The organism is Rhizobium sp. KDH_Rht_773_N (assembly GCF_052946295.1).
In genome coordinates, this window is record NZ_CM129525.1 from 4223413 (window position 1) to 4334119 (window position 110707).

Below are 110707 nucleotides of genomic sequence, written 5' to 3' on the forward strand. Positions count from 1 at the left end.
GTCTGCCTCAACAATACCAATGTGAAGAACGAGATTTTCTGGCGCAGCGGCATATTCGCGCTGAACTCGCTCGGCGCCCACCATCAGGACGTTGCCGACGCCTTTTCGGGCCGCACGCATCTGGAAAACGAGGAGCGTTTCCAAAGCGCCCGTTTCGAAACGCTGGCAACCGGCGCGCCCGTGCTTGCCGATGCGCTTGCGGTTTTCGACTGCCGGGTGACGGACATCAAGGAAATGCCGACCCACAATGTCATCTTCGGCGAGGTCGCCGCCGTGCGCTTCACCGAAGTCCATCCGGCGCTTCTCTACCTGCACCGCGGCTACCATTCGATATAGGCGACAGACCATGGACAATGCCGGCATCGAGGAAATGTTTCAGTCGCTTGGACCCGTCACCATCAAGCGCATGTTCGGCGGCAAGGGCATCTACCATCTCGGCCGCATTCTGGCGCTCGAAGTGCGCGACGAAATCCTGCTGAAGGCCGACGAGGAGAGCGCGCCGGAATTTGCCGCGGCAGGTGCCAGCCAGTGGTTCTACGAGGGAAAGAAGGGCGCGCCGGTGAAGATGCCCTACTGGAGCATTCCCGACGAGGCCTATGACGACCCGGACGTCATGGCGCGCTGGGTGCGGCTTGCCTATGAAGCCGCATTGCGGGCCGAGTGATCAGCGCAACGCGCCGGGCGGAAGCGCCGACAGCGCAGCCCTGGTGAAAGCCGATAGCGGCTCGGGCAGGTCGGCAAGGCCGAACCAGCCGAAATCCGAAAGCTTGTCCGGTTCCGTCAGCTGCGGTTCGCCCGTGACGTCGCGGGCGATATAGAGAAGGGAAATCCAGTGCTGGCGGTCGGCCTCGATGATCTGCTCGGTCGAGCCGATCGGCTCGACACGGCCGATGGTGAGGCCGGTTTCTTCTTCCGCCTCGCGGCGCGCGGCTTCCTCGGCCGGCTCCATATGATCGACCTTGCCGCCGACGATATTCCAGTAGCCGGCTTCGGGCGGACGCATACGCTTGTAGAGAAGGATCTTGCCGTCGCGCAAAATCACCAGGCCTACGCCGAGGCCGGGGAAATCGATGCCGGGCTTGCCCATCGAGGGTCTCAGACCTTGGCGTTTGCCGCGATCAGCATGAAGGCAGGGATATCGTCACCGAATCCGACCGGCGTCGGGCCGTCGTCGTGATCGCGGTGGCGGCGGCGCTCGCGATTGTCGTCGTTGGCGGGATAGGGCCGATTGCCGCGCGCATTGTTCTGCGGCTTCTGTTCTGCTTTGCGCTCGTTCTTCACGCTGTCGGCCTTTGCTGCTGCTTCCACGACTACGCCACCATTATCTTCGGCGTTGATATCAGATTTATGACTCGAAGACCGGCGGTCGCGGCCGCGATCCTTGTCCCGCTCGCGACCCTTGCCGCGACGGGGAGAACGCTCGCTGTCGCGGCTTTCTTCGGCCGGCGGCAGGGCGGAGAGATCGCCGTTCAGCCATTCGACCTTTTCGCCGATCAGCTTTTCGATCGCGTCGGCATATTTCTGGTCATGGCGGGTGACGATGGTGAAGGAAGCGCCGGAGCGGCCGGCACGGCCGGTGCGGCCGATGCGGTGAACATAGTCTTCCGAATGGATCGGCACGTCGAAATTGAAGACGTGGCTGACATCGGGAATATCGAGGCCGCGGGCGGCGACGTCGGAGGCAACGAGCAGCTTGATGTTGCCGTCCTTGAAGTTGGCAAGCATGGTCATGCGCGAGCGCTGGTCCATGTCGCCGTGCAGCGCGCCGACGGAGAAGCCGTGGCGGTCGAGCGACCGGAAGAGTTCGGCGACGTCCTTCTTGCGGTTGCAGAAGATGATCGCGTTCTTGAGGTCTTCCTGGGCGCGGATGAGATCGCGCAGCACGGCGCGCTTCTCGTAATCCTTGCCATGCGAGGCGACGAAACGCTGGGTGATGGTCTTGGACGCCGAAGCGGGCTTGGCGACCTCGATGCGTTCCGGATTCTGCAGGAAGCGGTCCGCGAGCTTCTGGATTTCCGGCGGCATGGTGGCCGAGAAGAACAGCGTCTGGCGGGTGAAGGGGATGAGTTTGGCGATGCGCTCGATATCGGGGATGAAGCCCATGTCGAGCATGCGGTCGGCTTCGTCGATGACGAGGATTTCGACGCCGCTCATCAAGAGCTTGCCGCGCTCGAAATGGTCGAGAAGGCGGCCGGGCGTGCAGATCAGAACGTCCGCGCCGCGCTCCAGCTTGCGGTCCTGTTCCTCAAAGGATACGCCGCCGATGAGGAGGGCGACGTTGAGGCGGTGGTTCTTGCCGTATTTCTCGAAGTTTTCGGCAACCTGGGCGGCCAGTTCGCGGGTCGGCTCCAGGATCAGCGTGCGCGGCATACGGGCACGGGCGCGGCCCTTTTCCAGAAGCGACAGCATGGGAAGAACGAAAGATGCCGTCTTGCCGGTGCCGGTCTGCGCGATGCCGCAGATATCGCGGCGCTCGAGCGCGAAGGGAATTGCCCCGGCCTGAATGGGAGTGGGGGTCGTATAGCCCGCATCGGTAACAGCGGAGAGCACTTTGGGGCTCAAACCAAGTTCAGCAAATGTCGTCAAAGGGAAAACTGTTTCCGTTCCGTTCGGCCGGTCTCTGGCGAGTCGGCGGGATTGCATGCCGCAATGTTGGGCGACATAGTCCGAAACGGCCGGCAAGTCAAGGAATAGCGCCTCCACCCCTGGGAGCGAGGTGAAGCGTTCGTTACTGCGATCCGGCTATTTTATATAAGTGGCAAGTTTAAGGCCGGCATTCATGAAATAGATCGGATCGACGGCATGTCCATCCTGGCGCACCTCATAGTGCAGGTGCGTGCCGGTGGAGCGGCCGGTGCTGCCGGCCAGCCCGATCACATCGTTGCGGTCCACCGTGTCGCCGACCTTGACCAGAATTTCCGACATGTGGCCGTAGCGCGTCGAAATGCCGTTGCCGTGATCGACCTCGACCATGTTGCCGTAGCCGCCCGTCCAGCCGGCGGCGATCACCTTGCCGGGTGCGGTCGGCCGGATTCGTTCGCCGGGCGAAAAGCGGAAATCGATGCCGGAATGCAGCGCCAGCCGGCCGAGGAACGGATCGCGCCGGTTGCCGAAGGGGCTGGTGATTTCCTTGCCGATGGCCGGATTGCGGAAGGGCAGGGATTCGGCGATGCTGCGCACGGCCTCCAGGCGCGTCAGCGCGCTGTCGAGCTGGGCCAGCGAATTGTTGAAATCGTCGTTGCTTTCAGGCTCCACATAGGGGCCGCCGACGGCGCTGTCCTCGCCCTGTTTTGCGGCGACCGCCTCGGCCGGAACGGAAATATGGAAGCGGTCGAGCACGCCTTCGATCGTATCGGCGGCATTGCCGGCATCGCTCGTCAGCTGGTCGATGCGGTTCTTCTGGTCCTGCTCGACAGCCTTCAGCGAGAGCGTGACCTTGGAAAAGATGCGGTCGGCGCGATCGCCGACGGTCTCCTCCGACGGGACGTAGGCGAGGGTGGAATTGTCGGGCGCACCGGCATCGGCCGGCTGACTGTCGCCGGCCAGAAGCTTTCCGATGGCCTCGGCACCGCCGCTCAGCGACGCATGCTTGTCCTTCAACTCGGGCGCATAGGATTGCGCCGGGGACTGCACCTGCGCATCCGCCGCGGCGGCGTCCTTGCCCGTCAGGCCGGAGCTTTCGGCACGGTCGAGAAGGTTGTCGAGCTTCCCGTGGCGCGACGTCAGCGCCATCTGCTGTTCCATCAGCTTGTCGACCTTGTCCTCGACCACCTGCTGATCGAGAAGCTGGCGGGAGGTGATGCGGTCGACCTGGGCGCGCAGGGCGGCGATGCGGTCCTCGTAATCGTGCTGCATGCGGGCCTGCCGGGCCATGGTGGCGCCGATCAGATCGTCGCGCAGCACGAGGTAGGAGGTGGCAAGCAGGTAGCCGATCGAGAAGACGCCCACGAAGCAGAAGGCCAGCGCCGCCATCCACGGCTTCACCGTCATGTGGCGCACCTTGTCGCCGCTCGCGAGAATGAGGATGTGTTCCTGTGCCCTCTTGCCGAATACCCGACTGTGATGCCCGCTCGTCACGGAGGGTCCCCCAAAGATTCGCTTTTCAGCGCCCGCCTCATTGGGAAACGATTACATACATTTATGGTTAACGGTCAGTTTACGCGCCCTTGTCGAAGCTTGCAGTTCAGCTCTGGCTGGTCGATGTCAGCGAACGATAGAAAGAGGGCGTCAGGCCGGCTTCGGCGCGCGCCACATCGTTGAAGGGCGCCTTCAGCGGACCGCGGAAATTGGCGCGCACCAGCTCCTGGAACGTGCGCGCCGGATCGCGCTTCTCGCGCGCGCAGAGGAAGCGGAACCATTTGGCACCGACGGCGACGTGGCCCTTTTCGTCATTGTAGATCACGTCGAGAACGGCGGCGCTTTCGAGATCGCCGGTCTCGCGCATTTTCGCCTGCAGGGCCGGCGTCACATCGAGGCCGCGCGCTTCGAGAATCAGCGGCACGACGGCAAGGCGCGCCGTCAGGTCGTTGCGGGTCGAGTGCGCGGCTTGCCAGAGGCCGTCATGGGCGGGCAGATCGCCGTAATCAGCGCCGAGATCGTTAAGCCGCTTGCGCACCATGCGGAAATGCTTGGCCTCTTCGAAGGCCACCTGCATCCAGCCGTCGAAGAAGGAATTCGGCACATGGGCGGAGGCGAACCGCGCAACGATATCAAGCGCCAGGTCGACGGCGTTGAGCTCGATATGGGCAATTGCGTGCAGAAGCGCGATGCGGCCGGGCACCGTGTGCAGCGAGCGCTTCTCGACCTGGGTCGGCGGCACCAGCAGCGGCTTTTCCGGCCGGCCGGGACGCTCGGGCAGGGGCGCATCCAGCGGCGAGCGCAGCGAGATGCGCCGCGCGAACCACCTGTTTGCGCTCTCCTGGGCGAGTTCTGTCTTGCGATCGAGATCGGCCGAGCGGATCGCATCGATCGCGCCGCCGCGCAGCGATGTGATGGACGTCACGCGGCGAGGTTCCTGACGGCTTCGAGCACCGTTGCGGCGTGGCCTGCCACCCTGACCTTCTGCCAGATGGTGGCAATCGTGCCGTCCCTGCGGATCAGGAAGGTGGTACGTTCGACGCCCATGAAGGTGCGGCCGTACATCTTCTTCTCCTTCCACACGCCATAGGCCTGCAGCGTGGTCTTTTCCTCGTCGGAGGCGAGCGCCACCGTCAGCTTGTGCTTCCTGATGAAACGGTCGTGGCAGGCGGCAGAATCGGGCGACATGCCGACGACGGCGGCACCTGCGGCGGCGAACTCATCGGCAAGGGCTGTGAAGTCAAGCGATTCGGTCGTGCAGCCCGTCGTGTCGTCCTTGGGATAGAAGAACAGGACCACCGGCTTTCCATGGAAATCCGAGAGCGAAATGCGCCCGCCGCCATCGCGGGGCAGGCTGAAATCGGGAGCGGCAGAGCCAATACCGGGAGCGGACATTCTCAAAACTTTCTTTTGCCGGGTTTAGGAGAGATACTATATCAGACAGGGTATATAGTGGACGAAACGGCGTCCCGCCCAGAGTCATTCAGATCAGATTCAGGAGTTTCCCAAGGCGCATGTCAGCCATCCGCGGCGAAAAAGTCACGTTTCGCAAGAAGGACATCGTCGCATTGCACAACCTGCCCTCCGCCCAGGTGGAGGACCCGCTCATCGTGCATTGCCCGCCGCCGCGCTCGCGCATGCGCGGCACCGCAAGGGCCACCGGCGGCTTCTGCGCGGTGATCCTGTTCATCCTGGCGGCGATCGTCTTTACCATCGAAAGCGGGATTATCGACGCGCCGCTGTCGCAGCAGGCGCAATCGGCGCTGAACGGCGCCCTCGGGCCGCGCTACCGCGCCGAAGTCGGCTCCACCGTCATCCGCTTCACCTCCGGTTTCAGGCTGGCGCTCGAAGCGCGCGACGTCAACATGATCGACCAGCAGAGCGGCCAGCATCTTTCCACCACAGCCTCCATGCGCATGGCGCTCGATCCGCTGCAGCTCTTCCGCGGCCGCATCGCCATATCGTCCGTCGAAGCCGACGATATCGCGCTCGACACGTCGCTGCTTCCGTCGGGCGCTCCCGTCAAGCTCGACGACCTGCGCGTCGATGCGATCCCGGCGGCGATGGAGTCGATCTTCTCGCATCTCGACCTGTTCGAAGCCTTCGTCGAGCGCGGCGCGACCGATTCGGTGCGCATCTCCGGCATCGACATCAAGCTCGCCGATACCGCGAACGGGCCGCTTTCGCTCGTCGTCGACAATCTCGCCTTCGAACATGCCGGGCCGAACGCGCTGCAGCTCAGCGGCCAGATTTCCATCAACGGCGAGGCGGCCGGTCTCAACGTGATCACCGAGCAGGCGGACGGGCGCGCATCCCGGCTCGTCGCCACATTGTCGCATGCCGACCTGACGCCCTTCGCGCTGAAGCGCAACGAACAGGGCGATATCCGCCAGGGCCTCAACGCCTTCGGCGACCTCACCATTTCCGCCGTCAGGGCCGCCGATGGCGTCAAGCCGTCGCTCAACGCCGCTCTCAAGCTCGATCCGGGGCTGATTTACGTCGATGGCGATTCCCAGGAGCTGACGGACGGGCAAATCAACCTCGGCTATGACTTCGACAAGCAGACGCTGGAGATCGCCAGATCGCAGCTGCAGCTCGGCACCACCATTCTGCCGTTGACCGGCGCCGTCATCGATCTCGACAAGCTCGATCCCGATGCGGGCAAGGGGTTCGGCATCGATGCGCTGATCAGCGGCGGCACCGCCGCCCCCAATTCCGGCGAGCAGCCGCTGTCCTTCGATCTGCAGGCGACCGGGCGCTATCTCGTTGCCGGCCGCGAATTCCAGTTCGCCAACATGGTCGCGTCCTCGCCGCTCGGCTCCCTCTACGGGGCGCTGCATATCAAGCTGAACGACAAATCGCCGGAGATCAGTTTTGCCGGCAAGTCGCAGCGGATGCAGACGACGGCGGTCAAGCAGCTCTGGCCCTTCTGGATGGCCTCCAAGGCGCGGGTCTGGGTGCTTGCGAACCTGTTCGGCGGCACGGTCAGCGACGCGTCCATTTCGGTCTTCATTCCGGCGGGGCGCCTGGACGAGGCCGCGGGCGGGCGCGGGCTGCGGCTCGACGAAAACCAGCTGCGCATCGCCTTCGACATAGACGGAACGCGCATGAACGTCGCCGGCGAAATACCGCCGGTGCGCGACACCGCGGCGCATTTCGACCTGACGGGCGGAAAAGCGACGATTTCGCTGAAGAGCGGCACCTCCTATTTCTCGTCGGGTCGTTCGGTCGCGCTGCAGCCGGGCACTTTCGTGATGCCGTCCGTCTACGACAAGCCGCTGATGGCCGATATCGACATTTCCGTTTCGGGTTCGGCCGATGCGGTGGGCGAGCTGTTGACCTACAAGCCGATCAAGGTGCTGCAGCGCGCGGGTTTCACGCCGGATGACCTCAAGGGCAATATCGACGCGCATGTGCAGGCGCATTTCGGACTTCTGTCCTCGCAGAACCCGCCGCCGCCCGAGTGGCACGCGCAGATGAAGCTTACCGATGTCGCGCTTGCCAAGCCGTTTTCGGGGCGCGCGATCACCAATCTCGACGGCACGCTCGATGCCGATCCGCAGCAGGTAAAGGTCAAGGGCAAGGCCGATATCGACGGCGTTACCGCCGATATCGACATGCTGGAACCCGTCGAAAAATCCTCCGGCATCGAGCCGCAGCGCGTGATCACGGCAACGCTGAACGGCGACCAGCGCGACAGGCTGCTGCCTGGCCTGTCCGGCATCCTCGGGGGCAGCGTCAAGCTGGTGCTGACGCGGCTCGACGAGGACCGGCAGGACGTGCAGCTCGATCTCGGCAAGGCCTCGCTCGATCTGCCCTGGATCGGCTGGTCCAAGGGCGTCGGCATTCCCGCCGATGCCGAATTCGAGGTTTCCGGCCCGGCCGACAATACGCAGGTGAAGAATTTCCGCCTCAAGGGGGACGGCTTCGGCGCGACGGGCGCGCTCGTGATCGGCAAGAACGGCCTGATATCGGCCGATTTCGACAGCGTGAAACTGTCCTCCGTCGATGATTTCGGTCTCTCGCTGAGGCGCAACAAGGGCGGTTTCGATATTTCCGTCTCCGGCGCCAGCGCCGACGCGCGCCCGATCATCGCCCGGCTGAAATCGGATTCGGACAGCGATAGCGACGGCAGCGACAACAGCAGCGTGACCGTCAAGGCCAAGCTGCAGAACATTATCGGCTTCAACGACGAGAAGATCGGCAATTTCCAGGCGCAGATCGCCTTGAGCGGCAGCCGGCTGCAGGCGCTGAATTTCTCCGGCGTCACCGATAGCGGCGAGGCGGTCGTCAGCCAGATGCAGGGCGGCGGCGTCATCAACATCACCAGCGGCGATGCCGGCTCCGTTTCGCGTTTCGCGGATCTCTACCAGCATATGCAGGGCGGCCTGCTCAATCTTTCGATCCGCCTCGGCGCCGGCAGCGGCTGGGACGGCTCGCTCGACGTGCGCCGCTTCTCGATCGTCAACGAGCAGCGCCTGCGTTCCATCGTCTCGACGCCGGTCGGATCGGACCAGCGCAGCCTCAGCGAAGCCGTCAAGCGCGATATCGACACGTCCTCGCAGCGCTTCCAGCGCGGCTTTGCGCGCATCGTCTCGCGCGGCGGGGCGGTCTCCATCGAAAACGGCGTGCTGCGCGGCGACCAGATCGGCGCCACGTTCCAGGGCGTGGTCCGCGACGCGAAGGGCAGAATGGACCTGACCGGCACCTTCATGCCGGCCTACGGGCTGAACCGGCTGTTTGCCGAACTGCCGCTGATCGGCGTCATCCTCGGCAACGGTTCTGACCGCGGGCTGATCGGCATCACCTTCAAGCTGACCGGCAAGTTCGACCAGCCGAACCTGCAGATCAATCCGCTCTCGGTGATCGCGCCGGGCGTTTTCCGCCAGATCTTCGAATTCCAATGAGCATGGGAAAGCCGAGACAGGCGCCTGCTTCAAACCGCCGGCAAAATCAGCCGAGCACATCCTCGGCACAAGGCCGAGGATGACGCCGAGTAAAAGACGAGGCTTGTCCGCAAAGAAAAAGCCGGCGCGACGGCCGGCTTTGCGATTTCATCTTGTCCGCGCAGATCAGGCCGCGCGGCGGATAAGGATGTGCTTCTTCTTGCCAAGCGACAGCTTGATGACGCCGTCGGCGGTAATCTCGCCGCTGCCGATCATCTTGCGTTCGTCGCTGACGGCCTGATCGTTGATGCGCACGGCGCCGCCCTGGACGTGGCGGCGGGCTTCGCCGTTCGAGGCGGCAAGACCGGCGCGCACGATCAGCGAGAGCAGGCCGATGCCGGCGTCGAGTTCGGAGGCGGGGACCTCGACCGACGGCAGGTTTTCCGACAGGCCGCCTTCCTCGAAGGTCTTGCGCGCCGTTTCGGCCGCCTGTTCGGCGGCTTCGCGGCCGTGCAGGATCGCGGTGACTTCGGTCGCCAGGATCTTCTTGACCTCGTTGATCTCGGAACCGCCGAGCGCGGAAAGGCGGGCGATCTCGTCCATCGGCAGCGTCGTGTAGAGCTTCAGGAAGCGCGAGACGTCGGCATCCTCGGTGTTGCGCCAGTACTGCCAGAAATCATAGGCCGAGAGCATGTCGGCGTTCAGCCAGACCGCACCCGTGGCCGACTTGCCCATCTTGGCGCCGGACGAGGTGGTCAGGAGCGGCGAGGTCAGCGCGTAGAGCTGCTTTGTCCCCATGCGGTGACCGAGGTCGATGCCGTTGACGATATTGCCCCACTGGTCCGAGCCGCCCATCTGCAGGCGGCAGTCGTAACGCTTGGCGAGCTCGACGAAATCGTAGGCCTGGAGGATCATGTAGTTGAATTCCAGGAAGGAGAGCGACTGCTCGCGGTCGAGGCGGGTCTTGACGCTGTCGAAGGACAGCATGCGGTTGACCGAGAAATGCTTGCCGACATCGCGCAGGAACTCGAGATAGTTCAGCGAGCGCAGCCATTCCGCATTGTTGATCATCAGCGCGTCCTTCGGACCGTCGCCGTAATTCAGGTAGTTCGAGAAGACGCGCTTGATGGAGGCGATGTTGGCTTCGATCGTATCGACGGTCATCAGCTGGCGCGCCTCCTCCTTGAAGGAGGGGTCGCCGACCATGCCGGTGCCGCCGCCCATCAGCGAGATGGCGCGATGGCCGGTCTTCTGCATCCAGTGCAGCATCATGATCTGGATGAGCGATCCGGCATGCAGGCTGGGCGCGGTCGGATCGAAGCCGATATAGGCCGTCACGGTTTCCTTGGCGAAGAGATCGTCGAGGCCGCTTTCATCGGAAATCTGATGAATGAAGCCGCGCTCTTGCAGCGTGCGGAGGAAATCGGACTTGAACTGCGACATGGGTTTCGTCTCTTGAACGTCGAACGGGAATTGGGATTGACGCTTGTTGAACCGTCGCGGCGCGTTTAGCACTGTTTTTGCAAAAGTGCATCCGGGAATCGCATGAAAGGCGCGCGGCGCAATGGATATCGTCAGGACTGCGATCGGCTTGATGAGCGGCACCTCGATGGACGGCATCGATGTGGCGCTTCTGCGGACAGACGGGCGAGGCTTCATCGAGCGCGGGCCGTTTCTCGGCGTGGCCTATGACGGCGGCTTTCGCGAGCGGCTGAAACGGGCGCTGGAATTGGCGCGGCCGCTCACCGATCGCAGGGCACGGCCGGACGAACTGCGCGAGATCGAGGCCGAACTCACTGAACGTCATGCAGATGCCGTTAGGGCATTTCTCGAGAAATTCGGCCTCGGCAGCCGCGAGATCGACGTGCTCGGTTTCCACGGCCAGACCGTGCTGCACCGGCCCGACGATGCGCTGACGATCCAGATCGGCGACGGCGCGCTTCTGGCCGAACGCACAGGCATTCCCGTCGTCTACGATATGCGGGCCAACGACATGGCGCATGGCGGGCAGGGCGCACCGCTGGTGCCGGCCTATCATGCAGCCCTTGCCGGGCGCTTCCAGAAAGGTGGACAAAGCGTCTGCTTCGTCAATATCGGCGGTATTTCCAACCTTACCTATATCGGCGCGGAAGGCCGCATCGCCGCTTTCGACAGCGGCCCCGGCAATACGCTGATCGACCAATGGGTGGAGATGCAGACCGGCAAGACCTACGATCCCGGCGGCGAGATTGCCGGGCGCGGGCAGGTGGTGGCCGATATTGCCGCCCGCTATCTCGACAGCCCGTTCTTCGAGGGCAATATCCGCCGTTCGCTCGACCGGGGCGACTTCAAGCCGCTCGGCGACGGCGAGGCGAGCCTCGAGGACGGTGCGCGTACGCTGGCCCATGTGGCGGCTGCCTCGATCATCAAATCGGCCGCCTACCTGCCCGAGAGCCCGTCCGTCTACATCGTCTGCGGCGGCGGGCGGCTGAACGGCGCGATCATGGCGGAGTTTGCCGAACTGGCCGGAAGGAAGGGCTCCACCGTCATGAGCGCCGAACAGGCCGGCTTCGACGGCGACGCAATGGAGGCGGAGGCCTGGGCCTATCTGGCGGTGCGGTCTCTGGAAGGACTGCCGCTGACCTATCCCGGCACGACGGGGGTCAGCCAGCCGGTCAGTGGCGGCATTCTGGCGGAGCCTTGAAACGCAACGAAGCCGTTATTCAACGCCTTAGAAGCTCAAGAGCTTCGTTTTCACGGCCGCGACCACGCTCGGCCATCTCCTGGTAGAGTTTGATCGCTTCGAATTGCTGAACCAGGTCTTCGGCCATGTGTTCCAGCAATGTTTCGCTTCGCAGCCCCTTCTCGGTTGCGATAAATTCGATCTTTTCGCGAATGCTTTCGGAAAGCTCGATTGTAATTGCGCTCATTGCTGCAACCTTTCCATGAAAAGCTCAGGCGTCTGCACGACCAAATGCGGAAATTTGAGCTCCGATCTGGAAAAATCCCGTATGTTCGATGTGACGATAATATGCGCGTTCGCCGCGATTGCCAATTCGACAAGGTGATTGTCGCCTTCATCGGCAAGATTGGGCCGCCATTTGAAGTGCAGAATGCTAAACCTGCATTTGGAAACGAACACATCAAGCAGGAACGTCCGCTCACTTGCGTTCAATCGGGCCGCACGGAAAATCTCGTCACGGCCGATAACATCGTGATATTCCAGCAGCAGCGGCCCGGAAATACAGGGTATGACGCGGTCTTCGAGACAAGCCTCTATAACGCGTGACGCCGCCCCGCGGCCGATACAAGCGCTTATCAAAACGTTCGTATCCACCACGAGACGTACCAAGAAATCACCTGATGCGCTTGGCTGCCGGTTCCGGCACCAGTTCGCCGTTGAGGCGGCGGTCGAGGTAATCCTCGCATTCGGCCATCAGCGTTTCGACCTGACCGTTGAAGAAGTGGTTGGCGTTCGGCACGGTGCGATGGGTGATGAGAATGCCCTTCTGGGTCTTCAGCTTCTCGACGAGGCCGTTGACGTCCTTTTCGGGCGCGACCTTGTCGGCCTCGCCATTGATGATCAGGCCGGAGGACGGGCAGGGCGCCAGGAACGAGAAGTCGTAGGTGTTCGGCTGCGGCGCGATCGACATGAAGCCTTCGATTTCCGGACGGCGCATCAGGAGCTGCATGCCGATCCAGGCGCCGAAGGAATAACCGGCGACCCAGCAGGTCTTCGAATCAGGGTGCAGGCCCTGAACCCAGTCGAGCGCCGAGGCGGCGTCCGAAAGCTCGCCCGCGCCGTGGTCAAATTCACCCTGGCTGCGGCCGATGCCCCGGAAATTGAAGCGCAGCGTCGTAAAACCACGCTTCTGGAACATGTAGAAGAGCTGGTAGACGATCTGGTTGTTCATCGTGCCACCAAACTGCGGATGCGGGTGCAGAATGACGGCGATCGGTGCGCTTTTTTCCTTGGAGGGCTGGTAGCGGCCTTCAAGACGGCCGGCAGGGCCGTTGAAAATGACTTCGGGCATCGGTACTCCGGGTTTTATTTCGCGTCCACGCTACGTTTGGCGACAACATGACTTGACGACGGTTGTCAGCTTTTCTAAAACGCAGTTTAGAACAATTCGAAACTTGCATGGCGATCCACGCAGCGTGGAACGTGTCATAAGGCAAGCCCGGCGGAAATTTCAAGAAAAATGCACCGCCGCGCCCGAAGCAAGCTCGTCAAGCGCAGGACCGAAGACAATGGCGCCGCCACGCCTTTATCTCGATTGGAACGCAACATCGCCGATGCACCCTGCAGCGCGTGACGCGATCATGCGTGCCGTCGATGTTTTCGGCAATCCCAATTCCGTGCATGGCGAAGGCCGCGCGGCCCGCGCCGCCATTGAAGGCGCACGCCGCAAGGTGGCTTTGCTGGCCGGGGCCGACCCCGCCAACGTGATCTTCACCAGCGGCGCCACGGAAGCCGCCAATATGGTGCTGACGCCGGATTTCAGCATGGGGCGCACGCCGCTGAAGCTCGGCCGCCTCTATCATTCCGCCGTCGAGCACCTGGCGGTGCGCGAAGGCGGGCGCTTCCCGAAGGACAAGACAACGGAAATCCCGGTGACGGATGCCGGCATTGTCGATCTCGCCGCGCTTGCGGCCCTGCTCGACGCCCATGACAAGACGAGCGGCTTGCCGATGGTGGCGATCATGTTCGTCAACAACGAGACGGGCATCGTCCAGCCGGTGGAGGAAGCCGGCCGGATGGTGCGCGCCCATGGCGGGCTTTTCGTCGTCGATGCCGTGCAGGCGGCCGGTCGCCTGCCGATCGAGATCGAGCGCATCGGCGCGGATTTCATGATCGTTTCCTCCCACAAGATCGGCGGGCCGAAGGGCGCAGGCGCCTTGATCGCCCGCGGCGAAGCGCTGATGCCGAAGGCGCTGATCCGCGGCGGCGGCCAGGAGAAGGGTCACCGTTCGGGGACACAGAATTCGCTGGCGCTGATCGGCTTCGGCGCTGCGGCAGAAGCCGTGCTGCAGAACCTTGAAGAGCGCAATGCCGCCATTGCCGCCCTTCGCGACCGGCTGGAAGCCGGCATGCGGGCGGCCGCACCCGATGTCATCATCCACGGCGCCGGCGGTCCGCGTGTTGCCAATACCATCTTCTTCACGCTTCCCTGCCTGAAGGCGGAGACCGGGCAGATCGCCTTCGACCTCGAGGGCGTCGCCCTTTCGGCGGGCTCTGCCTGCTCCTCCGGCAAGGTCGGCGAAAGCCATGTGCTGACGGCGATGGGCCGCGATCCGAAGCTCGGAGCCCTGCGCATGTCGCTCGGCTTTTCGACCACGGAGGAAGACGTGGACAGGGCCATTGCCGCCTTTGCGAAAATAGCCTCCCGGCGAAAGCCGGCGGGCGAGGCGGCCTGAACGCCTCACAAACTTGCGGAAACGAAAATTTCCGCTTGCCAATTGGGCTGAAAAGTCTCTTTTGGCCGCTTATATCAGGGGCAAAAGAAAATTGCCCGCACGACAAGCTGCCGGACCTTTTCTCCGGCGAGATTGGAGAACGACATGCCTGCTGTCCAGGAAACAGTCGATCGCGTCCGTCAGATCGACGTGGACCAGTATAAATACGGCTTCGAAACCGTCATCGAAATGGACAAGGCGCCCAAGGGCCTTTCCGAAGACATCATCCGCCTGATCTCCGCCAAGAAGCAGGAGCCGGAATGGATGCTCGAATGGCGCCTGGAAGCCTACAAGCGCTGGCTGACGATGGAAGAGCCCACCTGGGCCCGCGTCGATTATCCGAAGATCGATTTCAACGCGATCCACTATTACGCGGCGCCGAAGAGCACGCCGGGTCCGAAGTCGCTCGACGAAGTCGATCCCGAGATCCTCAAGGTCTACGAAAAGCTCGGCATTCCGCTGAAGGAACAGGAAATCCTCGCCGGCGTCGAAAAGCCGAAGATCGCCGTCGATGCTGTCTTCGATTCCGTCTCGGTCGTCACGACCTTCAAGGAAGAGCTGAAGAAGGCCGGCGTGATCTTCATGTCGATCTCGGAAGCGATCCGCGAGCATCCCGACCTCGTGCAGAAATATCTCGGCTCCGTCGTTCCGACGACCGACAACTATTATGCGACGCTGAACTCGGCGGTCTTCACCGACGGCTCCTTCGTCTTCGTGCCGAAGGGCGTGCGGTGCCCGATGGAGCTTTCCACCTATTTCCGCATCAACGAGAAGAATACCGGCCAGTTCGAGCGCACGCTGATCATCGCCGAGGAAGGCGCTTACGTCTCCTACCTCGAAGGCTGCACCGCGCCGCAGCGCGATGAAAACCAGCTGCATGCCGCCGTGGTCGAGCTGATCGCACTCGACGATGCCGAGATCAAATATTCGACGGTCCAGAACTGGTATCCGGGCGACAAGGACGGCAAGGGCGGCATCTACAATTTCGTCACCAAGCGCGGCGATTGCCGCGGCGACCGTTCCAAGATCTCCTGGACGCAGGTCGAGACCGGCTCCGCCATCACCTGGAAGTACCCGTCCTGCATCCTGCGTGGCGATGACTCCAGGGGCGAGTTCTACTCGATCGCCGTTTCCAACGGCCATCAGCAGATCGACAGCGGCACCAAGATGATCCACCTCGGCAAGAACACGTCGAGCCGCATCATTTCCAAGGGCATTGCCGCCGGCGTGTCGCAGAACACCTATCGCGGCCAGGTTTCGGCCCACCGCAAGGCGTCGAATGCGCGCAATTTCACGCAGTGCGACTCGCTTCTGATCGGCGACAAGTGCGGCGCCCATACGGTGCCCTATATCGAGGCGAAGAATTCGACGGCGCAGTTCGAGCACGAGGCGACCACCTCGAAAATCTCCGAGGATCAGCTGTTCTACTGCCTGCAGCGCGGCATTCCCGAGGAAGCGGCGATCGCGCTGATCGTCAACGGCTTCGTCAAGGAAGTCCTGCAGGAACTGCCGATGGAATTCGCCGTCGAGGCGCAGAAGCTGATCAGCATCTCGCTGGAAGGCAGCGTCGGCTAAGCATGCCTCCGTCATCCTCGGGCTTGTCCCGAGGATTTGCCGTGGCCGCAGACAAAGCAAATTTGATCCTCGCCTCCGAGGATAACGATCGAGACCGGTGCGAACGGTCATTCAAGCGGCCCTTGAACCCGCTTATGGACAGGAAAAACGAAATGCTTGAAATCAAGAACCTTCATGCCCGCATCGCCGAAGACGGCACCGAGATCATCCGTGGCCTGAACCTGACCGTGAAGGCCGGCGAAGTTGCCGCCATCATGGGGCCGAACGGCTCCGGCAAGTCGACGCTCTCCTACATCCTTTCCGGTCGCGAAGACTATGAAGTGACCGAGGGCGACATTCTCTATAACGGCGAAAGCATTCTCGAACTCGACGCTGCCGAGCGCGCTTCCAAGGGCATTTTCCTGGCCTTCCAGTACCCGGTCGAAATTCCGGGCGTTGCCACGATGCAGTTCCTGAAGGTGGCGATGAACGAGCAGCGCAAGGCGCGCGGCGAAGACGAACTGACGACGCCTGATTTCATGCGCCGCGTCAAGGAGGCTGCCGGCAAGCTGCAGATCAATACGGACATGCTGAAGCGCCCGCTGAACGTCGGCTTCTCCGGCGGCGAGAAGAAGCGTGCCGAAATCCTGCAGATGGCGCTGCTGGAGCCGAAGCTCTGCGTACTCGACGAAACCGATTCCGGTCTCGACATCGACGCGCTGAAGATCGTTGCCGATGGCGTCAACGCGCTGCGCTCGCCCGACCGCGCCGTCATCGTCATCACCCACTACCAGCGCCTGCTCGACTATATCGTGCCGGATACGGTCCACGTTCTCTACAAGGGCCAGGTCATCAAATCAGGCGACAAGACGCTCGCCCATGAACTGGAAGCCAACGGTTACGCCGACATTATCGGCGCCGCAGCCTGAGCGTGGCGGAAAGGACGACGTCCATGAACATGCAAACGACGAGCCGCCTGACCGCGGCCGAATCGGCGCTGATCGAAGCCTTCAACCAGCAGATCGGCGAATTGCCGGGCAATGGCGCGGTGACTGCGCTGCGCGACCGGCTGCTCGACGACCTGAAGAAGCAGGGGCTGCCGACGCGCCGCATCGAGGCCTGGCACTATACGGACCTGAAAAACCTGCTGCGCAACGTTCCGGTCCAGGCAGGCGATGCCGGCTCGGAAGCGCTGGAGCCGCTGATCGACGGTTCGCCGGTTCTTGCGGTGATCCAGGGCAGGCCCGTTCACAAGGCAACCGCCGGCGATCTTATGGTCTCAGCCTATTCGGAAAAGCTGACCGACGGTTCGGCGATCGCGGGTCTCGACGCGCTCGGCCGCGACGATGCGGTCGGCCGCATCAACGGCAGCTTCGTCAAGGACGGCTATGCGGTCGAGGTGCCCGACGGCACCGAGCTTGAAGAGCCGCTGGAAATCCAGTTCGTCCATGCCGGCGGCGATATTCACAGCCGGCTGCCGGTTGCCTTCGGCGCCAATGTGAAGGGTGTCGTCATCGAGCGTCACCAGTCGGTGACGGACAATGCCGCGCTCGTGTCGCATGTCAGTGACATCACGGTCGGGCAGGGCACGGAACTGACCTGGATCATCCTGCAGCAGCAGGGCGGCGAGGATACGCATCTCGGCCAGATCCGTGTCGATCTCGGCGCCGATGCCAAGCTCAAGCTCTTCGTCATCAATGCCGGCGGCAAGCTGGTGCGCCAGGAACTGAACATCAAGGTGACGGGCGAGGGCGCCGATCTGACGCTGCGCGGCATCAACCTGCTCGGCGGCGAAACGCATACCGACGTGACGATGGTTCTCGGCCACAACGTGCCGCATACCGGCTCCACCGAGGTCATCCGCAATGTCGTCTTCGACCGCGCCAAGGGCGTGTTCCAGGGCATGATCCGGGTTGCGCCCGATGCCCAGAAGACCGATGCCAAGATGGCCTGCAACACGCTGCTGATGTCCGACGACGCCGAATTCTCGGTCAAGCCCGAGCTCGAAATCTTCGCCGACGACGTGCAGTGCGGCCATGGTGCGACGGTTGCCGATATCGACGACAACCATCTCTACTACCTGATGGCCCGCGGCATCCCGGAAAACAAGGCGCGCGCCATGCTGGTCAACGCCTTCGTGGCCGAGATCGTCGAGGAACTGGAAGACGAAGCCCTGGTCGAGGCGCTGGAAGGCGTCATTTCGGCCTGGCTGGAAAAGCACGCCTGATCGGACAGCGCCATGGACAAGATCGTGCCGGCAACCGCCTATGATGTCGAAGCCATCCGCAGGGATTTCCCGATCCTTGCGGAGAAGGTGCATGGCAAGCCGCTGGTCTATCTGGACAACGGCGCTTCGGCCCAGAAGCCGCAGGCGGTGATCGACGCGATCGCCCATGCCTACAGTCACGAATATGCCAATGTGCATCGCGGCCTGCACTACCTTTCCAATGCGGCGACGGAAGCCTATGAAGCGGCGCGCGAAAAGGTTCGCCGGTTCCTGAATGCGCCTTCGGTAAACGACATCGTCTTCACCAAGAACTCGACGGAGGCGATCAATACGGTCGCCTACGGCTGGGGCATGCCCAAGATCGGCGAGGGCGACGAGATCGTGCTGACGATCATGGAGCACCATTCCAATATCGTGCCCTGGCATTTCATCCGCGAGAGGCAGGGCGCCAAGCTCGTCTGGGTGCCTGTCGACGACGAGGGCGCCTTCCATATCGAGGAATTCGAGAAGAGCCTGACCGACAGGACCAAGCTCGTCGCCATCACCCATATGTCGAACGCGCTCGGCACGATCGTGCCGGTCAAGGAAGTCTGCCGCATTGCCCATGAGCGCGGCATTCCGGTGCTGATCGACGGCTCGCAGGGTGCGGTGCACCTGCCGGTCGACGTGCAGGATATCGATTGCGACTGGTATGTCATGACCGGCCACAAGCTCTACGGCCCGTCGGGCATCGGCGTGCTCTACGGCAAGAAGGACCGGCTGAAGGAGATGCGGCCGTTCCAGGGCGGCGGCGAGATGATCTTCGAGGTGAGCGAGGACATCGTCACCTACAACGATCCGCCGCACCGTTTCGAAGCCGGCACGCCGCCGATCGTGCAGGCGATCGGGCTCGGTTATGCGCTCGACTATATGGACAGGATCGGCCGCGAGAATATCGCAGCCCATGAAGCGGATCTGACGGCCTATGCGGAAGAGCGGCTGAAGTCCGTCAATTCGCTGCGCGTCTTCGGCAATGCGCCGGGCAAGGGCGCCATCTTCTCCTTCGAACTGGCGGGCATCCATGCCCATGACGTCTCGATGGTGATCGACCGCCGCGGTGTCGCCGTCCGCGCCGGCACGCATTGCGCCATGCCGCTCTTGAAACGCTTCGGCGTGACCTCCACATGCCGTGCATCCTTCGGCATGTACAATACCCGTGCGGAAGTGGATGCGCTGGCCGAGGCGCTCGACCATGCGCGCAAGTTCTTTGCTTGAGGAAGAAGCCATGAGCCTGGATGAAGAGAAGATCGACGTGCGCGAGGGCATCGTGCATTCCAGCATTCCCGAAGAGGAGCTGGCGCGGCTCAGCGATGACGTGATCGGCGCCCTCAAGACCGTCTACGACCCGGAGATTCCGGCCGACATTTTCGAGCTCGGCCTCGTCTACAAGATCGACATCGAAGACGACCGCATGGTCAAGATCGTCATGACGCTGACGGCACCGGGTTGCCCGGTCGCGGGCGAAATGCCGGGCTGGGTGGAAAATGCCGTCGGCGCCGTCGAAGGCGTTTCGGGCGTCGAGGTGGAAATGACCTTCGATCCGCCGTGGACGCCGGACCGGATGTCCGAAGAGGCGCAGGTCGCCGTCGGCTGGTATTGATCCGTTTACGGACGGAGACTACATTCTGTCATGAAGCGCCGGATCTTGACCCCGGTCGTGGAAGGAGTTCTGGCCCATGGGCTTTGCAGTGATGAGCATGACGGCAGCCGCCGCAGAGCGCGTGAAGGCGATCGTCGAAAATGGCGGGCCGGATGCCAAGGGCATTCGCGTCGGCATCAAGAAGGGCGGCTGTGCCGGGATGGAATATACCATCGACCTGGTGACGGAGCCCAATGCCAAGGACGATCTGATCGAGCGCGATGGCGCCAGGGTCTGGATCGAGCCTTCGGCCGTTCTCTATCTGCTCGGCACCGAACTCGGCTTTGAAACCACGACCCTGCGTTCCGGCTTCACCTTCACCAACCCGAACCAGACGTCGGCCTGCGGCTGCGGCGAATCGGTCGAGCTGAAGCCCGCCGATCTTGCAGCACTTGCCGCGCGCGGCGATGCCGTGGTTGCGGCCCAGCATTGACGATTTTCATTGAATTTGCCTGATGGCCGCCATAATTGGCGGCCTTTTGATTTTGACGAGCCTGTCCGACAGCAGACAAGCGACCAAGAAGAAGAAAAGCGGACAATGCTCTTCCTGTTCCTGAAAGGCGCCCTGTTGGGTGTCATCATCACCGCGCCGCTCGGGCCGATCGGAACGCTCTGCATCAACAGAAGCATCGAGAAGGGGTTCTGGTACGGTTTTTCCGGCGGGCTCGGAACCGCGCTGGGGGATGCGAGCTATGCGGTGGTCGCGGTGGCGGGGCTTGCCGTCTTCTCCGAAACGATGTCAATGGCCACAATTCCCCTGGCGCTCGGCGGCGGGCTGATGCTGCTGTGGCTCGGATGGCGGGGACTGAAGAACAGGGGGAGAATCAAGGCGGCGAAGATCGATGCGGCCGACTTCCTGCATACGACCCTTTCGACCTTTCTGCTGACGATCTCCAATCCGGCGACGATCCTTTCTTTCGGGGCGCTGTTTGCCGGGCTTGGCCTGACGGAGGAAACGCGCCGATTCAGCTCGACCGTCATCGTGTCGGGCGTTTTCCTGGGATCGCTCGCCTGGTGGTTTTGCCTGAGCGGTGCCGTCAGCCTTGCCAGAGACAGGCTCTCCAGCGATTTCACGGCCAAGGTCGGCCGCGCGACGAGCTACATGCTGATCGCCTTCGGCGCCATCGCGCTGGGATCGGTGGCTTATTCGGTCGTGTGACGCGTCAGCTGCATCAATCGCGCTTGATGCTCATCAGCACGTCCCAGAGATCGGCGCCGGTTTCGAAGACGACGGCATTGGCCTTGTAGCTCTGTTCGGTCTCGATGAGGTCGGTCAGCTCGGTGGCAAAATCCACGCCCTGGTCCGTCGCGGTCACGCTTGCCTGGACGCCCGCGGGTTCAACGGACTGGAAGCTGGTGTTCAGCCGGCCATAATCCGGCGTGCTCGCATTGGCGACATTGTTGGCGATCGCGCCGGCGCGCGTCGATTGCGCCAGCATTCCCGAAAGCGCCGTATGCGTGATAGCAGAAATGCCCATCGACCGTTTTCCTGTTTGCGGACACAAGTGTTTTACCGGCAAGGGCTTAGGGAATGCTGAACGGTTTCGGTTAGCGAAAGGCGAGGGGATTTGCGCCTGATGTGCCGGAACGGCACGGGGCCTCAGCGGTTTACGCCCATTCCCGCAATCAGGATGTCGATCAGCTGCCGTGCCGCAACCCGCCAGGCGGGGCCGCAGCTGATGCTCGCGCCGCCGGCCAGCGCCCGCAGAAGGTCGAGCGGATCCATCGTCAGGCGGATCTCGCCGGCTGCCGTGGCGCGGTCGATCAGCAGGTTGACGGCATCTGTGATCGGCACGACGGAATCGGCATAGAGTTCGGACGTGCCGCCGACCAGCGAATCCAGCAGTTCGGACATGCCGTGTTTCGTCACGACATAATCGACGAACTGCACCAGCCACAGGCGAAGCGCTTCGACGGGGGGGTGCAGTTCGGACAAGCTTTTGGCGGCAGCGGCAAGCTGCGCCGTCTCGTTGCGATAGACGGCGGCAACCAGCGCGTCGCGCGTCGGAAAGTGGCGGTAGAGCGTGCCGATGCCGACGCCTGCGGCGCGGGCAATTTCCTCAAGGCTGGCACCGGAACCCTTGTCGGCAAACACGGTCTTTGCCGCTTCCAGCAGCAGAAGACGATTGCGTTCGGCATCCGCACGCGGCTTTCGCGCGGTGGGTCCGTCATTTTTTCCGGCCATTTTCGAGAAGTCCCCTTGATAAGCGGAGGCACCCTCCGTATTTATCTGGAGGCATCCTCCTTTTATTCCATCAGAGGCCGGCGGGCAATGGCCCACCAGCCCGGAGCGGTGCGTCCATGATCATAGGAGATAATCATGAGTGGACCTTTTGGCGCGACATCGACCACCGACGAGGTACTCGCCGGCATCGACCTCAAAGGCAAGCGCGTTCTGGTGACGGGTGTCTCGGCCGGCCTCGGCGTCGAGACCGCGCGCGTGCTTGCAGCCCACGGAGCGCAGGTCGTGGGTGCGGCCCGCGACCTCGCGAAGGCGAGAGCGGCAACGGAGGTCGTGCGCGCCGACGCGGCCAATGGCGGCAGCCTGGAGCTTGTCGAGCTCGATCTTGCTTCTCTGGCGAGCGTGCGGGCCTGCGCCGATGCGCTTGTGGCCGACGGCCGCCCCTTCGATGTCGTCATTGCCAATGCCGGCGTGATGGCCGCCCCCTTCGGCCGCACCGCCGACGGTTTCGAAACGCAGTTCGGCACCAACCATCTCGGCCATTTCGTGCTGGTCAACCGCGTCGCGCCGCTCATCAGATCGGGCGGCCGCATTGTGATCGTCGCATCCTCGGGCCACCGCATGGCGCCCTTCAGCCTCGACGACCTGAATTTCGAGAACAGGACCTACGAACCCTGGGCGGCCTATGCCCAGTCGAAGACCGCAAACATTCTTTTCGCAGTGGAACTCGACCGGCGCCTTGGCGCGCGCGGCATTCGTGCAACGGCGCTGCATCCCGGCGGCATCCACACCGAACTCGGCCGTCATCTCGACCCCGGCATGATCGAAGGCATGCTGGCGCAGATCAACGCGGCCCTTGCCGCCGAGGGCAAACCGCCCTTCGCATGGAAGACGATCCCGCAGGGGGCGGCTACCTCCGTCTGGGCAGGTTTCGTTGCCAAGCCGGACGTGGTCGGCGGCAAATATTGCGAGAATTGCCACGTCTCCGAAGTGACGGATGCGGAGATCAGCCCCGTTTCCGAAGGCGTCCGCTCCTACGCGCTCGATCCCGAGACGGCGAGGGCCTTGTGGGCCAGGAGCGAGGAGATGGTCGGCGAGCGATTCTGAGCCGCAGACGGGTGCGCTTCGATGCCAGAGAGCAGGGGACCGGGAAACTGGTGCCCCTGCCGAGGAATCGAACCTGGATCGGCTGCAAACTGGACAGCTGCTCTTGCGTTGAGCTACGAGGGGCGTGGCCCCTCCATGCCAGAAATGACGCCTGCAGGCGAGCGGAGGCTGGAGAGACGGTTAGCGGGTAAGGTTAACCCGCCGCAGGGGGCATATGCAGGAGAAGGGCGCCCGGTACAGGGGCAGGCAACCCTTCTCCCGGCTGGTCTTGCAGCGTCCAGCACGAACCTCTACGCAGAGAACCGAAAACGGTTCACTCGCGCCGATCAAAGTCCAGAAAAAGTCCGCCGGCTTGCTCTCGTCTTCAGGCATGGACGGCCGCGCATCGTCCGTTTCCGCCGCGTGCCGCCGCTCAGGCCTTGATATCCAGTCCTGCTTCGATTGCAGCGGCGATGAATGCCTTGCGCGCGTCCTCGCCGGTGCGCTTGCCCTTGATGACATCGGCGCAGACCAGCAGCGCCTGGTCGAGTGCCGCACCGTCCTCCGTCGGCCAGTCCTCGATCATCGCCCAGGAGGCGGCCTGGGTCGTATCGATGCTCATATATTTGCCGGGCTCTTCGAGGGCGATGAGCACAGGCTTCGACCAGGGCGCCTGCATTCTGGCTTCGCTTTGATCCTGGGGCATGGGTGTCACCTTCCTTCGTGCATTCTATCGAAACTAGGAAAGCCCCTCCCGTGATGGAAGGGGCCTTTGTTTGCCAAGCCCTTTGCGTTGGTTCAGGGCGTTCGTCGCTGCAATCGGCTTACCGGGGCGATTGCCCGGGCTCCGCCCGATCGCTCCTCGCTATTCGGCAGCCTCGGCGTAAGCCTCGACCGGCGGGCAGGTGCAGATCAGGTTGCGGTCGCCATAGACGTTGTCGACGCGGTTGACCGGCGACCAGTACTTGTCCACGCGGAAGGCGCCGGGCGGGAAGCAGGCCTGTTCGCGCGAATAGGGGCGATCCCATTCGCCGACGAGGTCTTCCACCGTATGCGGGGCATTCTTCAGCGGGTTGTTCAGCTTGTCCGAACGGCCTTCCTCGATGTCGCGGGCTTCCTGACGGATCGCCAGCATCGCTTCGCAGAAACGGTCGAGTTCGGCCTTGGTCTCGGACTCGGTCGGCTCGATCATCAGCGTGCCGGCAACCGGCCAGCTCATGGTCGGCGCGTGGAAGCCGCAGTCGATCAGGCGCTTGGCGACATCATCGACGGTGACGCCGGCGCTATCGACCAGCGGGCGCGTGTCGATGATGCATTCATGCGCCACACGGCCGGCGGCCGACTTGTAGAGCACGTCGTAGGCGCCCTTCAGGCGAGCGGCGATATAGTTGGCGTTGAGGATCGCAACCTTGGTTGCCTGCGTCAGGCCTTCGCCGCCCATCATCAGGCAGTAGCTCCAGGAGATCGGCAGGATGGATGCCGAACCGAAGGCCGCTGCCGAAACCGCGCCCGAACGGCCGTCGGTTTCCGGATGGCCGGGCAGGTAGGGGGCCAGATGCGACTTGACGCCGATCGGACCCATGCCGGGGCCGCCGCCGCCATGCGGGATGCAGAAGGTCTTGTGCAGGTTGAGGTGCGACACGTCCGAACCGATATCGCCGGGGCGGGCGAGGCCGACCATGGCGTTCATGTTGGCGCCGTCGAGATAGACCTGGCCGCCGTGCTTGTGCACGAGATCGCAGATTTCCTTGACGGTTTCCTCGAAGACGCCGTGCGTGGACGGATAGGTGATCATGCAGCAGGACAGGTTTGCCGCATGCTCTTCCGCCTTGGCGCGGAAATCGTCCATGTCGATGTCGCCGTTTTCCTTCGCCTTGACCGGAACCACCTTCATGCCGACCATCTGGGCCGAGGCCGGGTTGGTGCCGTGCGCGGAAGTCGGAATGAGGCAGACGTCGCGATGACCCTGGCCGTTGGCAATATGATAATTGCGGATGGTCAGAAGGCCGGCATATTCGCCCTGCGCGCCGGAATTCGGCTGCATGGAGAAGGCGTCGTAGCCGGTGACGGCGCAGAGCTTTTCCGTCAGGTCATCGATCATTTCGCGATAGCCGAGCGCCTGGTCGGCCGGCACGAAAGGATGAATGTCGGAAAATTCCGGCCAGGTGATCGGCAGCATTTCGGCCGTGGCGTTCAGCTTCATCGTGCAGGAGCCGAGCGGGATCATGGCGCGGTCGAGCGCCAGATCGCGGTCGGAGAGCCGGCGGATGTAGCGGGTCATCTCGCTTTCGGCGCGGTTCATGTGGAAGATCGGATGCGTCAGGTATTCGCTGGTGCGCAGGAGATCCTTGGGCAGGCGATAGGAGGGCTCGAAATCGGCGATCTGGAAATTGCCGCCGAAGGCGCGCCAGACGGCTTCCAGCGTTGCCGGGCGGGTGCGCTCGTCGAGCGACATGCCGATCTTCGTCTGGCCGACCTTGCGCAGGTTGACGCCTTCGGCGACGGCTGCGCGCAGGATGAGGCCCTGCATGTGGCCGACATCGACGGTGATCGTGTCGAAGAAGGTTTCCGGCTCGACCGTGTAGCCGAGCTTTTCCAGGCCCTTGGCCATCAGCACGGCCTTCTGGTGGACCTGCTGGGCGATCGCCTTGATGCCCTTGGGGCCGTGGAAGACGGCGTACATGGAGGCCATGACGGCGAGCAGGACCTGCGCGGTGCAGATGTTCGACGTCGCCTTTTCGCGGCGGATATGCTGCTCGCGCGTCTGCAGCGACAGGCGATAGGCGCGGTTGCCGCGCGCATCGACGGACACGCCGACGAGACGGCCGGGCATGGAGCGCTTGATGGCATCCTTGACCGCCATATAGGCGGCATGCGGGCCGCCGTAGCCGACGGGGACGCCAAAACGCTGCGAGGAACCGATGGCGATATCCGCACCCATTTCACCCGGCGACTTCAGAAGCGTCAGCGACAGGATATCGGCGGCGACGACGGCGATCGCGCCCGTCTGGTGCAGGCGGGAGATCAGGCCGGTGAAATCGCGCACATGGCCGTGCGTGCCCGGATACTGGAAGATCGCGCCGAAGACATCGACCGGATCGAGATCGGTGAAGGGGTTGCCGACGACAACAGACCAGCCGAGCGGTTCGGCGCGGGTCTTGATCAGCTCGATCGTCTGCGGATGGCAATCGGCATCGACGAAGAAGGCCTTGGCCTTCGACTTGGAAACGCGCTCGGCCATGGCCATGCCTTCGGCAGCGGCCGTTGCTTCGTCGAGCAGCGAGGCATTGGCGACGTCGAGGCCGGTCAGGTCGCAGATCATCGTCTGGTAGTTCAGCAGCGCTTCGAGGCGCCCTTGAGAGATTTCCGGCTGGTAGGGCGTGTAGGCCGTGTACCAGGCCGGGTTTTCCAGGATGTTGCGCTGGATGACCGGCGGCGTGATCGTGCCGTAATAGCCCTGGCCGATCAGCGAGGTCAGAACCTTGTTCTTGTTGGCGGTTTCGCGCAGCTTGTCGAGCGCCTCGCGCTCCGTCATCGGCGCGCCCCAGGCGAGCGGCGCCTTCTGGCGGATGGCCGGCGGCACGGTCGCGTCGATCAGCGCATCGAGGCTCTTGTAGCCGATGACACCAAGCATATCCGACATTTCAGACGGCGAGGGGCCGATATGACGACGGTTTGCGAAGTCATAGGGCTGATAGTCGGTAAACTGGAATTCGGTAGGCGTCGTCATTACGCGGTCAGCTCCTTGTAGGCCGCCTCGTCGAGCAGGCCGTCGACATCGCCGAGGTTCTTGAGCTTGAGCTTGAAGAACCAGCCGGCCCCTTGCGGGTCGGAATTGACGAGCGAGGGATCGGCGACGATGGCCGGATTGACTTCGACGATCTCGCCATCGAGCGGGCAGTAGACTTCCGAGGCGGCCTTGACGGATTCGACGGTCGCCGCATCGTCATTCTTGGAGAAGGTGGCGCCGACTTCCGGCAGTTCCACAAAAACGAGGTCGCCGAGCTGCTCGACAGCATAGGTGGTGATGCCGACGGTCGCGACATCGCCTTCGAGCTTCAGCCATTCATGTTCCTGGGTAAATTTCAGCATGGAAAAATCCTCTCGCAATAGGGGTCAGCGTTTGTAGGTCGGCGTGATGAAGGGAAGGGTGGCCACGGTGACGGGCAGGAACTTGCCGCGGACTTCGGCATAGATCTGCGTGCCCGGGGCGGCATAGGCAACCGGCACATAGCCCATGGCGACGGGACCTTCGACCGAAGGGCCGAAACCGCCCGAAGTGACTTCGCCGATCTCGGTCTTGCCCTCGGCATCGGCATAGAGCCTGGAATGGCCGCGCACCGGCGCCTTGCCTTCCGGCTTCAGGCCGACGCGCTTGCGGGAAACGCCCTTGTCCAGTTCGCCGAGGATGCGCTCGGCACCCGGGAAGCCGCCGGCGCGGGCGCCGCCGGTGCGGCGGGCCTTCTGCATGCCCCATTCGATGGCGGCTTCGACAGGCGAAGTCGTCGTGTCGATATCGTTGCCATAGAGGCAGAGGCCGGCTTCGAGGCGCAGCGAATCGCGGGCGCCGAGGCCGATCGGCTCGACATCGGGGTGCTCAAGCAACCGGTTGGTGACATCGACGGCCTTGTCGGCGGGAATGGAGATTTCGAAACCGTCCTCGCCGGAATAGCCCGAGCGCGAGACGAGACAGGAAACGTCGTGCAGGCGGCAGTGGCGCACGTCCATGAATTTCATGGCGGCGACATCGGCCCAGAGTTCGGCGAGCGCTTCGACGGCGCGCGGGCCTTGCAGGGCGATCAGGGCGCGGTCGAGAACGGTGATCTCGCATGTATCGGAAATATGCTTCTGCAGGTGCGCGACATCCTCATCCTTGCAGGCGGCGTTGACGACGACGAAAAGATGGTTGTCGAGATGGGTAATCATTAGGTCGTCGAGGATGCCGCCATTTTCATCGGTGAAGAAACCGTAGCGCTGGCGTCCTTCGGCGAGGCCGAGAATATCGACGGGTACGAGGCTTTCGAGGGCGAGTGCCGCATCCTCATACTTGCCGGACTTCGCCTTGATGATGAGCTGGCCCATATGGGAGACATCGAAGAGGCCGGCGGCAGCGCGGGTCTGCAGGTGTTCCTTCAGGACGCCGGCCGGATATTGCACCGGCATGTCATAGCCTGCGAAGGGCACCATGCGGGCGCCGAGCGACAGATGCAGCGCGTGTAGCGGGGTTTTCTTGAGGGCAGCAGTATCGTCCAAAAGACGCCTCCGGGGTTTGCGCCGGAAATTCCGGGCGCGGGCTCAAAACTGAAGGCGCGGCTGCGCCTTGTCTCCTTGAGCCCCCTCTGTCCCTGTGCCTGAGATTGTTATCCCTTCGGCGGACGTTTCGAGAACGCCTCTCTCCAGAGTTCCGTCTGCCCCTTGTGGTCCTTTTGCCTGAGAGTTTCCGGGGCGGTTGCTCCTTCGGCACCGGCATCGCAGCCGGCTTCTCCCAACAAGGTTGCGGCAATTATCCGGGGGTGGCAGGCCTTGGCAAGCAAAATGTCGGTGTCGCACAAATTTTTGTCGCGGCCCCGGAAGAGCGGCTGGCGGACGCGGCAATTGGGCCTTTGCCTTCGCGGGCGAAATTGGCTATCGCGGGTCAGGGACGCGCCATTCGGCATGTCCTTCGCCAACCGCCTTTGCTCCAACGCAAACCTGCCGCGGCAGAATGTTGTAATCTCATCGGGAAAGGCTTCACGAGCAAGGAGATATTGAATGAAGATCAGGACGTTCGGTTTTGCCGCCCTTCTGTGTTCCGCCGCGTTTGCCGGATCGGCGATCGCCCAGGACCATCAGACCATGCAGGGCATGAAGATGGGCTCCATGACCATACCGGCCGGCGGCGAGGTGGTCGGGGTCGGCGATCTCGAAATCTCCGGCGGCTTTGCCAAGGCGATGCTGCCCGGCCAACCCGTCGGCGGCGGCTTCCTGACGGTGAAGAACAAGGGCTCGAGCGACGACCGCCTGGTGTCGGTCACGTCGCCCAATGCCGACGAGGTGCAGCTTCACGAGATGGCCATGACGGACAATGTCATGAAGATGCGCGAACTGAAGGACGGTATTGCGGTTCCCGCCGGCCAGACCGTAACACTTGCGCCCGGCGGCCTGCACCTGATGTTCCAGAAGGTGAAGACGCCCTTCAAGCAGGGCGACAAGGTGCCGGTCACGCTGAGCTTCGAAAAGGCCGGCAAGGTCGATCTGGTGCTGAACGTGCTGTCGGCGCAGGGAAAATAGGTCCTGACGAACAAAAGCCCGCGATCGCGTCGCGGGCTCCGCTCCTCCCGGCGATCCCTAGATCTCAGACATCCTCGTAGGACTGCAGCGCCTGCTGCAACCCGGCCTGTGGCTGACGGAAACCCTTGGTCATCAGATCGAGCGCGACTTCGGTGTTCTGGATGACGTTGGTGGTTTCTTCCGGGTTGCCGCTGCTCTGGTTGAGCTGGCGTTCGGCAATCTTGCGCGCCTCGCGTGCGGCCGTGCCCGTTGCCACGCGCTGCGGGATGCGCAGGGTTTCGAAGGCAAGGGCGGCTGTGCTCGCCGATATGGTAACAAGCTGTGTCATGCGCCTGTCATACCCGCGGGATCTTCGCGTTCGGCTTAACAAAATCACTCGCATTTTACCGGTTGGTAAGAATTCCACAGATTGGATTGGAAAAAGGGCAGAATCGCAATAGACCGGAGCCATGTTCCAAGCTCTGCTCGTCGCGGTCGGCGGCGCAATCGGTTCGCTTCTGAGATATTATGTCGGCCTGGGCTCCGTGCGGCTCATGGGGCCGAGTTTCCCGTGGGGAACGCTCACCGTCAACGTCGTCGGCTGTTTCGTCATCGGCGTATTTGCCGAGATGATTGCGCGCCGCTTCGACGCGTCGACGGAACTGCGGCTCCTGCTGATCACCGGCTTTCTCGGCGGCTTCACCACGTTTTCCGCCTTCTCGCTGGATGCGATCACGCTGTTCGAGCGCGGCGAGATCCTTGCCGGCGGCATCTATATCGCAGCGAGCGTCGGGCTCTCGATGCTGGCCGTCATCGCAGGCCTCGGGCTGATGCGCGCTCTGATCTAATTTCGATTCCGATTTCCGTTTTCTGAAAAATGCTCTAAAGGCAGCGGCAAGAGAGGCGCCGCCTTTGATCGCGCCGCATATTTTCCGAAAGAACTCCATGGCAGGCATAGAACACATCAAGGTGGAGCCCGACGAAGCGGGCATGCGGCTCGACCGCTGGTTCAAGATCCACTATCCGGGCCTCGGCTTCGGCCAGCTGCAGAAGCTTCTCCGCTCCGGCCAGGTCCGTGTGGACGGCGGGCGGGTGAAGACCGACGCGCGCGTGCAGCCCGGCCAGATGGTGCGCGTGCCGCCCCTCGAGGTCGACGCCAAGGTCAAGTCCGGCCCGATCGCCGGCAAGGACCTGAAACATTCCGGCGATGCCGAGCTTCTGGCGCGCATGGTGCTGCACGAGGACGACAAGGTGATCGTGCTCAACAAGCCGGCCGGCCTTGCCGTGCAGGGCGGCTCGGGTGTCGCGCGCCATATCGACAAGATGCTGGAAGCATGGACGAACCAGAAGGGCGAAAAGCCCCGCCTCGTCCACCGCCTCGACCGCGACACCTCCGGCGTGCTCGTCATTGCGCGCACGCGCGGTGCGGCGCAGAAGCTGACCGCCGCCTTCCGCGAGCGCGATACCAAGAAGACCTACTGGTCGCTGGTCAAGGGCGTGCCGCGCAAGCGCGAGGACAAGATCTCGACCTGGCTCGTCAAGGAGCCGACGATCGACGGCGACCGGATGCGCATTGCCAAACACGGCGAGGAGGGGGCCGATCATGCCGTATCCTATTACCGCATCATCGAGACGGCGGCCCAGCGCCTCGCCTGGCTGGAGATGGAACCCTATACGGGGCGCACGCACCAGCTTCGTGTCCATGCGCTGCATATCGGCCATCCGATCATCGGCGATCCCAAATATTTCGACGAGGACCCGAACTGGGATTTTCCCGGCGGAATCCAGAAGCGGCTGCATCTGCACGCCCGCCATATCGATATTCCGCACCCTTCGGGAGGGCGCCTGCGGGTGACCGCGCCTCTGCCGCCGCATATGGTGCAGAGCTGGAACCTGCTCGGTTTCGACGAGAACTCAGCCCCGATCCTGGATGACGAAGAATGAAGCTCGCGCTTTTTGATTGTGACGGCACGCTGGTCGACAGTGCCGGGCTGATCCACGAAACCATGCGCCGCACGTTCGAAAAATTCGGCAAGCCGGAGCCACGTTTCGAGGACACCAAGGCGATCATCGGCCTGTCGCTCGATATCGCCATCGCCCGCATGCAGGGCCGGCCGCATGTCGAGCAGCAGGACATCGACATGACGGCGCATTACAAATCGCTGTTTTCGGTCGTGCGCCAGGATCTCGACTACCGGGAGCCGCTCTTTCCCGGCATCCGCGAGATGATCGATGCCGCCAGCCGGCGCGAGGACCTGCTGATCGGCGCGGTGACCGGCAAATCCCGGCGCGGGCTCAAGCTGGTCATGGATACGCACGGCTTCGACTTCATCGTGGCGCGCACCGCCGACGACTGCCCTTCCAAGCCGCATCCGGCCATGGTGAGCGAATGCTGTGACGAAACCGGCATGAATGCCGCCGACACCATTGTCATCGGCGATGCCATTTACGATATGCAGATGGCAAAGGCTGCCGGCGCCAAGGCGATCGGCGTTGCCTGGGGCTATGCCAGCGTGGATGAACTGATCGCCAACGGCGCCGATGCGATCGCCTATCATCCTGACGAGATCCTGCGCCATTTTTCCTGAGGTGAGCCCATGCGCGACCTGCTGAACGACCTTTCCGAAGGCCTGAGCCATCCCGATCCGATCCGCCGCGCGCAGATCCAGATGAAGAAGCCGCTGCCGAAGCGCTTCTATCAGACCGTGTCGGTCGAGCCGGTCGAGGAGGGCTTTGCCATTATGCTTGACGGCAAGGCCGTGCGCACGCCGGCCCGGCAGGTTCTGGCGCTGCCGAACGAGGCGCTGGCGAAGCTTGTGGCCGCCGAATGGGAGGCGCAGGTCGAAGTGATCGACCCGTCGCTGATGCCGGTGACGCGCCTCGTCAACACGGCGATCGACGGCGTCGCCACCGACACGCAGGCCGTGTTCGAAGATATCCTGCGCTTTTCGTCGAGCGATCTGCTCTGCTACCGCGCCGACGGCCCGGAAAAGCTGGTCGAACGGCAGACGGAGCGCTGGGACCCGGTGCTCGACTGGGCTGCCGCCGATCTCGGCGCGCGCTTCATTCTCGTCGAAGGCGTGATGCATCACGAACAGCCGCGCGAGGCGATCGCGGCCTTCGGCTCGGCGCTGCGCCGGCATGACGGCGCGCTCGCGCTTGCCGCTCTCCACACGGTGACGACACTCACCGGTTCGGCACTGCTGGCGCTCGCCATTGCCGAGGGCCGGATTACGCCGGAAGAGGGCTGGGCGCTTGCCCATCTCGACGAGGACTGGACCATCGAACATTGGGGAAGCGACGAGGAAGCCGAACAGCGCCGCGCCAAGCGCCATGAGGACTTTAAGGCCGCGACCGATGTTTTTTTCACGCTAAGGGCCTGAATCATATTGCCTTGACCGGCTTCATGACGAAATCTGCGACTCCGGACGGGGATTTGCAGGAATTTGGAATGACGCGGTTGAGGTCGAGGTTCTGCCTGATGGCGCTTGTGTGCGTGGCGCTGACGGCCTGTGTAAGCCTCATGCCGAAGAAGCAGGAAAAACCTATCTATGACGTGCGCAGCGCGGTCGTGCTGTCCAGCACCACCATGTCGGCGGAGCTGCTCTCCGGCATCAGCGACCGCGTCAACGCCGCCATACGCGCGACGGTCCGCACCACCGAATTGCCGCGCGTCGTCCTGACGATCCGCATCGTTTCAGTCCAGAAGGGGCTCGGCTTCCAGAAGGACCGCAACGTCGCCAAGGTCAGCATCGATGCCGCTTCCGTGGAGGATGGATCGGTCATTGCCGTGACCTCCTTTGAAGTCACCAGCCTCACCGCCGATCCTTATCTGGCTGACGATATCCTTGCAGAAGATATAGCAGCGCGCGTACGCTCCGCCTTCGCACTCAGCGGGCGTTAGTTCCTGAGCAATACCGGACGCAAGACCGCTGCACGCATTTGCCGGGATTGCTCCAGCCATGAAGCCGCCGACAGCGGCGAGGGGAGATCATGAAGGATATTCTGGAAGAGCTCGAACGCCGCCGTGGTATTGCCCGTCTCGGCGGCGGGCAGGCGCGCATCGACGCGCAGCATCAGCGCGGCAAGCTGACGGCGCGCGAACGCATCGATCTTTTCCTCGACGAAGGTTCCTTCGAGGAGTTCGACATGTTCGTCGAGCACCGCTCCACCGATTTCGGCATGGACAAGAGCCGCATTGCCGGCGACGGCGTGGTGACGGGCTGGGGCACGGTCAACGGCCGCACGGTCTTCGTCTTCGCCAAGGATTTCACCGTTTTCGGCGGCTCGCTTTCGGAGGCCCATGCCGAGAAGATCATCAAGGTGCAGGATATGGCGCTGAAGAACCGCGCGCCGATCATCGGCATCTACGATGCGGGCGGCGCGCGCATCCAGGAAGGGGTGGCCGCACTCGGCGGTTATGCCGAGGTCTTCCAGCGCAATGTGCTGGCATCCGGCGTCATTCCGCAAATTTCCGTCATCATGGGACCCTGCGCCGGCGGCGACGTCTATTCGCCTGCCATGACCGACTTCATCTTCATGGTGCGCGACACGTCCTACATGTTCGTCACCGGCCCCGATGTGGTCAAGACCGTCACCAACGAGACCGTGACCTCGGAGGAACTCGGCGGCGCAACGGTGCATACGACGCGCTCCTCGATTGCCGACGGCGCCTATGACAACGATGTCGATACGCTCAGCCAAGTGCGCCGGCTCATCGATTTCCTGCCGCAGTCGAACACTTCGCCGGTGCCGGAGATCGAATGTTACCAGTCGGTGACAGATGCCGACAGTTCGCTGGACACGCTGATCCCGGCCAATGCCAACAAGCCCTACGACATCAAGGAACTGATCCAGAAGGTGGCGGACGAGGGGGATTTCTTTGAGATCCAGGCAAGCTTTGCCAAGAACATCGTCTGCGGTTTCGGGCGCATCGAGGGATCGACGGTGGGCTTCGTCGCCAACCAGCCGATGGTGCTGGCCGGCGTGCTCGACAGCGACGCGTCGCGGAAAGCGGCGCGTTTCGTGCGCTTCTGCGACTGCTTCAACATTCCGATCGTCACGTTCGTCGATGTGCCGGGCTTCCTGCCGGGCACGGCGCAGGAATATGGCGGGCTCATCAAGCATGGCGCCAAGCTGCTGTTTGCCTATGCCGAGGCGACGGTGCCGAAGCTGACGGTGATTACCCGCAAGGCCTTCGGCGGCGCATATGACGTGATGGCCTCGAAACACCTGCGCGGCGACCTCAACTATGCCTGGCCGACGGCGCAGATCGCGGTCATGGGCGCCAAGGGCGCCGTCGAGATCATCTTCCGCAAGGACATCGCCGATCCCGAAAAGATCGCCGCCCATACGAAAATGTACGAGGATCGTTTCCTGTCGCCCTTCGTGGCGGCCGAACGCGGTTATGTCGACGAGGTGATCATGCCGCATTCGACGCGGCGGCGGCTGGCGCGGGGTCTCAAGATGCTGAGGAACAAGGATCTCAGCAATCCCTGGAAGAAGCATGACAATATTCCGCTATGATCGAATAAGGGAGCCTCTTCAGGTGTTTACCCACTGTCGAAGTTGTGAACGCCTGTCAGCAAACCGTGTCTTCAATCCCTGTTAGAGACGCGGTAACGCTCGGCAGCACACCATTAAGGAGAGTCTTTATGTCAACTTTCGAGCGTCTGTCTGCCTACCGCCCCTATGGTCTGGCCGCTCTCAGAATCATGACCGCGCTTCTGTTCATCGAGCACGGCATGATGAAGCTTTTCGGCTTTCCGGCTGCCCAGGGCGACGGTCCGCTGTCCACGCTGTTCCTCATTGCCGGATTGCTGGAGCTTGTCGGCGGCATCCTGATATTGATCGGTTTCGCCACGCGGCCGGTCGCCTTCCTGCTGTCGGGCGAAATGGCGATCGCCTATTTCATGGCGCATATGCCGCACAGCTTCTTCCCAGCCCTCAACCAGGGCGATGCGGCAATCCTGTTCTGCTTCGTCTTCCTCTACCTGTTCTTTGCCGGCGCCGGTGCGTGGTCGGTCGATAACAGAAACGCGGCAGCCTGACAGATGAGGCTGCGGGCGGTTGAGCGCCCGCAGCCTGCTTTCCATTTCCAATATTTCCTTATCAGGCCGTCAATTTGAGGCCGGCAATGCCGGCGCCGATCAGCGCGATGCAGATCAGGCGGGAAGCCTGCGCCGCATCGCCCAGAAGCCAGATGCCGAGCAGGACGGTGCCGACGGTGCCGATACCGGTCCAGATCGCGTAGGCCGTGCCGATCGGCAGGGTTTTGACGGCAAGTCCGAGCAATATGACGCTCACCACCATGGATATGACCGTGAGGATCGTCGGGACGGGACGGGTGAAGCCATCGGTATATTTCAGACCGATCGCCCAACCGCATTCAAAAAGGCCAGCGAGAAAAAGCAGAAACCAGGCCATCATACTCTCCTTGTCAAGAGCGAGGCCGTCCCCGCGACTTTTGCGACCGGGGCAGGCCCGGCGCCGCAGTCGTCTGCGTCGCATGTGATATGGACGAGGGAACGGCTCACTTCAAGCTAGGAATTGGCATAGCTGCCATGCCACCCGATTTCCGCCTGGTCGCATACGGGGCTCAGGTATTCTTCGCCCGGCGGCAAAGACGATCGAAGGTTTCGAGGAATCGGGAACGATCCTTGGGGCCGAAGGCCGCATTGTAGCCCTTGCTCTCGCCGGTTTCGCGCAGGTGCGCGCCGAGATCGCGCATGGCGCTTGCCATGCCGATATTGGTTTCGTCGAAGACGCGGCCTGTCGGGCCGGTGACGAAGGAACCCTTGGCAACGCAGCGGACCGCCAGCGGCACATCAGCGGTGACGACGACATCACCTCGGCCGGCATTGTCGGCGATCCAGTTGTCGGCGGCATCGAAAGCGTTGGAGACGATGACGTTGCGGACCATCGGGTCGCGGGACGGGCGCAGGCCGGAATTGGCGACGAAAGTCACTTCCAAACCGAGGCGTTCGGCCACTTTCAGGATTTCGGGTTTGACCGGGCAGGCATCGGCATCGACATAGATCATGGCGAGACCTCACGCCGGCCGAGTGGCCAGCTGACGGACCATATCGATATGGGGAATGCCGTCTTCCAGATATTCCTCGGAAGTCTTGACGAAACCGAAGGATTCGTAGAAGCGGCGCAGATGTGCCTGCGCGGACAAGGCAACGGGATTTTCCGGAAAGAGCTTTTCGCAGGCGGCGACCGATTCTTTCATCAATGCATCGCCGAGCCGCTTGCCGCGATGAGCCGGCGAGACGACGACACGGCCGATCTTTGCCGGATGCTGTTCGCCGTACGGCTTCAGAATCCGCGTCGAGCCCAGCAGTTCGCCGCCGTCCATGAGCCGCAGGTGCAGGGCGTCGATATCCTTGCCGTCCAGTTCCGGATAGGGGCAGTTCTGCTCAACGACGAAGACATCGACGCGCATTCTCAGGAGATCGTAGAGCTCCCGCGCGGAAAGCTCGTCAAGCCCCTTGAGATCGACCGTATAGCTAAGTGGAACCATCAATACAAAACCGCGCTACGGATATTTTTGCCGGAATACATAAGCTCGAAGCCTTGGTTGTTTCTTGGAACGGGTGGCTGGCAGTGCTCGACAAGACAAGTCAGTGGATGCCGCCGTTCGGTAAAGGAGAACCTTCCTCCATATGCTCGTCACCGCGCAGATATTGATGAAAATTTAGGCCGTAAGCAAATGGCTGGTCTCTTGGGGGCTCCTGCGGATCGGTCGAGTACAGATAGATGCGGCCAGTGGCGTTGAACCCGACGTGCCGTCCTATCTTGACGGCCATATCCGTAGCTTCGTCTCCATCCGCGGCCCAGGCGTGCATCGAAAAGAAGGCCGCCGCGCCTTCCGTGGTCTCAAAATCCGGATTGGCCTCGGCGATCTCCCCGTCGGCAATCACCGTGAAGTGACGGAAAGCCGTTTTCAGCTTTCCGTACCTCAGTTTCAACTTCCAGTTTTTCAGCAGATTCATGAGCGATCAGTAGAGCACGACGCTGCGGATGCTCTTGCCGGAATGCATGAGCTCGAAGCCTTCATTGATCTTTTCGAGCGGCATGGTGTGGGTGATCATCGGATCGATCTGGATCTTGCCCTCCATGTACCAGTCGACGATCTTCGGCACGTCGGTGCGGCCGCGCGCACCGCCGAAGGCCGTGCCCATCCAGGTGCGGCCGGTGACGAGCTGGAAGGGACGGGTGGAGATTTCCTGGCCGGCGCCGGCAACGCCGATGATGACCGACTTGCCCCAGCCGCGGTGGCTGGCTTCCAGCGCCTGGCGCATGACCTTGGTATTGCCGGTGCAGTCGAAGGTGTAATCGGCGCCGCCGATCTGGTCGGCACCGCGCTTGGTCATGTTGACGAGATAGGGAACGATATCGGCGCCCACTTCGGATGGGTTGACGAAATGCGTCATGCCGAAGCGTTCGCCCCAGGCCTTCTTGTCGTTGTTGAGATCGACGCCGATGATCATGTCGGCGCCGGCAAGCTTCAGGCCCTGGATGACGTTGAGGCCGATGCCGCCGAGGCCGAAGACGATGGCCGTGGCGCCCATCTCCACCTTGGCGGTGTTGATGACGGCGCCGATGCCGGTCGTCACCCCGCAGCCGATATAGCAGATCTTGTCGAAGGGCGCGTCCGGATTGACCTTGGCGACGGCGATCTCGGGAAGAACCGTGTAATTGGCGAAGGTCGAGCAGCCCATATAGTGGTGGATCTTGTCCTTGCCGATCGAGAAGCGCGAGGTCCCGTCCGGCATCAGGCCCTGGCCCTGGGTCGCGCGGATCGCGGTGCAGAGATTGGTCTTGCGCGACAGGCAGGAGGGGCATTCGCGGCATTCCGGCGTGTAGAGCGGAATGACGTGATCGCCCTTCTTCACCGAGGTGACGCCGGGGCCGACATCGACGACGATGCCCGCGCCCTCATGGCCGAGAATGGCCGGGAAGAGGCCTTCCGGATCGGCGCCGGAAAGGGTGAAATCGTCGGTGTGGCAGATGCCCGTCGCCTTGACCTCGACCAGCACTTCGCCGGCCTTCGGCCCTTCCAGCTGAACGGTCATGACCTCAAGCGGTTTTCCTGCCTGAACGGCAACGGCGGCGCGAACATCCATGGTCGATCTCCTCGTGATTTGCGTGGTGGATTCTTGCACGCCGCAAGAGGATGGCTCAAGCGGAAAAAGCCGTGCGCGTTTCCTCAAAAATCGGCTTCGCCTCGAGCATTTCCTGAAGATCGGCTTCGCCGCGGATATTTCCTGAAAATCGGCTTCGCCGCGGGTATTTCCTGAAAATCGGCTTCGCCTCAGGCGAATTCCATGATGACGGCATCGACCGCCAGGCTTTCGCCGGGCGCGGCCTTGATCTTGCCGACGACGAGATCGCGCTCGGCACGCAGCACGTTTTCCATCTTCATGGCTTCGACGACGGCCAGCGTTTCGCCTGCCTTGATCTCCTGGCCCTCGGAGACGGCAATGGAGACGACGAGGCCCGGCATGGGGCAGAGCAGCAGCTTGGACGTATCGGGCGGCAGCTTGACGGGCATCAGGCGGTCAAGCTCGGCATGGCGGGGCGTAAAGACCCGCGCCTTGACCGATAGGCCCTGCCAGTCGATGCGCAGGCCATTCAGGATCGGGCGGATCTGCGCCGTCACCGGTCGGCTGGCGATCCTGCCGTGCCAGACCGGATCGCCCGGTCTCCAATCGGTAACAACGGTTTCGGTACGGCCGCCGACTTCCATTTCCATCTCGAAAGGAATGGTCACGAGGCCATCGACCAGTTTCACCGGCACGTAATTGCCGCCGAGCTTGACGACCCATTCCTCCCGCAGCGGGCCGCTTGCCTGGCGCAGGCGATCGGCAAAACCCTCGCGGCGGGCAGAATCGATCAGGCTGACGGAGAGCGCGATGGCCGCAAGCGCCGCTTCTTCCGAAGCGTCGGGCGCCATCGGCGCGAATCCATCGGGATATTCCTCCGCTATGAAGCCGGTGGAGAGGCGCCCTTCGCGCCAGCGCGGATGTTTCATCAGCGCTGCGAGGAAGGGAACGTTGTGCTCGATGCCGTCGACCACGAAAGCGTCGAGCGCCTGGCCCATGGCTTCGACCGCCTGCAGGCGGCTCGGCGCCCAGGTGCAGAGCTTGGCGATCATCGGGTCGTAATACATGGAGATTTCGGCACCCTCGAAGACGCCGGTATCGTTGCGGATGACCACATCGCCGGTGCGGCCTTCGGCCGGCGGGCGGTAGCGTGTCAGCCGGCCGATCGAGGGCAGGAAGTTGCGGTAGGGATCTTCCGCATAGAGGCGGCTTTCGATCGCCCAGCCGTTCAGCCTTACATCCTTCTGCGCGAAAGCCAGCTTTTCGCCGGTGGCGACGCGGATCATCTGCTCGACGAGATCGATGCCGGTCACGAGTTCCGTCACCGGATGCTCGACCTGAAGGCGGGTGTTCATTTCGAGGAAATAGAAATTGCGGTCGCGGTCGACGATGAATTCCACCGTGCCGGCGCTCTGGTAGTCGACGGCCCTGGCGAGCGCCACCGACTGCGCGCCCATGGCGGCGCGGGTCTTCTCGTCGAGGAAGGGCGAGGGCGCTTCCTCGGCGACCTTCTGGTTGCGGCGCTGGATGGAGCATTCGCGCTCGCCGAGATAGACGACATTGCCGTGCGCATCGGCCAGAACCTGGATTTCGATATGGCGCGGATCGACCACGTATTTTTCGATGAAGACGCGGTCGTCGCCGAAGGAGCTTTTGGCCTCCGAGCGGGCACGGTCGAAACCGTCGCGCACTTCCGCTTGCGTCCAGGCAATGCGCATGCCCTTGCCGCCGCCGCCGGCCGACGCCTTGATCATCACGGGATAGCCGATCTCGGCAGCGATCCTTTCGGCATGGGCGGCGTCCTCGATCACGCCGAGATAGCCGGGAACGGTCGAAACCTTGGCGGCATTGGCGAATTTCTTCGATTCGATCTTGTCGCCCATCGCCATGATGGCTTTCGGCTTGGGACCGATGAAGACGATGCCTTCCTTTTCCAGCGCTTCGCAGAAGGAGGCGCGTTCGGACAGGAAACCGTATCCGGGGTGGACGGCTTCGGCACCGGTCGCCTTGCAGGCGGCGATGATCCTGTCGGCCAGGAGGTAACTTTCGGCGGCAGGCGCCGGACCGATATGAACGGCCTCGTCGGCCATCTCGACATGCAGGGCATCCCGATCCGCATCCGAATAGACCGCAACGGTGGCAATGCCCATGCGGCGCGCGGTCTTGATCACGCGGCAGGCGATCTCGCCGCGGTTGGCGATCAGGATTTTCTTGAACATCGAGACTCCACCCAGGAAATGCGTTCCGGAGTTTTACGCATAAAAAGCCGGAACGCACAATTGGGCTGAAGAACCAGAGGCAGTCTGAAGATTCGGCAGGTCAGGCAACTGCGGCGGCGACGACAGGCTCTTCATCGATGATCCGCAGCCAGCGGCTTCGCCTCGGCTGGGTATAATCCCTGAGTTCCACCGCGGCCATGATCTCGCCCCAGCGCTGATGGTTGGCGCCGGGCTGGGCCACCGCGTCGATGCGCTGCAGGACGCCGTATTCGACCGGCGAGACGCCGATGACGCCGCCTTCGCTGACACTGCGCAGAATCCGCATGACGTAATCCACGTCCTGGCGCGTGATGCTCTTGCGGTCGGCGGCGCGGGTCAGCCTGTAGCCGCCGATATCTTCGGCGAGCGCCAGGCGCAGCTGGTCGAGCGCAAGCGCGCGCAGCTCATCGGGCACATGGGCGGAAAGTTCCATGACGTGCAGGATGAGCTCGAGCTCGAGCGCGGAATTCACCACGCCATCGGTCGTGAACATGCGCATGATCCATGCGACGTTGATCTCGTCCAGCGAGCCCTGCGGATAGGTGTAGTCGACGATGAAGCCTGCCAGCTGCTCGATGAAGAACGTATTCCACTCGGAGCATTTTTCGGGGCAGGAATTATTGAGCGCCAGCATCACCACGACATGATCGGATGTCCGGATTCCCTCCGGAAAGGTGTGTTTGCGCAGAAGTATGATGTCTTCGGCCGTCAGCCGATGCTTCCCGGCGATGACACATGCCGGAAAAGCGAGACGAAACTCACTCATGTTTTATCTCCAGACTTCATCATGAAGCCGGAAATGGTTCTATCGGTCCGGAATTGAAGATCCCTCAAGAAGGAAAGTTAACCGCCGATTTGGCGTTTCATGCGGATTTTAATGATCGCGCCTGCAAACGCTCGCGCCAGATGATGAAAAGGCCCGATGCAACGATGATGGCGATGCCGATCCATTTGGAAACATTCGGAAAATCGCCGAAGAGGGCATAACCGAGCACGGTTGCCGAAATGATCTCGAAATACTGGAAGGGTGCCAGGAGCGAGAGCGGCGCAAGACGGAAAGCCTTAACGACCAGCATGTGCGCATAGCCCGATATCGTGCCGAGGATCAGCAGGAGCACGAGGCCGAGCCAGGAGGCGGGCAGGGAGGGCGTGAAGTCGGCATTGCCGAGGCCGTTTCCGACAAACATTGCGCCCGCCATGAAGATCGTGCCGCCAATGCCGGCCATGGTCTGCATCGTCAGCGGCGAATCGGCCTCGCCGATGGCGCGGTTGAGGAAGAGATAGAGCGAGAAGAGGAAGGCGCAGAAGACCGGCAGCAGAGCCTTCAGGCCGAAGATCTCGTAACTCGGCTGGATGACGATCATGGCGCCGCCAAAACCGACGACGATCGCCAGCCAGCGCCGCCAGCCGACCTTGTCGCCCAGGAAGAGCGCCGAGAGCGCCGTCAGCATGAAGGGCTCGACGAAATAGATGGCGAAGACATCGGCAAGCGGCATGTATTTGACGGCGACGAAGAAGAGCAGGCTGGCTGCGCCATGCAGCGCGCCGCGCAACAGGTTCATCCACGGGCGCCTGGCAGACAGCGCCTGCTTGCCGAACATTGCAAGGAGGATCGGCAGGGTGCAGACGAGCTGGAAGAAGAAGCGGTAGAACGTGACCTGTCCCGGCGACATGGCCTCGAAGGTCGCCATATATTTGGCGATCGCGTCCATCGTCGGCAGGATGGCCATGGCGCCGGCCATGATGGCCATGCCCTGGAGCGGATTCTGTGCGGAAGGAGATTCGGACATGGCGGCTGCTTCTTGCGGGTGGTGTCATCAACCACAGGAAGGCAGTCCGATCAAGGCCGGCAATCAGGGACAGTGCAGCATATCCTTGACGGTCTCGCCGAAGACCTCTTCGAAGGCGGCGCGCAGGCGGATATCGGCATCGGCCATCGTCACGAGCAGGCCGAGATCGACAAGGCTGGTGACGCCATAGGCCGAGATGCCGCAGGGCACGATGCCGTTGAAATGATCGAGATCGGGATCGACGTTCAGCGACAGGCCGTGAAACGTGACCCATTTGCGCAGGCGTATGCCGAGGGCGGCAATCTTGTCTTCCGCCATGGTGCCGTCCGGCAGAAGCGGCCGCTCGGGCCGGCGGACCCAGACGCCGACACGATCCTCGCGGCGTTCGCCGCGCACGTTCATCGAACCGAGCGCGCGGATGATGACCTCTTCGAGCGCGGCCACGAAGGCGCGCACATCCTGCCGGCGCCGCTTCAGATCGAGCATGACATAGGCCACACGCTGGCCGGGGCCGTGATAGGTATATTCGCCGCCGCGGCCGGTGGCGAAAACAGGAAAACGATCGGGCTGGACGAGATCCTTGGCGTCGGCGCTGGTGCCGGCCGTATAGAGCGGCGGATGTTCCAGCAGCCAGACAAGCTCGTCGCCGCCCTCGGAAATCGCCGCGACTTCGCGCTCCATCGTCTCCACCGCTTCCGCATAGGGAACGAGCCCATCGGAGATACGCCAGCGCACGGGGCGCGAACCGGCTTTCGGGAGCATGGAGAAATCGAGATCGGTGCGTAGCATGGCAGTCCCTGGCGCTATCCGCAAAAGGAGAGGGCGGTCGCGGGCCTCTATATGGACTTCGGCGGCGCGCGATTCAATCGCTCTTTGCGGCTCAGCCTGCGTCGTGGCCGGGACGCCGGCCGCACGCATCGCCCCAGGTGCTGGGGATAAGTCGGGCCGCTTCTGGAAAGAGCTGCAATCATGTGGATATTGTCGGCGCGCAAATCATCTTATTGGGGTAATTCATGAAACGCATATTTTCCTCCGCGCTGCTCGTCGCGCTCCTGTCCGGCTGTGCGATGACGCTTCCTCTCAAGGGACAGACCGAGAGCGGCGACGAGAAATTTACGGGCAAGGCAACAGGTTATGCCGATGGCGCCGGGACACTGGAACTGACGAGTACCAAAGGCCTCAAGTGCAACGGCAACTTCGTTTACGTGACGCACCGTAACGGCGAGGGCACTTTCACCTGCAGCAACGGCCAGAGCGGCTCGTTCACCTTCGTCTCGACGGGCGTGCGCGGCACGGGTTCGGGCTCGATCGGCAGCCGCAAATTCACCTTCACGTTCGGCTGATCGCGCGCCGCGACGGCCTGGCGCCGATCAGGCATCAGGCGCGGCGATCCGGTCTGCCGCGCCTTTTCGACATCCTTCGATGCCGTATCTCAGTCCATGATGAAATGCGGGACGAAGCGGGAGAGGTTCTGGGTGATCGGCGACTTGTCCTCGCGGATGCAGATGCCGCAGGCTTCGCCGGCGACGACCCAGGAACCGACCACGGCATAATCGTCGCCGAATTGCGGAAGCAGGCAGGCTTCCTGCACGATATAGCCCTCCGCGCCATAATCTCCGTCCACAGCGACCGTCACTCCTCCCGATGTCAGCGTAACGTTGGCGCCCTCGCGCGACAGGAGCGGCTTTCGGACCGCGTTTTCGAGGCGCAGCGCCTGCGGGTCGTCGGCGAAATAGGCGGGCAGAAGGTTCGGGTGGTTCGGCGCCATCTCCCAGAGAACGGGCAGCAGACCCTTGTTCGACAGCGTCATTTTCCACAGCGGTTCGTGGATCTTGGTGCCGGTGGAGAGCAGGTGCTGGCCGAAATCCTCGTGGACCATGAATTCCAGAGGGTAGAGCTTGAAGAGATCCTCCATGCGCCGATCCTCGAGATCGGTGAACCAGCTCTCGGCATCGACGCCGATCTCCTCCATGTCGAGCAGCACGACTTCGAAGCCCGCCTGGAACGCGACATCGGCAAGATATTTCGTCGTCAGGTAGTCTTCCTCATTGTCGGTGACACAGCCGAAATGGAAGACGCCGCTATCGCTCGAATTCTTGAAATACCGGAAAGCGTCGATCAGCTTCTCGTGGATCGAATTGAACTGATCGGCACCGGCATCGAGCCGGCCTGATCGCTTCATGTCCTGGAGCCATTCCCATTGGATGACCGCGCTTTCGAAAAGCGACGTCGGCGTGTCGGCGTTGAATTCGAACAGCTTTGCCGGGCTCCTGCCGTCGTAGCGCAGGTCGAAGCGGCCGTAGATATCGCGCTCGGACCATTTCCAGGAACGCCGGATCGCCTCATGGAACTCGGCCGGGATCGCCATGCGCGTCATCAGGGCGGGATCGGCGCAGATGCGGTCCACCGCCCCGTAGCAGAGCTGCAGGATCTCGTTGGTCGGGTCTTCGAGATCGTCCTCGATCTGAGCGAGCGTGAATTGATAGGCGTTGCGCTCGTCCCAATAGAGTTCGCCATACATGTGGTGGAACGTGAAATCCAGCGCTTCGAGCTTCGGGATCCAGTCCGGCCTTTCGCCTGTCGCGATACGCTTCATCTTGAGCCCTCAGGACGCGGAAGAGTGACGCGTGCCGAAACCGGAGCGGGCAAGCGTGGTCGTACGGACATCGGGACTGAAGCGGGCTCCATCGGAATAAGTCATCTTGAAGCCGCCGACCTTACTGGTGACCAACTGGCCGGCAGCGTTCACGAAGCCCGAGACATGACTGCTTTCATAAAGTGCCGATGCCGGTACCGCCGGATAATAAACGCCATTGGCGCTCGTTTCGGGCTGGCCGATGAGATAGCCTGATTGATAGGGGCTGTAGTGCCCTCCGCCGGCAACATGTACCGAACTTGTCACCTCACAATGGCCGTTGCCGAATTCCTCCTCGCAATCCTCACGATTCTGATAGGAAGGTGCATTTTTCAGATGCTCGGCACGGGCAGTCGCGAAGCTGTTCTTGCAGTCGTCAGGACCGAACTTGCCGTCCTTGAGGCACTCGTCGAGCGTCCTGTAGGCCGCCGTCTCGGTCTCGCCCATGGAACTCACTGCGAGATAGATCCCGAAAACAAACGTTCCAAGGATGGCGAGCTTCACGCCTCCTTTGGTATATCGGTAGCGATCTTCCGGTGTCATGCGATCCCCAAATCGTTCGATGCCATGCGCTTGCGCAGGCAGAGCGAGAAAGCGCCAAGCGGAAATATCCGGCTTGCGTTCAAATACGTGAAAAGGCTGGATTGGTTGCGAGCGGGTCTATCCCGCACGATAACCGGCTCTAGCGGCCGATCGTCCGTCTAGCGTCTCGTCAAAAATTGCCGGTCGAAATCGTCTTCATGAAATGAACACCCCTGAAATCTTAACCGTTCCAGTTATGTTCTCAATTCCAGATAGAAGTCAAGCGATAGATTGCGCACCAGAATTGCAGTCGATGCCGCCAAGATTTGCTCTGCTATCGAGGAGAAGGGATATCGTCGGAAAGAGCCTTGCTCTCCGGCAGCGAGATCCGAACGAGAGAACTAAACCCTTGTCCAAAAAAGAAAAACCCGCCGAAGCGGGTTTCTTTGGTGCGGTCGAGAAGACTCGAACTTCCACGGGTTGCCCCACAGCGACCTCAACGCTGCGCGTCTACCAATTCCGCCACGACCGCATCGTGGTAGGGCCGATTTGCGTCGGCGAGGCAGCATGTAGCAAAAGCATCTGACGGACACAAGCACGATGTGACAGTTTTTTTTAAAAGCTTGTCCGGGATGTGGATTACGCCGCACGAGACATTGAAATTACAAGAGAAAAGGGCCGGAAACCGGCCCTTTTCCAGATCCTGTCAGTGCATTTCGCGGCAGGCTTCGGTGCGGCTGGCACCGCTGTCGGCGCCTTTCTGGCGCCAGCCCTTCGGGCCGACCATGCTGTGGCAATCCGGAAGCGGCTTGATGCTGGCGGTCGCCGTATTGTCGACCTTCGCAGGCTTTGCCATCGCTACCGGCGCAAAGCCGTCGCTATCGTTCGTATAGTCGCCGGAATAGGCCGGAGGCGTCACGTGCGTCGGATAATGGACCGGCTTTGCCGGTGCGACCGGGGTCTGGTAGAGGCCGTCGCTGTCGTTGGAATAGTCGTCGTTGTACTTCGTCTGCTGTGCGAAGGCCGCACTGGCGAGGCCGACGGCAAACAGGGTGGCGGCAGCGGCGAATTTGATGCGCATGGGGCTATTCTCCTCAATCTGTTGTTGAATTCAACAACGTAAAACCAACCCTCGGCAAGACCAAGTCCGCTCCCCAATTTTGGCAATTTTGTGAGAAAAGTGACAGCAGCGTTGCGGCGTTTTGTCCAAATGAAATCACATATTTGTCAATGATTTTTGACGGGCGCGTTACCTTAGCCGGCACAGTTAATCGACTGAGATGTCAGGGCTTTCACCCACATTACAATGCTGCAATCTTTAATTGATTAACTATTTGTAACTTTAGAGACGTCGAAACCGGAAAGTCATCCGTTTCCGGGTTCCGAAATGTGGCGATTTCGTGTCTTTTCGCCTCAATCCTCTAAGCGATGCGGGCATCGACGCCGGTCGCCTGCAGGTGGTTGCGCATGTGATGCGCTATCGGTTCGGCCGCTCATGGCCTGGCCTTCAGCTTTTCGTCTTTTCCCACTTTCTGACCAGCCGCTCACGCTTCAGCCGCGACAGGCGCTGCAGCCAGAAAATGCCGTCGAGCTGATCGACCTCGTGCTGGATGCAGACGGCGAGGAAGCCCGACGCCTCTTCCTCGTGGCGATTGCCCTGAAGATCCTGATAGCGAAAACGGATCGCCTTCGGGCGCGTGATCTCGTCGGTAGCGCCCGGCATGGAGACGCTACCTTCCATATGGACCATCGTCTCGTCGGAAAACCACGATATTTCCGGATTGGCGTAGATGCGCACGTCACCCTTGTCGAGTTCCAGCACGGTCAGGCGCTGGAAGACGCCGATATGGGCCGCGGTGATGCCGACGCCGGGAGCTGCGCGCATGGTCTGCAGCAGGTCGTCCGCCAGTTCGGACAGGGCCGAATCGAACGAGTTCACGGGTGCGCAGACCGTTTTGAGACCGGGATGCGGATAGCGGAGAATCGGGCGGATCGGCACGGCTGGGCTTCCCTTCGACAAATGGCAGCGGAAACTATAACCGTCCACCGGCATTGTCATCAGAAAGCACGGGTTTGCGCTTTACGGCAGAAATGCTTTCGGCTAGCAGGGCGGTCAAGGATTCCGGCTTTGGCGAGGGCAGGGCGGAATTCGCTTATCCGCTTGTTGACAATGCGTTTTCAGCCAACATTTTCGAATGCGGCTCGATAGTCTTTGAAATCAGATAGAGATGCGAGGGCGGCAATGACGACGACCGATACCGAAGACCGCATTCGCAAACGTCCGACGGACGAAGACGTCGATATCTATAACGAAGACGGCAATGTGCGCAGCGATTTCCTGGCGCGGCTGGGTGCGGCCATTGCCGATCGCGACACGCTGTTTCTGCGCCAGAACGTCGCGCGCCTGCACGAATCGGAAATAGGCGACCTGCTGGAATCGATCCAGCCGGATCAGCGCCTTGCGCTGGTGCACCTGCTTGGCGACGATTTCGACATGACGGCGCTGACCGAGGTGGACGAGACGATCCGCCGCGAGATCGTCGACCAGCTGCCGAACGAGCAGATTGCCGCCGCCATCGGCGAGCTGGATTCGGACGACGCCGTCTACATTCTCGAGGATCTCGACCAGGAGGACCGGGAAGAGATCCTGGCGCAGCTGCCCTTTACGGAGCGGGTGCGACTTCGCCGCGCCCTCGATTATCCGGAAAGCTCGGCCGGGCGCCGCATGCAGACGGAATTCGTCGCCGTGCCGCCCTTCTGGACCGTGGGGCAGACGATCGACTACATGCGCGAGGAAGAGGATCTGCCTTACTCCTTCTCGCAGATTTTCGTCATCGACCCGACCTTCAAGCTGCTCGGCGCCGTCGATCTCGACCAGATCCTGCGCACCAAGCGGCAGACGAAGATCGAAGCCATCATGCGGGAAACGAACCACCCGATTCCGGCCGAGATGGACCAGGAAGAAGCGGCCCAGCTCTTCGAACAATACGACCTTCTCTCGGCAGCTGTCGTGGACGAGAACGAACGGCTCGTCGGCGTGCTCACCATCGACGACGTGGTGGACGTGATCCACGAAGAGGCGGACGAGGACATCAAGCGCCTCGGCGGCGTCGGCGACGAAGAACTGTCCGACAACGTGATCTCGACCGTGCGCTCGCGCTTCCTGTGGCTGCTCATCAATCTCGGTACGGCAATGCTGTCGGCCAGCGTCATCGGCCTGTTCGACGGCTCGATCGAGAAGATGATCGCGCTTGCCGTGCTGATGCCGATCGTCGCCTCCATGGGCGGCAATGCCGGCACGCAGACGATGACGGTGACGGTGCGCGCGCTGGCGACCCGCGATCTCGACATCTACAATGCCGGCCGCATCATCCGAAGGGAGGCGGGGGTCGGGATCCTGAACGGCATCCTCTTCGCCATTCTTCTCGGCGTGATCGCCGGCACCTGGTTCCACAACTACCAGCTTGGCGCCGTCATCGGCGCGGCGATGATCATCAACCTGATGGCGGCAGCGCTTGCCGGCATCCTTCTGCCGCTGCTGCTCGACAAGATGGGAGCGGACCCGGCCATCGCCTCGTCCGTCTTCGTCACGACGGTGACGGACTGCACCGGCTTCTTCGCCTTCCTCGGCATCGCGACATGGTGGTTCGGCATCTGAACCGCGGCCGAAATTGACTATTACGTAAAAGTCAATAATATGTCAGGTCGATGACGGGGATGAGATGCTAGTGAACAAATACTATACCATAACGGAGCTGACGCGCGAATTCGGAGTGTCGACGCGCACGCTTCGCTTCTATGAAGACGAGGGTTTGATCCATCCGGAACGGCGCGGACGCACGCGGCTTTTCCGCCCGGCCGACCGGCGGCTCATTCAGGAAATCCTGCGCGGCCGGCGCATCGGCTTCACCATTGCCGAAATCCGCGAGATCATTCAGGTCTACAAGGAGCCGCCGGGCGAGCTCGGCCAGCTCAAGCTCCTGATGAAGCGCGTCGATGAAAAACGCGAGGACCTGCGCCAGAAGCGCAAGGATATCGACGAAACGATCACCGAACTCGACAATATCGAGGAGGCCTGCCTCGGCCGCCTCGCCGAAATCGGCGTCACCACCTGATTATTGCTGGGGCTGGGGCTGCGGTTCGGACTGCGGCGCCGGCTCGGGCTCTATCTGAGCGCTGCAGAGGCTGGCAAGCGCCATGATCCGCTCGTCGTCGGCCTTGACCGCGCCTGTCTGGAACGGCGCAAAGAGCTGCTGCGCCTGCAGCTGGTCGAGCGTGCACTGGCAGAAGCTGCGGCAGAGCGCTTCGCCCTGTTCGACCGTGCAGGAGGCGTTGCACTGGCGCAGATAGGTCGCAGCCGGATCGGGCTTTGGCGGCGCGATGACGAAGGTCAGGCCATAGGCGATGGCGATCAGCACCGGCTGGTGGACGAGGTAGAAGGCGAGGCTGTGGCGGCCGAGCCGCGCAAGCCATGTGCCGCCCGTGCCCAGGGACGCCAGCCGCTGCGGCAGGTTCGTGCGCAAGGCGAGACGCGTGAGGCTCATGCCGAGGAAGAGGGCGGTCGCCCAGGGAAAGAGCGGCACATAATCGTTCGACCGGTCGGGCATGGCGGCAAAACCGAGCCAGGCGAAATATTTCGGATCGAGCAGATGTGAATCCAGCACGCCGGGCATGACGAACGTATCGGCGATCCAGGCGACGAACAGCGCAAGCGTGACAAGCAGCGTCACGGGCAAGGGCAGACGCAGGAAGATGACGCCGATGAGGCTCAGAACCGCGATGCAATGCAGGATGCCGAAATAGATCCACTGGCCGGGCACGAAATAGGCCGTTGCAGCCGATATCAGCAGGGCGGCGCCCGCAATCATGGCGAAGCGTTTCCAGAAGGAAGGCCAGCGGATTTCCGGCCGGCCTGACAGCACAAGGCTGACACCGACGATGAACAGGAAGGTGGTGGCGATTGCGCGGGCGTAGATCTTCAGCCAGCCGGTCTCGGCCGTTCCGGGCGCAAGGTAGCCCATGAATTCCAGATCCCAGCTGAAATGGTAGGTGGCCATGGCAATGAGGGCCGCGCCGCGGGCCGTATCCACAAGGCCTATCCGCGGCGGTCTTGCCACAGCCGCCGCTTCCGTTGCCGGCACCGTCATTCACAATCCCCCGGACAGTTCGTCACCGTCGGTCGCTGACGGCTTGCTGGGCACAACAGGAGAAAGATGGAGATTTGGTGGCGGGTTCGCATCCATGATGGCAAGGCGCGCTTCCGAAAAGAACTGCCGGCGGGCGAGGACGAAAACGACGATGGATGTCGTGCCCATGAAAACATAGGGATTGATGAACCAGCCGAGATAGCCGATCGACAGGAAAATCGCTCGCAGGCCCTCGTTGAAATGGCCGCCGGCGATGACGTTCATGCGGATGACACGCTCTGCCGCCCGCTCGGCGGCAATGATGTCCTTCTCCGAATCGTGCACCATCGGAATGCCGCCGAAGAGAATGGTGCAATAGTTGAAGAGCCGGTAGGACCAGCCGAACTTGAAGAAGGCATAGCCGAACAGGGCGGCAAGTCCGCCGACCTTCATTTCAAAGGCGGCGTGGCCGCTGTGGAAGACGAAGGGCAGGTCGGCGAAGACCGCATCCACCTTCTCGGTGGCGCCGAGCAGGGCAAAGCAGCTGCCGATCGCGAAAATGGAGGTCGAGGCGAAAAAGGCCGTGCCGTTCTGCAGGCCGGCCATGATCTGGGTGTCGATCATCTTCAAATCGCGGCGCAGGGAATTATATATCCATTCACGCCTTCGCTCCGCCATCGCATGGGTCAGGCTCGTGCGCCCGAAGAAGGTCTGGCCGTGCAGCAGCCAGGAATAGCCCATCCAGATAAGGATAAAGAAGGCAAGCGCGATATAATCCGCGGTCGTCATCATCAGCGAGTCAGTTCCCGTATAAACGCGGCCACTCTACAGATGCATTCGAATGCTGCAATGACCGGCAAGATGAGAATCGCTAGCAAGATGGGCTGCAACACACTACTGTCCCGGCCGATGTCGCACCGGTTCAAGGCGATGTCGGTCCGCCGCGCGGATGCCGAACCGGGCTCGCATAGTCTGCATCGTGAATTTTGGAAGGCGCCTTCATGTTTCTGTCGGTATTCGATGTGTTCAAGATCGGTGTCGGGCCGTCGAGCTCGCATACGATGGGGCCGATGACGGCAGCCAACCGGTTCCTTGATCTCATCCTGTCCAACGAATGGCCGCGTCCTTCCGTCGGCGCGCAGGTTGCCGCCATCAAGGTCAGTCTGCACGGTTCGCTCGCCCATACCGGGATCGGCCACGGAACGGGCAGGGCGGTCATCCTCGGCCTGATGGGCGAGGCGCCGGACGCGGTCGATCCGGATCGCATGGACGCGATCATCGACGGCGTGGAAAAGAGCGGCCGGATCACGCCGGAGGGACATCCGCCCTACCAGTTCCAGCCGAAGACCGACCTCGTCTTCGACAAGAAGCAGCCGCTGCCGGGCCATGCCAACGGCATGAGCTTTTCCGCCTACGACAAGGACGGACGGCTGCTCGTCAAGCGCATCTATTATTCGGTCGGCGGCGGTTTCGTCGTCACCGATACGGAGCTGGAGCGGATGCGGGCGCGCAAAAAGGCGGCGCAGGGCAATTACAAGGTGCCCTATCCCTTCGCCACCGCCAGGCAGATGCTGGAAATGGCCGAACGGTCCGGCCTGTCGATCGCGCAGATGAAGCGCGCCAACGAGGAAAGCCAGCGCAGCCGCGAAGAACTGGATGCCGGTCTCGACCGTATCTGGGAAGCCATGCGCGCCTGTATCGAGCGCGGGCTGAAGGTCGAGGGCGTCATGCCCGGCGGCCTCAACGTCAAGCGCCGCGCCAAGCATATTCACGACAAGCTGCAGGAAGAGTGGCGCAGCAACCGTTCCAACCCGCTGCTCGCCAACGACTGGCTGAGCGTCTATGCAATGGCGGTCAACGAGGAGAACGCGGCCGGCGGGCGTGTGGTAACGGCGCCGACCAACGGCGCGGCGGGCGTCATTCCGGCGACGATCCGCTATTACGAGCATTTCCACGAGGACTGGGACCGGAAGGGCATCCACGACTATCTGCTGACGGCAGCGGCGATCGGCGGCATCATCAAGCACAATGCCTCGATATCAGGCGCGGAAGTGGGCTGTCAGGGCGAGGTCGGTTCGGCCGCCGCCATGGCAGCCGCCGGCCTCGCAGCCGTCATGGGCGGCACGCCGGCCCAGATCGAGAATGCGGCGGAAATCGCGCTCGAACATCATCTCGGCATGACCTGCGATCCTGTCGCCGGCCTTGTGCAGGTTCCCTGCATCGAGCGCAATGCGCTGGGCGCCGTGAAGGCGGTCACGGCCGCATCGCTCGCGGTCAAGGGCGACGGCCAGCATTTCGTGCCGCTCGATGCCTGTATCGAGACGATGCGCCAGACCGGCTACGACATGAGCGAGAAATACAAGGAAACCTCGACCGGGGGGCTCGCCGTCAACGTCGTCGAATGCTGATCTCGTCGACGTTCGAATTTCCCGCCAGACGCATGTCGTTTCGCAAAACCGCTGCACACTTTTGCGCGGCATGCTTTAGCCGCTTGACGCTGCCGGCCAAAAGGATTTCAACGGCAGCATGGCACTGAATCTCATCAAGCTCTGCGTCGGCTGCGACTCGATCGAAGACCTGCGCGAATGGGTGGCCGAGCGCTCGCTGCGCGCCATCGCCGCCGGAATGGAACCGCACTCGGTCCACACGACCCGCATGGTGCCGAAGCGCGTGGAAGAACTGCTCGACGGCGGTTCGCTCTATTGGGTCATCAAGGGGCAGGTGCAGGCGCGACAGAAGATTCTCGACATCCAGACATTTACGGACGGAGAGGGGATCGGCCGCTGCCATCTGGTGCTTGGCCCGGAAGTCATCGAAACCGCGGTGCAACCGAAGCGGGCCTTCCAGGGCTGGCGCTACTATCCCGATGAGGACGTGCCGCGCGATATCGACAGTCTCGGCGCCGGCATTACGGAAATGCCCGCGGATCTTCGCCGCGAGCTGTCGGAACTCGGCCTGCTCTGAAAGCGTCGGTCTTGCGTCGCAGTTTCTTGAACCGCGCTTACCGCAGGCGCAGCACGACCGGCGAATGGCCGTCGGGCGATGTGATGTGCAGGTGAATATGCGCCTCCGGCTGCGAATAGCGCCAGGCGCGTGCGCCGTGGCACAGAAGCAGGTTGATGAGATCGCGGGTCTTGGCCGATTTCGCCTTCGGGCGCTGCAGGCCGATTTCAGCCAGACGCAATGCTGCCTCGTGCAACGGATGCAGGCCGGTGCGGCCCTTGTTGACCGCCCGGCGCCCTGAAGGCGCATTTGGTACATTCTCGTTGATCGACATCATCTTCCTCGTACGCAATACAAACCGAACTAGGATCGACTGCCGGCGGCGCGAGTACCGCAGCCGGCAGGCAGGGGCGCTGCCACATCAGTCATAAGCAGCGCCAGATCGCTCATTGGGCGGCCGCCCAGCACTTGACGCCGGCCTTCTTCAGGGCCTTGCAGGCGTTGACCGCATCTCGCTGGTCATCGAAGCCGCCGAAGCGGGCGCGATAGACCTGATCGCCGTCATTGGCATAGGCGACAGCGAAGGGCTTGGCGGAGCTCAGCGCCTTGCCACCCTTGGCCTTGGCGCTGGCCAGAAGGTCCATCGCCATTTCGCGGCTGGAGGAGACGCCGATCTGGACGACCCAGCCCGACGGCTGCGGCATGTCCTTGACGACGGCATCCTTGGCGGGCGCAACCTTGGTGGAGGCGGTCGTCAGCTCGTCGACGGACGTATCCCCCTGTTCCGGCGGCATATAGGCGGGTGCGGGCGTCGGCACGGCGACGGAAGCCTGTTCCTGCTGCTCCTTGATCGCGACGGTCTTGACCTTGGTCGGAGACGGCATCGGCTGCGCCAGCAGGGGATTATCCGTTCTGGGTGCGGCGGTCTCGGCATAGGCGACTTCCGTGCCTGCCGCCTGATAGCGGCTGTCCGGCAGCGGGCCCTTGTGCGGCAGGCCAAGATCGGCAGCGGCGGCCGCGACGGGCGGCTGGGTGGCGGCGATCGTCTTCTTTTCGGCCATCTTGGCGACCCTGGCAGGAGAGACCGGAGCAGGCGTCTCGATCATCTCGGGCATGGGCTTTGCCTGGGCGACGAGCGCGCCTCCGCTGGTGGAGGCCTTCGGCAGGTAGGTGGCAAGCAGCCTGCGCATCTGCGCGTCGCGGGCGGGCGTGGACGCGCCGCCGAGAACCACGCCGACGATCGACTTGCCGTCGATCTGCAGGGAGCTGACCAGATTGAAGCCGGCAGCGCGGGTATAACCGGTCTTGATGCCGTCGACGCCGCGCACGGAGCCGACCAGGCGGTTATGGCTGCGGATCACGCGGTTGCCGAACTTGAAGGCGCGCGTATTGAAGTAGCCGTAATATTGCGGGAAATGCTGGCGAAGGGCGATGCCGAGACGCGCCTGATCGCGGGCCGTCGTCATCTGCGCGGTGTTCGGCAGGCCGTTGGCGTTGCGATAGGTCGTGCGCGTCATGCCGAGCGCATGGGCCTTGGCCGTCATCATCTGGGCGAAACGATCCTCAGAACCGCCGAGCATTTCGCCGAGCGCGGTTGCGGCATCGTTGGCAGACAGCGTCACGAGGCCGAGGATGCCCTGTTCGACCGTTATCGTGCTGCCGGCGCGCACACCGAGCTTGGTCGGCGCCTGGGCCGCGGCATGAGCGGAGAAGGGGACGGGCGTATCGAGGCGAATACGGCCCTGCTCAAGCGCCTCGAAGGTCAGGTAAAGGGTCATCATCTTCGTCAGCGACGCCGGATATTGCAGGCGGTCGGCATTCTCGCTGTAGAGAACATTTCCCGTCCGCGCATCGACGACGATACCGGCATATTTCGGATTTGCAGCTTCCGCTTCGGCGTTGACCGAGTCGACCGCGACAACCGCGACGGCCATCGAAAAGATCATCAGCACCTTTGCGAGGAAACCGGCGGACCGCGGCGACGGTACGGAGGAAATTGACCTTGACACTATTCCACTCTTCGCTTGCATTTCGGATATTCGGCCCGCCACGCACCCCCTACTGCGCAACCGGCCGTCTTGGAAAACTACCGGTTCAGCGTTACCAATCCGTTTATGATGAATCGTTTCTTCAGACATTTGCGGGGATTTTAGCGGAGTGTTGCAGACCGGCTCAGGAGCCGGGTTTCCACAAAGGTCCTGATCGCGGCATCAATATGGTCCCAGTCGGCCAAATGACGGCTTGAGAACCGGTAAAGCACGCTGAGGTCCTTGCCGACCTTGATATCGCGCTGGCAGTCACCGCTGGTCGCCATGTCGGCAGAAGCGGGCAGGATGCAGCGCACCACATAGGCGGCACCGTTTTCGCGCGGCGCGGTCAGCAGCACTTCGCCGTTGTAGCCGGCATCGGCGCGCAGGCGATGCAGCGTCAGGCCATGCGCGAAGGGTTCGGCAGCACCCTCGATCAGATGCGAATAGATCGGCTCCAGCCGGCCCGACATGTCCCGCGACATCGTGCCCTGCGTGATCTGCAGGAAAATCAGGCCGGACGACTGGGCGATATCGTCGAAACGCTCGCGCGTTTCCTTGCTGTAGCCCTGCATTTGCGGCCAGGCGAGATAGAGATCCACGCGTTCGGCCGGCCCGTCATGGCGTTCGCTGGGGAAGCGAATCGTATTGGCGGGCAGGGCGATTGTGTCGCGACCGATGGTGAGCGTGATTGCGGCCTCGCTTTCCGTATTGCCGGCAAGCGAGATGTGCCGGCCGAACCAGCGGCCGGCAATGCTGATCGCCACCGTCGCCAGCGCCAGAACCGCAATCGTCGCTGTGACACGGATGAGGAACCGGGTCGAAAGAAGGGGCTGTTCGGCAGGATGGCTCACGGCGGAATGGCTCATCGTCGTCCTCGGATATCGGGCCGCCGTAAGAAAACACGAGTCGTCGGTGCCGGTGATGAATCTCGCGGAGATGATGGGATAGCGAGAGTTAATGGCTCGTTAACTTAACCGGAAGGATCTGCCACAAAAGAAGCGAGCCGCTCCCGGGACAGCGGGAACGGCTCTGGGCGCCGGTCGGGACGGGGATGCGGGGACTGACCGGGGCCGGTAAGCCAGTTACTTCACGCTACCGACAGCCACGGCGCGGCCGTCCTGCAGCTTCGTCCAGCGGGCCGGATCGTCGGCGGACTGGCGCTTCAGGTAGGTATATTCGGTATCCGACCACAGCAGCACCTTGTTGCGCATGTTGTCGAGAATGAAGTCGCCGTGGTCGGTGCGCACGGTCAGCACCGCATGGCCTTCGCCGTTCGGCTGCAGGACCACGGTGATCAGCGTATCGGATGGCGAGAAGCCGGCATCGATCAGCATCTTGCGCTTCAGCAGGGCGAAGTCCTCGCAGTCGCCGACGGTGCGCGGATAGGCCCAGCGCTCCTCGACGCCGTAGATCTCCTTGTCCGTCATCGGCTGGATGGTGGAATTGACGGTGTAGTTGACCTTGAGGATCTCCTTCCAGCGATCCTCGGTCAGGATCGCCGGGCCGGCATCGCCGCCGGCATAGGCGCATTCGCCCGGATTGGCCTGGCAGAATTCATAGTGCCCGATCGGCGGGCTCGCATTGCCTGCGAGCGTCATGCTGGCGGATGACGCCTGTCCTGCGCCCGCCATTGCCATTGTCATGCCAAGGGCCAGAAGGCCGCCTTTCAGAAGATTTCCAATTGCCATTATCGTCTCCCCGTTATGGGAAGGACAATGACACGGACGTTTTTATCTCACGCAAAATTACGCAATAAAATTAATGGCTTAATCTATTCAAATGCGCGTCGAACTTGATTCAAATCCATATCGAATACGCATCAAATTAGACGCGCATTCGTCTCGAATTCGATTAAAATTGAAGGATTGGGAAAAAGGCTTTCGGGCCGCAAAAGGCCGGAAAACGGGCAGGCTGTTAACGATATCGGATAGGCCGGGTAAATTTCTCCGGCGGCCGGCGGCCGGGGCGTCGGGCAGCAAGGCTGGGATCGAGGCGCGGAAACAGGCGGAATTGCCGTCCGGAAAGCCGATTCCGCCTCATGTCCCGATTTTCCGCCTCAAAAATAATTTCGTCAGAGATCGCGGAATCTGTCGGTCGCGGCAACGATCACGGCGGCGATATCGGCATTGGCCGTGGAATGGGCCGCCTTCGGCAGCACGATGAGTTCGCAGCCCGGCCATGCGCGGGCAAGTTCCCAGGCGGTGACAAGCGGCGCTTCGATATCGAAGCGCCCGTGGATCAGAATACCGGGGATGCCGGCGAGGCGACCGGCATTCTTGAGCAGGACGCCGTCTTCCAGCCAGGCACCCGCGCGAAAATAGTGGGTGATGATGCGGGCGCGCGTCAGACGGTAGCGCGGATCGGACCAGCGCCGGGGAAGGCCGGCGGGATCGGCAAGGAGGATCGTCGCCGCCTCCCATTCATGCCAGTCGCGCGCCGCGTCCAGCCGCACCTGTTCGTCGGGATCGTTGAGCAGCCGGTGATAGGCGCTCACCCGGTCGATGTCGCGAAGGTCCGGCGGCAGCGCTTCGCCGAAGCGGTGCCATTCCTCGGGAAAGAGCGGCGCCATGCCGCGATAGAGCCAGTCGATCTCGCTGCGGCGTGTCGTGGTGACACCTGCGATGACGATGCCGCCGACATGAACGGGATGGGATTGCGCATAGGCAAGCGCCAGCGTGGAGCCCCAGGAATTCCCGAAGACAATCCATTTTTCCACGCCGAAGAGGCTGCGAAGCCTCTCTATGTCGTCGATGAGATGGGCGGTCGTGTTGCGGGAGAGGTCGGCCGCGGCATCGGCGGCGTCAGGCAGGCTGCGCCCGCAATTGCGCTGATCGAAGAGGATGATGCGATAGGCGGTAGGATCGAAATAGCGCCGCGCCGTTGTCGAACAGCCGGACCCCGGCCCGCCATGCAGCACCAGCGCGGGCTTGCCCGCCGGATTGCCGCAGGCTTCCCAATAGATGAGGTTGCCGTCGCCCGTATCGAGCAGGCCGTGTTCATAGGGTTCGATTTCGGGAAACAGGACCGACATGGGGCGCCTCTCGTTGAGGCGCGCTGTATCCATTACATCCTTGACGTATTGATGACAGACGCGGGGACCGCCGAAGGAGAGACCTGCGATTCTTGGTAGAACGTGGTCAGTGGCGATCCCCAAAGTTTTGACCAGCAGAGCTTTAAGCTTCCAAACCGCCTTGGGCTGCCGTCGAGACCGCTTCCCATTTGGTCCAGTTGTTCAAGCGCGCTTCGTAGACCGATTTGAACTTTGCGACGATCGCGGAACCGAGCACGAGGCGAAGGGGTGGCTGCTCCGCGTCCACGGCTGCAAAGATTGCGGCCGAGGTTGCTGCCGGATCACCGAAATCCTCCGGTTTGAAAGAAGAGCGGACGGCTTGGCGGATCGGGTTATAGGCATCGATCGCTGGTGCAGATTGCGCGGAGGAGCCGAAGCCGGTGGTGAAGTGACCAGGCTCGAGGATGGTCACCTTGATGCCGAAGGCGGCAACTTCGGCGGCAAGGCCTTCAGACATGGCTTCGACCGCAAACTTGGTCGCCGTGTAGGTTCCGCCGGTCGGGAAACCAATGACGCCGCCGATGCTCGACACCGTTATGACGTGACCGCTTCCTTGTGCCCGCAGGATCGGCAATGCGGCCTGCATAAGCCAGAGCGTGCCGAAGACATTCGTATCGAAATTGGCCCTGGCCTGTTCGGGGTCGATTTCTTCGATGGCGCCGAAATAGCCGTAGCCGGCATTGCTGAGGATGACGTCGAGACGTCCGAAATGGCGATGTGCCTCTTCTACTGCTGAGAAGGCGGCATCACGATCTGTCACGTCAAGCGCCAGCGCCAGCACCGCATCTCCGTAGATAACCACGAGTTCATTGAGCGCATCGCGGTTTCGCGCCGTGGCGGCGACCTTGTCACCGCGCTTGAGGGCAGCTTCTGCCCATACACGCCCGAAACCTCGCGAGGCACCGGTGATGAACCAAACTTTTGTCGAACGCACGCCTGTCCCATCCATGAGAAATGCTCCGTTGAAATAATTACACCCAGTGTAAAATTACATATCGCACTCAGTGTAAATTTTGCAAGCTGCATTTTTGCGGTAAGAGTGCTCACCATGGAAACCGTAGACACACCTCACATCAGCCTGCGCGAAAACAAGCGCAGGGCGACACTCGACCGGATCGCCAAGACCGGCCTGAAACTCTTCATGGAAAACGGCTATGAGGCGACGACGCTCGACGCGATCGCGGCGGCATCGGGCATATCGCGGCGGACATTCTTCTATTATCTGAAGTCGAAGGAGGATGTGCTGCTTGCGCATGAGAGCGGGGACATCCCCCTCATGCTGCGCCCGACATTCCTGGAGCAGTCACCGGATCAATCACCGCTCGAGGCGGCGCGCAAGACGTTCCTGACCCTTGCTTCCCGCTATCAGACCAGCGAATCGATCCTCGCGGACAAAATCCTGCGATCGACGGAGACGCTTCGCCTGCGCAAGGATGCGCTTCTTCTTCAGATGGAGGAGGTGCTGGCCGAGGCGATGTACGAATTATGGCCCGATCCGGCCAGACGCCCCGAATTGCGGCTGGCAGCGATGATGGCGATGGGCACGCTACGGTTTGCGAAAGAGAACTGGCGGCAAGATAGCGCCGCGCATCCGCTAACGCATTATCTCAACGAAGGCTTCGACCTTCTTCAACGCTCGTCAAAATGACCCGGAGCACAGTCTCGGATTTTTAAAGAAATTCGCGCAGCGTCTCGCGCGACTGGACCGACAGGAACTCGATCGCGACACCTTCCGTGAAGTGGCGAACGACGCGGCCGCGCATGTTGCCGAGGCGAACCGGCGTGCCGAGCGGCGGGCGCACCTCGACATCGACGGCGGCACCCGAGAGCGAAAGGTCCATGATGCGGCAGATGTAGCGCGTGCCGTCTTCCAGGGAGAGTTCGGTCCTGGTTTCGCGCGGGGTCAGACGATCGTGACGGCGGTCTTCGGGCAGGCCGAGTTCATGCTTGTTGGCAAGCCAGGTGAGCTGGGCGGCGAGCTTCTCGCGCTTGCGCTCGGTCGCGTTGATCGACATGGTGAAGCCGCGCATGTCGACCGTCTGCACATGGCCTTCGACACGGCCGAGATGGTCGATATAGGCGACGACGCGTTCGTTGGCACGCGGCCGGCCGGGGCAGGTGACATACATGTCGCCGGGCGACATATCGATCACCATGCACTCGAATTCCTCATAATTCGCAAGCATCAGCCGGCCCTGCATATTGATGGGCACACGCTGGAACACCCCCTGTTCGGGGCGAGGCGCAGGCCGTTGCGTCTGAGCGGGCTGGAACGAGTGCATCAAAGGGCTTCTTCATGAAATCGTCGAGCCCAATCCTTATCCACAATCCCTTAACAGAAGGTTGTGGAAAGCCACCCCGGCATAACCCTAAAGTACTAGGGGCCGCGTCCCGGAACGGGACAGTCAGCGGGCGGCTGCCCCGTGCAGGAAATGCGACATGGCGCGCAGCATTGACCGGCCGAAGGTCGCCTGTTTTTCGGGGACGATTTCGACGGGGCGGTGCGGCTGAAGCGGGGCCGTGCGGCCGAACTTGTCGTGCAGCAGCCGGCTGCGGTCCAGGGCCAGAAGCTCCAGCGGCACGATCTCCAGCCAGCTTGCGGCAAGGGCAGGCGCGATGGCGCCGAGCAGCCGGTCGCAGCCGCCTTCCGGCGAACGCAGCGGCATCATGACGATCTCGAAGGCAGCATGGTGGCCGGCGGTGCTATAGCCCGTTGCGTTGAAAAGCGTGGGGATGGCATGCGCCATGACGCCCTCCGCCGTCCTTTCGATATCCTCATGCTGGCTGTTGGCCCAGAGGGCGGAAAAACGCTCGCCGCGCAGGTCGCGGCCGAAGAGATCGCAGATCTTCGTGCCGGCGAGGCGAAAACGGATGTGCCGGTCCGCGCCGGCCTCCAGAATGAAGAGGCTGGACAGGAGGTGAGGGATCGCGCCGGGCACGATCTGCGACTTCAGCGGGGCGTCCAGCCCGCCACGCAGAGCGTTCCAGTAGTCGAATATGTCGATCGTGATCTGAAGGCGCATGGCAGTGTCTCATTTCGGTTCATTGGCGGGCGATTTTCGCCCCTTCACCTTCTGCCTTGCGGATTTCATGCCAAATCCGGCGAGTTAAGGTTAAGAATGGGTTTCACTTGAGCGCCGGACGCCGCCGTGAGACCGTTTCCTCACGACTTCTGATAATGAAGTTCTGCACGCGACTGCCAGGGTGGGGGTCATCCTCGGGGAGCATCCAGGCAAGCCGTCCGGCCGGTTCCGGACGGCTTTTTTTTTGATGCCGGCTCCTGTATGGCTGGGGCCTTCAACGAGGCGATGAGAGCATGAACCAAGAGACGTCCGGGCCTGACCAGGCTTTCCAGCCTTCGCAGCCCGAACCGCCGGCCCGGCCGCCGCGCCAGCCGGTCTTCAATCTTCCGCCGGCGCTGTTTGCCACGCTCCTGCTGCTGATCCTGATCTACGTTGGGCAGTCGCTGCTGCCGGGCGACGGGCTTGACTGGTTCCTGTTCAATTTCGGCTTCATTCCGCTGCGTTATGCCGTTTCGCTCGCAGAGCAGGGGCCGCAGCTCTACTGGACGCCCGTCACCTATTCGCTCCTGCACGGCAGCATCGAGCATATCGTCTTCAACGGGCTGTGGCTGATGGCTTTCGGCGCGCCGGTCGTGCGCCGCATCGGCGCGTTCCGCTTCGTCGTCTTCTGGGTCCTTTCCGCTGTCGCCTCGGCGGCGCTGCATGCCGCCCTGAACTGGGGCAGCGAAGGGCTGCTCATCGGCGCGTCGGGCGTGGTTTCCGGCCTGATGGGGGCGGCCTGCCGGTTTGCCTTCCCATCCGGGCGGGCGGGGCCGCGCCCGGCGCATCTCAATCCGCGCCTGTCTGTGCCGCAGGCGATGCGGAGCCGCACCGTAATCATCTTCATGCTGTTCTGGCTGATCGGCAATGCGCTGATTGCCGTCGGCGTGCCGCTCGTCGGCGACGGCAGCCAGGAGATTGCCTGGGATGCGCATATCGGCGGTTTCGTCTTCGGCTTCCTCCTTTTTGCGTTCTTTGACCGCAAACCGCCCGAAGAACCCGCACCGTATCCTGACGACGAGTTGCAATCCTGACTCAAGCAGTGCACCATTGACCAATTCGCGACGGGAGGAGAGACCGCCGCGGAGCCTGTGTTCCCGACAAGTGTTTCACTTTCGCCATGGGAGGTACAAATGGCCAGTTCCGTCAAAGCAATACTCGATCTGAAGGGTCGTGACGTCGTCACCACCGGGCCGAATACCACGGTTGCGGAGGCGGCTCAGATTCTCAGCAAGAAGAAGATCGGCGCGATCGTCGTCGTCGGCATGGAAAACAAGATTTCCGGCATGTTCACCGAGCGCGACCTCGTGCATGTCATCGCCAAATCCGGCAAGGACGGGCTCGACCAGGCGCTGTCTTCCGTCATGACCTCGAAGGTGTTCCGCTGCAACGAACAGACCTCGGTCAACCAGCTCATGGAGCTGATGACGAGCAAGCGCTTCCGCCACGTCCCGGTCGAGGCCAACGGCAAGCTCGCCGGCATCATTTCGATCGGTGACGTCGTGAAGTCGCGCATTGCCGAGGTCGAGCGCGAGGCCGAAGAGATCAAGGCCTATATTGCAAGCTGAACGATCCTTTATTCGATGTAATTCCAGCAAGACCACTGAACATTTTTGCTGGAATTGCTTCTTTGTTTGAACGCAATTCCGGACGCAAAATCGCTGCACACTTTTGCTGGAATTGCTCTTTTGTCTGAACGCAATTCCGCACGCAAAACCGCTGCACACTTTTGCTGGAATTGCTCTTTTGTCTGAACGCAATTCCGCACGCAAAACCGCTGCGCACTTTTGCTGGAATTGCTCTTTTGTCTGAACGCAATTCCGGACGCAGAACCGCTGCGCACTTTTGCTGGAATTGCTTTTCTTGTCTTACGCAATTCCGGACGCAAAACCGCTGCGCACTTTTGCTGGAATTGCTTATGCCTCAGGGATGCCTGGCGTAGAGTTCCTGCATGCGCTGCAGTTCGGGCAGCCTTGCCCGGGCTTCCTCATAGCCACGCTCGATGGCTTCGCCCGCACGGTGGAACTCCGACAGGCCGATATCCGACAGGCGCGGCTGCAGCGAAATGTCAGGCGGATCGCCGGCAAGGCGGGCACGCGCGATACGGTCCTGGATGATGTTGAAAGCCTGCACCATCACGCCGGTCATGCCCATGCGTGCGGAATAGGGCGCATCCTTCTGCTGCTGCACTTCGGCCGGCGAGAGGCTGGCATTGTGGCGGACGACGGCGGAGCGGCCGTAGAGATCGTAGTTGAGATTGACGGCGACGACGAGCGGCTGCTCGTAGCTGCGGCAGACGGACACCGGCACCGGATTGACGAGGGCACCATCGACGAGCGTGCGATTGTTGCTGCGCACCGGCTCGAAGATACCGGGAAGGGCGTAGGAGGCGCGGATCGCCGTAATCAGCGAGCCGTTGGCGATCCAGACTTCGTGGCCGGTATTGACCTCCGCAGCCACGGCAACGAAGGGTCGGTCGAGATCTTCGATCGTCAGTCCTTCCAGATGTTCCTGCATGCGCTTGGTCAGCCGCATGCCGCCGAACAGGCCGGAACCGCCGATCGTCAGGTCGAGAAGGCTTGCAATGCGGCGCATGGTGAGCGAGCGGGCGAAACTTTCCAGCTCGTCCAGCTTGCCGGCGAGATAGCAGCCGCCGACGAGCGCGCCGATCGAGGTGCCGGCGATCATGCCGATTTCGATGCTCGCCTCATCGAGCGCACGCAACACGCCGATATGCGCCCAGCCGCGGGCAGCGCCGCCGCCGAGCGCAAGAGCAAGCTTTGCTTTCTTTTCGGGAACGGGGAGCGGGGGAGAAACCGGCGCATCGTCACGCATCGCCGAGCTCGAACCGCCCCCGTCGGAGCTTTGACGATTCATACTCCAGCCCAACATGGCGTTCCTTCCTCCCGGCAGAACACTTTGGCCCCTTACTGGGTTCCTATTAACCGCCCCGAACCCTTTCCAAATTGTATATAGAGGCGACCGGCGTCGCAATAAGGGGCGGGCGGCCGGGATGAAGCCTATTTTCCGTAGACGTCGTTGGGATCGAAATGCAGGTCGTCGTCGACGATGGTCAGCATGGGCTTTCCGTCCTCAAGCGTGACGGTGCGGTAGAAGCAGGAGCGTCGGCCCGTGTGACAGGTTGCGTCATGGCCGGCGACCTCGACCTTCAGCCAGATGGCGTCCTGGTCGCAATCGGTGCGGATCTCCTTGACGGTCTGCAGGTTGCCCGAAGTTTCGCCCTTCTTCCAGATCTTGCCGCGCGAGCGGCTGAAATAGTGGGCGATGCCGGTCTGGATGGTGAGCGCCAGGGCCTGCGCATTCATATGGGCGACCATCAGCAGCTCACCGTCACCGGCATCGGTGACGATGGCGGTAATCAGGCCGCGATCGTCGAAGCGCGGCGTAAAATCGCCGGCATCCTCCAGCTCGGACTTGTCGTCAGACGGCTGGTTGAAAATCAGTTCACGCATCGCGGCCCTCCTGAGGGAGCCGGTGTCAGCGGCCCCTTACCATTGTCATGAATCGGACCTGATCGGCCGGTTCAGTCTTGAACGTTCCTGTAAAGGTTGTCGTCAATGTGGTCGAGCCCTGCTTCTGAACGCCGCGCATGGCCATGCACATATGTTCGGCCTCGATCATGACGGCCACACCGCGCGGGCGCAGCGTTTCATCGATCGCGGTGGCGATCTGCGAGGTCATCGTTTCCTGGGTCTGCAGGCGGCGACCGTAGATTTCGACGACACGGGCGATCTTGGAAAGGCCGAGCACGCGTCCGTCCGGCATATAGGCGACATGCGCCTTGCCGATGATCGGCACCATATGATGTTCGCAGTGGGAGAAGAAGGGAATGTCCTTCACCAGCACCATGTCGTCATAGCCGGCAACCTCTTCGAAGGTACGGCCGAGCACGTCTTCCGGGCTCATCTCATAGCCGGCGAAGAGCTCGCGATAGGACTTGGCGACACGGGCAGGCGTATCCAGCAGGCCTTCGCGCGAAGGATCGTCGCCGGCCCAGCGCAGCAGGACGCGAACGGCGTCCTCTGCCTCCTGCTGGGAGGGGCGATCGGATTCACGGACGGTATGCGGAAAATTCTTGACGATGGCGTCCATATTCAATGGTCTCCTGGCCCGCAACGCGGACCGTATTCGGACTAGCCACTGGTACCCCAAGCGGGAATTCTTGCACCTTTGGCAGGCTCCGGGGCTTTCCAGGCTCGCTTTCTCGAACCCTTCCGGCACGGTTTCCCAATCAAACTTATCCGAGGCCATTGCATTTCAATGACCCTCGAACGACATACATATAGGAAGACGACCCCGGTATGTAAGTATGCTGTCGTTTGACTGTGTGTTTTTTGTTTACATGACAATCACATAGGAATTAGCGTCGCTTTTAGGCGTTTTTGGAGCCAAATCCGTCATGGACGACATCTATAACAGCAAAATCCTCGAATTTGCCGGCAATATTCCGCTGACCGGCACGCTTGACGATGCGGATGCGAGCGCGCAGGCGCATTCCAGGCTCTGCGGATCGAAGGTGCGCATCTGGCTGAAAATGGACGGCGACAGGATCACCGCCTTTTCGCATGACGTGAAGGCCTGCGCGCTCGGGCAGGCATCCTCCTCGATCATGGCCCGCCACGTCGTCGGCGCGACAGCAGGCGAGGTGCGCAAGGCGCGCGAGGACATGCTTGCCATGCTGAAGGCAGACGGCGAGGGGCCGGATGGACGGTTTGCCGACATGCGCTATCTTCTTCCCGTGCGTGATTACAAGGCGCGCCACGCCTCCACCATGCTGACCTTCGACGCCGTTGTCGACGCCATCAGCCAGGTCGAGGCCAGGCGCGCGGAGGCTATCGAGGCGTAAGCCATGTGTGAATTCTGCCTGCTGCGCGAAGAGGAGGACGAGGGCGGTGCCGCCGCGCCCGAACCTCGCCCTGCGCGGCCGCAGAAATTCTCCCGCAACTATGCCGGCCCGTTCCGCAAGACGCCGGACCGGCTTTTCGGGATGGGGCTGATCCGCCTCTATCAGCTGACGCTTTCGGGCTTCGTCGGCAATTCGTGCCGGCACATCCCGACCTGTTCCGAATACGGCTACGAGGCCGTCGCCCGCCACGGGCTCTGGGCCGGAGGCTGGATGACGCTCTTCCGCGTGGGCCGCTGCGGCCCGGGCGGCACGAGCGGGCTCGACCCCGTGCCGGAACATCTTGCAATGCGTTACCGCTGGTTCACGCCCTGGCGTTATTTCGCGCTCGGGCGAAAGGAGGCATAAGGTGTGCACCTTCATCGCACTTCTGCACAGCATCGTGCTGAGTTCCGAGCGACGCGTGATCATGGAGGATCTGCGCGCGCTTGCCGAAGAACTCGGCTATCGCGAACCGCGCACGCTGGTCTCAACCGGCAACCTCGTTTTCGAGGCAGACAATATGCGGCCGCACGAGGTCGAAGAGCAGCTGGAAGAGGCTTTCGAAGAAAAGTTCGGCAAGCATGTCGATATCATCGTGCGCAGCGACTGCACCTGGATGGCGCTTTGCAGCGCCAATCCCTTCAAGGACGGCAAAGGCGATCAGGTGATCGTGCGCGTCAGCCGGCTGCCGATCGATCCGGAAAAGGTCGAAGCGTTAAAACCGCTGCTTGCCGACGGGCAGCGGATGGAACTGATCGGCTGCGATCTCTGGATCGATTTCCACGGCAAGCCGAGCCAATCCAAACTGCTGTCTGCGCTCAGCACCAAGCGCATGGGTGTCGGCACGCTGCGCAACTGGAACACCGTGCGCGGCCTTTTCGAAATGGTGCTTTAGGTGCAGGAAGAACACGCCTTCGTTGCTTTTCATCGGGGGCGGAAAATTACACTTGCAGTTGAATAAGTTGGGGATATCACTGTAGTTCCCCGCACGATTTTTCAGATGCTGTACTCATGAAGTTCTCTCGGTATTTCGCCACCGCGTCGTTTTTTCTTGCCCTTGCCACTGTCAATTTTCCGGCAACTGCTGCAAGCGCAGCCCAAACAGCATCGGAAACAAAGTGCCGCTACCTCGCGCGCGATGGCGTGTTCGTTGACAATCTCGCTTATTGGCGGGATGCGCTTTCCGCCTGCGAAACCTATCTGCAGGCGGATCCAGGCTCTGTCGATGCCCGTTATTTCGTGCTCGCAAGCCAGTTCAACCTCCAGCAATATGAGTCAGCGCTCAGCGGCTTTGAGGCATTGGCCGCCCAGGGACATGCCGCTTCGATGGACTACCTGGCAACGGCATATGCTTACGGTTTCGGGCGCGGACGCGACTTCAAGATAGCCTTGTCCTGGCTGGAAAAGGCAAGAGAAGCAGGCGATCCGCGCTCGGCCGAATATCTCGGAGAGATGTATAAGCTCGGGTGGGGTGTCGCACAGGATTTCGATGCTGCCCGGACCTATTTCGAACTTGCAGACCGGCTGGGCTACATTCCCGCCAAGAGATCCCTTGCGTGGATGTATCTGGATGGGATTGGCATTCCTGTCGATGCCAATAGAGGTTTTGGGCTGCTTTCAGTTGCGGCGGAGCTGGGCGACGAAGGCGCGGCCATAGATGTCGCGTATCTTCACATGGAAGGCATTGGAACAGAAAGGAACCCGGTCCGTGCCGTTGCCTTGCTGGACGACATGGCGCGCAGAGGTTCCACCGATGCGATGCGGGCTCTTGCGCGACACTACCTGCGTGTGGGCGACAAGGCTCAGAAAAAGACGGCCGTCGATCTCCTTGAGAAAGCAGTGGACCTTGGCGACGGCGATGCCATGAAGGCGTTGGCAGATGTCTATGTCGCGGGCAAGGAAAGGACGCGCGACTTCGCAAAGGCCGAGGGCCTGCTTGATCAGGCAATTGCGCAAGGAAGCGTGCTTGGCTACCGAGGCAAGGCTTTGCTTTTCTCCAAGATGCCTGATCCGCGTTATGGCCAAGCCCTCTACTGGATGAAGGAAGCCGCCTCCCGTGGGGATGCTTATGCCATGTCAGAGGTCGGCGTCTTCTATGAGCGAGGTAAAGGTGTGCCGGTTGACGCGGGCGAAGCGCGCATCTGGTATGAGAAATCTGCCAAACTCGGAAGTCCTGACGGCGCCAGTCGTTTCGGCGAGTCACTCTATTTTGGAGTGGGCGGCCCTCGCGACGTCGAAAACGGCCTGAAATGGCTCCAGAAGGCAGCAGCGGCTGGCAGCACATACGCCATGCGGGAGCTTGCCTATGGTTATGAAAAGGGCGAGGGCCTTCCGAAGGACGCGGAAAAGGCTTTCGAGTGGTTCCAGAAGGCGGCCGATGCTGGGGATTCCAAGGCTTTTCTCGAAGTTGCCGACCGCCTCTATCAAGGTTCCGGCACCAGCGCCGATGCCCATAAATCTTTCGCCTGGTATCTCAAGGCGGCCGAAGGCGGTTCGGCCACGGCTCAGTATTCCGTCGCGCTCCTATACGCAAGGGGCGAGGGGACAGTCCAGGATTCGAGAGAAGCGGTGCGCTGGTTCAAAGCTGCTGCGGAGAACGGATATACACAGGCTTTCGCCGAGCTTGGTGCAATGTATGCCAATGATGCCAGCCTGCCGCGCGACGATGGGAAATCGACCGACTATCTCGAGAAGGGTGCGGCTGCCGGCGACACTTCGGCGATGATCCTGCTCGGAATCAAGTATGAGGATGGCGACGGAGTCACCCGCGACTATGCCAAGGCGATCGAATGGTACGAAGCCGCGGCCAACAAGAAATCCGCCGACGCGATGTACAGGCTCGGAATGCTCTATCGCTCAGCGGACGGCAACCAGAAAGATTATGGCAAGGCCCTGGAATGGCTGACGAAAGCCGGAGCCTACGGCAATGCGAAGGCACAATATTCCCTGGGCGATATGTACGAATATGGGCAGGGCGTGCCCATTGATCGCTCCAAGGCGCTCAGCTGGTTCATGATGGCTGCCTTCAAGCAATATCCCGAGGCAATGAATGCCGTCGGCTATTATTATCAGAATGGCATCGGCACGGAAGAAGACCAGACCATCGCTCGCGACTGGTATCAGAAGGCGGCCGATTCCGGATCTGCGGCCGGCGCGCTCAATCTCGCGTGGTACTATGAAAACGGCAAGGATCAGGATCAGGCAATCGCTTTCAAATATTACAAGAAATCCGCCGAGCTCAATTCGGCCGCAGGAATGTTCGCGCTCGGGCGTTTCTACGATGACGGCCGGGGAACTTCGGTCGACCGACAGGAAGCCATAAAATGGTATTTGCGGGCGACGGATGCGGGCTTCGCAAGAGCTGCCTATCGGCTGGCCTATGCCTATGACGCGACCTTCAGCTCGGATAATGCGGCCGAGAACATCCTGCTCGCAATCCGCCAGGGCGATGGACAGATTACCGACGAACTGAAGGTGTTTTCGCCCTTCACGCGCACGGCGCTGAAAAGAAGTCTTTCAAGACGCGGCCTTTACGATGGGCCGTTGGACGATGAGATCGATCAGCCCCTGAAATCGGCGCTCGCGAGCTACACCAGGACCTACGGCGGATAGGAGCCGCATCCTCCTTCGCTAGCCGATCGCCTCGCTTTTCCTTTACTCAGACACCAAATGTCAGTATCAGGCGGCAGCGCTTTCCGAATGGAATGACGCTTCCGTTTCAACCACCCGCATTCGTTGGCGGGACTGGACAAGGAGAATTTCAGTGTCCCAATCCGTTTCCCTGACATTTCCCGATGGTTCCGTGCGCAGCTTCCCGGCTGGCGCGACCGGCAAGGATGTCGCCGAATCCATTTCCAAGTCGCTTGCCAAGAGCGCCGTCGCCATTGCCATCGACGGCACCGTGCGCGACCTTTCCGATGCCGTGACCGACGGCAAGATCGAGATCATCACGCGCAAGGACGGCCGTGCGCTGGAACTGATCCGCCATGATGCCGCGCATGTGATGGCCGAAGCCGTGCAGGAATTGTGGCCCGGCACGCAGGTGACGATCGGCCCCGTCATCGAGAACGGCTTCTATTACGATTTCGCCAAGAACGAGCCCTTCACACCCGACGATCTGCCGAAGATCGAAAAGAAGATGAAGGAGATCATTGCCCGCAACGCGCCCTTCACCAAGGAAATCTGGTCGCGCGAGAAGGCCAAGGAAGTCTTTGCCGCCAAGGGCGAGCAGTACAAGGTCGAGCTCGTCGATGCCATTCCCGAAGGGCAGGACCTGAAGATCTATCATCAGGGCGACTGGTTCGACCTCTGCCGCGGCCCGCATATGGCCTCCACCGGCCAGATCGGCACCGCCTTCAAGCTGATGAAGGTTGCCGGCGCCTATTGGCGCGGCGACAGCAACAACGCCATGCTCTCGCGCATCTACGGCACGGCATGGGCCGACCAGGCCGAACTCGACAACTACCTGCACATGCTGGCGGAAGCCGAGAAGCGCGATCACCGCAAGCTCGGCCGCGAAATGGACCTGTTCCATTTCCAGGAAGAAGGCCCAGGCGTCGTCTTCTGGCACGGCAAGGGCTGGCGCATCTTCCAGTCGCTCGTCGCCTACATGCGCCGCCGTCTTGCCGTCGACTATCAGGAAGTCAACGCGCCGCAGGTGCTCGACACCGCGCTCTGGGAAACCTCGGGTCACTGGGGCTGGTACCAGGAAAACATGTTCGCCGTGAAATCGGCCCATGCCATGACGCATCCGGAAGACAAGGAAGCGGATAACCGCGTCTTCGCGCTGAAGCCGATGAACTGCCCCGGCCACGTGCAGATTTTCAAACACGGCCTGAAATCCTATCGCGAACTGCCGATCCGTCTCGCCGAATTCGGTCTCGTCCATCGCTACGAGCCCTCGGGCGCGCTGCACGGGCTGATGCGCGTGCGCGGCTTCACGCAGGACGACGCGCACATCTTCTGCACCGACGAGCAGATGGCGGCCGAATGCCTGAAGATCAACGACCTGATCCTGTCGGTCTATGAAGACTTCGGCTTCAAGGAAATCGTCGTGAAGCTTTCCACCCGGCCGGAAAAGCGCGTCGGCACCGATGCGCTGTGGGACCGTGCGGAAGCCGTCATGACCGACGTCTTGAAGACGATCGAGGCGCAGTCCGAGGGCCGCATCAAGACCGGCATCCTGCCGGGCGAGGGCGCTTTCTACGGGCCGAAATTCGAATATACGCTGAAGGACGCGATCGGCCGCGAATGGCAGTGCGGCACGACGCAGGTGGACTTCAACCTGCCGGAACGCTTCGGCGCCTTCTACATCGACAGCAATTCGGAAAAGACGCAGCCGGTGATGATCCATCGCGCCATCTGCGGCTCGATGGAACGCTTCCTCGGCATCCTCATCGAGAACTTCGCCGGCCATCTGCCGCTGTGGGTCTCGCCGTTGCAGGTCGTCGTCGCGACGATCACGTCTGAAGCCGACGGCTACGGCCAGGAAGTGGCCGACGCGCTGCGCGAGGCCGGACTGCATGTGGAGACCGACTTCCGTAACGAGAAGATCAATTACAAGATCCGCGAACATTCCGTTACGAAAGTTCCCGTCATCATCGTCTGCGGCAAGAAGGAAGCGGAAGAGCGCACGGTCAATATCCGCCGCCTCGGCAGCCAGGAACAGGTGTCGATGTCGCTCGATTCGGCGATCGAAAGCCTTGCCCTGGAGGCAACGCCGCCCGATATCCGCCGTAAGCTTGAGGCAAAGAAGGCAAAAGCAGCCTGAAATCGGCCTTTGGACAATGGCAGCGCCCGGCATTGACGTGCCCGGCGCTGTCAGAAATCTGACATGCAACAGCAATATAGCCGCCACAAAACAGGGGACGGGTTCATCCCGGCAGGCATTCGAGTGCGCTTCAAAGAGCTTTCCTACGCGAACGAACGGGACCCGCGCCTGAAGCGCTGGCTCATCCGCTCCATCGAGGGTCTTTCCGGCCGTGACCGCTATGTGCGGCTCTACGACATCTGGCGCAGCGATATCGTCGGCAAGAGCGACCGGGTCTTCGGCAAGATGCTCGACCTGATCGATGTCGAGGTCGATGTGAAGGGCAACTGGCCGCTCGAGCCCGTGCCGGACGAACCGATCGTCATTGTCGCCAACCATCCTTTCGGAATCGGCGACGGCATTGCCGTACTGGCGCTTGCCGAACAGCTCGGCCGGCCGTTCCGGGTGCTCATTCACAACGATCTCCTGAAGGTGCCCGAGATGGCCCCCTATTCGCTGCCGATCTCCTTCGAGGAGACGAAGGAAGCGATGGCGATGAACATGAAGAGCCGGCACGAGGCGGTGCGCCTGCTGAAGGAAGGCACGACGATCGTGGTTTTCCCGGCCGGCGGCGTGGCCACTGCCAAGAAGGGATTCGGCCGTGCCGAGGACCTGCCGTGGAAGATGTTTCCGGCCAAGCTTATCCAGGCGGCGCGCGCCAGCGTGCTGCCGATCTATTTCGAGGGCCAGAACGGCCGGCTCTTCCATCTCGCCAGCCGGGTTTCGATGACGCTGCGCCTGTCGCTGCTGATCCGCGAATTCCGCCGCCTTTCAGGCAGCACGATCACCGCGCATGTGGGCAAGGTATTGTCCTGGGAGGAATTGAGCAGCGGCAGCGACCGCAAGGATCTGCTCGCCCGTCTCTTCGACGCCGTCTTCTCGATGGCGCCGAAGAAGAAGGCCTTCCTCAAGCGCGCAAGCTGAAAAAAATCCCTGACGGTCGAAGCTGGCGTCAGTCCAGGCTGGCGCCATCCCCGCCGTTCTGCAGATCTTCATAGGACGGCAGAGGCGGCTGCGGCGGTATCTCGCCGCCCGGCTGGGGCACGCCCTTGGGCGCTGCCGCGCTCTGTCCCGGCGGCACGGCCGTGGCAGCGGGGGCGATCGGCTGCTGGGCCTGCTGATCCTTCATCAGCACTTCGACATCGGTATTGACGCCGGCAACGACGGTGAAGTCGCGCTGGTAGATCTTGTCCTTGTTGCGGGCAACCGCCGTATATTCGCCTTCCGACAGGACCATGGTCGGGAAGGCGCTGACACTTTCGCCGACGCTGTCGCCGGCGGCCGTCAGGATCGACCAGGCGGTATCGGCAATCGCTTCGCCGCCGGTTTCGGAGACCAGCTTGAAATTGATCTGCGCTGCCCGGTGCTGGATCGTTGCTTCGGTGAGCTTGCCGGCCTCCACCTGAATGTCGGCGCGAATGGTGGCGTTGACGTTGCCGTATTCGGAAACGACGTGATAGGTGCCGGCATTGAGGCGCACGACCGTGTTTGGCGGCACATCGGCCATTACAAGGCCGCGCTCGCCGTCGTCGCGCACTTCGGCGGAATAGATCGAGAAGCTCAGCTCATCCGGCCGGATGCGGACATCGGAGCCGGAGACGGCATTGAGCAGAAGGCCGCCGGCGTCGAGCACCATCACCTGTTTGTCGACCTCGCCTTCATCCGGCACCGTCAGCTTCTTGGTGACGCCGGCGCGACCGAAGGAAACGTTGACGAAATAGTCTCCGGCTGCGAGCTGGAATTCCGCCGTGCCGCCACGAGAGCTTGCGATCAGCGGCAGCTTGCCGTCGGCCCCGGCGACCGGGCTGAATACATACCAGGAAAGCCCGTCCTCGACGGGCGCACCGTCAGCCGTCAATTTGGCTTCCAGCGAGACGTCACGCAGATGCACGCCCTCCCGTGCCGCCCCCGGCGCGATGAACGCGTTGAGCTTCGGCATTTTCGGGGTCGATTCGAGCTGCTTGAAATCCTTGAAAGCGTCCTGGGCGGCAGCGCCGAACGACGTCAGCATGACAAGGGCAATAGCAAGGCCGATCCGTGCAAAAGGCAAAATGCCAGACATCCTGTTCGTGAACCGATTGACTTCTGAAATCGCAGAGTCCACTTCAAGACCAATGCCATGGCAAATTCAAGACCTCCGGCCTCCCTCTGCATACAAATGAGAGTTTCTCCCGCATGAAATCCGACATCAAACTGATCGATTACCTCGCCGTGCGCCGCTCCATCCCAGCGTTCCAGATGTGCGAACCGGGGCCGGAAAAGGCCGAGATCGAGGAAATCCTGCGTCTCGCATCGCGCGTTCCCGACCATGGCAAGCTCGCCCCCTGGCGCTTCATCGTCTATCGCGGCGAAGAACGCGTGCGGCTCGGCGAGGAACTGCTGAAACTCGCGCTCGACGCCAAGCCCGACCTCTCCGAGGAGATGATCCAGGTCGAGCGCACCCGCTTTACCCGCGCGCCCGTCGTCGTCGGCATCGTCAGCAAGGCCGGCCCGCATTTCAAGATCCCGGAATGGGAGCAGATCATGTCGGCGGGCGCCCTGTGCCTCAACGTCATCCTGGCCGCCAATGCGCATGGCTATGTCGCCAACTGGCTGACGGAGTGGTTCGCCTTCGACGAGCGCGCCTATCCGCTGCTCGGCGTCCAGCCGGGCGAAAAGGTCGCCGGCTTCATCCATATCGGCTCCACGACCTTCCCGCCCGTCGAGCGTCCGCGCCCCGAACTGATCGAGACCGTCACCTGGGTCGGCGGCGAAGACTGATGTTCTATACGACGGATACGAACCGGCACGGGCTGGCGCACGACCCCTTCAAGGCAATCGTCGCGCCGCGCCCGATCGGCTGGATCGGCAGCAAGGGCAGGGACGGGTCGCTCAATCTCGCGCCCTATTCCTTCTTCAACGCGGTTGCCGACAAGCCGAAGCTGGTGATGTTTTCCTCAAGCGGGCACAAGCACAGCCAGCGGAACGCGCGGGAAACCGGCGTCTTCACCTGCAATTTCGTCAGCCGCCACCTGGCGGAAAGGATGAACCTTTCGTCGGCCGCGCTGCCGTATGGCGCAAGCGAATTCGACTATGCCGGGCTGACGCCGAAGCAGGCGGAGCTCATCGATGCGCCCTGTGTCGCGGAGGCTTTCGCCGTGCTGGAATGCAGGGTGACGGAGATCATCGAGCCGAAGACGCTTTCGGGCGAAGCCACGGAGAATGTCTTCGTCTTCGGCCAGGTCGTCGGCATCCGTATCGATGAGGCCGTCGTCAGGGATGGCCGGTTCGATGCGGCCCTGGCGCGGCCGGTCGCGCGCATGGGTTATATGGATTATTGCGAGGGCAGCGATGTCTTCGAAATGTTCCGGCCGAAAGCCTGACGACTGCCGCGCAAGTCCTAACAAACATGGTGAACCAATCTTAAACTTTTTCCGGCTACCGTCCCTGTATTGAATGAGGCGCGAAGGAATCGCGTTCAGTGCTGGGGCGTGGTCGTGATCATTGAGGCATTTCTTCGTTGGGCCGAGACGGCCAAGGCCGCTGACCGGGCTGCCGCCGCGAGTGCTCTGGGACGTGTCTATCTCCGGTCGGAAATGTCGGAGGAGCGGCGCGAGGCGGCCGAGAAGGCGATGACCTATCTGCTCGACGATCCGTCGCCGCGTGTGCGCCTTGCACTTGCCGAAGCGATTGCCTGGGCGCCGCATGCGCCGCGCAGCATCATTCTTTCGCTTGCCGAGGATCAGCCGGAAATCGCCTGCCACGCGGTCACCTGCTCGCCGGTCCTGACCGATGCCGATCTCGTCGATCTTGCCGCACGCGGCACTGCCACGACGCGAATGCTGATTGCGGCGCGCGCCCATGTGGCGCGCCCGGTTTCGGCAGCCCTTGCCGAAGTCGGCGACGAGGATGAAGTGCTCTGCCTGCTGGAAAACGACGGTGCCGCGATCTCCGCGCAATCGCTGAAACGGATTGCCGAGCGGCTGGGCGATATCAGCGATATCAGGAACCTGCTGCTCGACCGCACCGACCTGCCGGCCGATGCCCGCCAGCTCCTGACGCAGCATGTCAGCAATGCGCTGGTCGGCCTGCCGCTGGCGCAGGCGGCGATCGGCCTGCAGCGGCTGCAGCGCATCAGCCGCGAGGCGACGGAAGCGGCGATCGTTTCCATCGCCGGCGATATCGCACCGGTCGAAGTGCCCGATCTCGTCGAGCATCTGCGCCTGAACGAACGGCTGACGCCGTCCTTCCTCATGCATGCGCTCTGCTGCGGCAAGGTGGAATTCTTCGCCTCCGCCATCGTCAACCTGTCAGGTTGCAGCGACCGCCGCGTGCGGGCAATCCTGGCCACCGGGCGTATGCATGCCGTGCGTGCACTCTATGAATCCGCCGGCCTGCCGCGCGACATCAGCATCATCTTTGTGGAGGCGACGCTTCTGTGGCGTGAAGCTTCGCGCAAGTCGTCGGCCTCGCTGCTCGGCAGCATCTGCGGGCGCCTGCTGCAGACGTTCCACAACAGGGCAGGCCAGCACGACGCGGTCGGCGAACTTCTCGACATGGTGGAGAAGCTGCATGTGGCCGAGCAGCGCCGCTCGGCGCGCGTCTACGCCTCGCTTGCGGCGGCCTAATCGGCGATACGGGCGGCAGCCCAGGAATAGCTTGCGGAGACGAAGTGCAACGGTTTCGCCAGGGTGCTTCTCACGTCCTGGCCGGAAGGCAGGCTGGCGCGAACGCGCCCGGCGATCGTATCCACGACGCCGCCAAGACCATCCCGCTGCTCGGATATTTCAGGCGCTGCCGGAGCGGCCGGCGCCGGCTTGGCCGGTTCGGCGGCGGCAAGCGATTTTGGCGCCTCGCAGACGGCAATGACGGTCGGATAGCTGGCATTGGCATAGGTCTTCAGCCTTTGCTCGGCCTCGGCATCGCAGGCGACCACGGTTTCCCAGCGTTTGTCGACCGTGGCGACGTAGCTGCACTGGCTGACGGAATCGTCGCAACCGAGGATCGTCATGGCGATGAGGACGGCTTGCATATTTTGCCTCCGTGGCTATTGAACGTGTCATCACCTTCGAAAACACAATTCCAACGGAATGAAGGCAGCGAGATTAACTCCCTGTCATGTACGGGGAAATTGCGCGTGTCGTGGAAACAGGAGAGCAAATGTCCGTCACCATCGCCCTCGAGCCGCCGCGCCAGGATGGCGTGATCCGCCTTCTCGACCTTTCGGACGCCTATGCGCAGTCGCTCTATCCGCCGGAGAGCAATCACCTCGTCGATATTTCGACGCTGGAAAAGCCGGCCGTCAGCTTTCTCGTGGCGCGCAACGGCGGCGAGATCGTCGGCTGCTGCGCGCTGGTGGAGGCAGGCGACGGGACGGCCGAGATCAAGCGCATGTTCGTCGATCCGCAGGCGCGGGGCCTGAAGGTCGCAAGCAGGCTGATGGACCGGCTGGAGGAAATCGGCAGGGAGAAGGGCCTTGAGGCAATCCGCCTGGAGACCGGCATCTACCAGCCCGAGGCAATCGGTCTCTACAGGAAATACGGATATGTCGAGATCGAGCCTTTCGGCTCCTACCAGCCGGATCCGCTGAGCCTCTTCATGGAAAAGCGGCTGGCCTGATCAGCCCTCGGCCGCGCGCTGCACCGGCGGCGCCTGCTCGTCGAGAATGACCTGCGGTCCCGGTCCCGCATCGGCGGTGCGGACTTCGTGTATCCATTCGCGCCAGATCGCCACCAGCAGCGCCATCAGCACCGGGCCGATGAAAAGGCCGAGGAAGCCCATCGTCTTCACGCCGCCGACGAGGCCGAAGAAGGTCGGCAGGAAAGGCAGCTTGATCGGTCCGCCGACGAGCTTCGGGCGCAGCGTCTTATCGACGATGAAGAGTTCGACCGTCCCCCAGACGAAGAGGCCGATACCGGCGACATGTGAGCCGCTGGCCAGCAGATAGACGGATACGAGCGTGAAGGAGAGCGGCGCGCCGCCGGGGATCAGCGCCATGACGCCGGTCAGCACGCCGAGGGTGACAGGCGAGGGCACCCCGGCGATCCAGTAGGCGGCGCCGAGCACGATGCCTTCGCCGATCGCAATCAGCGTCATGCCCATGACGGTGGAACTGATCGTGGCCGGCACGACGCGGGAAATGCGCTCCCAGCGGTTCGGCAGGATGCGCTCCCCGAGCATGTCGATCTGCTTGGAGAAGGAGAAGCCGTCGCGATAGACGAAGAAAAGCGCAATCAGCATGAAGAGCAGCGTCAGCAGCAGGTGGAAGGCGCCGCCGCCGGCGGCCAGGACCGCACGATAGATATTGCCGATATTGGCACCGCTGACAGCCTGGATGAGTTCACCCATGGCGCCCGGCGTGCCGATATATTTCGTCCAGGCCTCGTCGAGATAGGTGCCGACCACGGGCAGGGCGATGATCCATTGCGGTGTTTCCGCGCCGAAGCGGTTGGCGTGGATCGCCCAGGCGACCCAGGTGCGCACTTCGCCCGACGTATAGGCAACCGCAAGACCGATCGGAATGATGAGGAAGGTGAGGATGAGGACGATCGCGATGGTCGCGGCAACGGTCGTATTGCCGCCCACACGCGCCAGCAGCTTGCGATAAAGCGGCCAGCTTGCGAAGCCGATGACAAGTGCTGCAAGCACCGGCACGACGAAACCGTAGAAGAAATAAACGCCGGCTGCGGCAACGAGCACGAGCAGCCAGCGGGCAGCCGAGATCGAAGGTATCAGCGGCGTCCGTGTCGTCGCCGACGGCCCCAGCCATCGCGGTTCGGTATTGGTTTTCTGACGATCAAACACACCCACGCGCGCCTCTTCTTCTTGTTGTCCTAGTTTATGGGCTATGAACCGGGCGGTTTCAAGGTCCGCCCGGCTAAAGCGTATACAAAGCGTGGTTGTTCAGGCGCTCTTTCGCCGCGATATTATTGCGGACGGCGATTGATCTTGAAGGCGTAGAACTGCGTCTTCTGGCCGGTCGAGAAATTATTGTCCGAACCGAGGATCAGAACGTCGGTGCCGTCCTTCGCCTTGCCGATCGCCATGGCCTCGATATTGTCGGGCGGCAGGCCGATGGCACGCAGATCCAGCACCTGGCTCTTGCGGGCGGGAACGACGCGCTGGTCGTTCCTGGCAAGCGATGCGATGCCGGAAACGTCGGTCGCGCCGTCGAGATCCATCATGAAGAGCTTGACGTTGTTGCCGAAGCCCTGCGCATAGCTGCGCTCGACGGCGAGCAGGCGGTGATCGTCAAGGGCGATCATTTCCGACATGCCGTTGTCGTTGCCGCCGTCGGGTTTGGTCGCCGCCTGCGGGATCGGCGAAACCGGGTAGACATATTGAGCCTTCGGCTCGCCGGTTGCGCCGTCGTAGCGGATGATGCGCGAGAGGCTGCCGGTCGTCAGGTTCGGATTCGGGCCGTCCTGATAGAGGGCGGCCTCGACACCGACGAAAACGTCACCGGACGGAGACACGGCCAGATCCTCGAAAGCGAGGTTGTCACGAATGCCGCCGGACTTGTCGGCGGTCGGCGCAAAACCGTCCGGCAGCTTGAACTCGCGCACGAAAGCGCCGTCGGGAGAGGTGACGCGAACGAAGGGGGCGATCAGCGCCTTGGCATCGCCTTCGCTGCCCCAGTAGATGCCGTCCTTGCCGAAGCGGATGGATTCGGGATCGACGGTGCGGATGGCGAAGGGCTGGCCGTTCTTGTCCTGAAACGTGGTGTGCTTGACGATGGTGACGCCCTTGAGACCGGCGGCGCTCACGTCGATATCGAGATCGTAGAAGCGGGCCGGCGCCTTTTCGGAGCGGTCGTCGCTGATGGCGATGTAATGGCCGGTGGCGGTATCGAAATCGAGGCCGGAAATGCCGCCGAACTCGACGCCGTTTTCCATATGGCCGGTGGGGATGACGAATTCACCGAGATAGGAGAGGGAGATGGCTGCCGCGCAATCGCCGAAGGGGCAGGCCGTCTCGACGGTCGCGCCAAGATCGGTGGCGTAAACGGAGGCGGTGCTGGACAGGAGAACGAAAGCGGCAGTCGCGAGAAAACGCTTGGTCATGGCAAAATCCGGCAAAGGGTTGAAACAAAAGGGCCGGCGCTGCAGTGACCTCTTGCGAGGGCAGAGCGCCGGCCGCTCTATTGCGCCGGTATTTTGACGGACTCGTTACGGTTCTTCGTCAGTTCGATGAATTCGTTACGGCTTAAATATCAAGGTCCTCGGCGAAGGCGGCGCGCTCCTGGATGAAGCGGAAGCGGGCCTCGGCCTTGGTTCCCATGAGATCGTCGACGGCGTTGCGCGTGCCCTCGAAATCCACGTCGTCGATCAGCACCCTGAGAAGCGTGCGCTTGGACGGGTCCATGGTGGTTTCCTTGAGCTGCGCGGGCAGCATCTCGCCGAGACCCTTGAAGCGGCTGATCTCGATCTTGGCCTTGCCCTTGAACTCCGTCTCCATCAGCTCGGCGCGATGCTGGTCGTCGCGGGCATAGGCGGACTTCGCCCCCTGCGTGATCTTGTAGAGCGGCGGCACGGCAAGGAAGAGGTGGCCGCCCCGGATCAACTCCGGCATCTCCTGATAGAAGAAGGTGATGAGCAGCGACGCGATATGCGCGCCGTCGACGTCGGCATCGGTCATGACGATGATGCGTTCGTAGCGAAGATCCTCTTCGCGGTACTTGGAGCGCGTGCCGCAGCCGAGCGCCTGAATGAGATCGGATATCTGCTGGTTGGCGGACAGTTTCTCGCGGCCGGCGCTGGCGACGTTGAGGATCTTGCCGCGCAGCGGCAGGATCGCCTGATTGGCGCGGTTGCGCGCCTGCTTGGCGGAGCCGCCTGCCGAGTCACCCTCGACCAGGAAGAGTTCCGCGCCTTCGGCGGTGTTCTGCGAGCAGTCGGCGAGCTTGCCGGGCAGGCGCAGCTTGCGCACCGCGGTCTTGCGGTTGACTTCCTTTTCCTTGCGGCGACGCAGGCGCTCCTCGGCGCGCTCGATCACCCAGTCGAGCAGCTTTTCGGCTTCGGCCGGATTGTCGGCGAGATAATGGTCGAAGGGGTCGCGCAGCGCGTTTTCGACAAGGCGCTGGGCTTCGACGGTTGCCAGGCGATCCTTGGTCTGGCCGACGAATTCCGGCTCACGGATGAAGACCGAGAGCATGCCGACGGCGGAGATCATCACGTCGTCGGTGGTGATCTGGGCGGCGCGCTTGTTCTGCGTCAGTTCGGCATAGCTCTTCAGGCCCTTGGTCAGCGCGATGCGCAGACCCGCCTCATGCGTGCCGCCTTCGGGCGTCGGGATGGTGTTGCAATAGGAATGGACCTGCGGATCGCCGCCATACCAGGTGATCGCCCATTCCAGCGCACCGTGGCCGGCGGCCTTTTCGCTCTTGCCGGCGAAGATTTCGCGGGTGACGGTGAATTCCTTGCCCATCGTCGCCTGCAGGTAATCCTTCAGGCCGCCGGGGAAATGGAAGACGGCCTTGTCGGGCACCTCGGACCCTTCGGGCAGGACGCCGGGATCGCAGCTCCAGCGGATTTCCACGCCGCCGAAAAGATAGGCCTTGGAGCGGGCCATGCGGAAAACGCGCGCCGCGTCGAACTTCGCATGATCGCCGAAGATCTGCGGGTCGGGATGGAAGCGAACCTTGGTGCCGCGGCGGTTGTGCACGTCACCCAGTTCCTCAAGCCCGCCCTGCGGCAGGCCGCGCGAGAAGCGCTGGCGATAAAGCTTGCGGTTTCGCGCCACCTCGACTTCGAGATGATCGGACAGCGCGTTGACGACGGAGACGCCGACACCGTGCAGACCGCCCGATGTCTCGTAGGCCTTGCCGTCGAACTTGCCGCCGGCGTGCAGCTTGGTCATGATGACTTCGAGCGTCGACTTGCCGGGAACCTGCGGATGGTTTTCGACCGGGATGCCGCGCCCGTTATCGGTGACGGTGAGGTAGCCCTCGATATCGAGATGCACGTCGATGAAATCGGCATGGCCGGCCACCGCCTCGTCCATCGAGTTGTCGATGACTTCCGCGAAAAGGTGGTGCAGCGCCTTTTCGTCCGTGCCGCCGATATACATGCCCGGACGCATGCGTACCGGTTCCAGCCCTTCCAGAACACGGATCGAGGACGCGCCGTAATCGTCGCCGTTCGACGCTGCCGGGGCAGGGCGGGCGGCTGCCGGAGCGGCGGCAGGCTTGGCAGCCGGCGCAGCGGGCTTTGCAGCCTCCTCCTGCTTTTGCGTCAGAGGCATTCCGGAAAAGAGGTCGTTGCTGTCTTCCATGGAACCGTTCAGATCTTATTCTCGTAAAGGGCCGCCGCTGGCCCGCGCTAGTCACAGTCCGTATCGCGTTTGCGAATCAGGGGAATTCTGACAGAAAGCGCCCCGATACGCGACGCGCCCCGGATTTGCGGAGCTTTTCAAGATGTGATTTGCGTTGCCGGGCGCCGAATGGCAAGTCGCGGCAGCTCTCTGGGAACCATCTCAATGCCGATGTCCACAAGTCATTGCACCATAATCACTGCAATTGCGGCCTTTTTCCTGTCCGCAGCCGCGACGGCTGCCGCGGGCGACGCCTTGCCGCCCTACAAGGACGAGCTGTTTTCGAAACAGACCGTGCTGCAGACGGGCGATGGCGGCGCTTTCGAAGCGATCGATTACGACGAGATGCGCGACATCAACGGACGCGACCAGATCCCGGAAAAACGCGCCCAGCAGAAATATGTCTCGCTTGGCGTCAGGAAGATGCAGGCCGACGAAACGCTGTCGCTCGACGGCGTCAGGCTCGATGTCACCAGGGTGGGACCGGCCGAGAATGCCGCCTTCACGGTGATCTTCATCCACGGCCGCGACGGCGACCGGCGGCTCGGCGCCAACGACTATTCCTTCGGCGGCAATTTCAACCGGCTGAAGAACCTCACGGCCGGCAATGGCGGGGTCTATTATTCGCCGACGGTCAGGACCTTCGATGCCAGCGGGGTCGCCGCGATCGCCGGGCTGATCCGCTATGCGAGCGCACAGTCTCCCGGCCGCCCGGTCATCCTGAGCTGCGCCTCGATGGGCAGCCAGATCTGCTGGGGTATCTCGCGTGATGCCGATAGCGTCAAGCGGCTGAAGGGCATGCTGATCATGAGCGGCGTTTCGGACCCCGACTTCGTGAAGAGCCCGTTCTACAAGGCGAAGCTGCCGCTCTGGTTTGCCCATGGCAGCCGCGACCCCGTTTATGCGGCCGCCGAGCAGCAGGCGCTGTTCGAGAAACTCAACAAGGCGAAATACCCGGCACATTTCACGCTCTTCCAGAACGGCAATCACGGCACGCCGATCCGCATGATCGACTGGCGAAAGGTGCTGAACTGGATTCTGGCGGCCTGAACGGACGGATTTTGCGCCGCGCGGAGCTTTCAAACGATCATATTCCCCCGACGATGCGCGCGGCGCTTTCCTTTGTTGCAGGCTTTTGCTAAGGCCGCCCGAACAGGCGGATTTTGGGAGGAGCAGCATGACACCTGACGTACGCCCGCTCGTGGCGGGGAACTGGAAGATGAACGGCACGCGCGATTCATTGGACCAGATCAAGGCGATTGCCCAGGGCGTCATGGTCCCGCTGTCGGAAAAGGTCGAAGCCCTGATCTGCCCGCCGGCCACGCTGCTTTACGTGGCAACGGCGCTTGCGACCGACAGCCCGCTTGCAATCGGCGCGCAGGATTGCCACCAGGCACAGAGCGGCGCCCATACCGGCGACATTTCGGCCGAGATGATTGCCGACTGCTACGGCACCTATGTGATCGTCGGCCATTCGGAACGGCGCATCGACCATGCCGAAACCGACCATATGGTGCGGGCCAAGGCGCAGGCCGCCCATCAGGCCGATCTCACCGCCATCGTCTGCATCGGCGAGACCGGCGACGAGCGCGACGCCTACCAGACGCTCGATATCCTGAAACGCCAGCTTTCCGGTTCGCTGCCGGACGAGGCGACGGCCGAAAATACCGTCATTGCCTACGAGCCGGTCTGGGCGATCGGCACCGGGCTGACGCCGACGGCAAAGGATGTGGAAATCGTCCATGCCTTCATCCGCGACGAACTCGTGCTGCGTTTCGGCGACGAGGGCAAGGGGATGCGCATTCTCTATGGCGGTTCGGTCAAGCCCGCAAATGCGCGTGAACTGCTTGCCGTCGACAATGTGGACGGCGCGCTCATCGGCGGGGCGAGCTTGAAAGCCAGCGACTTCCTCGCCATCTACGGCACATACGAAACGCTGCTTGCCTGAAGCGATTGCATATTCCTGGCCGAAGGGCTTGGAATAGCAGATGACCTCATGTAAAGAGCCGCCAGATTTTTACTTTATGTCCGTCCTCAGACGGGCAGGACTGGACCCATGCAGACAGTATTGATTGTCATCCATCTCATGATCGTGCTCGCGCTCGTCGGCGTCGTGCTCATCCAGCGCTCCGAAGGCGGCGGCCTCGGCATCGGCGGCGGATCGGGCTTCATGTCGGCCCGCGGCACGGCCAATGCGCTGACGCGCACGACGGCGATCCTGGCGACGCTGTTCTTCCTCACCTCGCTCGGCCTCGGCATCCTGACCCGTTACGAAAGCCGCCCGACCGATATTCTCGACCGCATTCCGGCAACGAGCGGGCAGGGCAACGGCATTCTCGATTCGCTTGGCGGCGGCAACACGCCCGCTCCGGCCCAGCCGACCGACAATAGCGGCATTCCGAACAGCGGCGCCGCCGCGCCGGCAACGCCAACGCCTGCAGCGCAGGCACCGGCCGCTCAGGCTCCCGCAACTCAGGCACCGGCTGCAAACGCTCCTGCGGCGACTGCTCCGGCCGCTCCGACGACAGCGGCTCCGGCCCAGCCGGAAGCTCCGGCCGCGACCGCGCCGGCGCAGCCTTCCGGCGTCCCCACGGGACAATAAGCCGGTCCAGAAAATGAACCGCCGGCAGGCCCTCGGGTCTGCCGGTTTTCTTTTGTCCGGATTTCATCTCGGCGCCAAAAATTCTGGAAAAGAATTTTTGGGCTGGTGGAATCGTTTTTGAAAAGGTATCCGGTGACTCCCATGGCGCGATACGTATTCATCACTGGCGGCGTGGTTTCTTCCCTCGGAAAAGGAATTGCGGCCGCAGCTCTCGGAGCGTTGTTGCAGGCCCGTGGTTATCGGGTGCGGCTTCGCAAACTCGACCCCTATCTGAACGTGGATCCGGGCACGATGAGCCCGACCCAGCACGGCGAAGTCTTCGTCACCGACGACGGCGCGGAAACCGACCTCGATCTCGGCCACTACGAGCGCTTCACCGGCCGCTCGGCGACCAAGACCGACAACATCACCACCGGCCGCATCTACAAGAACATCATCGACAAGGAACGCCGCGGCGACTATCTCGGCGCGACCGTCCAGGTCATTCCGCACGTCACCAACGAGATCAAGGACTTCGTCACCGAAGGCAATGACGACTACGATTTCGTCATCTGCGAGATCGGCGGCACGGTCGGCGATATCGAGGCGATGCCCTTCATGGAGGCGATCCGCCAGCTCGGCAACGACCTGCCGCGCGGCACCGCGATCTACGTCCACCTGACGCTGATGCCGTATATTCCGGCAGCGGGCGAATTGAAGACCAAGCCGACGCAGCATTCCGTCAAGGAGCTGCAGGCGCTCGGCATTCACCCCGACATTCTGCTGGTGCGCGCCGACCGGGAAATCCCGGAGGCCGAACGCCGCAAGCTGTCGCTGTTCTGCAACGTGCGCCCGTCCGCCGTCATCCAGGCGCTCGACGTTGCCAATATCTACGACGTGCCGATGGCCTATCACAAGGAAGGCCTCGACGACGAAGTGCTGGCCGCCTTCGGCATCGAGCCGGCGCCCAAGCCGCGCCTCGACCAGTGGGAAGAGGTCTGCAACCGTATCCGCACGCCGGAAGGCGAGGTGACGATCGCGATCGTCGGCAAATATACCGGCCTCAAAGATGCCTATAAGTCGCTGATCGAAGCGCTGCATCACGGCGGCATCGCCAACCGCGTCAAGGTCAAGCTCGAATGGATCGAGTCGGAAGTCTTCGAAAAGGAAGATCCGGCGCCTTACCTCGAAAAGGTCCACGGCATTCTGGTCCCCGGCGGCTTCGGCGAGCGCGGTTCGGAAGGCAAGATCCATGCGGCGCGTTTTGCCCGCGAGCGCAAGGTGCCGTATTTCGGCATCTGTTTCGGCATGCAGATGGCCGTCATCGAGGCGGCGCGCAATCTCGCCGACGTTCCCAACGCTTCTTCCACCGAATTCGGCCCGACGCCGGAGCCGGTCGTCGGCCTGATGACCGAATGGGTCAAGGGCAACGAGCTGCAGAAGCGCACGGCATCGGGCGATCTCGGCGGCACGATGCGCCTTGGCGCCTACAAGGCGGCGCTGAAGAAGGGCACGAAGATTTCGGAGATCTACGGCTCGACCGATATTTCCGAGCGTCACCGCCACCGCTACGAAGTCAATATCGACTACAAGGACCGGCTGGAGGATTGCGGCCTGGTCTTCTCCGGCATGTCGCCTGACGGCGTGCTGCCGGAGACGGTCGAATATCCTGACCATCCGTGGTTCATCGGCGTTCAGTACCATCCGGAACTGAAATCCCGCCCGCTCGACCCGCATCCGCTCTTTGCAAGCTTCATCGAAGCGGCGACGGAACAGAGCCGGCTGGTCTGAAATATCGGCCGCTTCCTCCGGGGGGAGGGAGCGGCCTTTCTCTTTCCGTCACGCCGCTTCCGGCAGCGGCCCGACATAGACGGAGCGCGGGCGGATGAGGCGACCTTCCAAAGCCTGTTCGCGGGCATGCGCAATCCAGCCGACGGTGCGGCCAATGGCGAAGACGCCGGTGAAGGCTTCGCGCGGAAAGCCGAGGCTTTCCAGCAGCAGCGCGGTATAGAATTCCACGTTCACATCCAGCGGCCGGTCGGGCTTGCGTTCCTTGAGAATGGCGAGCGCGGCCTGCTCCACGGCTTCGGCCAGCGCGATCCTGGCGGCATCGACCTGGCCGGCAGTGACGAGCGGCTTCAGCGCGTTTTTCAGGGCGTCGGCACGCGGATCGCGCACGCGGTAGATACGATGGCCGAAACCCATCAGCCGTTCGCCGCGATCGAGCGCGGACCGCAGCCAGGGACCGGCATTGGCCTGGCTGCCGATACCGTCGAGCATGTCGAGCACCGGTCCCGGGGCGCCGCCGTGCAGCGGCCCCTTGAGGGCGCTGATCGCCGCCAGAACCGAGGATGTAAGGCCGGCGCGGGTGGAGGCGATGACGCGCGAGGCGAAGGTCGAGGCGTTGAGGCCATGATCCGATATGGTCACGAGATAGGTGTCGAGGGCTGCGGCCTGCTCGGCGCTCGCTACCGCGCCCGAGAGCATGCGCAGGATATCGGCCGACTGCGGCAGGCCGGCATCGGGCCTGACCGGCTTTTGGCCGCGTTGCAGGCGCAGCACCGCGGGCAGGAAGACGGCAGGGGCTGCGAGCAGGCGAAGTGCGGTATCGATATCCTCGCCATCGGGCAGGCGGGCGAGGAGCGCGCGCATGGCATCGACGGGCGGCAGCGCCAGCAGGCGCGAGTCGGCAGCCTCCACCTGGACGAAGACCTCCGTTCGCGCTTCGCCGAGCCGGCGGCGCAATTCGCCCGCGTCGAGATGCGGCTCGATCAGGCCGTCCAGCAGCAGGGCGGCGACATCCTCATAGGTGCTGCGCCCGGCCAGATGATCCAGCGATACGCCGCGGATGATCAGCCGGCCGGCTTCGCCGTCGACATCCGAGAGCTGGGTTTCAGCGGCAATGACATCTTCCAAACCGTTTTTCATGGGTCTTTCTCCTTTACCGGATCAAAGATCTGTCCTAGTTTGATTGACGTCAATCTTGATGCAATCGATCAACATGAGGCAGCCATGACCTGGTTGACGGCAGAGGAAGCACTGGCCGAACTCGGCACCAAGCCGCAGACGCTCTATGCCAATGTCAGCCGCGGCCGCATCCGCGCCAAGGCCGACCCGGCCGATCCGCGCCGCAGCCTCTACCAGGAAAGCGACGTCAAGCGGCTTGCCGAGCGCCATGCCGGCCGGCGCAAGAGCGAGACGGTCGCCGCCGAGGCGATCCGTTGGGGCGATCCGGTGCTGGCCTCGTCGATCTCGACCATCGTGGCCGGACGATTGCTCTATCGGGGGCAGGACGCAGCGGCGCTCTCCGCTCATGCGACGCTGGAAGAGACGGCGCGCCTGCTGTGGGACGCGCAAAATTTTTCCTGCCCACCGAACGCTTCGCCGGAGCCGGCTTCGCCTTCCATCCAGGCAGCGCTTCTGGCGCTGGCCGGGCGGGCGGGCACCGACCTGCCGTCGCTCGGGCGTGCGCGCTCAGCCCTGCAGGCGGAGGCATGCAATGTGCTTTCAGCCGTTGCGGACGTGTTGGCACCAGGGTCTGCGGACCATCCCCTGCATCATCGCCTGGCCATGTGCTGGGGCAGGCCCGAGGCCGCCGATTGCCTGCGGATCGCGCTTGTCATGCTCGCCGATCACGAACTCAACGCTTCCACCTTCGCGGTGCGGGTCACGGTTTCGACGGGCGCGTCGCTGACTGCCGCCGTTCTGTCGGGCCTTGCGACGCTGACCGGGCCGCTGCATGGCTCGGCCTGGCGCGGCGTCGATGCCCTTGCCGAGGCCGCCGCAACCATTGGCGCCGAACAGGCGATCCGCCGCCTGCTGCTGCGGGGAAGCAAGCCGGCCGCTTTCGGGCACCAGCTTTATCCTGACGGCGACGTAAGGGCCAAGGTGCTGCTCTCGACCTTCGACATGCCGGCCGTCTTCCTTGACGTGCAGCGGGCCGGAGAAGAGATGGTGGGAGAGAAGGTCAATGTCGATTTCGCGCTAGCGGCCATGACCGCGGCCTTCGGTCTGCCCGAGGAGGCGCCGATCATCATCTTCGCGCTGGCACGCACGGCGGGCTGGCTCGCCCATGCGATGGAGCAGATCGAGAGCGGCCATCTGATCCGCCCGCGTGCCCGTTATTTCGGTCCGTCACCGGCCGGCCCCGAACGCTGAAGCTCTCCGGGTGGCTTGCGCAACTTCCAGTTTTTGCATAGGGATCGTGATTGCAAAACCGCTGCACACTTTTGCGCGACATGCGTTAGTATGGGCCATCCGGCGCATTCAGAAATGCACCTGACGGTCACGAGGGGCGGATCATGAAAGCCATGCCAGCATTCTCCCGCAGCCTGTTTTCGGCTGTGCTGATCATCGGCCTGCTGCCTGAGGGCGCAGCCAATGCCCAGTCTGCCGGATGTGCGATCTCGCGAGCGGCGAACGGCAACCAGGTTTTCCGTTGCCCGGGCGGCGTCAGCATCACCGCCGAACGCGGGGCATCCTTCAGGCTGACCGACCGCAATCGCGACGGCAGCCCGGATTCATTGTCCCTGCGCAGCAAGGCCGTGCTCGTCGATGTCGACAGCGCCCAACATCGCGGTGGCTTCCAGGTGGTGACGCCACAGGCGATCGCCGCCGTGCGGGGCACGCAATGGGCCGTCGACGTCAAAAGCGGCACGACATCCGTACTCGTCACCCGCGGCCGCGTCGGCGTGCGTCGTCCGGCTGGCGCCGCAGTGGTGCTGGGTCCAGGCGAGGGCGTCGATGTCGAGCGGGGGACGGAGCCGCTGACGGTGCGCACCTGGCCCGGCGAACGCGCTGCGGCACTTCTTGCACGCCTCGGCCAGTAAGACACCATGAACCATCGCTTCCAGACCGTGACCGCACTGCTGCTCGCCGGTCTGTGGGGCGCGATGCTCGGCTATTTTCACCTTCGGCCGGGCTTCGACCCGCTGGAGCGAATGGAAGCGACGCTGGCCGACCTGCGCAGCACGATCGCCGGGGTTCGCACGCCGCCCGACATCGTTTCCATCATCGCGATCGATGACCGCACGGCGGCAGCGCACGGCTACCCGCTGAGCCGCGCCACGCTCGCCAACCTCGTGACATCCATCGGCACGCTGCAGCCGAAGGCGCTGGCGCTGGACATTCTGCTTGTCGATCCCGGGCCGGAGGAGGGGGATGCCGCGCTCGCCGCTGCCTTGAAGGCGACACCGAGCATCATTGCCGGCGCGGCAACCTTTCCGCAAAGTCTCCAGCCGGTGACGGCGAACGCGGAAGATCCGCTGGCGGCGGTTCCGGAGGCGCAGCAGCTTCTGTTGCCGCAGCCGCGCTTTGAGGACGCGGCAGCCCTCGGCATCGTCAATGTCGCAACGGACCAGAGCGGCGTGCCGCGCTTCATTCCGCTGTTTTCGCGCGCACCCGGCCGGCTGGATGCGGCCTTTCCCCTGCGGACGGCCTCGATTGCGCTTGGCGCCGAACCTTTGATCGAGACGGACGACATCCGGCTCGGCGCTCACCGCATTCCGACCGATACCGGCCAGCGCCTGCCGCTCACCTTCTACGGACCGGCAGGCAGTATCCGCACGTTCAGCGCAGCCGATGCGCTCGACGGCAAGCTGCCGGCAGATGCTGTTGCCGGCAAGGTGGTTGTGATCGGCGCGACGGTCACTGGCGGCGGCGACGTCTTCCCGACGCCGTTCGATCCCATTCTGCCGGGTGTCGAGGTCATGTCGACGGCGATTACCCATCTGATCGCCGGCGACGGCATGGTGCGCGACCACAAGGTGCGGCAGGCGGATGCCGGCATCGCCGTTATCCTGCCCATGCTGCTGGTGGCGCTGATCGCGTGGCGGAGAAGCGCGCTCGGTTTCGTCATCATCGGCCTGACGGTCATTGTCTGGGCGATGCTCAACCTCGCGGCCTTTGCGAACGGCTATTGGCTGAGCGCGGCCCTGCCGATTGCGGCGGGCCTGCCGCCGGCGCTGATTTTCGGCGCTGCCGAACTCTGGCGCGACCGCAGCCGCGCGCGGCACTTCGCCGACCAGTCGGCGCGGCTGCAGCGCATCGAGGCGCCGGGTCTCGGCGAATGGCTGGCGCGCGATCCGGCCTTCCTTGCCGAACCGGTGCGGCAGAACGCCTCCGTGGTCTTCATCGACCTCTCGGGTTTCACCGGCCTCAGCGAGGCCGTCGGGCCGGCTGCCGTGCGGGAGATCCTCAGCAGCTTCTTCGAACTGATCGACGAGGAGACGCGCCAGCACGGCGGGGCGATCACGAGCTTCATGGGCGACGGCGCCATGATGCTGTTCGGGCTGCCGGCACCGGCAGCCGACGATGCGGCCCGGGCTGCGGCCTGCGCGGTACGGCTGGCGGAGCGCACCCGCCTCTTCCTTGCCGGTCATCCGGAGCTTCGCCGCAGGAAGATCGGCTTCAAGCTCGGCGCCCATTGCGGCACGATCGTCGCCTCGCGTCTCGGCAGCGGCGACCGGCAGCAGATCACCGCGACGGGCGATACCGTGAATGTCGCGCAGCGCCTCATGGAAGTCGCCGCCAGCCGGGGTGCCGAGCTTGCGCTCAGCGCCAGCCTGCTCGATGCCGCCGGTCCCGACGCCATTCCATTGCGGACGGGGCGGCTGACCGGGCCGTTCGAGACGAAACTTCGCGGCCGCTCCGGCGGCATCGCCATCTACACATGGCGTGGCGAGACACTTTGACAATCGCAGCCGGAGCGAGTAGGAACGGCCCAACTCTTCGGCCGGACGAGTCCGGCTACGGCGCTTGACGCGCCTGACAGCTCCGAAAGATCGAACAAATGACTGAATATAACGGCGTCGTTCCGGCGATCGCCAAGGCGTTGCAGAAGCGCGGCTACACCGAGCTCACTCCTGTCCAGAAGGCGATGCTCGACCCGGCGCTTGCCGCCTCCGACGCTCTCGTTTCCGCGCAGACCGGCTCGGGCAAGACCGTCGCCTTCGGGCTGGCGCTTGCGCCGACCCTGCTCGATGGCGTCGAGCGCTTTGCGCCGGCGGCCGCCCCGCTTGCCCTGGTGATCGCACCGACGCGCGAACTGGCGCTGCAGGTCAAGCGCGAGCTGGAATGGCTCTATGAAATGGCCGGCGCCGTCATCGTCAGCTGCGTCGGCGGCATGGATATCCGCAGCGAGCGCCGGGCGCTGGAACGTGGCGCCCATATCGTCGTCGGCACGCCGGGGCGCCTGTGCGACCATATCCGCCGCAATGCGCTCGACATGGCCGATCTCAAGGCTGTCGTGCTCGACGAGGCGGACGAGATGCTTGATCTCGGTTTCCGCGAAGACCTGGAATTCATCCTGGAATCGGCACCCGACGAGCGCCGCACGCTGATGTTCTCCGCGACGGTGCCCGCAGCTATCGCCAAGCTCGCCAAGAGCTATCAGCGCGACGCGGTGCGCATTTCCACGCAGGCGGAAGAAAAGCAGCATGTCGATATCGAATATCGCGCGCTCGTCGTCTCGCCGAGCGACCGAGAAAACGCGATCATCAACGTGCTGCGCTACTACGAAGCGCGCAATGCGATCGTCTTCTGTTCGACGCGCGCGGCCGTCAACCACCTGACGGCGCGGTTCCACAACCGCAACTTCAATGTCGTGGCCCTGTCGGGCGAGCTGACGCAGAACGAGCGCAGCCATGCGCTGCAGGCCATGCGCGACGGGCGTGCGCGCGTCTGCATCGCGACCGACGTGGCGGCGCGCGGTATCGACCTGCCGGGCCTCGATCTCGTCGTACATGCCGACCTGCCGACCAATCCGGAAACGCTGCTGCACCGCAGCGGCCGCACGGGCCGCGCAGGCCGCAAGGGCGTCAGCGCGCTCATCGTGCCGCTCAACGTGCGGCGCAAGGCCGAACGCCTGCTCGACAATGCCGGCATCGCCGCCAGCTGGGCACGGCCGCCTTCCGCCGAAGAGGTGATGGCGCGGGACGACGAGCGGCTGCTGGCCGATCCGATCTTTGCCGACAGGCCACAGGACGAAGAACAGGATCTGGTGCAGAAACTCATCGCCAGCCACGGCGCCGAGACGCTGGCCGCCGCCTTCGTGCGCCTCTACCGCGCCAACCAGTCGGCGCCGGAAGACCTGATCGAGGTTTCCGTCCAGGACGACCGCGCCCGCAAGCGCCGCGACAATGGCGAGGCACGCGAATTCGCACCGGCGCAGAAGGGGCCGCGCGACGATTTCGGCCCGAGTGTCTGGTTCTCGGTTTCCGTCGGCCGCAAACAGAATGCCGAACCGCGCTGGCTGATCCCGATGCTGTGCCGCAACGGCAATCTCACCAAGCGCGAGATCGGCGCGATCAAGATGCAGCCGGACGAAACCTTCGTGGAAATCGCGGCCGACAGCGCCGACGGTTTTCTCGGTGCGCTCGGCCCCAACAAGACGATGGAGCGCGGCATCCGCGTGGTCAGGCTGAACGGCACGCCGGATTTCAGCAAGCCTGCCTACGCGAAGAAATCCTTCGAAGAGCGCGGCGACGATCGCTTCCGGGGCGACAAGCCGAAGGGCAAGTTCAACAAGGACAGGCCGGCCGGCGCGGAGCGCCAGGACGACAGGCCCTGGACCAAGAAGCCCGGCAAGCCGAAATTCGAGGGCGGCAAATTCGAGGGCGGCAAGGGCAAGTTCGATGGCCCCAGGTTTGATGGCGGCAAGGGCAAGTTCGCCAAGAAGAAAGACCGCTGAGGCGGTCGCCGGCCGCACCGGTAAGGCGATGCGGCCGGCTGAAGCGCGTCACGATCCTTCAGATTCGCGTGCCGCGCTTTAGCTCTTTGTTTTCACGTGTCGCGGCCGCAGAACCGCAGCGCAGATCTCAGCTGCGCTCGCCTCGACCGGCTGCTGCGAGGATGAGATTGGCGACGGCGCGCGGCTGGGAAATCAGCGAAACGTGGCTGGCGTCGAGTTCCACCGTCGTTGCGTTCATGCGTTTTGCCATGAAGCGTTCGAGATCGGGATTGATGGTGCGGTCGTTCTTCGAAACGGCATACCATGACGGCTTGGAGCGCCAGGCGGCAACGGTCGTCCTGGCATTGAACAGCGTGTCGGAAATGCGGCCCTGCACGGCATAGAGCGCCTTGGCGCGGGCGACCGGCAGATCGCCGGCAAAATCCCTGACGAAAGCCTCCTCATTCAACTGGGCGTAACCGCCATTGTGGACGAGACCGGCGCTGGCCGGCGGCGTCGGGTACTGCCTGGCGAGTGCCGTATAATCCTCGCCGGCATCGGGCGCACGCGCGGCGATATAGACGAGCGCCGTGACTTTCGGATCGACACCGGCTTCGGTGACGATCATGCCGGAATAGGAATGGCCGGCAAGCACGGTCGGCCCGTCCATGAGGGCGAGGGTGCGCCTTGTGGCTTCGACATCGTCTGCAAAAGAGGTGAGGGGGTTCTGCACGGCCATGACATTGAGCCCGGCCGCCTGCAGGCGGGGGATGACATCCAGCCAGCAGGATGCGTCGGCATAGGCGCCATGGACGAGAACCACGTTCTTCGCCCTGGTTACGCCGGCGGCCCGGCCGGCGGCCGGAAACATGCTGAGCGCGGCCCCTGCAACGAGAGCGGCCGAGAATGAACGTCTGGTGATCGGTTGCATCATGGAGTCCTCCTGCTTCGGGAAATGGGAACGATGCCCTTCGGCGTCGCGGGCGAAAGTTACGCCGGCAGGCGGGCTTCCATAACTATACAAAGGTCCAGCGAGGTATTATGCGTCACGCATGGCCGGATCGGTCTGCAGCAACGAGAAGCGACCGACGGCAGATGAGACCGGCTCCCGCAGATGACCATCCCGACCTGACGGCCTTCATCCGGGCGAACCTGCCGCTTGCGGAAATACCGTCGATACCGGGTATCCGGCTGCACACAGCCACACCGAAGAGCGGCCTCTATCGCCTTGCAATGGCCGACGGCTCCGATCTGATGCCGCCTTACTGGGCCTATCCCTGGGCAGGTGGCGCGGTACTCGCACGCTACCTTCTGGACCAGCCGCAGGAGGTCGCCGGCAAACGTGTCGTCGATCTCGGAACAGGCTCCGGCCTTGTCGCCATCATGGCGATGAAATGCGCAGCAGCGCATGTGCTCGCCGTGGATATCGATGCGAAAGCGATCGCTGCAGCACGGCTGAATGCCGCAGCCAATGGGGTCTCCATCGACGTCCGGCTCGGCGACATTATCGACGGCGCGCCGCCCGCAGCCGACGTGGTTCTGGCCGGTGACGTGTTCTACGACGAGGCGCTGGCGGAGCGGGTCCTGCCTTTTTTCCGGCGCTGCCGCACGGCCGGTCTCGATGTGCTCATCGGCGATCCGGGCAGGGCGCCTCTGCCGACCGGCTCCCTTCTGCGGATCGCAGACTATGCCGTTGCCGATTTCGGCGGCGCCAGGGGCAGCCCGACCGCCACCAGCGCGGTGTTCCGCTTGAGGTGAAAGGCCGCAGATGGCCTCGGTCGGGCCATCCGCCTTCGGTCTTGCGTCTAAATAGATGATATGTCATCTATTGCTATCCCATCGATATTCCCATGACCGACGATACGATCACAACCTCATTCGGGAGCCTCGTCTCCCAGACCGCGCGCTACTGGCGCCGGGTCGCAAACCAGCGCCTGCAGCCTTTCGGGCTGACGGAGGCGACATGGCTGCCGCTGCTGCGCATCGCCCGATCGCCGACCCCGATGCACCAGAAGGCGCTGGCGGCCTCGCTGTCGCTCGACAATTCCTCGGTCGTGCGGCTGCTCGACAATCTGGAAAAGGCGGGGCTGGTCGAGCGGCGGGAAGGCGAGGACAGGCGCGCGAAAGAAATCCTGCTGACGCAGGAGGGCAGCAGGACCGTGGAGGCGGTCGAACGCGTGGCGCAGGGCATCCGCGAGGAAGCACTTGCCCTTCTCCCGCGCGAAGACATCGAAACCACATGGCGCGTGCTCGGCCACATCAGCGACGTGCTTGCCCGACAGCTCGAGGAGCCAGAACAGTGAATTCGCATCCCGGCCCGATGATTGAAGCCCGGCCGCCTGGCGCAAAGCTTCACATACCGATCTGGCTGCTCGGGCTCATCACCTTCAGCGGCACGCTCGCCATGCATATTTTCGTGCCGGCCCTGCCTGCGGCGGCAGCCGATCTCGGCGCTTCGATCGGCGAGATGCAGCTGACCGTCAGCCTCTATATCTTCGGCCTTGCGGTGGGCCAGCTCGTCTACGGCCCGCTATCGGACCGCTACGGCCGCCGGCCGGTGCTGATGAGCGGGCTCGTGCTCTATACGATGGCAGGCGTTGCGGCGCTGGTCTCGCCCGGCGTGCATGCCCTGATCGCGGCAAGGCTCTTTCAGGCTCTCGGCGGCTGCGCCGGCCTGGTCATTGCGCGGGCCATCGTGCGCGACACGTCAAGCCCCGACGAAACGGCCAAGCGGCTTGCGATCATGAACCTCATGGTCACGGTCGGGCCGGGCCTTGCACCGATCGCCGGCGGGGCGCTTGCGGCCACGCTCGGATGGCGTTCGATCTTCGTGGCGCTCTGCGTGCTCGGCATCGTCAACCTGCTGCTGACATGGCGCAAGGTGCCGGAGACCGGCGCGCGCAACGCCGAGGCATCGGTGACGTCGCTCAGCCGCGATTATCTCGGCCTGCTCGCCTCGCGCTCCTTTGTCGGTTACGCCATCGGCGGCGGCTGTGCGACGACGTCCATGTATGCGTTTACGGCATCCGCGCCCTTCATCGTCATCAACGAACTCGGCCGCCCCGCAACCGCAGTCGGTCTCTGTCTGGCGCTGCTGATCTTCGGCTACTGGATCGGCAGCATGATCGCCACGCGGCTGATCGGCCGGTTTGCGATGAAACGGCTGATGGTGATTTCCAATCTCGTCAGCATCGGCGCCGCACTGGTCTTTTTCGGCTTGGCGGCAACGGACCATTTGACGCTGCTGCCGATGATGAGCTCGATCATGGTCTATACGATCGGCGCCGGCGTTGCCTCGCCAAACGCGCTGACGCTGGCCGTCAGCGTCAATCCGAAGGTCACGGGTTCGGCTTCCGGTCTTTACGGATCGACGCAGATGGCGGTTGGAGCCGTCTGCAGCGCGCTCTCGGGCATCGGCGGCGATCCGGGCCTTGCGGCAGCGACCGTCATTCTCGGCGCGAGCGTGCTGGCGCAGATCTGCTTCTGGATTGCCGTCACGTCAGGAAAGGTCAGGCGAGCAGATCTGGCCGCAGAAGCATGACCGGGCAGGCGGCCCCCGCCGGCAGTTCCGGCGCATGCGGCGGACGGATGATGAGGCAGTCCGAATAGGCGAACGTCTTCATCATCGACGAATCCTGCTTGTCGAAGGGTTCGGCCAGCCAGCCGCCGGTCGCCGATTTCGAAAGCCTGGCGCGCACGTAATCCTGCCTGTGGTCGTTGGCGCGCAATGCGACGCCGGCTTCCGCCATGACCTCGCGCCGGACCGGCGGCAGCGAGGCAAGCTTGCGGATCAGCGGCTCGAGGAAGAGCAGCGAACAGACGAGGCTGGAAACGGGATTGCCGGGCAGGCCGAGCACATGTGTCTTGCCGAAGGTGCCGACCATCAGCGGTTTGCCGGGGCGCATGGCGATGCGCCAGAAATCGAGCTGCATGCCTGCCTCGATCAGCGTCGCCTGCACCAGATCATGGTCGCCGACCGAGGCGCCGCCCAGCGTGACGATCACATCGACGCTCGCGCTGCGCGCCCTGTCGATTGCCGCCGATATCTGCGCCTTGTCATCGGGCACGATGCCGAGATCGAGCACATCGGCGCCGGCCCTGCGGGCAAGGGCCGCAACGCCGAACGTATTGGAGGCGATGATCTGCGACGGGCCGGGCGTGCTTCCCGGCGCCAGCAGTTCGTCGCCTGTCGCGAGGATGGCAATCCGCGGGCGGGCCAGCACCTCGACCTCGGGCCGGTTCATGCCGGCAGCCACCGTCAGCCGCGAGAAATCGAGCACGGTGCCGGCCGGCAGCACGACTTCGCCCTCGGTGAAATCCTGGCCGCGCGGGCGCACATGCTGGCTCTGCCGCACCGGGAAATTCGTCCTGATGCCGCCTTCGATCTTTTCCGCGTCTTCCTGCAGCAGGACGCTGTCGGCGCCTGACGGAACGGGCGCGCCGGTGAAGATGCGCACAGCCTCGCCCTGGCCGACGCTTCCGGCAAAACCGTGGCCGGCAGACGAGGTGCCGATGACCTTGAGCACGGCGCCCGGCTCCGGCGCGTCTTCACGGCGCAGGGCATAGCCGTCCATGGCCGATGCGTCGAAGGGCGGCTGCGTGAGGCCGGCCGTCAGATCGGCGGCCAGGACGCGGCCTTCGGCGGCTGCCAGCGGCAGCCTTTCCGACATGGTAACGGGCCTTGCGCTGGAGAGCAGCCGGCTCAGAGCCTCGGCGACCGGTAGAAGGTTCATCTTGCCTCCGGATGGCGGAAATCGCCCGACTTGCCGCCGGATTTTTCGAGCAGGCGGACGCCGCCGATCTCCATTGCCTTGTCGGCGGCCTTGGCCATGTCGTAGATCGTCAGGCACGCGACGGAGACGGCGGTCAGCGCTTCCATTTCCACACCGGTCTTGCCGGTGAGCTTGGCGGTCGCGGTGACGCGCAGGCCGGGCAGGGCGGCGTCTTCCCCGATCTCCACCGTGACCTTCGTCAGCATCAGCGGATGGCAGAGCGGAATGAGATCGGCGGTGCGCTTGGCAGCCATGATGCCGGCAAGGCGGGCGGTGCCGATGACATCGCCCTTTTTCGCATTGCCTTCACGGATCAGTGCCAGCGTTTCCGGCGCCATCTTCACATGGCCCTCGGCGGTGGCGATGCGCACGGTCTCGGCCTTGTCGGAGACATCGACCATATGCGCCTCGCCGGCGGCATCGATATGGGTAAGGCCGGGCTTTTCGCCGCTCATGTCATTCGGCCGCAATGGCGGCTTCGCCAAAGAGCAGCGCGCGGGTGGCGGCCGCCACGTCGTCCTTGCGCATCAGGCTTTCGCCGACGAGGAAGGTGTTGATGCCGGCGGCCTGCAGGCGCTTGCAATCCCCGTTGGTGAAGATGCCGCTTTCGCCGACCAGCAGCCTGTCTGCCGGAACCATGGCCGCCAGCGTCTCGCTGACCGTCAGGCTGACCTCGAAAGTGCGCAGGTTGCGGTTGTTGATGCCGACGAGCGGCGAGGAAAGCTTGAGTGCCCGCTCCATTTCCGGCGCGTCGTGAACTTCGACCAGCACGTCCATGCCGAGCGAGAAAGCTTCGTCCTGCAGACGTTCGGCATCGTCGTCGCTCAGCGAGGCCATGATGAGCAGGATGCAGTCGGCGCCCCAGGCGCGGGCCTCGTGGACCTGATAGGTCTCGAACATGAAATCCTTGCGCAGAGCGGGCAGGGCGCAGGCGGCACGGGCTGCCGTCAGGAATTCCGGCGCACCCTGGAAGCTCGGCGTATCGGTCAGCACCGAAAGACAGGCCGCACCACCGGCCTCGTATGCCCTGGCGAGAACAGGCGGATCGAAATCCGGGCGGATCAGGCCCTTGGAGGGGCTTGCCTTCTTGATCTCGGCGATCAGGCCGATCTCGCCGGCATCACGCTTGGCGACGAGCGCCTTGCGGAAGCCGCGCGGCGCCGACTGGCCGGCCTGCATGGCCTTCAGATCCGCAAGCGGGGTCCTTGCCTTGGCGGCAGCGATTTCCTCACGCTTGTAGGCTTCGATCTTCTTCAGGATATCGGTCATGAGACGATCCTAGTCGATATCGTTGGAAACGGCGACGAGTTTGTCGAGTGCGGCGGCCGTCGCGCCGCTGTCCAGCGATTGCGTTGCGAGCTTCATGCCGTCACGGATCGTCTCGGCCTTGCCGGCAATGACGAGCGAGGCGGCGGCATTTGCGAGCGCGATATCGCGGTAGGCGTTCCTGGCGCCGGCAAGCACGTCGCGGAGCGCGGCCGCATTGACGACGCCGTCGCCGCCCTTGATGTCGGCGAGCACGCAGGGCGCGACGCCGAAATCGGCCGGGGACAGTTCGAAAGTGCGGATCTGGCCGTTCTCGAGCGCTGCGACGCTGGTCTTGCCGGTCGTGGTGATCTCGTCGAGACCGTCGCCATGCACGACCCACACGCTTTCGGAGCCGAGATCGCGCATGACCTCGGCGAGCGGCACGACCCATTGGGGGGCGAAGACGCCGAGAAGCTGGCGCTTGACGCCGGCAGGATTGGAGAGCGGGCCAAGCAGGTTGAAGATCGTGCGCGTGCCGAGCTCGACACGCGTCGGGCCGACATGGCGCATGGCCGAATGATGCTGCTGCGCGAACATGAAGCCGACGCCGGCCTCGGCAATGCAGCGCGAGATCATGTCCGGGGTGACTTCGAGGTTGACGCCAAGTGCGGCAAGGCTGTCGGCGGCGCCGGATTTCGAACTCAGCGCCCGGTTGCCATGCTTGGCGACCGGAACACCCGTGCCGGCGACGATCAGCGCCGCCAGCGTCGAGATGTTGTAGGTGCCGCTGGCATCGCCGCCGGTGCCGACGATATCGATCGCGTCGGCGGGCGCCACAACCCGCAGCATCTTGGAGCGCATCGTCGTAACGGCGCCGACGATCTCGTCGACCGTCTCGCCGCGGACGCGCAGGGCCATCAGGAAGCCGCCGATCTGCGAAGGCGTTGCCTGGCCGGACATCAGGATATCGAAGGCCTGGCGGGCCTCGTCACGGGTCAGGGGCTCGCGGCTTGCTGCCTTGGCCAGAAGCGGCTTCAGATCGGTCATGCGTCGCTTCCCCCTAGCGGACGGTCGCCTGTTCGGCGAGGTTCTGGTTCACCGTTACGCCGTACTGGCTCTGCAACAGATTGACCATCTGATCCAGAATGTCATCACCGGCCTGATTTGCAATGGTGGCGATCTGCTGGTCGCGGTTGTTCAAGGCATCGGTCGTCGGCTCGGCGTTGACCTCTGTCACCTTGAGCAGGATCTGCGTGCTCGGATCGGCGCCGACAGCCGCCGCGACGGTGTCGAGGGGGCCGGAGAAGGCGGCGTTGATACCGGCGCGACCGAGAACGGGATCGTCGGTCGAGCGGGTAAAGCCGCTCTTGGTTTCGACGGCGATGCCAAGCGGCGCGGCGATATCGGCAAGCGAGGTGCCCTTCTGCGCCTCGGCCTTCAGCTCGTCCGCCTTCTTGGCAAGCTCGGCCTTCTGCTGCTCGGCCGTCCAGTCCTGAACCGCCTTGTCACGCACCTCGGCAAGCGGACGTTCACGCTCCGGCATGACGTCGCGCACGTCGAACCAGACATAACCGTCATTGCCGACGGCGATGGCTGTGGCATCGGCACCGACATCGGTCTTGAAGGCCTCCGGCAGAAGCTGCTGCTGGGCCGGGATATCCTTGACCGGGTTGCCGTCCTTGTCGGCGCCCGTCATGTCGACGGCGTCGATGACGACGGCCTTCAGCTTGAGCTGGCTGGCGATTTCTTCAAGGGAGGTGCCGCCGGCGCGCATGTCCTCGATCCGGTCATGCACGTTGATGACTTCCTGCGAGGCATTGGCGAGCGAAAGCTGCTTGCGGAGCTCTTCCTTCACCTCGTCGAAGCTCTTGGTCGTTTCCGGCTTGATGTTGGTCACGCGCAGGATGACCGGGCCGAAGGTACCGTCGACGACAGCCGTGGTGCCGCCGTCCGTCTTCACCGCGAAGGCGGCGTCGGCCACGGCCTGGTCCGGAACCTTGTCCTTGGTGAACTCGCCGAGCAGCACGTCGCCTGCGGTCTTGCCCTGGTCGGTGACGAGCTGGTCGAAGCTCGTGCCGGTCTTCAGCGCGCTTTCAGCCGCATTGGCGAGATCCTTGCTGGCGAAGGTGAGCTGTTCCAACGTGCGGCTTTCCGGCGTCGTATAGGCCGCCTTGGCCTTGTCGAAAGCTTCCTTGATCTGGTCGTCGGTGACGGTCGCCGGATCGGCAATATCGTCGGGCTGAAGCTTGAGATAGGCGATCTTGCGGTATTCCGGCGCGCGATAGCGCTGCTTGGCGTCTTCGAACCACTTGGAGAGCACATCGTCGGCCGGCGCCTTGATCGGCTCGATATTGGCGTTGGTCAGCAGCAGGTAATCGACGCTGCGGCTCTCGTTGCCGTAGAGCTTCAGGGCGTTGACGAGCGTCGCCGGCGCCTGGAAGCCGTTGGCGACGGCTTCGATGATCTGGCTGCGCACGGCCTGCTTGCTGCGATCCTTGATATAGTCGTCTTCCCGGATGCCGGCATTGCGCAGGCGCGAGGTGAAGAGCGAGCGGTCGAACTGGCCGTTGAGGGCCTTGAAGGCCGGATCGTCACCGATCAGCTGGGCAAGGCGGTCTTCCGAAAGACCGAGCCCCATATCGTCTGCAAGCTGGTCCAGCGAGGCGCCGGCCAGAAGCTGGGCGAGCACCTGCCGTTCAACGCCCCAGGCACGGGCCTGTTCCGGCGTCAGGCGCGTGCCGAACTGCTGGCCGATCTGGGCAACCTGGCGCTGGTAGGCGAGGCGGAATTCATTGACGTCCACATGCTGGTCGCCGACGGTGACGACCGTCGTGCTGCTGCCGCCGCTTATCAGCTCGCGCGACACGCCCCAGATGCCGAAGGAGGCGACGAGCAGGAGCAGGAGCAGCTTGGCAACCCAGGTCTGAGCGGCTCTTCTCAGAAGATGGAACATGGAAACGCAAACCTCGCATTATCATTGGCCCGGAAGGGCAGACATTCGTCGTTCCATAAAACAAAGCTGCGCGGAAATGAAGGCTTGTCGCACGAAAAGCTTGCAGGGTCCGCACACGCCTTCGCGAGGCTTGCGCGAGAGACAAAAGATGCCGGATTGCGGAACCTTTCCAGCCTTCATGTCGTTGAAGCGGCATTCCATCAAACAGGAGCAGACCATGGCCGAACTGAAAACCGCTTCCGCCGAATCCACCGCTGCGCGCGTCAAGGCGGAAGTTGCCGCCGAAGATCTGTCCGCGCAGGTTGCTGCGCTGCGCGAGGACCTGGCCCGCCTTTCGGAGAGCGTGATCGCGCTCGGGCAGGGCGCCAGGACCGCAGTGGCCGACGAAGCCTCCGTCATGACCGAGCGCGTGCGCGACAAAGTGCGTGAAGAGCCATTGACGGCGATCGCCATTACGGCGGGTGTCGCCTATCTCTTCGGCCTTCTCAGCCGCCGGTAGACGAAAAAAGCCGGACGCGTGGCGCCCGGCCTTTCAGTCTTTGCCGACAATCTTTTCCGTGTCAGGTCAGCGGCGGACGAGGCGTCCGAGCGCGATCAGGATACATGCCCCGACAAAACCCGTGATCAGGTATCCGAGCCAGCCGGTCAGCGGCTGGATATTGAGGATAGCGAGAATCCAGTTGGCGACGATCGCGCCTATGATGCCAAGTATTATGTTCATGAACACGCCCATATTGCTGTGCATGAACTTCTCCGCCAGCCATCCGGCGAAACCGCCGATAATGATGGCTGCAATCCAACCTACACCTTCGTTTTCCATAGCAAGCTCCCTCCTGGGAAAAACGAGGGATTAAACGCGCACAACCGAAAAAAGTTCCGCCAGGGCAGCGACTTAGCGATGTCGGGGGATAGGCAGGATGTCGGGCGCGGCAAAGGCGCGAGCGGCGATCCGCAATATCAGGCGACAAACCCTTTCGCGGCGGCACGGAAAGAGTGTTTTTCGATGAAAATGCGCGGGCGCAAGAAAGACCAATAAAAGTACAGGCAACGGTAAAAACAATCCGAGATTTCGCGCCTCCCTTTACGCAGGATTAACCTAACCTGACGTCAATTCATGGCTAACAAAGTCTCAAGAAGATTGATTCATCGACCTTGCTGTTTCTCGTATTTCAGGCCGCATATGTCTTCTATCAACACCAATTACTCCAGCATTGCGGCGTTACAAACCCTCCGCTCCGTGACGGCGGATCTCTACTCGACGCAGGACAGAGTTTCGAGCGGCCTGCGCATCGCGAAGGCGTCCGACAATGCGGCCTATTGGTCTGTCGCAACCACGATGCGCATGGACAACAGAAGCCTTTCGGCAGTGTCCGACGCGCTGGGTCTCGGCGAGGCGCTGGTCGATACGAGTTCGTCGGCTCTCGCCTCGATCGTCGACATTATCGGCGACATGAAAGCCAAACTGATTGCGGCAACCGAAAAGAGCGCCGACAGGACAAAGATCCAGGAGGAACTCGATGCGCTGAGCGGCAGGCTTGTGGCCACGGCCGGGTCAGCCTCCTTCTCCGGCGAGAACTGGCTGAACACCGATATTTCCGGCCTCGATGCGATGAGCAGATATGACAAGAGCATCGTTTCCGCCCTCCTTCGCGGGGCCGACGGCAGCGTCGGCGTGGGGACGACCGATGTCGACCTGACGCAGCTGACGCTTTTCAACTCGACCGGGGGAGGGCTGCTGCAGGCCGACGAGAAATCGCTTGGCCTTATCGGCGGATTGAGAAATGCCGACTTTGTCGGAACCGGCCAAAGGGGCTTCAGTCTCTTCTGGTTCTTCGGCCCGAATTTCCTGCCCGACCCAAGCACCGCCGCCTTCACGGTAACGGACAGCATGACCTTCGATCTCACGGTCGACGGTGCGGAGACACGCAGGGTCACGATCGACAAGAACACGATCGACTCCACTCTGGGCACGAGCAACGGCATGATCAACACCGCCGACGATCTTGCCGCGGTCATCCGCGCGGCCATGTCCAACATGAGCTGGTCGCCGGGCGGCGTCGTTGCCTCCGCGGGGGAACTCATCTTCACCAGCGGCGAAATTCCGGGCGCCAGCCAATCGAGCATGGTCGTTTCGAACGTGAATTCGACGGTTGCCGGCGGCTATAATTTCGGGCTCGGCGCTCCGCCGGCCCAACGGCAGGACGGTACGGTCGCGAGCTATCCGTTCACATTTGCCGGTCCCTTCTTCGTTCATCGCGACGTCAAGTTTTCCTTCAGCGTGCAGGCCAACAGCGGGCCTGTGAAAAACGTGACCATCGACCGAAACCTCGTCGATAGCGTCCTCGGCACCAGTGACGGGAAGATCAATACCGCCGGCGACTATGCGCGCGTGCTGAGCGCCGTGCTTGCCGGAAGCGGCGTGCAGGTTGCCGCGGCAGGCGCCGATATCGTCCTTCAGGCGGATCCGGCGCTCTATCCCGACAAGGGGGCAACCCGATCGGCAATTCATCTGTTCGGCGTCAGCGACAATATCGGCTTTGCCCCCAATTTCGACATTACCGGCATCGATATCACAAACCCCGCCAACGACCTGCAGAACTACATCGGCGGCATCGACATGATGGATCAGAAGGTCATCCGGGCCGCGAGCTATCTGGGCGATATCGGCAAGCGCCTCAACATGCAGGACGATTTCGTCGATACCCTGCAGGATTCCGTCGCAAGCGGCATCGGGCGGCTTGTCGATGCCGACATGGAAGAGGAATCCTCGCGGCTGACGGCCCTGCAGACCCAGCAGCAGCTCGCCCGGCAATCGCTGTGGATCGCCAATGGCGCGCCGCAGAACGTGCTCACGCTGTTCCAGTAGGACGGCCCGGCCTCATCCGAGCCGAAGGCACACATCCCGTTCAATCGTCGCCAATCCGGCAGGTCTGGAAGAACGCATTGCCTTATCCGGCAAGCTGCGCCACCTTCTGCGCCATGGCGAGCGAGGCAGTGAGGCCAGGGCTTTCTATTCCGTAGAGCGCCAGATAGGCGGGATGACCCGTCTGTTGCGGCCCCTGGATCACGAAATCACCGCCGCCGCCGGCGTCCGGTCCGGCGATTTTCGGACGGATGCCTGCATAGGCAGGTTGCAGCGCACCGTCCGCCAGATCGGGCCAGTAGCGGCGGATTGCGGAATAGAATTTGTCGGCACGGATCGGATCGACGTCATAATCGATCGCCTCCACCCATTCCACGTCGGGACCGAAACGCGCCTGGCCCGCAAGATCCAGTGTCAGGTGCACGCCGAGGCCGCCGGGTTCGGGAACCGGGTAGATCAGCTGCGTCGCGGGCGCGCGGCCCGTCAGCGCGAAATAGCATCCCTTGGCATAGTGACGGGGCGGGATCGTGCCCGCATTCAGGCCCAGCAGGCTCCCGGACAGCGCCCATGCGTTCAGACCGGCGGCATTCACCACAAGCCGCGCTTCGATTATGGCCGGATCGCGGCCGCCGACGGAAAGGCGAACCCTGTCCGCAACCAATTCGCCTTCGACAACGGGAGAATTGCAGACGACGGCTCCGCCATTGGCCTCGATATCGGCCGTGTAAGCCTGCATCAGGCCGTGACTGTCGATGAGCCCCGTCGAGGGAGAGACGAGCGCTGCGAAGCCTCGGATCTGAGGCTCCCTGCGGGTCAGCTCCGCCGCATCGATGAGATAGCAGTCTTCCACGCCATTTGCGCGAGCCTGCCGGGAAAGCTTTTCGAGGTAGCCAAGTTCCGCCTCGCTTGCGGCAACGACAAGCTTGCCGCAATTCCTGTGCGGGACGTTTCGCAGCCGGCAATAGTCGTAGAGCCTGTGCTTTCCGGCCACGCACAGTTCTGCCTTCAAACTGCCGGTGGCATAGTAGAGCCCGGCATGGATGACCTCGCTGTTGCGGGCCGACGTGACGCTGCCGGTCGTCGGCTCCGCTTCGAGAAGAACCACTTCGCGGCCGCCCATGGCAAGTTCGCGCGCCACCGCAAGCCCCACGACCCCACCGCCCACGACGACGCAGTCGAGGTCCAGTACCTCCGCCATGCAACTCCCCTCTCGTCGTCCGGCTGCGGGGAGGGGTCTCCGGCCGAATTTCAGCCCGCCCCGACAACGCAATCCGGCTCTCGGTATCGTCGGCCGAGCCTAGCTCAAATCCGAGCGGCAACGAAACAGGATTCGGCGAGAGCAGCCTGAACTGATTCCATCGGATTAGCCGATGCAGATCCGGCCCGCCAACGGTGAGAACACGCATTTTTTCAGGAGCTTATGGCGGAAGAGGTGGGATTCGAACCCACGGTGCGGTTTCCCGCACGCCGGTTTTCAAGACCGGTTCCTTAAACCACTCGGACACTCTTCCATCGATTGATCTGGCTGGTCATTGCCGGAAGAAGTCCGTTCTTGACGAAGACTGCCTGCCTCGACCAACAAATCGCGGTTCGGCAGGCTTTATAGCGGTTCGCCCTCCAGCGTCAACGTGCTCCGACGTGTCGAACGGCAATTGAGCGGATAAACTGCCCCGATCGCCCGGCGTTGCGGCTGGCGCCGGCCTCGGCTGTCGCTTGAGATCTTCAGCCCTGGAAGAGGTTGAGGATGTTGCGCGGCGCGCTGTTGGCGATCGACAGCGACTGCACGGCGAGCTGCTGCCGGGTCTGGGCGGCGCTGAGGCGGGAGGATTCCTCTTCCATATTGGCGTCGACCAGCCGGCCGATGCCGCTGTCTATGGATTCGCTCAGATCCCTGGCGAAGGATGCCTGCATGTCGATGCGCTTGCTGAGCGAACCGAGCGTCGCGCCGACGGCAATCATCTGTTTCGTCATGCTTTCCACGGTCTTCAGCATATCCTCCAGCTCCGCCGTCGTCGTGGAATTGTCGAGGGTGATCTCGACGGAGGAGGCCGGTACGGTCGCTCCCTTCAGCAGGATATAGTTCTTGGCCGCACCGGCCTGGAATGCGAAGGCCCCGCTGGAGAGAATTCCGTATTCGCCGGAACCGCCGTTATCGACGAAATACTGGACGTTCGTATCCGTGAGCGGCGGCGGCGTATTGATGGGATAGGTCATCATCGCCAGCTGCACGCCGCCATTGCCGTCGCGCACGAAGGAGCTGACGATCTGCTTGTCGTTGGAATCGTCGCCCGTATCCCAGACCAGCCAGCTTTCGCCGTTGAAGGATGCGGATTCGATCGTCGATCTCAGCTGCTGCTTGAGCTGGGTGAGTTCCTCGTCGATCTTGGTCTTGTCGACGCCCTTTTCATGGGCCGCGACGATCTTCGACTTGATCTCGGACATGACATTGATGGAGGAGGAAACCGCGGTATAGGCGGTATCGACTACCGCGCTGCTCATGCCGAGCGCATCCTGAACGGCCGATATCGCCTTGTTGTCGGAGCGCATGGTCGTTGCGACGGACCAGTAGGCGGCGTTGTCCGCTGCCTTCTCGACACGCAAACCGGTCGAGACATGCCGCTCGGTCGTCTGCAGGCTTGCGTTGACGGACCTGAGGCTCTGCAGGGCAGCGATTGCGGATGTATTCGTATTGATCGATGTCATGCGGCGCCTTGATCGGAAACTGAGGCTTCTCATCCTCTGGAATCGACGCGTCATGCATCTTGACAGAACGCAATCATTTCCGCGGCATCCTTAACGGGACGTTACCTGCCTTACGCAACTATTTATAAAGACAGGAGGAAATGTCCCGTTGCGGGACAGTATGACGGCGGCGCACCGAACAGGCTGTCGCGAAAGAAAGCGTCGGGGTCGCGCAGTAAAACCGCCGCCATCTCGTTCCCGCACAGGTTAAAATCAACCAAACATTAACCATAAGCGTTAGAATTCGACCTATCGTCGCGAAATCGTTCGCAAATTCGCCACGATATCCACAAGATTAAAGTCTCGTTAGGCAGGCAGGGCATAAGGCAACTCCAACTCATTTAAAAACGAGTTCCTTAACCATATTAGTCTTTGACGGCGTGGGGCATATGAAACTGAATTACGGGGCGGCGTCTTTCGCAACGGCGGCACGGTGGCTGGCGGTATCGGCCATGTGCGCAACTGTGGCGGCCTGCGGCACGACACAGGCGGTTCCCAAGAAGAAATCCCACGGCAAGGAATATTTCTCCGAGAGCGAATATGGCGTCAAAGCCAGCCCGCGCGTTGCCACCGGCAACAATATCCCCAAGGGCGGCGGCCGCTACATGGTGGGTGATCCCTATGTGGTGAAGGGCAAGATGTATTACCCCAAGGAAGACTATTCCTATAACAAGGTGGGTATCGCTTCCTGGTATGGCTCTGCCTTTCACGGCCGCCTGACGGCGAACGGCGAAGTCTACGACCAGATGCACCTTTCAGCCGCGCATCCGACCTTTCCGCTGCCGAGCTATGCGCGCGTGACCAATATCGAAAACGGCTCGTCCATCATCGTGCGCGTCAACGATCGCGGGCCTTATCACGAAGGCCGCATCATCGACCTGTCCAACAAGACTGCCTCCATGCTCGACCTCCAGCACAGCGGCACCGGCAAGGTGCGCGTGCAATATGTCGGCAAGGCGCCGCTCGACGGCCACGACATGCCCTATCTGATGGCCTCCTATATTCCGAAGGGCAGCCGCATTCCGGGCATTTATCCGGGTGAGGGGCAGATTGCGACCGGCGTCATGGTCGCCTCCAACAGCAAGAAGATCACCGGCGACCAGCTCCAGAGCCTCGGCGACTATTCCGATCCGTCGCCCGCCAACGTGCCGGTGCCATTCTCCTCGACCGCCTATGCGGGCAATACGCCGAGCGCGAAGTATAATGCGGCTCCGGCTCTCGCGCCCGTGCCGATGCAGGCGCCGGCCGGCGGTCATTTCCTGACCCCGCCGCCGGCCTACAATGCCGCGCCGGCCATGGAACAGATGGTCGTCCTGCCGGACATCGGCCCCGTTCCCTACGAGCGGCCGAACGGCTGGTCGAAGGGCGCCTCGCTTGCCATGAACTATCAGGAAGAGGCGGTCACGGTGAAGGTTCCGCTCGCCTTCGACGCCGTGATGGTGCGCAACGACGGGCTGACGCAGGAATCCATCCTGGCCTCCTTCAAACGTCAGAACGGCGGCAGTGCGAAGGCGCGATAAATCGCACAATAAAGTGTAATTGCATCGGCTTCCGGCTCGCTTTACCCTCCTGAATCAATCCGCACGATCAATGGGAATTGCGATGTTGAAGCCGCTGCTTCGCCTCCTTGCATGCCTGCTCCTGCCCGCTTCCGCGGCCCTTGCCGCAGAAGGCACCGAGGCCGGTTTCGTCACCAAGGCCGCACAGGCCTACATGATCGAAGCCTCGACCGGAACGGTGCTTCTCGCCAAGAACGAGAACCAGGTATTTGCGCCTGCCTCGCTTGCCAAGCTGATGACGATGGATCTCGTTTTCGATGCCGTCAGCAAGGGGCAGATTTCGCTCGATACCGAATATCCCGTCTCTGAATATGCCTGGCGCACGGGCGGCGCGCCTTCGCGTGCGGCCACGATGTTTGCGGCATTGAAATCGAGGGTTCGCGTCGAGGACCTGA

Annotated in this window: 111 protein-coding genes, 3 tRNA genes, 1 pseudogene and 1 riboswitch (2 of these 116 running past the window's edge); of the genes and pseudogenes, 55 read left to right on the forward strand and 60 right to left on the reverse strand. The window is 62.6% G+C overall.

From position 1 onward, the window contains the following. Both ACU8HS_RS20955 and ACU8HS_RS20960 read left to right on the forward strand, forming a co-directional pair. Positions 1-336, forward strand: partial view of a flavin reductase gene (locus tag ACU8HS_RS20955; RefSeq protein WP_112567636.1) — the 3' portion only. Its footprint begins 159 nt before the window's first position; 336 of the gene's 495 nt are visible here — the last part of the coding sequence; its start codon lies beyond the left edge, outside the window; its stop codon occupies positions 334-336. A 10-nt stretch (positions 337-346) separates the two neighbouring features. Continuing rightward, a complete protein-coding gene (locus ACU8HS_RS20960; protein ID WP_112547728.1) occupies positions 347-664 on the forward strand; it encodes a TfoX/Sxy family protein in 318 nt (105 codons plus the stop codon). Here the strand turns inward: ACU8HS_RS20960 and ACU8HS_RS20965 are convergent, their stop codons facing one another. The 5 genes from ACU8HS_RS20965 to ACU8HS_RS20985 form a co-directional block, all read right to left on the reverse strand. Beyond that, a complete protein-coding gene (locus ACU8HS_RS20965; RefSeq protein ID WP_112757663.1) occupies positions 665-1087 on the reverse strand; it encodes an NUDIX domain-containing protein in 423 nt (140 codons plus the stop codon). It abuts the gene before it with no gap. An 8-nt stretch (positions 1088-1095) separates the two neighbouring features. Beyond that, positions 1096-2586 carry a DEAD/DEAH box helicase gene (locus tag ACU8HS_RS20970; RefSeq protein ID WP_112567640.1) on the reverse strand — a complete coding sequence of 497 codons (1491 nt, stop codon included), beginning with the start codon at positions 2584-2586 and terminating at the stop codon, positions 1096-1098. 156 nt (positions 2587-2742) lie between these two features. Continuing rightward, the gene (locus ACU8HS_RS20975; protein WP_447015133.1) at positions 2743-4077 is read right to left on the reverse strand and encodes a peptidoglycan DD-metalloendopeptidase family protein; all 1335 of its coding nucleotides are present in this window, start codon (positions 4075-4077) and stop codon (positions 2743-2745) included. 106 nt (positions 4078-4183) lie between these two features. After that, positions 4184-5002 carry a ferritin-like domain-containing protein gene (locus ACU8HS_RS20980; protein ID WP_112757667.1) on the reverse strand — a complete coding sequence of 273 codons (819 nt, stop codon included), beginning with the start codon at positions 5000-5002 and terminating at the stop codon, positions 4184-4186. Next, complete coding sequence (locus tag ACU8HS_RS20985) at positions 4999-5472, reverse strand: peroxiredoxin (RefSeq protein ID WP_112757669.1); 474 nt, start codon at positions 5470-5472, stop codon at positions 4999-5001. Before ACU8HS_RS20985 ends, ACU8HS_RS20980 begins: the two co-directional genes overlap by 4 nt. Before the next feature lie 119 nt (positions 5473-5591). Here ACU8HS_RS20985 and ACU8HS_RS20990 point away from each other — a divergent pair, with 119 nt between their 5' ends. Continuing rightward, the gene (locus ACU8HS_RS20990; protein ID WP_447015134.1) at positions 5592-8984 is read left to right on the forward strand and encodes a hypothetical protein; all 3393 of its coding nucleotides are present in this window, start codon (positions 5592-5594) and stop codon (positions 8982-8984) included. Between the two features lie 165 nt (positions 8985-9149). Here the strand turns inward: ACU8HS_RS20990 and tyrS are convergent, their stop codons facing one another. Continuing rightward, entirely contained in the window at positions 9150-10406 is a 1257-nt protein-coding gene (gene tyrS, locus ACU8HS_RS20995; protein WP_447015135.1) for a tyrosine--tRNA ligase, read from the reverse strand. A gap of 121 nt (positions 10407-10527) precedes the next feature. On the opposite strand from tyrS, the gene ACU8HS_RS21000 reads away from it, so the two are divergent. Then, the gene (locus ACU8HS_RS21000; RefSeq protein WP_447015136.1) at positions 10528-11646 is read left to right on the forward strand and encodes an anhydro-N-acetylmuramic acid kinase; all 1119 of its coding nucleotides are present in this window, start codon (positions 10528-10530) and stop codon (positions 11644-11646) included. Positions 11647-11665: 19 nt separating this feature from the next. On the opposite strand, the gene ACU8HS_RS21005 is transcribed toward ACU8HS_RS21000, so the two are convergent. Genes ACU8HS_RS21005 through ACU8HS_RS21015 form a run of 3 tightly spaced genes read right to left on the reverse strand, consistent with a single transcriptional unit; the run spans position 11666 to position 12976 of the window. Beyond that, positions 11666-11872 (reverse strand): hypothetical protein, encoded by a 207-nt coding sequence (locus ACU8HS_RS21005; RefSeq protein WP_447015137.1) that lies wholly within the window; start codon positions 11870-11872, stop codon positions 11666-11668. After that, positions 11869-12294: a putative toxin-antitoxin system toxin component, PIN family gene (locus tag ACU8HS_RS21010; protein WP_447015138.1), complete on the reverse strand. Its 426-nt coding sequence runs from the start codon at positions 12292-12294 to the stop codon at positions 11869-11871. The genes ACU8HS_RS21005 and ACU8HS_RS21010 overlap by 4 nt, the downstream gene beginning before the upstream one ends. A gap of 4 nt (positions 12295-12298) precedes the next feature. Further along, positions 12299-12976 (reverse strand): alpha/beta hydrolase, encoded by a 678-nt coding sequence (locus ACU8HS_RS21015; RefSeq protein ID WP_112567656.1) that lies wholly within the window; start codon positions 12974-12976, stop codon positions 12299-12301. A 217-nt stretch (positions 12977-13193) separates the two neighbouring features. On the opposite strand from ACU8HS_RS21015, the gene ACU8HS_RS21020 reads away from it, so the two are divergent. The 8 genes from ACU8HS_RS21020 (at position 13194) to ACU8HS_RS21055 (ending at position 21017) form a co-directional block, all read left to right on the forward strand. Continuing rightward, positions 13194-14360, forward strand: a complete 1167-nt coding sequence (locus tag ACU8HS_RS21020; protein WP_447015139.1) for a cysteine desulfurase family protein — start codon at positions 13194-13196, stop codon at positions 14358-14360. Between the two features lie 144 nt (positions 14361-14504). Then, positions 14505-15974: a Fe-S cluster assembly protein SufB gene (gene sufB, locus ACU8HS_RS21025; RefSeq protein ID WP_112567660.1), complete on the forward strand. Its 1470-nt coding sequence runs from the start codon at positions 14505-14507 to the stop codon at positions 15972-15974. A 152-nt stretch (positions 15975-16126) separates the two neighbouring features. Continuing rightward, positions 16127-16882 carry a Fe-S cluster assembly ATPase SufC gene (gene sufC / locus ACU8HS_RS21030; RefSeq protein WP_112567662.1) on the forward strand — a complete coding sequence of 252 codons (756 nt, stop codon included), beginning with the start codon at positions 16127-16129 and terminating at the stop codon, positions 16880-16882. Between the two features lie 23 nt (positions 16883-16905). Next, positions 16906-18180 (forward strand): Fe-S cluster assembly protein SufD, encoded by a 1275-nt coding sequence (gene sufD / locus ACU8HS_RS21035; RefSeq protein WP_112756424.1) that lies wholly within the window; start codon positions 16906-16908, stop codon positions 18178-18180. Positions 18181-18192: 12 nt separating this feature from the next. Next, entirely contained in the window at positions 18193-19434 is a 1242-nt protein-coding gene (locus ACU8HS_RS21040; protein WP_377309899.1) for a cysteine desulfurase, read from the forward strand. Positions 19435-19444: 10 nt separating this feature from the next. Further along, positions 19445-19819 carry an SUF system Fe-S cluster assembly protein gene (locus ACU8HS_RS21045; protein ID WP_112567668.1) on the forward strand — a complete coding sequence of 125 codons (375 nt, stop codon included), beginning with the start codon at positions 19445-19447 and terminating at the stop codon, positions 19817-19819. Positions 19820-19895: 76 nt separating this feature from the next. Beyond that, complete coding sequence (gene sufA, locus ACU8HS_RS21050; protein ID WP_112567670.1) at positions 19896-20291, forward strand: Fe-S cluster assembly scaffold SufA; 396 nt, start codon at positions 19896-19898, stop codon at positions 20289-20291. A 105-nt stretch (positions 20292-20396) separates the two neighbouring features. Then, positions 20397-21017 (forward strand): LysE family transporter, encoded by a 621-nt coding sequence (locus tag ACU8HS_RS21055; RefSeq protein ID WP_112757684.1) that lies wholly within the window; start codon positions 20397-20399, stop codon positions 21015-21017. Positions 21018-21030: 13 nt separating this feature from the next. On the opposite strand, the gene ACU8HS_RS21060 is transcribed toward ACU8HS_RS21055, so the two are convergent. Together ACU8HS_RS21060 and ACU8HS_RS21065 are read right to left on the reverse strand one after the other, a co-directional pair. Further along, positions 21031-21336 (reverse strand): flagellar basal body protein, encoded by a 306-nt coding sequence (locus ACU8HS_RS21060; protein WP_447015140.1) that lies wholly within the window; start codon positions 21334-21336, stop codon positions 21031-21033. A gap of 122 nt (positions 21337-21458) precedes the next feature. Further along, positions 21459-22043 carry a TetR/AcrR family transcriptional regulator gene (locus tag ACU8HS_RS21065; protein WP_447015141.1) on the reverse strand — a complete coding sequence of 195 codons (585 nt, stop codon included), beginning with the start codon at positions 22041-22043 and terminating at the stop codon, positions 21459-21461. 135 nt (positions 22044-22178) lie between these two features. Between ACU8HS_RS21065 and ACU8HS_RS21070 the strand changes: the two genes are divergently transcribed. Further along, positions 22179-23147 carry an SDR family NAD(P)-dependent oxidoreductase gene (locus ACU8HS_RS21070; RefSeq protein ID WP_447015142.1) on the forward strand — a complete coding sequence of 323 codons (969 nt, stop codon included), beginning with the start codon at positions 22179-22181 and terminating at the stop codon, positions 23145-23147. Positions 23148-23195: 48 nt separating this feature from the next. Here ACU8HS_RS21070 and ACU8HS_RS21075 read toward each other — a convergent pair. The 5 genes from ACU8HS_RS21075 to gcvT form a co-directional block, all read right to left on the reverse strand. Continuing rightward, positions 23196-23271, reverse strand: a tRNA-Thr gene (locus ACU8HS_RS21075). Positions 23272-23559: 288 nt separating this feature from the next. Further along, a complete protein-coding gene (locus tag ACU8HS_RS21080) occupies positions 23560-23805 on the reverse strand; it encodes a DUF982 domain-containing protein (RefSeq protein WP_377310402.1) in 246 nt (81 codons plus the stop codon). Positions 23806-23991: 186 nt separating this feature from the next. Further along, positions 23992-26856: an aminomethyl-transferring glycine dehydrogenase gene (gene gcvP, locus ACU8HS_RS21085; protein ID WP_112757693.1), complete on the reverse strand. Its 2865-nt coding sequence runs from the start codon at positions 26854-26856 to the stop codon at positions 23992-23994. After that, entirely contained in the window at positions 26856-27218 is a 363-nt protein-coding gene (gene gcvH / locus ACU8HS_RS21090) for a glycine cleavage system protein GcvH (protein WP_112567686.1), read from the reverse strand. The genes gcvP and gcvH overlap by 1 nt, the downstream gene beginning before the upstream one ends. A gap of 24 nt (positions 27219-27242) precedes the next feature. After that, a complete protein-coding gene (gcvT, locus tag ACU8HS_RS21095) occupies positions 27243-28379 on the reverse strand; it encodes a glycine cleavage system aminomethyltransferase GcvT (protein ID WP_112705303.1) in 1137 nt (378 codons plus the stop codon). Between the two features lie 155 nt (positions 28380-28534). Next, a riboswitch (glycine riboswitch) is annotated at positions 28535-28625 on the reverse strand. 324 nt (positions 28626-28949) lie between these two features. Between gcvT and ACU8HS_RS21100 the strand changes: the two are divergent. Next, a pseudogene (locus ACU8HS_RS21100) lies at positions 28950-29396 on the forward strand (copper chaperone PCu(A)C); the annotation flags it as partial. Between the two features lie 64 nt (positions 29397-29460). Here the strand turns inward: ACU8HS_RS21100 and ACU8HS_RS21105 are convergent. Continuing rightward, entirely contained in the window at positions 29461-29724 is a 264-nt protein-coding gene (locus ACU8HS_RS21105; RefSeq protein WP_112567692.1) for a hypothetical protein, read from the reverse strand. A gap of 121 nt (positions 29725-29845) precedes the next feature. Here ACU8HS_RS21105 and crcB point away from each other — a divergent pair, with 121 nt between their 5' ends. The 7 genes from crcB (at position 29846) to ACU8HS_RS21140 (ending at position 35425) form a co-directional block, all read left to right on the forward strand. Beyond that, positions 29846-30223: a fluoride efflux transporter CrcB gene (crcB, locus tag ACU8HS_RS21110; protein WP_112567701.1), complete on the forward strand. Its 378-nt coding sequence runs from the start codon at positions 29846-29848 to the stop codon at positions 30221-30223. Between the two features lie 97 nt (positions 30224-30320). Further along, on the forward strand, positions 30321-31319 hold the full coding sequence (locus tag ACU8HS_RS21115; RefSeq protein WP_112568259.1) for an RluA family pseudouridine synthase: 999 nt from the start codon (positions 30321-30323) through the stop codon (positions 31317-31319). Further along, positions 31316-31963 carry an HAD-IA family hydrolase gene (locus ACU8HS_RS21120; RefSeq protein WP_112756438.1) on the forward strand — a complete coding sequence of 216 codons (648 nt, stop codon included), beginning with the start codon at positions 31316-31318 and terminating at the stop codon, positions 31961-31963. Before ACU8HS_RS21115 ends, ACU8HS_RS21120 begins: the two co-directional genes overlap by 4 nt. A 9-nt stretch (positions 31964-31972) precedes the next feature. After that, complete coding sequence (locus ACU8HS_RS21125) at positions 31973-32758, forward strand: ATP12 family chaperone protein (protein WP_112705306.1); 786 nt, start codon at positions 31973-31975, stop codon at positions 32756-32758. 68 nt (positions 32759-32826) lie between these two features. After that, positions 32827-33279, forward strand: coding sequence for a hypothetical protein (locus ACU8HS_RS21130; protein WP_112705307.1), 453 nt, complete (start codon positions 32827-32829; stop codon positions 33277-33279). A gap of 89 nt (positions 33280-33368) precedes the next feature. Then, positions 33369-34901 carry an acyl-CoA carboxylase subunit beta gene (locus ACU8HS_RS21135; protein WP_112756443.1) on the forward strand — a complete coding sequence of 511 codons (1533 nt, stop codon included), beginning with the start codon at positions 33369-33371 and terminating at the stop codon, positions 34899-34901. 128 nt (positions 34902-35029) lie between these two features. Beyond that, positions 35030-35425 carry a DoxX family protein gene (locus tag ACU8HS_RS21140; protein ID WP_112567712.1) on the forward strand — a complete coding sequence of 132 codons (396 nt, stop codon included), beginning with the start codon at positions 35030-35032 and terminating at the stop codon, positions 35423-35425. A gap of 61 nt (positions 35426-35486) precedes the next feature. On the opposite strand, the gene sugE is transcribed toward ACU8HS_RS21140, so the two are convergent. The 5 genes from sugE to ACU8HS_RS21165 form a co-directional block, all read right to left on the reverse strand. Next, positions 35487-35801 (reverse strand): quaternary ammonium compound efflux SMR transporter SugE, encoded by a 315-nt coding sequence (gene sugE, locus ACU8HS_RS21145; RefSeq protein WP_112567714.1) that lies wholly within the window; start codon positions 35799-35801, stop codon positions 35487-35489. 172 nt (positions 35802-35973) lie between these two features. Further along, positions 35974-36417, reverse strand: coding sequence for a YaiI/YqxD family protein (locus ACU8HS_RS21150; protein WP_112756445.1), 444 nt, complete (start codon positions 36415-36417; stop codon positions 35974-35976). A 9-nt stretch (positions 36418-36426) separates the two neighbouring features. Then, a complete protein-coding gene (locus ACU8HS_RS21155) occupies positions 36427-36900 on the reverse strand; it encodes a GNAT family N-acetyltransferase (RefSeq protein WP_112756447.1) in 474 nt (157 codons plus the stop codon). A 100-nt stretch (positions 36901-37000) separates the two neighbouring features. Then, positions 37001-37372: a hypothetical protein gene (locus ACU8HS_RS21160; RefSeq protein ID WP_112756449.1), complete on the reverse strand. Its 372-nt coding sequence runs from the start codon at positions 37370-37372 to the stop codon at positions 37001-37003. A gap of 6 nt (positions 37373-37378) precedes the next feature. Further along, positions 37379-38506: an S-(hydroxymethyl)glutathione dehydrogenase/class III alcohol dehydrogenase gene (locus tag ACU8HS_RS21165; RefSeq protein WP_112756451.1), complete on the reverse strand. Its 1128-nt coding sequence runs from the start codon at positions 38504-38506 to the stop codon at positions 37379-37381. Between ACU8HS_RS21165 and ACU8HS_RS21170 the strand changes: the two genes are divergently transcribed. Further along, on the forward strand, positions 38505-38651 hold the full coding sequence (locus tag ACU8HS_RS21170; protein ID WP_162712867.1) for a hypothetical protein: 147 nt from the start codon (positions 38505-38507) through the stop codon (positions 38649-38651). The two genes, ACU8HS_RS21165 and ACU8HS_RS21170, sit on opposite strands and share 2 nt — an antisense overlap. A gap of 43 nt (positions 38652-38694) precedes the next feature. Here ACU8HS_RS21170 and ACU8HS_RS21175 read toward each other — a convergent pair whose 3' ends face one another. From ACU8HS_RS21175 to lipB, 4 genes are all read right to left on the reverse strand, one after another. Next, entirely contained in the window at positions 38695-40704 is a 2010-nt protein-coding gene (locus ACU8HS_RS21175; protein WP_447015143.1) for an acetyl-CoA carboxylase biotin carboxylase subunit, read from the reverse strand. A 100-nt stretch (positions 40705-40804) separates the two neighbouring features. After that, positions 40805-41509, reverse strand: a complete 705-nt coding sequence (locus ACU8HS_RS21180; protein ID WP_112705314.1) for a hypothetical protein — start codon at positions 41507-41509, stop codon at positions 40805-40807. Between the two features lie 97 nt (positions 41510-41606). Further along, on the reverse strand, positions 41607-42533 hold the full coding sequence (locus ACU8HS_RS21185) for a DMT family transporter (protein WP_447015144.1): 927 nt from the start codon (positions 42531-42533) through the stop codon (positions 41607-41609). Positions 42534-42596: 63 nt separating this feature from the next. Further along, positions 42597-43322 (reverse strand): lipoyl(octanoyl) transferase LipB, encoded by a 726-nt coding sequence (gene lipB / locus ACU8HS_RS21190; protein WP_112567731.1) that lies wholly within the window; start codon positions 43320-43322, stop codon positions 42597-42599. Between the two features lie 224 nt (positions 43323-43546). Here lipB and ACU8HS_RS21195 point away from each other — a divergent pair, with 224 nt between their 5' ends. Further along, positions 43547-43876, forward strand: a complete 330-nt coding sequence (locus tag ACU8HS_RS21195) for a lipoprotein (protein WP_112567733.1) — start codon at positions 43547-43549, stop codon at positions 43874-43876. 89 nt (positions 43877-43965) lie between these two features. Here the strand turns inward: ACU8HS_RS21195 and ACU8HS_RS21200 are convergent, their stop codons facing one another. From ACU8HS_RS21200 to ACU8HS_RS21220, 5 genes are all read right to left on the reverse strand, one after another. Continuing rightward, positions 43966-45129 carry a glutathionylspermidine synthase family protein gene (locus ACU8HS_RS21200; RefSeq protein ID WP_447015145.1) on the reverse strand — a complete coding sequence of 388 codons (1164 nt, stop codon included), beginning with the start codon at positions 45127-45129 and terminating at the stop codon, positions 43966-43968. A gap of 9 nt (positions 45130-45138) precedes the next feature. Next, entirely contained in the window at positions 45139-45711 is a 573-nt protein-coding gene (locus ACU8HS_RS21205) for a DUF1190 domain-containing protein (RefSeq protein ID WP_447015146.1), read from the reverse strand. A 426-nt stretch (positions 45712-46137) separates the two neighbouring features. Beyond that, a tRNA-Leu gene (locus ACU8HS_RS21210) sits at positions 46138-46222 on the reverse strand. Between the two features lie 174 nt (positions 46223-46396). After that, positions 46397-46771: a hypothetical protein gene (locus tag ACU8HS_RS21215; protein ID WP_447015147.1), complete on the reverse strand. Its 375-nt coding sequence runs from the start codon at positions 46769-46771 to the stop codon at positions 46397-46399. 426 nt (positions 46772-47197) lie between these two features. Next, on the reverse strand, positions 47198-47689 hold the full coding sequence (locus ACU8HS_RS21220; protein ID WP_112705318.1) for a peptide deformylase: 492 nt from the start codon (positions 47687-47689) through the stop codon (positions 47198-47200). 243 nt (positions 47690-47932) lie between these two features. Here ACU8HS_RS21220 and mgtE point away from each other — a divergent pair, with 243 nt between their 5' ends. Together mgtE and ACU8HS_RS21230 are read left to right on the forward strand one after the other, a co-directional pair. Beyond that, positions 47933-49348, forward strand: coding sequence for a magnesium transporter (mgtE, locus tag ACU8HS_RS21225; RefSeq protein ID WP_112567743.1), 1416 nt, complete (start codon positions 47933-47935; stop codon positions 49346-49348). 64 nt (positions 49349-49412) lie between these two features. Continuing rightward, positions 49413-49805 carry a MerR family transcriptional regulator gene (locus tag ACU8HS_RS21230; RefSeq protein ID WP_007826104.1) on the forward strand — a complete coding sequence of 131 codons (393 nt, stop codon included), beginning with the start codon at positions 49413-49415 and terminating at the stop codon, positions 49803-49805. Here the strand turns inward: ACU8HS_RS21230 and ACU8HS_RS21235 are convergent, their stop codons facing one another. After that, on the reverse strand, positions 49806-50837 hold the full coding sequence (locus ACU8HS_RS21235) for a heparan-alpha-glucosaminide N-acetyltransferase (protein WP_112567745.1): 1032 nt from the start codon (positions 50835-50837) through the stop codon (positions 49806-49808). It lies immediately after the preceding gene. Next, positions 50838-51605, reverse strand: a complete 768-nt coding sequence (locus tag ACU8HS_RS21240; protein WP_112568261.1) for a DUF599 domain-containing protein — start codon at positions 51603-51605, stop codon at positions 50838-50840. A gap of 212 nt (positions 51606-51817) precedes the next feature. Between ACU8HS_RS21240 and ACU8HS_RS21245 the strand changes: the two genes are divergently transcribed. Together ACU8HS_RS21245 and ACU8HS_RS21250 are read left to right on the forward strand one after the other, a co-directional pair. Next, entirely contained in the window at positions 51818-53224 is a 1407-nt protein-coding gene (locus ACU8HS_RS21245) for an L-serine ammonia-lyase (RefSeq protein ID WP_112567747.1), read from the forward strand. 118 nt (positions 53225-53342) lie between these two features. Continuing rightward, positions 53343-53780 (forward strand): DUF1489 family protein, encoded by a 438-nt coding sequence (locus ACU8HS_RS21250; RefSeq protein ID WP_112567749.1) that lies wholly within the window; start codon positions 53343-53345, stop codon positions 53778-53780. A 37-nt stretch (positions 53781-53817) separates the two neighbouring features. Here the strand turns inward: ACU8HS_RS21250 and ACU8HS_RS21255 are convergent, their stop codons facing one another. The 6 genes from ACU8HS_RS21255 to ACU8HS_RS21280 all read right to left on the reverse strand — a co-directional run bounded on the left by ACU8HS_RS21255 (position 53818) and on the right by ACU8HS_RS21280 (position 59793). Then, a complete protein-coding gene (locus tag ACU8HS_RS21255) occupies positions 53818-54093 on the reverse strand; it encodes a hypothetical protein (RefSeq protein ID WP_112567751.1) in 276 nt (91 codons plus the stop codon). 112 nt (positions 54094-54205) lie between these two features. Continuing rightward, complete coding sequence (locus ACU8HS_RS21260) at positions 54206-55789, reverse strand: serine hydrolase (RefSeq protein ID WP_447015148.1); 1584 nt, start codon at positions 55787-55789, stop codon at positions 54206-54208. A gap of 119 nt (positions 55790-55908) precedes the next feature. Beyond that, positions 55909-56655 carry a hypothetical protein gene (locus ACU8HS_RS21265; protein ID WP_113412329.1) on the reverse strand — a complete coding sequence of 249 codons (747 nt, stop codon included), beginning with the start codon at positions 56653-56655 and terminating at the stop codon, positions 55909-55911. Between the two features lie 216 nt (positions 56656-56871). Beyond that, positions 56872-57477, reverse strand: a complete 606-nt coding sequence (locus ACU8HS_RS21270; protein WP_112567757.1) for a transglutaminase-like cysteine peptidase — start codon at positions 57475-57477, stop codon at positions 56872-56874. Positions 57478-57860: 383 nt separating this feature from the next. Beyond that, positions 57861-58820 (reverse strand): prolyl aminopeptidase, encoded by a 960-nt coding sequence (gene pip / locus ACU8HS_RS21275; RefSeq protein ID WP_113412330.1) that lies wholly within the window; start codon positions 58818-58820, stop codon positions 57861-57863. 142 nt (positions 58821-58962) lie between these two features. Then, on the reverse strand, positions 58963-59793 hold the full coding sequence (locus tag ACU8HS_RS21280; RefSeq protein WP_447015149.1) for an SDR family NAD(P)-dependent oxidoreductase: 831 nt from the start codon (positions 59791-59793) through the stop codon (positions 58963-58965). A gap of 114 nt (positions 59794-59907) precedes the next feature. Between ACU8HS_RS21280 and ACU8HS_RS21285 the strand changes: the two genes are divergently transcribed. Further along, the gene (locus ACU8HS_RS21285) at positions 59908-60507 is read left to right on the forward strand and encodes a TetR/AcrR family transcriptional regulator (RefSeq protein ID WP_113412331.1); all 600 of its coding nucleotides are present in this window, start codon (positions 59908-59910) and stop codon (positions 60505-60507) included. A 22-nt stretch (positions 60508-60529) separates the two neighbouring features. Here ACU8HS_RS21285 and ACU8HS_RS21290 read toward each other — a convergent pair whose 3' ends face one another. After that, positions 60530-61141: a PilZ domain-containing protein gene (locus ACU8HS_RS21290; protein ID WP_112567761.1), complete on the reverse strand. Its 612-nt coding sequence runs from the start codon at positions 61139-61141 to the stop codon at positions 60530-60532. Positions 61142-61264: 123 nt separating this feature from the next. Further along, positions 61265-61882, reverse strand: coding sequence for a PAS domain-containing protein (locus ACU8HS_RS21295; protein ID WP_447015150.1), 618 nt, complete (start codon positions 61880-61882; stop codon positions 61265-61267). 293 nt (positions 61883-62175) lie between these two features. Here ACU8HS_RS21295 and ACU8HS_RS21300 point away from each other — a divergent pair, with 293 nt between their 5' ends. Together ACU8HS_RS21300 and ACU8HS_RS21305 are read left to right on the forward strand one after the other, a co-directional pair. Beyond that, positions 62176-62955, forward strand: a complete 780-nt coding sequence (locus ACU8HS_RS21300) for a rhomboid family intramembrane serine protease (protein ID WP_112705326.1) — start codon at positions 62176-62178, stop codon at positions 62953-62955. Between the two features lie 99 nt (positions 62956-63054). Further along, entirely contained in the window at positions 63055-63489 is a 435-nt protein-coding gene (locus tag ACU8HS_RS21305) for a CBS domain-containing protein (protein WP_112567767.1), read from the forward strand. A 355-nt stretch (positions 63490-63844) separates the two neighbouring features. Here ACU8HS_RS21305 and ACU8HS_RS21310 read toward each other — a convergent pair whose 3' ends face one another. The 3 genes from ACU8HS_RS21310 to folE form a co-directional block, all read right to left on the reverse strand. Beyond that, positions 63845-64813, reverse strand: coding sequence for a patatin-like phospholipase family protein (locus ACU8HS_RS21310; protein WP_112567769.1), 969 nt, complete (start codon positions 64811-64813; stop codon positions 63845-63847). A gap of 128 nt (positions 64814-64941) precedes the next feature. Beyond that, positions 64942-65394: a phosphoribosyl-AMP cyclohydrolase gene (gene hisI, locus ACU8HS_RS21315; RefSeq protein ID WP_112567771.1), complete on the reverse strand. Its 453-nt coding sequence runs from the start codon at positions 65392-65394 to the stop codon at positions 64942-64944. Positions 65395-65419: 25 nt separating this feature from the next. Continuing rightward, positions 65420-66034 carry a GTP cyclohydrolase I FolE gene (folE, locus tag ACU8HS_RS21320; protein WP_112567773.1) on the reverse strand — a complete coding sequence of 205 codons (615 nt, stop codon included), beginning with the start codon at positions 66032-66034 and terminating at the stop codon, positions 65420-65422. A gap of 307 nt (positions 66035-66341) precedes the next feature. Here folE and ACU8HS_RS21325 point away from each other — a divergent pair, with 307 nt between their 5' ends. The 6 genes from ACU8HS_RS21325 (at position 66342) to ACU8HS_RS21350 (ending at position 73560) form a co-directional block, all read left to right on the forward strand. Continuing rightward, on the forward strand, positions 66342-66788 hold the full coding sequence (locus ACU8HS_RS21325; RefSeq protein WP_112705548.1) for an iron-sulfur cluster assembly scaffold protein: 447 nt from the start codon (positions 66342-66344) through the stop codon (positions 66786-66788). Positions 66789-66791: 3 nt separating this feature from the next. After that, the gene (gene yidD, locus ACU8HS_RS21330; RefSeq protein WP_112757742.1) at positions 66792-67193 is read left to right on the forward strand and encodes a membrane protein insertion efficiency factor YidD; all 402 of its coding nucleotides are present in this window, start codon (positions 66792-66794) and stop codon (positions 67191-67193) included. Between the two features lies 1 nt (position 67194). Next, positions 67195-67722, forward strand: a complete 528-nt coding sequence (locus ACU8HS_RS21335) for a DUF1697 domain-containing protein (RefSeq protein WP_112567779.1) — start codon at positions 67195-67197, stop codon at positions 67720-67722. 248 nt (positions 67723-67970) lie between these two features. Beyond that, complete coding sequence (locus tag ACU8HS_RS21340) at positions 67971-70439, forward strand: SEL1-like repeat protein (RefSeq protein WP_447015151.1); 2469 nt, start codon at positions 67971-67973, stop codon at positions 70437-70439. A gap of 151 nt (positions 70440-70590) precedes the next feature. Next, positions 70591-72597 carry a threonine--tRNA ligase gene (gene thrS / locus ACU8HS_RS21345; RefSeq protein ID WP_447015152.1) on the forward strand — a complete coding sequence of 669 codons (2007 nt, stop codon included), beginning with the start codon at positions 70591-70593 and terminating at the stop codon, positions 72595-72597. 123 nt (positions 72598-72720) lie between these two features. Next, positions 72721-73560 (forward strand): lysophospholipid acyltransferase family protein, encoded by an 840-nt coding sequence (locus ACU8HS_RS21350; protein ID WP_112567785.1) that lies wholly within the window; start codon positions 72721-72723, stop codon positions 73558-73560. Positions 73561-73588: 28 nt separating this feature from the next. Here the strand turns inward: ACU8HS_RS21350 and ACU8HS_RS21355 are convergent, their stop codons facing one another. After that, a complete protein-coding gene (locus ACU8HS_RS21355) occupies positions 73589-74698 on the reverse strand; it encodes a hypothetical protein (RefSeq protein WP_112567787.1) in 1110 nt (369 codons plus the stop codon). Positions 74699-74811: 113 nt separating this feature from the next. Between ACU8HS_RS21355 and ACU8HS_RS21360 the strand changes: the two genes are divergently transcribed. The 3 genes from ACU8HS_RS21360 to ACU8HS_RS21370 all read left to right on the forward strand — a co-directional run bounded on the left by ACU8HS_RS21360 (position 74812) and on the right by ACU8HS_RS21370 (position 77243). Continuing rightward, a complete protein-coding gene (locus tag ACU8HS_RS21360) occupies positions 74812-75396 on the forward strand; it encodes a nitroreductase family protein (RefSeq protein WP_447015153.1) in 585 nt (194 codons plus the stop codon). Further along, the gene (locus tag ACU8HS_RS21365) at positions 75396-75998 is read left to right on the forward strand and encodes a flavin reductase family protein (protein WP_447015154.1); all 603 of its coding nucleotides are present in this window, start codon (positions 75396-75398) and stop codon (positions 75996-75998) included. The genes ACU8HS_RS21360 and ACU8HS_RS21365 overlap by 1 nt, the downstream gene beginning before the upstream one ends. 114 nt (positions 75999-76112) lie before the next feature. Continuing rightward, complete coding sequence (locus ACU8HS_RS21370; RefSeq protein WP_112757782.1) at positions 76113-77243, forward strand: DUF2336 domain-containing protein; 1131 nt, start codon at positions 76113-76115, stop codon at positions 77241-77243. Here the strand turns inward: ACU8HS_RS21370 and ACU8HS_RS21375 are convergent. Further along, complete coding sequence (locus ACU8HS_RS21375; RefSeq protein ID WP_112567793.1) at positions 77240-77647, reverse strand: hypothetical protein; 408 nt, start codon at positions 77645-77647, stop codon at positions 77240-77242. The two genes, ACU8HS_RS21370 and ACU8HS_RS21375, sit on opposite strands and share 4 nt — an antisense overlap. Before the next feature lie 128 nt (positions 77648-77775). Here ACU8HS_RS21375 and ACU8HS_RS21380 point away from each other — a divergent pair, with 128 nt between their 5' ends. Further along, positions 77776-78234 (forward strand): GNAT family N-acetyltransferase, encoded by a 459-nt coding sequence (locus ACU8HS_RS21380; RefSeq protein WP_112757760.1) that lies wholly within the window; start codon positions 77776-77778, stop codon positions 78232-78234. On the opposite strand, the gene ACU8HS_RS21385 is transcribed toward ACU8HS_RS21380, so the two are convergent. The 3 genes from ACU8HS_RS21385 to parE all read right to left on the reverse strand — a co-directional run bounded on the left by ACU8HS_RS21385 (position 78235) and on the right by parE (position 82887). Further along, positions 78235-79425, reverse strand: coding sequence for an AI-2E family transporter (locus ACU8HS_RS21385; protein ID WP_112567797.1), 1191 nt, complete (start codon positions 79423-79425; stop codon positions 78235-78237). Positions 79426-79541: 116 nt separating this feature from the next. Next, the gene (locus ACU8HS_RS21390) at positions 79542-80678 is read right to left on the reverse strand and encodes an esterase-like activity of phytase family protein (RefSeq protein ID WP_447015155.1); all 1137 of its coding nucleotides are present in this window, start codon (positions 80676-80678) and stop codon (positions 79542-79544) included. Between the two features lie 142 nt (positions 80679-80820). Continuing rightward, the gene (gene parE, locus ACU8HS_RS21395) at positions 80821-82887 is read right to left on the reverse strand and encodes a DNA topoisomerase IV subunit B (RefSeq protein WP_447015156.1); all 2067 of its coding nucleotides are present in this window, start codon (positions 82885-82887) and stop codon (positions 80821-80823) included. A gap of 204 nt (positions 82888-83091) precedes the next feature. Between parE and ACU8HS_RS21400 the strand changes: the two genes are divergently transcribed. The 4 genes from ACU8HS_RS21400 (at position 83092) to ACU8HS_RS21415 (ending at position 87298) form a co-directional block, all read left to right on the forward strand. Beyond that, positions 83092-83976 carry an alpha/beta hydrolase gene (locus ACU8HS_RS21400; RefSeq protein WP_447015157.1) on the forward strand — a complete coding sequence of 295 codons (885 nt, stop codon included), beginning with the start codon at positions 83092-83094 and terminating at the stop codon, positions 83974-83976. Between the two features lie 127 nt (positions 83977-84103). Beyond that, the gene (tpiA, locus tag ACU8HS_RS21405; protein WP_112757768.1) at positions 84104-84874 is read left to right on the forward strand and encodes a triose-phosphate isomerase; all 771 of its coding nucleotides are present in this window, start codon (positions 84104-84106) and stop codon (positions 84872-84874) included. 108 nt (positions 84875-84982) lie between these two features. Further along, positions 84983-85528, forward strand: a complete 546-nt coding sequence (secG, locus tag ACU8HS_RS21410; RefSeq protein ID WP_113412337.1) for a preprotein translocase subunit SecG — start codon at positions 84983-84985, stop codon at positions 85526-85528. A 141-nt stretch (positions 85529-85669) separates the two neighbouring features. Beyond that, positions 85670-87298, forward strand: a complete 1629-nt coding sequence (locus tag ACU8HS_RS21415; RefSeq protein WP_112705560.1) for a CTP synthase — start codon at positions 85670-85672, stop codon at positions 87296-87298. Between the two features lie 48 nt (positions 87299-87346). Here ACU8HS_RS21415 and ACU8HS_RS21420 read toward each other — a convergent pair whose 3' ends face one another. Beyond that, positions 87347-88435, reverse strand: a complete 1089-nt coding sequence (locus ACU8HS_RS21420) for a citrate synthase/methylcitrate synthase (RefSeq protein WP_112757993.1) — start codon at positions 88433-88435, stop codon at positions 87347-87349. 84 nt (positions 88436-88519) lie between these two features. On the opposite strand from ACU8HS_RS21420, the gene ACU8HS_RS21425 reads away from it, so the two are divergent. The 4 genes from ACU8HS_RS21425 (at position 88520) to ACU8HS_RS21440 (ending at position 94196) form a co-directional block, all read left to right on the forward strand. After that, complete coding sequence (locus tag ACU8HS_RS21425) at positions 88520-89665, forward strand: citrate/2-methylcitrate synthase (RefSeq protein WP_447015158.1); 1146 nt, start codon at positions 88520-88522, stop codon at positions 89663-89665. A gap of 152 nt (positions 89666-89817) precedes the next feature. Continuing rightward, positions 89818-90336: a FecR domain-containing protein gene (locus ACU8HS_RS21430; RefSeq protein ID WP_447015932.1), complete on the forward strand. Its 519-nt coding sequence runs from the start codon at positions 89818-89820 to the stop codon at positions 90334-90336. Positions 90337-90342: 6 nt separating this feature from the next. Further along, positions 90343-92199: an adenylate/guanylate cyclase domain-containing protein gene (locus ACU8HS_RS21435; RefSeq protein ID WP_112567815.1), complete on the forward strand. Its 1857-nt coding sequence runs from the start codon at positions 90343-90345 to the stop codon at positions 92197-92199. Positions 92200-92297: 98 nt separating this feature from the next. Then, positions 92298-94196 carry a DEAD/DEAH box helicase gene (locus ACU8HS_RS21440; RefSeq protein WP_112757761.1) on the forward strand — a complete coding sequence of 633 codons (1899 nt, stop codon included), beginning with the start codon at positions 92298-92300 and terminating at the stop codon, positions 94194-94196. Between the two features lie 127 nt (positions 94197-94323). On the opposite strand, the gene ACU8HS_RS21445 is transcribed toward ACU8HS_RS21440, so the two are convergent. After that, positions 94324-95106 (reverse strand): alpha/beta fold hydrolase, encoded by a 783-nt coding sequence (locus ACU8HS_RS21445; RefSeq protein WP_447015933.1) that lies wholly within the window; start codon positions 95104-95106, stop codon positions 94324-94326. Positions 95107-95270: 164 nt separating this feature from the next. On the opposite strand from ACU8HS_RS21445, the gene ACU8HS_RS21450 reads away from it, so the two are divergent. From ACU8HS_RS21450 to ACU8HS_RS21460, 3 genes are all read left to right on the forward strand, one after another. Further along, a complete protein-coding gene (locus tag ACU8HS_RS21450) occupies positions 95271-95933 on the forward strand; it encodes a class I SAM-dependent methyltransferase (RefSeq protein WP_447015159.1) in 663 nt (220 codons plus the stop codon). A gap of 92 nt (positions 95934-96025) precedes the next feature. Continuing rightward, positions 96026-96478: a MarR family transcriptional regulator gene (locus ACU8HS_RS21455; protein WP_113499089.1), complete on the forward strand. Its 453-nt coding sequence runs from the start codon at positions 96026-96028 to the stop codon at positions 96476-96478. After that, a complete protein-coding gene (locus ACU8HS_RS21460) occupies positions 96475-97716 on the forward strand; it encodes a multidrug effflux MFS transporter (protein WP_447015160.1) in 1242 nt (413 codons plus the stop codon). The genes ACU8HS_RS21455 and ACU8HS_RS21460 overlap by 4 nt, the downstream gene beginning before the upstream one ends. On the opposite strand, the gene ACU8HS_RS21465 is transcribed toward ACU8HS_RS21460, so the two are convergent. The 5 genes from ACU8HS_RS21465 to ACU8HS_RS21485 are packed head-to-tail and all read right to left on the reverse strand — an operon-like array spanning position 97685 to position 103148. After that, positions 97685-98908, reverse strand: a complete 1224-nt coding sequence (locus ACU8HS_RS21465) for a molybdopterin molybdotransferase MoeA (protein ID WP_447015161.1) — start codon at positions 98906-98908, stop codon at positions 97685-97687. The genes ACU8HS_RS21460 and ACU8HS_RS21465 overlap by 32 nt on opposite strands. Continuing rightward, entirely contained in the window at positions 98905-99402 is a 498-nt protein-coding gene (gene moaC, locus ACU8HS_RS21470; RefSeq protein WP_112567825.1) for a cyclic pyranopterin monophosphate synthase MoaC, read from the reverse strand. Before moaC ends, ACU8HS_RS21465 begins: the two co-directional genes overlap by 4 nt. A gap of 1 nt (position 99403) precedes the next feature. Beyond that, positions 99404-100216: an indole-3-glycerol phosphate synthase TrpC gene (gene trpC / locus ACU8HS_RS21475; protein ID WP_112758005.1), complete on the reverse strand. Its 813-nt coding sequence runs from the start codon at positions 100214-100216 to the stop codon at positions 99404-99406. A gap of 9 nt (positions 100217-100225) precedes the next feature. Next, complete coding sequence (trpD, locus tag ACU8HS_RS21480; protein ID WP_112757751.1) at positions 100226-101242, reverse strand: anthranilate phosphoribosyltransferase; 1017 nt, start codon at positions 101240-101242, stop codon at positions 100226-100228. A gap of 13 nt (positions 101243-101255) precedes the next feature. Further along, on the reverse strand, positions 101256-103148 hold the full coding sequence (locus ACU8HS_RS21485; protein WP_447015162.1) for a SurA N-terminal domain-containing protein: 1893 nt from the start codon (positions 103146-103148) through the stop codon (positions 101256-101258). A gap of 217 nt (positions 103149-103365) precedes the next feature. Between ACU8HS_RS21485 and ACU8HS_RS21490 the strand changes: the two genes are divergently transcribed. Beyond that, positions 103366-103647 carry a hypothetical protein gene (locus ACU8HS_RS21490; protein ID WP_112568271.1) on the forward strand — a complete coding sequence of 94 codons (282 nt, stop codon included), beginning with the start codon at positions 103366-103368 and terminating at the stop codon, positions 103645-103647. A gap of 66 nt (positions 103648-103713) precedes the next feature. On the opposite strand, the gene ACU8HS_RS21495 is transcribed toward ACU8HS_RS21490, so the two are convergent. After that, positions 103714-103968 (reverse strand): GlsB/YeaQ/YmgE family stress response membrane protein, encoded by a 255-nt coding sequence (locus ACU8HS_RS21495; protein WP_112567833.1) that lies wholly within the window; start codon positions 103966-103968, stop codon positions 103714-103716. Between the two features lie 360 nt (positions 103969-104328). Here ACU8HS_RS21495 and ACU8HS_RS21500 point away from each other — a divergent pair, with 360 nt between their 5' ends. Beyond that, the gene (locus ACU8HS_RS21500) at positions 104329-106014 is read left to right on the forward strand and encodes a flagellin N-terminal helical domain-containing protein (RefSeq protein WP_447015163.1); all 1686 of its coding nucleotides are present in this window, start codon (positions 104329-104331) and stop codon (positions 106012-106014) included. 82 nt (positions 106015-106096) lie between these two features. Here the strand turns inward: ACU8HS_RS21500 and ACU8HS_RS21505 are convergent, their stop codons facing one another. From ACU8HS_RS21505 to ACU8HS_RS21515, 3 genes are all read right to left on the reverse strand, one after another. Beyond that, positions 106097-107209: an NAD(P)/FAD-dependent oxidoreductase gene (locus ACU8HS_RS21505; RefSeq protein WP_447015164.1), complete on the reverse strand. Its 1113-nt coding sequence runs from the start codon at positions 107207-107209 to the stop codon at positions 106097-106099. Between the two features lie 223 nt (positions 107210-107432). Beyond that, positions 107433-107522 (reverse strand) — tRNA-Ser (locus ACU8HS_RS21510). A 211-nt stretch (positions 107523-107733) separates the two neighbouring features. Next, positions 107734-108714, reverse strand: coding sequence for a flagellin N-terminal helical domain-containing protein (locus tag ACU8HS_RS21515; RefSeq protein WP_112567841.1), 981 nt, complete (start codon positions 108712-108714; stop codon positions 107734-107736). A 428-nt stretch (positions 108715-109142) separates the two neighbouring features. On the opposite strand from ACU8HS_RS21515, the gene ACU8HS_RS21520 reads away from it, so the two are divergent. Both ACU8HS_RS21520 and ACU8HS_RS21525 read left to right on the forward strand, forming a co-directional pair. After that, entirely contained in the window at positions 109143-110273 is a 1131-nt protein-coding gene (locus ACU8HS_RS21520) for a septal ring lytic transglycosylase RlpA family protein (RefSeq protein ID WP_447015165.1), read from the forward strand. Between the two features lie 82 nt (positions 110274-110355). Beyond that, positions 110356-110707: the start of a D-alanyl-D-alanine carboxypeptidase family protein gene (locus ACU8HS_RS21525; RefSeq protein WP_112567845.1), read on the forward strand. 842 nt of this gene lie beyond the right edge of the window; only the first 352 of its 1194 coding nucleotides appear in the window; its start codon is at positions 110356-110358; its stop codon lies off the right edge, out of view.

What these genes read in the sequence shown, in the direction of transcription:
- ACU8HS_RS21500 (WP_447015163.1), top strand. Translation starts at nt 104,329, where the DNA reads ATGTCTTCTATCAACACCAATTACTCCAGCATTGCGGCGTTACAAACC.
- ACU8HS_RS21140 (WP_112567712.1), top strand. Translation starts at nt 35,030, where the DNA reads ATGTCAACTTTCGAGCGTCTGTCTGCCTACCGCCCCTATGGTCTGGCC.
- ACU8HS_RS21015 (WP_112567656.1), bottom strand. Translation starts at nt 12,976, where the DNA reads ATGCCCGAAGTCATTTTCAACGGCCCTGCCGGCCGTCTTGAAGGCCGC.
- sufD (WP_112756424.1), top strand. Translation starts at nt 16,906, where the DNA reads ATGAACATGCAAACGACGAGCCGCCTGACCGCGGCCGAATCGGCGCTG.
- sufC (WP_112567662.1), top strand. Translation starts at nt 16,127, where the DNA reads ATGCTTGAAATCAAGAACCTTCATGCCCGCATCGCCGAAGACGGCACC.
- ACU8HS_RS21420 (WP_112757993.1), bottom strand. Translation starts at nt 88,435, where the DNA reads ATGAAAAACGGTTTGGAAGATGTCATTGCCGCTGAAACCCAGCTCTCG.
- gcvH (WP_112567686.1), bottom strand. Translation starts at nt 27,218, where the DNA reads ATGCTGAAATTTACCCAGGAACATGAATGGCTGAAGCTCGAAGGCGAT.
- ACU8HS_RS21285 (WP_113412331.1), top strand. Translation starts at nt 59,908, where the DNA reads ATGGAAACCGTAGACACACCTCACATCAGCCTGCGCGAAAACAAGCGC.
- ACU8HS_RS21175 (WP_447015143.1), bottom strand. Translation starts at nt 40,704, where the DNA reads ATGTTCAAGAAAATCCTGATCGCCAACCGCGGCGAGATCGCCTGCCGC.
- tpiA (WP_112757768.1), top strand. Translation starts at nt 84,104, where the DNA reads ATGACACCTGACGTACGCCCGCTCGTGGCGGGGAACTGGAAGATGAAC.
- ACU8HS_RS21195 (WP_112567733.1), top strand. Translation starts at nt 43,547, where the DNA reads ATGAAACGCATATTTTCCTCCGCGCTGCTCGTCGCGCTCCTGTCCGGC.
- ACU8HS_RS21045 (WP_112567668.1), top strand. Translation starts at nt 19,445, where the DNA reads ATGAGCCTGGATGAAGAGAAGATCGACGTGCGCGAGGGCATCGTGCAT.
- ACU8HS_RS21020 (WP_447015139.1), top strand. Translation starts at nt 13,194, where the DNA reads ATGGCGCCGCCACGCCTTTATCTCGATTGGAACGCAACATCGCCGATG.
- ACU8HS_RS21300 (WP_112705326.1), top strand. Translation starts at nt 62,176, where the DNA reads ATGAACCAAGAGACGTCCGGGCCTGACCAGGCTTTCCAGCCTTCGCAG.
- hisI (WP_112567771.1), bottom strand. Translation starts at nt 65,394, where the DNA reads ATGCGTGAACTGATTTTCAACCAGCCGTCTGACGACAAGTCCGAGCTG.
- ACU8HS_RS20960 (WP_112547728.1), top strand. Translation starts at nt 347, where the DNA reads ATGGACAATGCCGGCATCGAGGAAATGTTTCAGTCGCTTGGACCCGTC.
- ACU8HS_RS21120 (WP_112756438.1), top strand. Translation starts at nt 31,316, where the DNA reads ATGAAGCTCGCGCTTTTTGATTGTGACGGCACGCTGGTCGACAGTGCC.
- crcB (WP_112567701.1), top strand. Translation starts at nt 29,846, where the DNA reads ATGTTCCAAGCTCTGCTCGTCGCGGTCGGCGGCGCAATCGGTTCGCTT.
- ACU8HS_RS21375 (WP_112567793.1), bottom strand. Translation starts at nt 77,647, where the DNA reads ATGCAAGCCGTCCTCATCGCCATGACGATCCTCGGTTGCGACGATTCC.
- gcvP (WP_112757693.1), bottom strand. Translation starts at nt 26,856, where the DNA reads ATGACGACGCCTACCGAATTCCAGTTTACCGACTATCAGCCCTATGAC.
- ACU8HS_RS21390 (WP_447015155.1), bottom strand. Translation starts at nt 80,678, where the DNA reads ATGACCAAGCGTTTTCTCGCGACTGCCGCTTTCGTTCTCCTGTCCAGC.
- secG (WP_113412337.1), top strand. Translation starts at nt 84,983, where the DNA reads ATGCAGACAGTATTGATTGTCATCCATCTCATGATCGTGCTCGCGCTC.
- sugE (WP_112567714.1), bottom strand. Translation starts at nt 35,801, where the DNA reads ATGGCCTGGTTTCTGCTTTTTCTCGCTGGCCTTTTTGAATGCGGTTGG.
- ACU8HS_RS21425 (WP_447015158.1), top strand. Translation starts at nt 88,520, where the DNA reads ATGACCTGGTTGACGGCAGAGGAAGCACTGGCCGAACTCGGCACCAAG.
- ACU8HS_RS21495 (WP_112567833.1), bottom strand. Translation starts at nt 103,968, where the DNA reads ATGGAAAACGAAGGTGTAGGTTGGATTGCAGCCATCATTATCGGCGGT.
- ACU8HS_RS21105 (WP_112567692.1), bottom strand. Translation starts at nt 29,724, where the DNA reads ATGACACAGCTTGTTACCATATCGGCGAGCACAGCCGCCCTTGCCTTC.
- ACU8HS_RS21325 (WP_112705548.1), top strand. Translation starts at nt 66,342, where the DNA reads ATGGACGACATCTATAACAGCAAAATCCTCGAATTTGCCGGCAATATT.
- ACU8HS_RS21400 (WP_447015157.1), top strand. Translation starts at nt 83,092, where the DNA reads ATGCCGATGTCCACAAGTCATTGCACCATAATCACTGCAATTGCGGCC.
- ACU8HS_RS21185 (WP_447015144.1), bottom strand. Translation starts at nt 42,533, where the DNA reads ATGTCCGAATCTCCTTCCGCACAGAATCCGCTCCAGGGCATGGCCATC.
- ACU8HS_RS20985 (WP_112757669.1), bottom strand. Translation starts at nt 5,472, where the DNA reads ATGTCCGCTCCCGGTATTGGCTCTGCCGCTCCCGATTTCAGCCTGCCC.
- moaC (WP_112567825.1), bottom strand. Translation starts at nt 99,402, where the DNA reads ATGAGCGGCGAAAAGCCCGGCCTTACCCATATCGATGCCGCCGGCGAG.
- ACU8HS_RS21430 (WP_447015932.1), top strand. Translation starts at nt 89,818, where the DNA reads ATGCCAGCATTCTCCCGCAGCCTGTTTTCGGCTGTGCTGATCATCGGC.
- ACU8HS_RS21170 (WP_162712867.1), top strand. Translation starts at nt 38,505, where the DNA reads ATGGTCGATCTCCTCGTGATTTGCGTGGTGGATTCTTGCACGCCGCAA.
- ACU8HS_RS21310 (WP_112567769.1), bottom strand. Translation starts at nt 64,813, where the DNA reads ATGTTGGGCTGGAGTATGAATCGTCAAAGCTCCGACGGGGGCGGTTCG.
- ACU8HS_RS21235 (WP_112567745.1), bottom strand. Translation starts at nt 50,837, where the DNA reads ATGACGGTGCCGGCAACGGAAGCGGCGGCTGTGGCAAGACCGCCGCGG.
- ACU8HS_RS21165 (WP_112756451.1), bottom strand. Translation starts at nt 38,506, where the DNA reads ATGGATGTTCGCGCCGCCGTTGCCGTTCAGGCAGGAAAACCGCTTGAG.
- ACU8HS_RS21465 (WP_447015161.1), bottom strand. Translation starts at nt 98,908, where the DNA reads ATGAACCTTCTACCGGTCGCCGAGGCTCTGAGCCGGCTGCTCTCCAGC.
- ACU8HS_RS21490 (WP_112568271.1), top strand. Translation starts at nt 103,366, where the DNA reads ATGGCCGAACTGAAAACCGCTTCCGCCGAATCCACCGCTGCGCGCGTC.
- ACU8HS_RS21250 (WP_112567749.1), top strand. Translation starts at nt 53,343, where the DNA reads ATGGCACTGAATCTCATCAAGCTCTGCGTCGGCTGCGACTCGATCGAA.
- ACU8HS_RS21445 (WP_447015933.1), bottom strand. Translation starts at nt 95,106, where the DNA reads ATGCAACCGATCACCAGACGTTCATTCTCGGCCGCTCTCGTTGCAGGG.
- ACU8HS_RS21515 (WP_112567841.1), bottom strand. Translation starts at nt 108,714, where the DNA reads ATGACATCGATCAATACGAATACATCCGCAATCGCTGCCCTGCAGAGC.
- ACU8HS_RS21440 (WP_112757761.1), top strand. Translation starts at nt 92,298, where the DNA reads ATGACTGAATATAACGGCGTCGTTCCGGCGATCGCCAAGGCGTTGCAG.
- pip (WP_113412330.1), bottom strand. Translation starts at nt 58,820, where the DNA reads ATGTCGGTCCTGTTTCCCGAAATCGAACCCTATGAACACGGCCTGCTC.
- tyrS (WP_447015135.1), bottom strand. Translation starts at nt 10,406, where the DNA reads ATGTCGCAGTTCAAGTCCGATTTCCTCCGCACGCTGCAAGAGCGCGGC.
- ACU8HS_RS21240 (WP_112568261.1), bottom strand. Translation starts at nt 51,605, where the DNA reads ATGACGACCGCGGATTATATCGCGCTTGCCTTCTTTATCCTTATCTGG.
- ACU8HS_RS21295 (WP_447015150.1), bottom strand. Translation starts at nt 61,882, where the DNA reads ATGCGCCTTCAGATCACGATCGACATATTCGACTACTGGAACGCTCTG.
- sufB (WP_112567660.1), top strand. Translation starts at nt 14,505, where the DNA reads ATGCCTGCTGTCCAGGAAACAGTCGATCGCGTCCGTCAGATCGACGTG.
- ACU8HS_RS21065 (WP_447015141.1), bottom strand. Translation starts at nt 22,043, where the DNA reads ATGGCCGGAAAAAATGACGGACCCACCGCGCGAAAGCCGCGTGCGGAT.
- ACU8HS_RS21200 (WP_447015145.1), bottom strand. Translation starts at nt 45,129, where the DNA reads ATGAAGCGTATCGCGACAGGCGAAAGGCCGGACTGGATCCCGAAGCTC.
- ACU8HS_RS21255 (WP_112567751.1), bottom strand. Translation starts at nt 54,093, where the DNA reads ATGTCGATCAACGAGAATGTACCAAATGCGCCTTCAGGGCGCCGGGCG.
- ACU8HS_RS21260 (WP_447015148.1), bottom strand. Translation starts at nt 55,789, where the DNA reads ATGCAAGCGAAGAGTGGAATAGTGTCAAGGTCAATTTCCTCCGTACCG.
- ACU8HS_RS21505 (WP_447015164.1), bottom strand. Translation starts at nt 107,209, where the DNA reads ATGGCGGAGGTACTGGACCTCGACTGCGTCGTCGTGGGCGGTGGGGTC.
- parE (WP_447015156.1), bottom strand. Translation starts at nt 82,887, where the DNA reads ATGGAAGACAGCAACGACCTCTTTTCCGGAATGCCTCTGACGCAAAAG.
- ACU8HS_RS21305 (WP_112567767.1), top strand. Translation starts at nt 63,055, where the DNA reads ATGGCCAGTTCCGTCAAAGCAATACTCGATCTGAAGGGTCGTGACGTC.
- folE (WP_112567773.1), bottom strand. Translation starts at nt 66,034, where the DNA reads ATGGACGCCATCGTCAAGAATTTTCCGCATACCGTCCGTGAATCCGAT.
- ACU8HS_RS20965 (WP_112757663.1), bottom strand. Translation starts at nt 1,087, where the DNA reads ATGGGCAAGCCCGGCATCGATTTCCCCGGCCTCGGCGTAGGCCTGGTG.
- ACU8HS_RS21155 (WP_112756447.1), bottom strand. Translation starts at nt 36,900, where the DNA reads ATGGTTCCACTTAGCTATACGGTCGATCTCAAGGGGCTTGACGAGCTT.
- ACU8HS_RS21130 (WP_112705307.1), top strand. Translation starts at nt 32,827, where the DNA reads ATGACGCGGTTGAGGTCGAGGTTCTGCCTGATGGCGCTTGTGTGCGTG.
- ACU8HS_RS21290 (WP_112567761.1), bottom strand. Translation starts at nt 61,141, where the DNA reads ATGCACTCGTTCCAGCCCGCTCAGACGCAACGGCCTGCGCCTCGCCCC.
- trpD (WP_112757751.1), bottom strand. Translation starts at nt 101,242, where the DNA reads ATGACCGATCTGAAGCCGCTTCTGGCCAAGGCAGCAAGCCGCGAGCCC.
- trpC (WP_112758005.1), bottom strand. Translation starts at nt 100,216, where the DNA reads ATGACCGATATCCTGAAGAAGATCGAAGCCTACAAGCGTGAGGAAATC.
- ACU8HS_RS21070 (WP_447015142.1), top strand. Translation starts at nt 22,179, where the DNA reads ATGAGTGGACCTTTTGGCGCGACATCGACCACCGACGAGGTACTCGCC.
- ACU8HS_RS21000 (WP_447015136.1), top strand. Translation starts at nt 10,528, where the DNA reads ATGGATATCGTCAGGACTGCGATCGGCTTGATGAGCGGCACCTCGATG.
- ACU8HS_RS21135 (WP_112756443.1), top strand. Translation starts at nt 33,369, where the DNA reads ATGAAGGATATTCTGGAAGAGCTCGAACGCCGCCGTGGTATTGCCCGT.
- ACU8HS_RS21055 (WP_112757684.1), top strand. Translation starts at nt 20,397, where the DNA reads ATGCTCTTCCTGTTCCTGAAAGGCGCCCTGTTGGGTGTCATCATCACC.
- ACU8HS_RS21150 (WP_112756445.1), bottom strand. Translation starts at nt 36,417, where the DNA reads ATGATCTATGTCGATGCCGATGCCTGCCCGGTCAAACCCGAAATCCTG.
- ACU8HS_RS21125 (WP_112705306.1), top strand. Translation starts at nt 31,973, where the DNA reads ATGCGCGACCTGCTGAACGACCTTTCCGAAGGCCTGAGCCATCCCGAT.
- sufA (WP_112567670.1), top strand. Translation starts at nt 19,896, where the DNA reads ATGGGCTTTGCAGTGATGAGCATGACGGCAGCCGCCGCAGAGCGCGTG.
- ACU8HS_RS21080 (WP_377310402.1), bottom strand. Translation starts at nt 23,805, where the DNA reads ATGCAGGCGCCCTGGTCGAAGCCTGTGCTCATCGCCCTCGAAGAGCCC.
- ACU8HS_RS21365 (WP_447015154.1), top strand. Translation starts at nt 75,396, where the DNA reads ATGTTCTATACGACGGATACGAACCGGCACGGGCTGGCGCACGACCCC.
- ACU8HS_RS21040 (WP_377309899.1), top strand. Translation starts at nt 18,193, where the DNA reads ATGGACAAGATCGTGCCGGCAACCGCCTATGATGTCGAAGCCATCCGC.
- ACU8HS_RS21265 (WP_113412329.1), bottom strand. Translation starts at nt 56,655, where the DNA reads ATGAGCCATTCCGCCGTGAGCCATCCTGCCGAACAGCCCCTTCTTTCG.
- ACU8HS_RS21360 (WP_447015153.1), top strand. Translation starts at nt 74,812, where the DNA reads ATGAAATCCGACATCAAACTGATCGATTACCTCGCCGTGCGCCGCTCC.
- ACU8HS_RS21520 (WP_447015165.1), top strand. Translation starts at nt 109,143, where the DNA reads ATGAAACTGAATTACGGGGCGGCGTCTTTCGCAACGGCGGCACGGTGG.
- ACU8HS_RS21270 (WP_112567757.1), bottom strand. Translation starts at nt 57,477, where the DNA reads ATGGCAATTGGAAATCTTCTGAAAGGCGGCCTTCTGGCCCTTGGCATG.
- ACU8HS_RS21205 (WP_447015146.1), bottom strand. Translation starts at nt 45,711, where the DNA reads ATGACACCGGAAGATCGCTACCGATATACCAAAGGAGGCGTGAAGCTC.
- yidD (WP_112757742.1), top strand. Translation starts at nt 66,792, where the DNA reads ATGTGTGAATTCTGCCTGCTGCGCGAAGAGGAGGACGAGGGCGGTGCC.
- ACU8HS_RS21485 (WP_447015162.1), bottom strand. Translation starts at nt 103,148, where the DNA reads ATGTTCCATCTTCTGAGAAGAGCCGCTCAGACCTGGGTTGCCAAGCTG.
- ACU8HS_RS21455 (WP_113499089.1), top strand. Translation starts at nt 96,026, where the DNA reads ATGACCGACGATACGATCACAACCTCATTCGGGAGCCTCGTCTCCCAG.
- ACU8HS_RS21180 (WP_112705314.1), bottom strand. Translation starts at nt 41,509, where the DNA reads ATGAGTGAGTTTCGTCTCGCTTTTCCGGCATGTGTCATCGCCGGGAAG.
- ACU8HS_RS21115 (WP_112568259.1), top strand. Translation starts at nt 30,321, where the DNA reads ATGGCAGGCATAGAACACATCAAGGTGGAGCCCGACGAAGCGGGCATG.
- ACU8HS_RS21005 (WP_447015137.1), bottom strand. Translation starts at nt 11,872, where the DNA reads ATGAGCGCAATTACAATCGAGCTTTCCGAAAGCATTCGCGAAAAGATC.
- ACU8HS_RS21415 (WP_112705560.1), top strand. Translation starts at nt 85,670, where the DNA reads ATGGCGCGATACGTATTCATCACTGGCGGCGTGGTTTCTTCCCTCGGA.
- ACU8HS_RS21230 (WP_007826104.1), top strand. Translation starts at nt 49,413, where the DNA reads ATGCTAGTGAACAAATACTATACCATAACGGAGCTGACGCGCGAATTC.
- ACU8HS_RS20990 (WP_447015134.1), top strand. Translation starts at nt 5,592, where the DNA reads ATGTCAGCCATCCGCGGCGAAAAAGTCACGTTTCGCAAGAAGGACATC.
- ACU8HS_RS21355 (WP_112567787.1), bottom strand. Translation starts at nt 74,698, where the DNA reads ATGTCTGGCATTTTGCCTTTTGCACGGATCGGCCTTGCTATTGCCCTT.
- ACU8HS_RS21215 (WP_447015147.1), bottom strand. Translation starts at nt 46,771, where the DNA reads ATGCGCATCAAATTCGCCGCTGCCGCCACCCTGTTTGCCGTCGGCCTC.
- ACU8HS_RS21160 (WP_112756449.1), bottom strand. Translation starts at nt 37,372, where the DNA reads ATGAATCTGCTGAAAAACTGGAAGTTGAAACTGAGGTACGGAAAGCTG.
- ACU8HS_RS21060 (WP_447015140.1), bottom strand. Translation starts at nt 21,336, where the DNA reads ATGGGCATTTCTGCTATCACGCATACGGCGCTTTCGGGAATGCTGGCG.
- ACU8HS_RS21380 (WP_112757760.1), top strand. Translation starts at nt 77,776, where the DNA reads ATGTCCGTCACCATCGCCCTCGAGCCGCCGCGCCAGGATGGCGTGATC.
- ACU8HS_RS21245 (WP_112567747.1), top strand. Translation starts at nt 51,818, where the DNA reads ATGTTTCTGTCGGTATTCGATGTGTTCAAGATCGGTGTCGGGCCGTCG.
- mgtE (WP_112567743.1), top strand. Translation starts at nt 47,933, where the DNA reads ATGACGACGACCGATACCGAAGACCGCATTCGCAAACGTCCGACGGAC.
- ACU8HS_RS21450 (WP_447015159.1), top strand. Translation starts at nt 95,271, where the DNA reads ATGAGACCGGCTCCCGCAGATGACCATCCCGACCTGACGGCCTTCATC.
- ACU8HS_RS21435 (WP_112567815.1), top strand. Translation starts at nt 90,343, where the DNA reads ATGAACCATCGCTTCCAGACCGTGACCGCACTGCTGCTCGCCGGTCTG.
- lipB (WP_112567731.1), bottom strand. Translation starts at nt 43,322, where the DNA reads ATGCTACGCACCGATCTCGATTTCTCCATGCTCCCGAAAGCCGGTTCG.